At 62.0% G+C, this 107,566-nt stretch carries 109 protein-coding genes and 1 other RNA gene; 52 read left to right on the top strand and 58 right to left on the bottom strand.

Annotation, left to right across the window (positions count from 1 at the left end; translation table 11 throughout):
• Both BM317_RS14565 and BM317_RS14560 read right to left on the bottom strand, forming a co-directional pair.
• Nucleotides 1–235: transposase (locus tag BM317_RS14565; RefSeq protein WP_139236032.1), on the bottom strand; the 235-nt coding region annotated here is incomplete at its 3' end.
• A 460-nt stretch (nt 236–695) separates the two neighbouring features.
• Nucleotides 696–1,673, bottom strand: a complete 978-nt coding sequence (locus BM317_RS14560; RefSeq protein ID WP_092474748.1) for an NADPH:quinone oxidoreductase family protein — start codon at nt 1,671–1,673, stop codon at nt 696–698.
• Between the two features lie 150 nt (nt 1,674–1,823).
• On the opposite strand from BM317_RS14560, the gene BM317_RS14555 reads away from it, so the two are divergent.
• Nucleotides 1,824–2,240: a flagellar basal body-associated protein FliL gene (locus tag BM317_RS14555; RefSeq protein WP_060743112.1), complete on the top strand. Its 417-nt coding sequence runs from the start codon at nt 1,824–1,826 to the stop codon at nt 2,238–2,240.
• Nucleotides 2,241–2,300: 60 nt separating this feature from the next.
• Here BM317_RS14555 and BM317_RS14550 read toward each other — a convergent pair whose 3' ends face one another.
• From BM317_RS14550 to BM317_RS14535, 4 genes are all read right to left on the bottom strand, one after another.
• Nucleotides 2,301–3,419, bottom strand: coding sequence for an ABC transporter permease (locus BM317_RS14550; protein WP_060740129.1), 1,119 nt, complete (start codon nt 3,417–3,419; stop codon nt 2,301–2,303).
• The gene (gene rbbA, locus BM317_RS14545; RefSeq protein WP_092474744.1) at nt 3,419–6,142 is read right to left on the bottom strand and encodes a ribosome-associated ATPase/putative transporter RbbA; all 2,724 of its coding nucleotides are present in this window, start codon (nt 6,140–6,142) and stop codon (nt 3,419–3,421) included. The genes BM317_RS14550 and rbbA overlap by 1 nt, the downstream gene beginning before the upstream one ends.
• A complete protein-coding gene (locus BM317_RS14540) occupies nt 6,139–7,104 on the bottom strand; it encodes an HlyD family secretion protein (protein WP_060740131.1) in 966 nt (321 codons plus the stop codon). Before BM317_RS14540 ends, rbbA begins: the two co-directional genes overlap by 4 nt.
• Before the next feature lie 80 nt (nt 7,105–7,184).
• Nucleotides 7,185–7,634, bottom strand: a complete 450-nt coding sequence (locus BM317_RS14535) for an EVE domain-containing protein (RefSeq protein ID WP_092474740.1) — start codon at nt 7,632–7,634, stop codon at nt 7,185–7,187.
• Nucleotides 7,635–7,829: 195 nt separating this feature from the next.
• Here BM317_RS14535 and BM317_RS30710 point away from each other — a divergent pair, with 195 nt between their 5' ends.
• Complete coding sequence (locus BM317_RS30710) at nt 7,830–7,976, top strand: hypothetical protein (protein WP_092170509.1); 147 nt, start codon at nt 7,830–7,832, stop codon at nt 7,974–7,976.
• A gap of 23 nt (nt 7,977–7,999) precedes the next feature.
• On the opposite strand, the gene BM317_RS14525 is transcribed toward BM317_RS30710, so the two are convergent.
• The 4 genes from BM317_RS14525 to BM317_RS14510 all read right to left on the bottom strand — a co-directional run bounded on the left by BM317_RS14525 (nt 8,000) and on the right by BM317_RS14510 (nt 9,468).
• Nucleotides 8,000–8,617, bottom strand: coding sequence for a 5-formyltetrahydrofolate cyclo-ligase (locus BM317_RS14525; protein WP_092170514.1), 618 nt, complete (start codon nt 8,615–8,617; stop codon nt 8,000–8,002).
• Nucleotides 8,618–8,734: 117 nt separating this feature from the next.
• Nucleotides 8,735–8,914, bottom strand: a non-coding RNA gene (gene ssrS / locus BM317_RS14520) — 6S RNA.
• Nucleotides 8,915–8,944: 30 nt separating this feature from the next.
• Nucleotides 8,945–9,262, bottom strand: coding sequence for a cell division protein ZapA (locus BM317_RS14515; protein ID WP_039590276.1), 318 nt, complete (start codon nt 9,260–9,262; stop codon nt 8,945–8,947).
• The gene (locus tag BM317_RS14510) at nt 9,259–9,468 is read right to left on the bottom strand and encodes a TIGR02449 family protein (RefSeq protein ID WP_003177365.1); all 210 of its coding nucleotides are present in this window, start codon (nt 9,466–9,468) and stop codon (nt 9,259–9,261) included. Before BM317_RS14510 ends, BM317_RS14515 begins: the two co-directional genes overlap by 4 nt.
• 130 nt (nt 9,469–9,598) lie before the next feature.
• Here BM317_RS14510 and BM317_RS14505 point away from each other — a divergent pair, with 130 nt between their 5' ends.
• The 8 genes from BM317_RS14505 (at nt 9,599) to gcvH (ending at nt 18,724) form a co-directional block, all read left to right on the top strand.
• Entirely contained in the window at nt 9,599–10,153 is a 555-nt protein-coding gene (locus tag BM317_RS14505; protein ID WP_092170518.1) for a YecA/YgfB family protein, read from the top strand.
• A 24-nt stretch (nt 10,154–10,177) separates the two neighbouring features.
• Entirely contained in the window at nt 10,178–11,512 is a 1,335-nt protein-coding gene (pepP, locus tag BM317_RS14500) for a Xaa-Pro aminopeptidase (RefSeq protein ID WP_092474737.1), read from the top strand.
• Nucleotides 11,509–12,696, top strand: a complete 1,188-nt coding sequence (gene ubiH / locus BM317_RS14495) for a 2-octaprenyl-6-methoxyphenyl hydroxylase (protein ID WP_092170527.1) — start codon at nt 11,509–11,511, stop codon at nt 12,694–12,696. The genes pepP and ubiH overlap by 4 nt, the downstream gene beginning before the upstream one ends.
• Nucleotides 12,697–12,763: 67 nt before the next feature.
• A complete protein-coding gene (locus tag BM317_RS14490) occupies nt 12,764–13,981 on the top strand; it encodes a 2-octaprenyl-3-methyl-6-methoxy-1,4-benzoquinol hydroxylase (protein WP_170842334.1) in 1,218 nt (405 codons plus the stop codon).
• 218 nt (nt 13,982–14,199) lie between these two features.
• A complete protein-coding gene (locus tag BM317_RS14485; protein WP_092170535.1) occupies nt 14,200–15,204 on the top strand; it encodes an extracellular solute-binding protein in 1,005 nt (334 codons plus the stop codon).
• A 229-nt stretch (nt 15,205–15,433) separates the two neighbouring features.
• Nucleotides 15,434–17,050: an ABC transporter permease gene (locus tag BM317_RS14480; protein ID WP_092170540.1), complete on the top strand. Its 1,617-nt coding sequence runs from the start codon at nt 15,434–15,436 to the stop codon at nt 17,048–17,050.
• 155 nt (nt 17,051–17,205) lie between these two features.
• Nucleotides 17,206–18,288, top strand: coding sequence for a glycine cleavage system aminomethyltransferase GcvT (gene gcvT / locus BM317_RS14475; RefSeq protein WP_060740140.1), 1,083 nt, complete (start codon nt 17,206–17,208; stop codon nt 18,286–18,288).
• A 52-nt stretch (nt 18,289–18,340) separates the two neighbouring features.
• The gene (gene gcvH / locus BM317_RS14470; RefSeq protein ID WP_092170549.1) at nt 18,341–18,724 is read left to right on the top strand and encodes a glycine cleavage system protein GcvH; all 384 of its coding nucleotides are present in this window, start codon (nt 18,341–18,343) and stop codon (nt 18,722–18,724) included.
• Between the two features lie 297 nt (nt 18,725–19,021).
• Here the strand turns inward: gcvH and BM317_RS14465 are convergent, their stop codons facing one another.
• The 5 genes from BM317_RS14465 to BM317_RS14445 all read right to left on the bottom strand — a co-directional run bounded on the left by BM317_RS14465 (nt 19,022) and on the right by BM317_RS14445 (nt 23,181).
• A complete protein-coding gene (locus tag BM317_RS14465; protein WP_170847613.1) occupies nt 19,022–19,342 on the bottom strand; it encodes a DUF2388 domain-containing protein in 321 nt (106 codons plus the stop codon).
• Nucleotides 19,343–19,407: 65 nt separating this feature from the next.
• Nucleotides 19,408–19,857: an NfeD family protein gene (locus BM317_RS14460; RefSeq protein WP_092170557.1), complete on the bottom strand. Its 450-nt coding sequence runs from the start codon at nt 19,855–19,857 to the stop codon at nt 19,408–19,410.
• A gap of 9 nt (nt 19,858–19,866) precedes the next feature.
• Nucleotides 19,867–20,787: an SPFH domain-containing protein gene (locus BM317_RS14455; protein WP_014340768.1), complete on the bottom strand. Its 921-nt coding sequence runs from the start codon at nt 20,785–20,787 to the stop codon at nt 19,867–19,869.
• A gap of 125 nt (nt 20,788–20,912) precedes the next feature.
• Nucleotides 20,913–22,697 (bottom strand): type IV pilus assembly ATPase TfpB, encoded by a 1,785-nt coding sequence (locus BM317_RS14450; protein WP_092474734.1) that lies wholly within the window; start codon nt 22,695–22,697, stop codon nt 20,913–20,915.
• Nucleotides 22,698–22,842: 145 nt separating this feature from the next.
• The gene (locus BM317_RS14445) at nt 22,843–23,181 is read right to left on the bottom strand and encodes a hypothetical protein (protein ID WP_060740145.1); all 339 of its coding nucleotides are present in this window, start codon (nt 23,179–23,181) and stop codon (nt 22,843–22,845) included.
• A 126-nt stretch (nt 23,182–23,307) separates the two neighbouring features.
• Between BM317_RS14445 and BM317_RS14440 the strand changes: the two genes are divergently transcribed.
• Nucleotides 23,308–23,778, top strand: coding sequence for an Lrp/AsnC family transcriptional regulator (locus BM317_RS14440; protein WP_060743113.1), 471 nt, complete (start codon nt 23,308–23,310; stop codon nt 23,776–23,778).
• A 128-nt stretch (nt 23,779–23,906) separates the two neighbouring features.
• On the opposite strand, the gene BM317_RS14435 is transcribed toward BM317_RS14440, so the two are convergent.
• Complete coding sequence (locus BM317_RS14435; protein ID WP_053189063.1) at nt 23,907–25,274, bottom strand: CYTH domain-containing protein; 1,368 nt, start codon at nt 25,272–25,274, stop codon at nt 23,907–23,909.
• 158 nt (nt 25,275–25,432) lie between these two features.
• Here BM317_RS14435 and argE point away from each other — a divergent pair, with 158 nt between their 5' ends.
• The 3 genes from argE (at nt 25,433) to BM317_RS14420 (ending at nt 29,814) form a co-directional block, all read left to right on the top strand.
• Entirely contained in the window at nt 25,433–26,590 is a 1,158-nt protein-coding gene (argE, locus tag BM317_RS14430) for an acetylornithine deacetylase (RefSeq protein ID WP_072405960.1), read from the top strand.
• 137 nt (nt 26,591–26,727) lie between these two features.
• The gene (gene argA, locus BM317_RS14425; protein ID WP_053126389.1) at nt 26,728–28,026 is read left to right on the top strand and encodes an amino-acid N-acetyltransferase; all 1,299 of its coding nucleotides are present in this window, start codon (nt 26,728–26,730) and stop codon (nt 28,024–28,026) included.
• Nucleotides 28,027–28,491: 465 nt separating this feature from the next.
• Complete coding sequence (locus BM317_RS14420; protein ID WP_092170566.1) at nt 28,492–29,814, top strand: OprD family porin; 1,323 nt, start codon at nt 28,492–28,494, stop codon at nt 29,812–29,814.
• Between the two features lie 91 nt (nt 29,815–29,905).
• Here the strand turns inward: BM317_RS14420 and BM317_RS14415 are convergent, their stop codons facing one another.
• Nucleotides 29,906–30,334, bottom strand: a complete 429-nt coding sequence (locus BM317_RS14415) for a type VII toxin-antitoxin system HepT family RNase toxin (protein ID WP_092170570.1) — start codon at nt 30,332–30,334, stop codon at nt 29,906–29,908.
• On the bottom strand, nt 30,324–30,719 hold the full coding sequence (locus BM317_RS14410) for a type VII toxin-antitoxin system MntA family adenylyltransferase antitoxin (protein WP_092170576.1): 396 nt from the start codon (nt 30,717–30,719) through the stop codon (nt 30,324–30,326). The genes BM317_RS14415 and BM317_RS14410 overlap by 11 nt, the downstream gene beginning before the upstream one ends.
• A gap of 334 nt (nt 30,720–31,053) precedes the next feature.
• Here BM317_RS14410 and BM317_RS14405 point away from each other — a divergent pair, with 334 nt between their 5' ends.
• The 7 genes from BM317_RS14405 to BM317_RS14375 all read left to right on the top strand — a co-directional run bounded on the left by BM317_RS14405 (nt 31,054) and on the right by BM317_RS14375 (nt 36,679).
• On the top strand, nt 31,054–31,692 hold the full coding sequence (locus tag BM317_RS14405; RefSeq protein WP_024617266.1) for a peroxiredoxin: 639 nt from the start codon (nt 31,054–31,056) through the stop codon (nt 31,690–31,692).
• Nucleotides 31,693–32,021: 329 nt separating this feature from the next.
• Nucleotides 32,022–32,615: an NADPH-dependent FMN reductase gene (ssuE, locus tag BM317_RS14400; RefSeq protein ID WP_092170580.1), complete on the top strand. Its 594-nt coding sequence runs from the start codon at nt 32,022–32,024 to the stop codon at nt 32,613–32,615.
• Nucleotides 32,616–32,705: 90 nt separating this feature from the next.
• A complete protein-coding gene (locus tag BM317_RS14395) occupies nt 32,706–33,671 on the top strand; it encodes a sulfonate ABC transporter substrate-binding protein (protein ID WP_092170584.1) in 966 nt (321 codons plus the stop codon).
• Between the two features lie 25 nt (nt 33,672–33,696).
• Nucleotides 33,697–34,845 (top strand): FMNH2-dependent alkanesulfonate monooxygenase, encoded by a 1,149-nt coding sequence (ssuD, locus tag BM317_RS14390; protein WP_060740150.1) that lies wholly within the window; start codon nt 33,697–33,699, stop codon nt 34,843–34,845.
• Between the two features lie 7 nt (nt 34,846–34,852).
• Nucleotides 34,853–35,635, top strand: a complete 783-nt coding sequence (gene ssuC / locus BM317_RS14385) for an aliphatic sulfonate ABC transporter permease SsuC (protein ID WP_072405955.1) — start codon at nt 34,853–34,855, stop codon at nt 35,633–35,635.
• Nucleotides 35,632–36,438: an aliphatic sulfonates ABC transporter ATP-binding protein gene (gene ssuB / locus BM317_RS14380; protein WP_092474731.1), complete on the top strand. Its 807-nt coding sequence runs from the start codon at nt 35,632–35,634 to the stop codon at nt 36,436–36,438. Before ssuC ends, ssuB begins: the two co-directional genes overlap by 4 nt.
• Nucleotides 36,439–36,463: 25 nt before the next feature.
• Nucleotides 36,464–36,679 carry a TOBE domain-containing protein gene (locus tag BM317_RS14375; protein WP_003177394.1) on the top strand — a complete coding sequence of 72 codons (216 nt, stop codon included), beginning with the start codon at nt 36,464–36,466 and terminating at the stop codon, nt 36,677–36,679.
• A 186-nt stretch (nt 36,680–36,865) separates the two neighbouring features.
• On the opposite strand, the gene BM317_RS14370 is transcribed toward BM317_RS14375, so the two are convergent.
• Complete coding sequence (locus BM317_RS14370) at nt 36,866–37,498, bottom strand: TetR/AcrR family transcriptional regulator (RefSeq protein WP_092170591.1); 633 nt, start codon at nt 37,496–37,498, stop codon at nt 36,866–36,868.
• A gap of 302 nt (nt 37,499–37,800) precedes the next feature.
• Nucleotides 37,801–39,177, bottom strand: coding sequence for a glutamine synthetase family protein (locus tag BM317_RS14365; protein WP_025216023.1), 1,377 nt, complete (start codon nt 39,175–39,177; stop codon nt 37,801–37,803).
• 278 nt (nt 39,178–39,455) lie between these two features.
• Between BM317_RS14365 and BM317_RS14360 the strand changes: the two genes are divergently transcribed.
• The 8 genes from BM317_RS14360 (at nt 39,456) to BM317_RS14325 (ending at nt 48,618) form a co-directional block, all read left to right on the top strand.
• Nucleotides 39,456–40,232 carry a gamma-glutamyl-gamma-aminobutyrate hydrolase family protein gene (locus tag BM317_RS14360; protein WP_092170595.1) on the top strand — a complete coding sequence of 259 codons (777 nt, stop codon included), beginning with the start codon at nt 39,456–39,458 and terminating at the stop codon, nt 40,230–40,232.
• Nucleotides 40,233–40,272: 40 nt separating this feature from the next.
• Nucleotides 40,273–41,631 carry a glutamine synthetase family protein gene (locus BM317_RS14355; protein WP_060740155.1) on the top strand — a complete coding sequence of 453 codons (1,359 nt, stop codon included), beginning with the start codon at nt 40,273–40,275 and terminating at the stop codon, nt 41,629–41,631.
• 58 nt (nt 41,632–41,689) lie between these two features.
• Nucleotides 41,690–43,054, top strand: a complete 1,365-nt coding sequence (locus tag BM317_RS14350) for an aspartate aminotransferase family protein (RefSeq protein ID WP_092474727.1) — start codon at nt 41,690–41,692, stop codon at nt 43,052–43,054.
• A gap of 181 nt (nt 43,055–43,235) precedes the next feature.
• Nucleotides 43,236–44,333 (top strand): polyamine ABC transporter substrate-binding protein, encoded by a 1,098-nt coding sequence (locus BM317_RS14345; RefSeq protein WP_092170604.1) that lies wholly within the window; start codon nt 43,236–43,238, stop codon nt 44,331–44,333.
• A gap of 184 nt (nt 44,334–44,517) precedes the next feature.
• A complete protein-coding gene (locus tag BM317_RS14340; RefSeq protein WP_072405949.1) occupies nt 44,518–45,615 on the top strand; it encodes a polyamine ABC transporter substrate-binding protein in 1,098 nt (365 codons plus the stop codon).
• A 59-nt stretch (nt 45,616–45,674) separates the two neighbouring features.
• Nucleotides 45,675–46,817: an ABC transporter ATP-binding protein gene (locus tag BM317_RS14335; RefSeq protein ID WP_060740159.1), complete on the top strand. Its 1,143-nt coding sequence runs from the start codon at nt 45,675–45,677 to the stop codon at nt 46,815–46,817.
• A complete protein-coding gene (locus BM317_RS14330) occupies nt 46,814–47,734 on the top strand; it encodes an ABC transporter permease subunit (protein ID WP_092170607.1) in 921 nt (306 codons plus the stop codon). The genes BM317_RS14335 and BM317_RS14330 overlap by 4 nt, the downstream gene beginning before the upstream one ends.
• The gene (locus BM317_RS14325) at nt 47,731–48,618 is read left to right on the top strand and encodes an ABC transporter permease subunit (RefSeq protein WP_060740161.1); all 888 of its coding nucleotides are present in this window, start codon (nt 47,731–47,733) and stop codon (nt 48,616–48,618) included. The genes BM317_RS14330 and BM317_RS14325 overlap by 4 nt, the downstream gene beginning before the upstream one ends.
• Before the next feature lie 219 nt (nt 48,619–48,837).
• Here BM317_RS14325 and BM317_RS14315 read toward each other — a convergent pair whose 3' ends face one another.
• Nucleotides 48,838–49,179 (bottom strand): carboxymuconolactone decarboxylase family protein, encoded by a 342-nt coding sequence (locus tag BM317_RS14315; protein ID WP_014340738.1) that lies wholly within the window; start codon nt 49,177–49,179, stop codon nt 48,838–48,840.
• A gap of 104 nt (nt 49,180–49,283) precedes the next feature.
• Nucleotides 49,284–51,689 carry a penicillin acylase family protein gene (locus tag BM317_RS14310; protein ID WP_092474720.1) on the bottom strand — a complete coding sequence of 802 codons (2,406 nt, stop codon included), beginning with the start codon at nt 51,687–51,689 and terminating at the stop codon, nt 49,284–49,286.
• Nucleotides 51,690–51,941: 252 nt separating this feature from the next.
• Between BM317_RS14310 and BM317_RS14305 the strand changes: the two genes are divergently transcribed.
• From BM317_RS14305 to BM317_RS14295, 3 genes are all read left to right on the top strand, one after another.
• Nucleotides 51,942–52,661: a hypothetical protein gene (locus tag BM317_RS14305; protein WP_092170616.1), complete on the top strand. Its 720-nt coding sequence runs from the start codon at nt 51,942–51,944 to the stop codon at nt 52,659–52,661.
• On the top strand, nt 52,651–53,640 hold the full coding sequence (locus tag BM317_RS14300; RefSeq protein WP_092474717.1) for a KpsF/GutQ family sugar-phosphate isomerase: 990 nt from the start codon (nt 52,651–52,653) through the stop codon (nt 53,638–53,640). Before BM317_RS14305 ends, BM317_RS14300 begins: the two co-directional genes overlap by 11 nt.
• A gap of 78 nt (nt 53,641–53,718) precedes the next feature.
• On the top strand, nt 53,719–54,699 hold the full coding sequence (locus BM317_RS14295; protein ID WP_092474714.1) for an AEC family transporter: 981 nt from the start codon (nt 53,719–53,721) through the stop codon (nt 54,697–54,699).
• 100 nt (nt 54,700–54,799) lie between these two features.
• On the opposite strand, the gene BM317_RS14290 is transcribed toward BM317_RS14295, so the two are convergent.
• Entirely contained in the window at nt 54,800–55,375 is a 576-nt protein-coding gene (locus tag BM317_RS14290; RefSeq protein WP_092170628.1) for a DUF6436 domain-containing protein, read from the bottom strand.
• Between the two features lie 108 nt (nt 55,376–55,483).
• Here BM317_RS14290 and BM317_RS14285 point away from each other — a divergent pair, with 108 nt between their 5' ends.
• Nucleotides 55,484–56,431 carry a phospholipase BipL gene (locus tag BM317_RS14285; RefSeq protein WP_092170632.1) on the top strand — a complete coding sequence of 316 codons (948 nt, stop codon included), beginning with the start codon at nt 55,484–55,486 and terminating at the stop codon, nt 56,429–56,431.
• A gap of 128 nt (nt 56,432–56,559) precedes the next feature.
• Here the strand turns inward: BM317_RS14285 and BM317_RS14280 are convergent, their stop codons facing one another.
• On the bottom strand, nt 56,560–57,303 hold the full coding sequence (locus tag BM317_RS14280) for a DUF2059 domain-containing protein (RefSeq protein WP_092170636.1): 744 nt from the start codon (nt 57,301–57,303) through the stop codon (nt 56,560–56,562).
• Between the two features lie 140 nt (nt 57,304–57,443).
• On the opposite strand from BM317_RS14280, the gene BM317_RS14275 reads away from it, so the two are divergent.
• The gene (locus tag BM317_RS14275; protein ID WP_060740168.1) at nt 57,444–58,076 is read left to right on the top strand and encodes a 2OG-Fe(II) oxygenase; all 633 of its coding nucleotides are present in this window, start codon (nt 57,444–57,446) and stop codon (nt 58,074–58,076) included.
• 2 nt (nt 58,077–58,078) lie between these two features.
• A complete protein-coding gene (locus BM317_RS14270; RefSeq protein ID WP_092170644.1) occupies nt 58,079–58,570 on the top strand; it encodes a 2-thiouracil desulfurase family protein in 492 nt (163 codons plus the stop codon).
• Nucleotides 58,571–58,707: 137 nt separating this feature from the next.
• Here the strand turns inward: BM317_RS14270 and BM317_RS14265 are convergent, their stop codons facing one another.
• Together BM317_RS14265 and BM317_RS14260 are read right to left on the bottom strand one after the other, a co-directional pair.
• Nucleotides 58,708–60,081, bottom strand: coding sequence for a GTPase/DUF3482 domain-containing protein (locus BM317_RS14265; RefSeq protein WP_092474711.1), 1,374 nt, complete (start codon nt 60,079–60,081; stop codon nt 58,708–58,710).
• Nucleotides 60,074–61,441 carry a DUF2868 domain-containing protein gene (locus BM317_RS14260; protein WP_092474707.1) on the bottom strand — a complete coding sequence of 456 codons (1,368 nt, stop codon included), beginning with the start codon at nt 61,439–61,441 and terminating at the stop codon, nt 60,074–60,076. The genes BM317_RS14265 and BM317_RS14260 overlap by 8 nt, the downstream gene beginning before the upstream one ends.
• An 86-nt stretch (nt 61,442–61,527) precedes the next feature.
• Between BM317_RS14260 and BM317_RS14255 the strand changes: the two genes are divergently transcribed.
• Nucleotides 61,528–62,040 carry a dihydrofolate reductase gene (locus BM317_RS14255; RefSeq protein ID WP_092474751.1) on the top strand — a complete coding sequence of 171 codons (513 nt, stop codon included), beginning with the start codon at nt 61,528–61,530 and terminating at the stop codon, nt 62,038–62,040.
• A gap of 114 nt (nt 62,041–62,154) precedes the next feature.
• Here BM317_RS14255 and BM317_RS14250 read toward each other — a convergent pair whose 3' ends face one another.
• Nucleotides 62,155–63,546 (bottom strand): L-cystine transporter, encoded by a 1,392-nt coding sequence (locus tag BM317_RS14250; RefSeq protein WP_092170655.1) that lies wholly within the window; start codon nt 63,544–63,546, stop codon nt 62,155–62,157.
• A 242-nt stretch (nt 63,547–63,788) separates the two neighbouring features.
• On the opposite strand from BM317_RS14250, the gene BM317_RS14245 reads away from it, so the two are divergent.
• Nucleotides 63,789–64,844: an HAD family hydrolase gene (locus BM317_RS14245; protein ID WP_060740173.1), complete on the top strand. Its 1,056-nt coding sequence runs from the start codon at nt 63,789–63,791 to the stop codon at nt 64,842–64,844.
• Between the two features lie 156 nt (nt 64,845–65,000).
• On the opposite strand, the gene ilvD is transcribed toward BM317_RS14245, so the two are convergent.
• The 4 genes from ilvD to BM317_RS14225 form a co-directional block, all read right to left on the bottom strand.
• On the bottom strand, nt 65,001–66,842 hold the full coding sequence (ilvD, locus tag BM317_RS14240; protein ID WP_072405931.1) for a dihydroxy-acid dehydratase: 1,842 nt from the start codon (nt 66,840–66,842) through the stop codon (nt 65,001–65,003).
• A 268-nt stretch (nt 66,843–67,110) separates the two neighbouring features.
• Nucleotides 67,111–68,316: an MFS transporter gene (locus BM317_RS14235; protein WP_092474704.1), complete on the bottom strand. Its 1,206-nt coding sequence runs from the start codon at nt 68,314–68,316 to the stop codon at nt 67,111–67,113.
• A 215-nt stretch (nt 68,317–68,531) separates the two neighbouring features.
• Nucleotides 68,532–69,728: a class I SAM-dependent rRNA methyltransferase gene (locus BM317_RS14230; RefSeq protein ID WP_003206543.1), complete on the bottom strand. Its 1,197-nt coding sequence runs from the start codon at nt 69,726–69,728 to the stop codon at nt 68,532–68,534.
• Between the two features lie 193 nt (nt 69,729–69,921).
• Nucleotides 69,922–70,461, bottom strand: a complete 540-nt coding sequence (locus BM317_RS14225) for a type 1 glutamine amidotransferase domain-containing protein (protein WP_092474701.1) — start codon at nt 70,459–70,461, stop codon at nt 69,922–69,924.
• Nucleotides 70,462–70,694: 233 nt separating this feature from the next.
• Here BM317_RS14225 and BM317_RS14220 point away from each other — a divergent pair, with 233 nt between their 5' ends.
• From BM317_RS14220 to BM317_RS14210, 3 genes are read left to right on the top strand one after another with little or no spacing between them, the layout of a single operon-like run.
• The gene (locus BM317_RS14220) at nt 70,695–71,510 is read left to right on the top strand and encodes an HDOD domain-containing protein (RefSeq protein WP_170842336.1); all 816 of its coding nucleotides are present in this window, start codon (nt 70,695–70,697) and stop codon (nt 71,508–71,510) included.
• 30 nt (nt 71,511–71,540) lie between these two features.
• Nucleotides 71,541–72,353 carry a bifunctional DNA-formamidopyrimidine glycosylase/DNA-(apurinic or apyrimidinic site) lyase gene (mutM, locus tag BM317_RS14215; RefSeq protein WP_092170672.1) on the top strand — a complete coding sequence of 271 codons (813 nt, stop codon included), beginning with the start codon at nt 71,541–71,543 and terminating at the stop codon, nt 72,351–72,353.
• Between the two features lie 55 nt (nt 72,354–72,408).
• A complete protein-coding gene (locus BM317_RS14210; protein WP_092474699.1) occupies nt 72,409–72,729 on the top strand; it encodes a multidrug transporter in 321 nt (106 codons plus the stop codon).
• Nucleotides 72,730–72,891: 162 nt separating this feature from the next.
• On the opposite strand, the gene BM317_RS14205 is transcribed toward BM317_RS14210, so the two are convergent.
• The 5 genes from BM317_RS14205 to BM317_RS14180 all read right to left on the bottom strand — a co-directional run bounded on the left by BM317_RS14205 (nt 72,892) and on the right by BM317_RS14180 (nt 77,622).
• The gene (locus BM317_RS14205) at nt 72,892–73,143 is read right to left on the bottom strand and encodes a YfhL family 4Fe-4S dicluster ferredoxin (protein WP_009683359.1); all 252 of its coding nucleotides are present in this window, start codon (nt 73,141–73,143) and stop codon (nt 72,892–72,894) included.
• Nucleotides 73,144–73,276: 133 nt separating this feature from the next.
• Nucleotides 73,277–73,756, bottom strand: coding sequence for a pantetheine-phosphate adenylyltransferase (gene coaD, locus BM317_RS14200; protein ID WP_003177462.1), 480 nt, complete (start codon nt 73,754–73,756; stop codon nt 73,277–73,279).
• A gap of 115 nt (nt 73,757–73,871) precedes the next feature.
• Nucleotides 73,872–75,467, bottom strand: a complete 1,596-nt coding sequence (locus tag BM317_RS14195) for a GMC family oxidoreductase (RefSeq protein WP_092170676.1) — start codon at nt 75,465–75,467, stop codon at nt 73,872–73,874.
• Between the two features lie 151 nt (nt 75,468–75,618).
• On the bottom strand, nt 75,619–76,164 hold the full coding sequence (locus tag BM317_RS14185; protein ID WP_060740182.1) for a hypothetical protein: 546 nt from the start codon (nt 76,162–76,164) through the stop codon (nt 75,619–75,621).
• 27 nt (nt 76,165–76,191) lie between these two features.
• A complete protein-coding gene (locus BM317_RS14180; RefSeq protein ID WP_092170684.1) occupies nt 76,192–77,622 on the bottom strand; it encodes a coniferyl aldehyde dehydrogenase in 1,431 nt (476 codons plus the stop codon).
• Between the two features lie 148 nt (nt 77,623–77,770).
• Between BM317_RS14180 and BM317_RS14175 the strand changes: the two genes are divergently transcribed.
• Nucleotides 77,771–78,442, top strand: coding sequence for a TetR/AcrR family transcriptional regulator (locus tag BM317_RS14175; RefSeq protein ID WP_060740184.1), 672 nt, complete (start codon nt 77,771–77,773; stop codon nt 78,440–78,442).
• A 33-nt stretch (nt 78,443–78,475) separates the two neighbouring features.
• Nucleotides 78,476–79,330: a sulfurtransferase gene (locus BM317_RS14170; protein ID WP_092474692.1), complete on the top strand. Its 855-nt coding sequence runs from the start codon at nt 78,476–78,478 to the stop codon at nt 79,328–79,330.
• A gap of 239 nt (nt 79,331–79,569) precedes the next feature.
• Here the strand turns inward: BM317_RS14170 and BM317_RS14165 are convergent, their stop codons facing one another.
• Genes BM317_RS14165 through BM317_RS14150 form a run of 4 tightly spaced genes read right to left on the bottom strand, consistent with a single transcriptional unit; the run spans nt 79,570 to nt 84,049 of the window.
• A complete protein-coding gene (locus tag BM317_RS14165) occupies nt 79,570–80,568 on the bottom strand; it encodes a hydrolase (RefSeq protein ID WP_092170821.1) in 999 nt (332 codons plus the stop codon).
• Between the two features lie 31 nt (nt 80,569–80,599).
• Nucleotides 80,600–81,211: a 16S rRNA (guanine(966)-N(2))-methyltransferase RsmD gene (gene rsmD / locus BM317_RS14160; protein WP_092170692.1), complete on the bottom strand. Its 612-nt coding sequence runs from the start codon at nt 81,209–81,211 to the stop codon at nt 80,600–80,602.
• Nucleotides 81,211–82,701: a M16 family metallopeptidase gene (locus BM317_RS14155; protein ID WP_092474689.1), complete on the bottom strand. Its 1,491-nt coding sequence runs from the start codon at nt 82,699–82,701 to the stop codon at nt 81,211–81,213. Before BM317_RS14155 ends, rsmD begins: the two co-directional genes overlap by 1 nt.
• Nucleotides 82,694–84,049: a M16 family metallopeptidase gene (locus tag BM317_RS14150; RefSeq protein ID WP_092170700.1), complete on the bottom strand. Its 1,356-nt coding sequence runs from the start codon at nt 84,047–84,049 to the stop codon at nt 82,694–82,696. Before BM317_RS14150 ends, BM317_RS14155 begins: the two co-directional genes overlap by 8 nt.
• A 344-nt stretch (nt 84,050–84,393) precedes the next feature.
• On the opposite strand from BM317_RS14150, the gene ftsY reads away from it, so the two are divergent.
• From ftsY to rpoH, 4 genes are all read left to right on the top strand, one after another.
• The gene (gene ftsY, locus BM317_RS14145) at nt 84,394–85,827 is read left to right on the top strand and encodes a signal recognition particle-docking protein FtsY (protein WP_092170703.1); all 1,434 of its coding nucleotides are present in this window, start codon (nt 84,394–84,396) and stop codon (nt 85,825–85,827) included.
• Nucleotides 85,824–86,495, top strand: coding sequence for a cell division ATP-binding protein FtsE (ftsE, locus tag BM317_RS14140; protein ID WP_060740190.1), 672 nt, complete (start codon nt 85,824–85,826; stop codon nt 86,493–86,495). The genes ftsY and ftsE overlap by 4 nt, the downstream gene beginning before the upstream one ends.
• Complete coding sequence (gene ftsX / locus BM317_RS14135) at nt 86,492–87,514, top strand: permease-like cell division protein FtsX (RefSeq protein ID WP_060740191.1); 1,023 nt, start codon at nt 86,492–86,494, stop codon at nt 87,512–87,514. Before ftsE ends, ftsX begins: the two co-directional genes overlap by 4 nt.
• A 112-nt stretch (nt 87,515–87,626) precedes the next feature.
• Nucleotides 87,627–88,481 (top strand): RNA polymerase sigma factor RpoH, encoded by an 855-nt coding sequence (gene rpoH / locus BM317_RS14130; RefSeq protein ID WP_003177476.1) that lies wholly within the window; start codon nt 87,627–87,629, stop codon nt 88,479–88,481.
• Between the two features lie 198 nt (nt 88,482–88,679).
• Here the strand turns inward: rpoH and mtgA are convergent, their stop codons facing one another.
• Nucleotides 88,680–89,402, bottom strand: a complete 723-nt coding sequence (gene mtgA, locus BM317_RS14120) for a monofunctional biosynthetic peptidoglycan transglycosylase (RefSeq protein WP_092474686.1) — start codon at nt 89,400–89,402, stop codon at nt 88,680–88,682.
• 73 nt (nt 89,403–89,475) lie between these two features.
• Between mtgA and BM317_RS14115 the strand changes: the two genes are divergently transcribed.
• The 4 genes from BM317_RS14115 to trmB all read left to right on the top strand — a co-directional run bounded on the left by BM317_RS14115 (nt 89,476) and on the right by trmB (nt 91,722).
• The gene (locus tag BM317_RS14115; protein WP_092170712.1) at nt 89,476–89,847 is read left to right on the top strand and encodes a DUF423 domain-containing protein; all 372 of its coding nucleotides are present in this window, start codon (nt 89,476–89,478) and stop codon (nt 89,845–89,847) included.
• 90 nt (nt 89,848–89,937) lie between these two features.
• Nucleotides 89,938–90,138, top strand: coding sequence for a sulfur carrier protein ThiS (gene thiS, locus BM317_RS14110; protein ID WP_170842332.1), 201 nt, complete (start codon nt 89,938–89,940; stop codon nt 90,136–90,138).
• A 54-nt stretch (nt 90,139–90,192) separates the two neighbouring features.
• The gene (locus tag BM317_RS14105; RefSeq protein WP_060740195.1) at nt 90,193–90,987 is read left to right on the top strand and encodes a thiazole synthase; all 795 of its coding nucleotides are present in this window, start codon (nt 90,193–90,195) and stop codon (nt 90,985–90,987) included.
• Between the two features lie 9 nt (nt 90,988–90,996).
• Complete coding sequence (gene trmB, locus BM317_RS14100; RefSeq protein ID WP_014340682.1) at nt 90,997–91,722, top strand: tRNA (guanosine(46)-N7)-methyltransferase TrmB; 726 nt, start codon at nt 90,997–90,999, stop codon at nt 91,720–91,722.
• Nucleotides 91,723–91,866: 144 nt separating this feature from the next.
• Here the strand turns inward: trmB and BM317_RS14095 are convergent, their stop codons facing one another.
• The 9 genes from BM317_RS14095 to BM317_RS14055 form a co-directional block, all read right to left on the bottom strand.
• On the bottom strand, nt 91,867–92,190 hold the full coding sequence (locus BM317_RS14095; RefSeq protein WP_060740196.1) for a DUF3392 domain-containing protein: 324 nt from the start codon (nt 92,188–92,190) through the stop codon (nt 91,867–91,869).
• A gap of 18 nt (nt 92,191–92,208) precedes the next feature.
• On the bottom strand, nt 92,209–93,408 hold the full coding sequence (hemW, locus tag BM317_RS14090; RefSeq protein WP_092474683.1) for a radical SAM family heme chaperone HemW: 1,200 nt from the start codon (nt 93,406–93,408) through the stop codon (nt 92,209–92,211).
• Complete coding sequence (gene rdgB, locus BM317_RS14085) at nt 93,405–94,001, bottom strand: RdgB/HAM1 family non-canonical purine NTP pyrophosphatase (RefSeq protein WP_092474680.1); 597 nt, start codon at nt 93,999–94,001, stop codon at nt 93,405–93,407. The genes hemW and rdgB overlap by 4 nt, the downstream gene beginning before the upstream one ends.
• Nucleotides 93,998–94,432, bottom strand: coding sequence for a DUF4426 domain-containing protein (locus tag BM317_RS14080; protein WP_092474677.1), 435 nt, complete (start codon nt 94,430–94,432; stop codon nt 93,998–94,000). Before BM317_RS14080 ends, rdgB begins: the two co-directional genes overlap by 4 nt.
• A gap of 25 nt (nt 94,433–94,457) precedes the next feature.
• Nucleotides 94,458–95,078: a methionine biosynthesis protein MetW gene (gene metW / locus BM317_RS14075; protein ID WP_060740200.1), complete on the bottom strand. Its 621-nt coding sequence runs from the start codon at nt 95,076–95,078 to the stop codon at nt 94,458–94,460.
• Nucleotides 95,079–95,085: 7 nt separating this feature from the next.
• Nucleotides 95,086–96,225: a homoserine O-succinyltransferase MetX gene (locus BM317_RS14070; RefSeq protein WP_092170724.1), complete on the bottom strand. Its 1,140-nt coding sequence runs from the start codon at nt 96,223–96,225 to the stop codon at nt 95,086–95,088.
• Nucleotides 96,226–96,497: 272 nt separating this feature from the next.
• Complete coding sequence (locus tag BM317_RS14065) at nt 96,498–97,088, bottom strand: YggT family protein (RefSeq protein WP_060740201.1); 591 nt, start codon at nt 97,086–97,088, stop codon at nt 96,498–96,500.
• A gap of 10 nt (nt 97,089–97,098) precedes the next feature.
• Entirely contained in the window at nt 97,099–97,917 is an 819-nt protein-coding gene (proC, locus tag BM317_RS14060) for a pyrroline-5-carboxylate reductase (RefSeq protein ID WP_092474674.1), read from the bottom strand.
• 35 nt (nt 97,918–97,952) lie between these two features.
• The gene (locus BM317_RS14055) at nt 97,953–98,639 is read right to left on the bottom strand and encodes a YggS family pyridoxal phosphate-dependent enzyme (RefSeq protein WP_092170732.1); all 687 of its coding nucleotides are present in this window, start codon (nt 98,637–98,639) and stop codon (nt 97,953–97,955) included.
• Nucleotides 98,640–98,693: 54 nt separating this feature from the next.
• On the opposite strand from BM317_RS14055, the gene BM317_RS14050 reads away from it, so the two are divergent.
• Nucleotides 98,694–99,728, top strand: coding sequence for a type IV pilus twitching motility protein PilT (locus BM317_RS14050; RefSeq protein WP_092170735.1), 1,035 nt, complete (start codon nt 98,694–98,696; stop codon nt 99,726–99,728).
• A gap of 207 nt (nt 99,729–99,935) precedes the next feature.
• Here BM317_RS14050 and BM317_RS14045 read toward each other — a convergent pair whose 3' ends face one another.
• Complete coding sequence (locus tag BM317_RS14045) at nt 99,936–100,547, bottom strand: C40 family peptidase (protein WP_060740205.1); 612 nt, start codon at nt 100,545–100,547, stop codon at nt 99,936–99,938.
• 249 nt (nt 100,548–100,796) lie between these two features.
• On the opposite strand from BM317_RS14045, the gene BM317_RS14040 reads away from it, so the two are divergent.
• Nucleotides 100,797–101,225, top strand: a complete 429-nt coding sequence (locus tag BM317_RS14040; RefSeq protein WP_092170738.1) for an NINE protein — start codon at nt 100,797–100,799, stop codon at nt 101,223–101,225.
• 132 nt (nt 101,226–101,357) lie between these two features.
• Here BM317_RS14040 and BM317_RS14035 read toward each other — a convergent pair whose 3' ends face one another.
• From BM317_RS14035 to gshB, 7 genes are all read right to left on the bottom strand, one after another.
• Nucleotides 101,358–102,629 carry a dihydroorotase gene (locus BM317_RS14035; RefSeq protein ID WP_092474671.1) on the bottom strand — a complete coding sequence of 424 codons (1,272 nt, stop codon included), beginning with the start codon at nt 102,627–102,629 and terminating at the stop codon, nt 101,358–101,360.
• Nucleotides 102,626–103,630 (bottom strand): aspartate carbamoyltransferase catalytic subunit, encoded by a 1,005-nt coding sequence (locus tag BM317_RS14030; RefSeq protein ID WP_003177495.1) that lies wholly within the window; start codon nt 103,628–103,630, stop codon nt 102,626–102,628. The genes BM317_RS14035 and BM317_RS14030 overlap by 4 nt, the downstream gene beginning before the upstream one ends.
• 24 nt (nt 103,631–103,654) lie before the next feature.
• On the bottom strand, nt 103,655–104,161 hold the full coding sequence (pyrR, locus tag BM317_RS14025) for a bifunctional pyr operon transcriptional regulator/uracil phosphoribosyltransferase PyrR (RefSeq protein ID WP_053126217.1): 507 nt from the start codon (nt 104,159–104,161) through the stop codon (nt 103,655–103,657).
• Between the two features lie 85 nt (nt 104,162–104,246).
• On the bottom strand, nt 104,247–104,684 hold the full coding sequence (gene ruvX / locus BM317_RS14020; RefSeq protein ID WP_003177497.1) for a Holliday junction resolvase RuvX: 438 nt from the start codon (nt 104,682–104,684) through the stop codon (nt 104,247–104,249).
• Nucleotides 104,684–105,253, bottom strand: a complete 570-nt coding sequence (locus BM317_RS14015) for a YqgE/AlgH family protein (RefSeq protein WP_092170747.1) — start codon at nt 105,251–105,253, stop codon at nt 104,684–104,686. The genes ruvX and BM317_RS14015 overlap by 1 nt, the downstream gene beginning before the upstream one ends.
• Nucleotides 105,254–105,478: 225 nt before the next feature.
• A complete protein-coding gene (locus BM317_RS14010; protein ID WP_092170750.1) occupies nt 105,479–106,375 on the bottom strand; it encodes an energy transducer TonB in 897 nt (298 codons plus the stop codon).
• Nucleotides 106,376–106,452: 77 nt separating this feature from the next.
• Nucleotides 106,453–107,406 carry a glutathione synthase gene (gene gshB / locus BM317_RS14005; RefSeq protein ID WP_092170753.1) on the bottom strand — a complete coding sequence of 318 codons (954 nt, stop codon included), beginning with the start codon at nt 107,404–107,406 and terminating at the stop codon, nt 106,453–106,455.
• Nucleotides 107,407–107,566 lie beyond the last annotated feature (160 nt).

Raw genomic sequence — 107,566 nt, 5'->3', positions numbered from 1 at the left:
GCATCTGATCGAACGTTCCCTGATTTCGCCAGCCGCGAAACCGTTGATACACCGTTGACCATGGGCCGAAGCGCTCCGGCATGTCTCGCCACGCAGCACCTGAGCAAAGCACCCAGAGCACACCATCGAGCATCAGGCGGTCGCTCAGGCGCGGCCGCCCTCGGCCATGAGTTTCGATGAAGAGGTCGGAGACCACACCCCAGGCCTCATCCGAGAGTTCGTAACGCTTTGCCATCACAGAATTCCTTTCCGTCGATGGCGGAGGACTCTACAAAATCTCAGCGTTTGAGGGGCGGCAATTGGGTTTCTCGGGATTTCGTACAGAACCTAGGAGGCCCCTCGTACGGACCCCAAGCGCCTTGGAAATATACCTCGGTGGAATTTTTACCTTTGATCGATAAAGGACCTATCTCGTATGAGCCAGGCCCCAATTGTTTGTGAGGTCCTAAATAAGTATTCGCATCGCACATATGACTTATCCATGTCGGCTTGTCCGTAACTGAATGGCTCCCCGCTGCTATGGGGTGCTGTTGTGTGCGAAGAAGGTTTGCGTATTTTTTCGGCGAGGGTGCGGTATATATCTACCGCCAAATCGGTATTTATTGACGGTTGCTGAGAATTCCAGTGCAGGGTAATAAGAAAGAAAAAGCCAGAACCACCTCATCAGTGGTTCTGGCCTTTCTGTCCGCTTGGTTTCAACGCACCTGCACAACCACCTTACCCACCGCCTTGCGTTGGCCAAGATCATTGATGGCTTGTGCCGCGTTGCTCAGCGGGTACACCTGCGACACCAGCGGCTTGAGCTTGCCCTCGGCGAACCAGCCGAACAATTGCTGGAAGTTGGCGGCGTTGTCCTGGGGTTGGCGTTGGGCGAAGGAGCCCCAGAATACGCCCACCACGGCGGCGCCCTTGAGCAGGGCCAGGTTCACCGGCAGTTCGGGAATGCGCCCGCTGGCAAAGCCCACCACCAGCAGCCGGCCGTTCCAGGCGATGGCGCGGATGGCCTGGTCGAACAGGTCGCCACCCACCGGGTCGTAGATCACATCGGCGCCTTGGCCGTCGGTGAGGCGCTTGATTTCATCCTTCAGGCTGGTTTCGCTGTAGTTGATCAGTTCGTCGGCGCCGGCTGCCTTGGCCACGGCAAGTTTTTCCGCGCTGCTGGCGGCGGCGATGACCCGGGCGCCCATGGCCTTGCCGATTTCCACGGCCGCCAGGCCAACGCCACCGGAGGCACCGAGCACCAGCAAGGTTTCGCCGGGTTGCAGGTTGGCCCGTTGCTTGAGGGCGTGCATCGAGGTGCCATACGTCATGCTGAAGGCGGCGGCGGTGTTGAAGTCCATGGACGCGGGAATCGGCAACACGTTGTAGCCCGGCACCGCCACTTGTTCGGCAAAGCTGCCCCAGCCGGTCAGCGCCATCACCCGGTCGCCGACCTTCAAGTGGCTGACCTTCTCACCCACCTCGCTGACCACGCCCGCCGCTTCGCCTCCGGGGGAAAACGGGAAGGGGGGCTTGAATTGATATTTGCCCTCGATGATCAGCGTGTCAGGGAAATTCACCCCGGCGGCGTGCACGTCCAGCAGCACTTCGTTCTTCTTGGCGACGGGGCTGGCGACGTCTTCCAGCACCAGCGATTCGGCGGGGCCGAATTCTTTGCACAGCACGGCTTTCATCAGGGCTATTCCTTTGGGAGTGATGGCCGATAAGTGTAGGTGTGAGAGACAACGGGTCAACGAGCATGCCCCGCCCTGATAGCCGGCCATAAGCTTGTGCTTGAACGGTGGGGCGGTATGCTGGGCCGCAAACCGGATGAGGAGTCAATTGTGAAAGCGCGGATCATGTTGATGCTGGCCCTGTCGTTGCCTGTGGCGGCAATGGCCGAAGAGGCCAAGGAAGCGAAAGAGGGCGAGGCACCGAAAGTCAGTTACATCACCCTCAGCCCGCCATTCGTGGGCAACTATGGCTTGGATGGCACGGCGAAGCTGAAGGTCTACAAGGCCGATGTGGCCCTGCGCGTGACCGGTGACGCCGCCGCTGCGGCGGTCAAGGCCAACGAGCCGCTGATTCGTAACCAATTGGTGGCGTTGTTCGCCCAGCAGACCACCGAGACGATGAACAACCTCGAAGCCAAGGAAAAGCTGCGCCAGGAAGCCTTGAAGCAGACCCAGCAGGTCATGAACGACGAGACCGGCAAGCCGATGGTGGACGATCTGTTGTTCAACAACCTGATCATTCAATAAGCGCCGGCACCCAGCCTCGGGCAGGGCCTGGGTTTCCAGGGCCTGCCCGAGGCTTTTCTATCAAGAGGCCAGGCTTTTACGGAACCGCCCCAGGGCGATAGCGAAGAACGACAGCCCGATGGCCGCCAGTGCCAACAGGTCCGGCCAGACCACGCCAACCCCTGCGTCACGGAACAGGATCGCCGCGCTGAGGCTGACGAAATGGGTCGACGGCGAGCCTTGCATCACCCATTGCAACCATTGCGGCATGCTGTCCAGCGGAGTGCTGCCGCCAGACAACAGCAGCATCGGGATGATCACCGGGATCGACAGCAAGCCGAACTGCGGCGTCGAGCGCGCCAGGGTGGCGAGAAAGATACCCAGGGCGGTACTGGCGAACAGGTAGAGCGCCGTCACCAGCAGGAACAGCAGCATGGAGCCGGCGAGCGGCACGCCCAGGGCGAACTTGACGATGATTTCCAGCGACGCCCAGGTGCACAGCACGACCACCAGCATGTTGCTCCAGATTTTCGCCAGCATGATTTCCAGGGCCGTCAGTGGCAGCACCAACAGATGATCGAGGGTGCCGTGCTCGCGCTCGCGCAGCAGTGCGGTTCCCGTCAGGATGATGGCCAGGATTGTGATGTTGTTGACGATCTGGATCACCGCCAGAAACCATCCCCCCTCAAGGTTGGTGTTGAACAGCGCACGGGTGGTCAGCCTGATGGGCGTTTGCTCGCTCGCTTGCGCCTGGCCGCTGTAGGTCAGCAACTGCTGTTGGAAAATCCGTCCGATGTAGCCGGCCCCCATGAACGCCTGGCTCATGGCCGTGGCATCGACGTTCAGTTGTAACGCCGGTTCGCGTCCGGCAAGCAGGTCGGCCTGGAAGTTGGCGGGCACGTTGATCACGAAGGTGTAGCGGCCACTGTCCATGACCTTGTCCAGTTCGGCATAGGGCAGTGCCATCGGGGTCTGGAACTCCGGTGGTTGCAGGGCCTGGGCCAGTTGGCGCGAGAGGAGGCTCTGGTCTTCATCCACCACCGCCACGCTGGCGTTGTGAACGCCAATCACCGAGCCTGCGGCCGGCATATAGATCGCCACGGTGAAGGCGTAAGCCAAAAACAGCAGCAGGACCGAGTCGTACCGCAAGCTGGTCAGTTCCTTGAGGCCCAGGCGCCAGATGTGTGAAAGGGTGCGCATCAGGCCTCCTGCTTCTTCAGCATGACCAGGCTGAGCCCGGTGAACCCCAGGAAGAACCCGAACAACGCCAGGCATTGCGGCCATAGCTGGCGCAGATCCAGGGCCTTGGTGAAGGTGCCGACGGCGATGTCCAGGAAATGGCCGGCGGGGAACAGTTGGCCCATCACCGATGCTGCGCCTTCCAGGGACGAGCGCGGCACGATCAGCCCGGAGAACTGGATGGTCGGCAGGCTGGTGATGATCATGGTGCCGAGGATCGCTGCGATCTGGGTGCGGGTGAACGCCGAGATCAACAAGCCCATGCTGGTGGTCGCCAGCACGTAGAGCAGGCCGCCCAGTGCCAGCGTCAGGCCGCTGCCCTTGAACGGCACGCCGAACAGCCAGCGATTCATGGCCGTCAGCAGGGCCAGGTTGACCAGGCTGATGACCAGGTAGGGGGCTTGTTTGCCCAACAGGAACTCCAGGCGGGTCAGCGGTGTGGCGTAGAAGTTGGTGATCGAGCCCAGTTCCTTCTCCCGCACGATGCCCAGGGCCGTCAACATGGCGGGAATGAACGCGAGGATCAGTGCCATGACCCCCGGTCCGATGGCATTCACACTGACCACGTCCTGGTTGTAGCGAAACCGGGTTTCCAGCTTGGCCGCGGTGTGCGGGGGGCGCGCCGGGCTGCTCTGTTCGGCCCATTGTTCGAGGTTGGCCAGGTGCACGGCCTCGACGTAGTTGCGACTGGTCTCGGCGCGGAACGGCATGCCGCCGTCCAGCCAGGCGCCGACGGTGGGTTGCCGGCCGGCGTACAGGTCGCGACCGAAACCGGGCGGTATTTCCAGGGCCAGCTTGATTTCCGAGCGTTGCAGGCGCCGATGCAGTTCGTTGGCGTCGCGGATAGCCGGTTGCTCCTCGAAATAGCGCGAGCTGCGAAAAGCTTCCAGGTAGGTGCGACTTTGGGGGCTCTGATCCTGGTCGAACACGGCGAAAGCGAGCTTTTCCACGTCCAGGGAGATGCCGTAGCCGAAGATCACCATCATGAACAAGGCACCGAGCAGGGCGAATGCCATTCGCACTTTGTCCCGCAGCAGTTCCTTGCCTTCCCGGCTGGCGACGGCCAACAGGCGACCGAGGCTGAGGCCGTGCCGGTCCCGTGGGGTGTCGGCCTGGTCGAGGGCCACGGGGGTGGAGTCTTGCTGCGCCTCGCCCTGGGCCTGTTCCAGGCAGGTGACGAACGCGGCTTCCAGGGTCTGGCCGTTGAACTGCGCCTGCAGGGCCGCTGGCGTGTCGCAGGCCAGGACCTTGCCGGCGTGCATCAGCGAAATACGGTCGCAGCGCTGGGCTTCGTTCATGAAGTGCGTGGAGAGGAAAATCGTCACGCCCTGTTCGCGAGACAACTCGATCAGCAGGCGCCAGAAGTCATCCCGGGCGGCGGGATCGACGCCGGAGGTCGGTTCGTCGAGGATCAGCACTTCCGGGCGATGCAGCACTGCCACCGCCAGGGACAAACGCTGGCGCAGGCCCAGGGGCAATGCCCCGGAAGGCTGGTCGGCGAGCTCCTGCAACTTGAAACGTTGGATCAAGTCTTCGATGCGGCTGGTGCTTTCGGTCTTGGGCAGGTCGAACAGTTTCGCGTGCAAGGTCAGGTTCTGGCGCACGCTCAGCTCGCCGTACAGCGAGAAACTCTGGGACATGAAACCCACCCGTTTGCGAGTGGCGAGGTCCTTGGCGTTGACCGGATTGCCCAGCAGGCGTGCGCTGCCTTCACTGGCAGGCATCAGCCCGGTCAGCACTTTCATGGTGGTGGTCTTGCCGCAACCGTTGGAGCCCAGGAAACCGAAAATCTCACCACGACCAATCGCGAAGCTGACGTGATCGACCGCAGTGAAATCACCGAAGCGCAAGGTGAGGTCATGGGCTTCGATGGCGATGTCGGCGGTGCTTTCGCCCCTGGGTGGGATCGTCAGCGGCTCGGCGTCGTGGCCGCTGTCGCCCTGGAAATGGGTGAAAGCCGAGTCGAGCTTGCCGTCTGGCGTGACAACGGCCAGGTCCGCGCTCAATCCCTGGGCGATCAAGCGACCGTTATCGAGCATCAGGCAATGCTCGAATTGTTCGGCTTCTTCCATGTAGGCCGTGGCGACCAGCAGGGTCAGTTGCGGTCGTTGGCGGCGCACGTCTTCTATCAGTTCCCAGAAGCGTCGCCGCGACAGCGGGTCCACGCCAGTGGTGGGTTCGTCGAGAATCAGCAGGTCCGGCTCGTGGATCAGGGCGCAACACAGGCCGAGCTTCTGTTTCATGCCACCGGACAACTTGCCCGCCGGGCGGTCGGCAAAACGCTGCAGGTCGGTCGCCAGCAGCAGCGTGCCCATGCGTTGTTCGCATTCCGCCCGCGATAGTCCGAACAGCGTGCCGAAAAACCGGATGTTCTCGCGTATCGACAGATCAGGATAAAGGTTGCCCCCCAGTCCTTGAGGCATGAAGGCGATACGTCGGTAGAGCGTGTTGCGATGATGCCGGTCCTCGATCGATGCACCCAGTACGTCCAGTTCGCCGTGCTGGAGTTTTTTCACTCCGGCAATCAATCCCAGCAGGCTCGACTTGCCGGCCCCGTCCGGGCCGATCAGGCCGCAGCGAGTGCCGGCGGGCAGATGGAAAGCGATGTCGTCCAAGGCGACATGGGCGCCGTAGCGGTGCTTGAGGCCCGAGGCACGCAGCGCCGGTTCGCCACCGGTGCTCATTGCAGGTTGGCCGGCCAGTCGATGGGGGCGATGCGCAGGTAGCCGGCACCCGGCATGCCGGGTTTGGCCTGGGGCACCTCGCCGGGCCGGGTCAGGCGTACCTTGACGCGGAACACCAGCTTCTGGCGTTCGTCACGGGTTTCGACTTCCTTGGGGGTGAACTGGGATTTTGCCGCGACGAAGCTGATCGTGGCCGGCAGCGGTCGCTCGGGCAGGGCGTCGAGCAGCACTCGTGCTTCGTCGCCTACCGCCAGTTTCCCGGCCACGGAGGCCGGCAGGTAGAGGTTCATGTACTGGTCGTTCGGATCGATCATCAGCAGCACCCGTCCGCCAGCACCCAGCACTTCGCCCGGCTCGGCCAGGCGCAGTTGGATCACGCCGTCGATGGGCGCGCGCAAGCGGCTGTCGTCGATTTCGCTGGTCAGTTGCGCCACCTGGGCGAGGGTCGCGCCGATAGCGGCGTTTGCCGCCGATACCTGGGCCCGGGCCGCATTGACCGCGGCGTTGGCAGTGTCCATGCGGGCCTGCTGTTGGTCGATGACCTGGCCGCTGGCAAAACCACGCTTGAACAGTTCCCGGGTCCGCTGGAGTTCCTGGTGGGCGAGCAATTGTTCGCTCTGGCGCAGATGGACATTGGCCTCGGTGGCTGCGAGGTTTTCCCGGGCCCGCAGTACTTCGGCTTCGGCCTGGTTACGCTGGGCTTCCAGGGTTCGGGTGTCCATGCGCGCCAGTAACTGGCCTTTGACGACCTTGTCGCCCTCATTGGCAAGCACTTCGGCCAGGCGACCGGGGGTCTTGCTGGCGATCTGGACTTCGGTGGCCTCGAGGCGGCCGTTGCCCATGCTCAGGCCTTCCGGCAAACGGTCATGTCGGGACTTCCAGTAGCCGAACCCGCCGGCGGCCAACAAGACGGCCAGCAGGGCGAGGGCGAAGAAACGAGAGGTATGAGGGGGCGTCGACATGTCCGGCATCCTGCGGCTATAGCGTCCAGTTTGCTGGATCTTCTACCGCCCCAGCTTGATATCCATCAATACATGGATGTTCAGCGCAGGGCAATCACTGCCGCCCACTGCTCGGCGGTCACCGGCATCACCGACAAGCGCGAGCCTTTCTGCACCAGGGGCATCTCGGCCAGGGCGGCCTGTTGCTTGAGGTAGTCGAGCTTGAGGACGCGGGGGAAGGTCTCGACATGCGCCACGTCGATTGCGGCCCAGGGGTTTTTATCCGGGCCGGCCTTGGGGTCGAAATAATGGCTGTCCGGGTCCAGGGCCGTAGGGTCGGGATAGGCCGCCTGGATGATTTTGCCAATCCCGGCGATGCCTGGCTCGGGGCAACTGGAGTGGTAGAAAAAGAACGTGTCACCCACCGCCATGGCCCGCAGGAAATTGCGCGCCTGGTAGTTGCGAACGCCGTCCCAGCGGGCCTGGCCGAGCTTTTCCAGGCCCAGGATGGACAGTTCGTCAGGCTCGGACTTCATCAGCCAATAGGCCATGATTTTTTCTCCTGGGCGGTGGTTATCAAAATAGTTCGACGATTTTATGACAAACCGACAGTCGGTTGACGCCAGCATTTGCGTGTCGCTGCAGCTTGCCGCAAAATGCCGGCCTTCCAAGCTTGACGCTGCTGCACGGCCAATAAGAAAACCGCTGCTGTCATCGTGTGTGATATGCCTTGAGGGGGGCAATCGATGAAACGCAAACCGGATTTGTTGTGGATCTTGGTCATTCTGTTCGGACTGGGTGTCGTGACCACGGGTTACGCCCAGAGCCTGTGGACCAACAAGACCGAGGCGCCGGTGGATATCACCCAGCCCGCGCCAACGCTCAAACGCTGAACCTGCTTTCCAGGCGCCGCCGATTACTGCGGCGTCAACCCCGCGATATACCATTGCCTGTCGCTGACCGTTCCCTGCAGCGGCACGTCCCAGCTTGCCTGCGCCAATCGTTCGACCTTCTGGCATTCATGGGCTAGCCCCAACAGCGTTGGCTTGCGCCACTGCTTGCGTCGCGCCAGGTACGCCAGGCTGCGGTCGTAAAAGCCGCCGCCCATGCCCAGTCGACCTCCCGCATCGTCAAACCCCACCAATGGCAACAACACCAGGTCCAACGTCCAGACCTTGCGTTGCCGGGCGATGTTCTTGCGTGGCTCGGGGATGCGAAACCGGTTGGGCTGCATTTTTTCGCCGGGGTGGATGCGCTGGAACACCATCTTGGTCTGCGGCCACGGGCTGAGCACCGGCAGATAGGTGGCCTTGCCCCGGCGCTGGGCCGCGCGCAGCAGCAGGCGCGGGTCGATCTCGCCATCGTTGGGTAGGTACAGGGCGATGTGCTTCGCGCGGCGGAACAACGGATGCTGGGCCAGTTGTTTGTACAGTCCGCGGGCCGCTTGCCGTTGCTGGGCGGGCGTCAGGGCGCGACGGGCCTGGCGCAGCAGGCGGCGAAGTTGCGGGCGGGGCAGCGGCGCGGGTTCAGTCATGTCGAGGCTTCACGCAGTGGCGATGGCGCACAGCGTAACCGCAAAACAGGACGCTCAGAAATGCCTGCGCCCGGAAACGACAATGCCAGTCCGCATGGACTGGCATTGTCTGGAGTCAGGCTCCCCGGATGAACCGCTGTCGGCTTAGCCCTTGAACCCGAAAGTTCAAGGTGGAAGTTGCAGGAGGCGTTAAGGCTTTCCGTCAAGCGGACATGCACACCGGCCCCAACGTGCAACCCCCGTGGTTGTGCGTATCGGCTCAGGGACATCACCAACTGGCAAGCACCCCAGGGAGTGAGGCGAGTATACCCCAGGCAGCCTCGCGAATCAGCCCTTGCTGACGTCTGGATCGGTGGCGAGCACCAGATCCACCCGATCGAGCAGGTCGCGTACCTGCTCACGGGTCGAGCCACTGACCTGTACGTCCGGCGTATCCTGGCGATGCAGCAGGTCGTGGGTGATGTTCAAGGCGGCCATCACGGCGATGCGGTCGGCGCCGATGACTTTGCCGCTGCTGCGGATCTCGCGCATCTTGCCGTCCAGGTAACGGGCGGCGCTCACCAGGTTGCTGCGCTCTTCCTGGGGGCAGATGATCGAATATTCTTTGTCGAGGATCTGCACGGTAACGCTATTGCTTGAACTCATGAGTCTTGCTCCAGGGCCTTGAGGCGCGAAATCATCGATTCGACCTTACGCCGGGCGATTTCGTTTTTTTCAATGAGGTGCGCGCGTTCCTCGCGCCAGGTTTTTTCCTGAGCTAGTAGGAGTCCGTTTTGGCTCTTAAGTTGCTCGACCCGGTCAATTAGCAGTTCGAGTCTGGCCATCAGCGCTTGCAGGTCGGTGTCTTCCATTGTGTCCACTGAAGAATGTGTCTGATGGAGGGATGTGGGTCGCACAGCCTCTGATAGTCTTGGCGAGTCTGTCGATGTAGGATACAAGGCCTCCATTCTAGACATAGCGCCGTCTGGCGCCTAGCTGCCCATGCCCATTCAGAATTCCCCGTATCAAGCATTCGCCACCCTGCTGAGCACCAGCGGTCATCCTGTCTCGCCTGCCGAACTGCATGGCCTGTTGCTTGGCCGCAGTTGCGCCGGTGCCGGTTTCGATGCCGACGGCTGGTTGGCCGACGCCGCCGAGCTGCTGGAAGGCGAGCCGGCGGACAACGTCCGTAACGCGCTGATCGGCCTGCAGGAAATGGTCAAGGGCGAATTGACCAGCGATGACATGACCGTCGTCCTGCTGCTGCCCACTGACGACGCCCCCTTGGTCGAACGCGCCGCGGCGCTGGGCCAGTGGTGCCAGGGCTTCCTCGCTGGCTTCGGCCTGACCCGCCGCGAATACGCGCTGAGCGAAGAGGCCAAGGAAGTGCTGCAGGACTTGGCCGCGATCTCCCAGGTCCAGGATGCCCTGGAAGAGTCCGATGACGGCGAAAGCGACTACATGGAAGTGATGGAGTACCTGCGGGTCGCACCATTGCTACTGTTCACCGAGACCAAGAAAACCGATGCTGCGGCCCCCAAGCCGTCCTTGCATTAAATTCCAGAGGGACCCCGTCTGCCCATGATTCATATCCCGAAATCGGAATACAGCCGTCGCCGCAAGGCCCTGATGGCGCAGATGGAACCCAACAGCATCGCAATCCTGCCCGCCGCCGCCGTTGCGATCCGCAACCGCGACGTCGAGCATGTCTATCGCCAGGACAGTGACTTCCAGTACCTCAGCGGCTTTCCCGAGCCGCAAGCGGTGCTGGTGCTGATGCCCGGCCGCGCCCATGGCGAATACATCCTCTTTTGTCGTGAGCGCAACGCCGAACGTGAGTTGTGGGACGGCCTGCGCGCCGGCCAGGAAGGGGCGATCCGTGACTACGGTGCCGACGACGCGTTTCCCATTACCGACATCGACGACATTCTGCCGGGCCTGATCGAAGGCCGCGACCGGGTGTATTCGGCCATGGGCAGCAACCCTGAATTCGACCGGCACCTGATGGAGTGGATCAACGTGATTCGCTCCAAGGCTCACCTCGGCGCCCAGCCGCCGAACGAATTCGTTGCCCTGGATCACTTGCTGCACGATATGCGCCTGTATAAATCGGCGGCGGAACTGAAGGTCATGCGCGAAGCGGCGCGGATCTCCGCCCAGGCGCACATCCGGGCGATGCAGGCGGCGCGCCCGGGTTTGCATGAGTTCAGCCTGGAGGCCGAGCTCGATTATGAATTCCGCAAGGGTGGGGCGAAAATGCCGGCCTATGGCTCGATCGTCGCGGCGGGGCGCAACAGCTGCATCCTGCACTACCAGCAGAACGATGCGCTGCTAAAGGACGGCGACCTGGTGTTGATCGATGCCGGCTGTGAAATCGACTGCTACGCCAGCGACATCACCCGTACCTGGCCGGTCAGCGGCAAGTTTTCGCCCGAGCAGAAAGCGGTCTACGAAGTGGTGCTGGCCGCCCAGGAAGCTGCGTTTGCCCAGATCGCACCGGACAAACACTGGAACCAGGCCCACGAAGCGACGGTCCGGGTCATTACCGAAGGGTTGGTGCACCTGGGGCTGCTGGAGGGCGAGGTGGACGAGTTGATTGCCAGCGAGGCCTACCGGGCGTTCTACATGCACCGCGCCGGCCATTGGCTGGGCATGGACGTGCATGATGTGGGTGAATACCGGGTTGGCGGCGAGTGGCGGGTCCTGGAAATCGGCATGACGCTGACGGTGGAGCCGGGCATCTATATCAGCCCGGACAACCGCAGCGTCGCGAAAAAATGGCGCGGCATTGGCGTGCGCATCGAGGATGACGTGGTAGTGACCAAAACCGGTTGTGAAATCCTGAGCCGAGGCGTGCCGAAAACGGTCGCCGACATCGAGGCCCTGATGGCCGCCGCCCGGACGCAAGCGGCATGAGCCGGGTCAATCTGGCGATCATCGGCGGTGGCCTGGTCGGCGCGAGCCTGGCGCTGGCCCTGCAGGCCGGTGCCAAGGCCCGGGGCTGGAGGATCATCCTGATCGAGCCCTTCGCCCCCGGCGACGCCTGGCAGCCAAGCTACGATGCCCGGTCTTCGGCATTGTCCTACGGTGCCCGGCAGATTTATCAACGTTTGGGTGTCTGGCAGGAGATTTCCCGTCGCGCCGAACCAATCAAGCAGATCCATGTGTCCGATCGCGGACGGTTTTCCACGGCGCGGCTGTCGGCCATGGAAGAGGGCGTGCCGGCCCTGGGCTACGTGGTGGAAAACGCCTGGCTCGGCCAGTGCCTGTGGCAAGGCCTGGACCCGGAGGTGGTCAGTTGGCGCTGCCCGGCGCAGGTTACGCGTATGGAGCCATTGGTCGGCGGTTATCGCCTGACCCTCGACGACGAAACCACCCTGGAGTGCGACCTTGCCGTTCTGGCCGATGGCGGTCGCTCCAGCCTGCGCGAGCAGTTGGGCGTCGGGGTGCGCAGTCGTCCCTATGACCAGAGCGCCTTGATCGCCAACATCACCCCCAGCGAAGCCCACAATGGCATGGCCTTCGAGCGCTTCACCGATGACGGCCCGATGGCCTTGTTGCCGCTGCCGGAGAATCGTTGCGCGCTGGTCTGGACCCGCCAGGGCATGGACGCGCAACGGTTGGCGGCCCTCGACGAGCGCAGCTTCCTCGCCGAATTGCAGGGTGTGTTCGGTTATCGCCTGGGGACGCTGAAGCAGGTGGGTGTACGGCACCTGTACCCGTTGGCGCTGGTGGAAGCCGAAGAGCAGGTCCGTCCGCACCTGGCGATCCTGGGCAATGCCGCCCACAGCCTGCATCCGATTGCCGGGCAGGGGTTCAACCTGTCCCTGCGCGATGCCCAGGCCCTGGCCGATGCCTTGCTCGACAGCGATCGCGCGCCGGGGGATTTTGCCGTGTTGCAGGCCTACCGCGAGAGCCAGCGCATGGACCAGGCCCTGACCGTGGGCTTCTCCGACCAGGTCACGCGGCTGTTCGGCAGCAGCCTGCCGCTGGTGTCCCTGGGCCGGAACCTCGGCTTGCTGGGCCTCGACCTGCTGCCGCCGGCCAAGCGCTGGTTCGCCCGCCAGGCCATGGGGCTGGGGACGCGTCCCGATGCTTGAGGCTGGGGTGGTCATTTCTTTTCATGGGCGGCTGATGTCGCCCGCAAAACAGGCTTAGAGCATGGAATTGCGTGCAGATCTGCTGATTGTCGGCGCGGGTATGGTCGGCAGCGCCCTGGCGCTGGCGTTGCAGGACAGTGGCCTGCAAGTGTTGTTGCTCGACGGCAGTCCGATGAGCGTCAAGCCCTTCGATCCCCAGGCCGCGTTCGAGCCCCGGGTCAGTGCCTTGTCGACGGCCAGCCAGCGGATCCTTGATCGCCTGGGCGTCTGGGAGGGCATCACCACCCGGCGGGCCAGCCCTTACACCGACATGCACGTCTGGGACGGCAGTGGCACCGGGCAGATCCATTTTTCCGCGGCCAGCCTGCATGCCGAGACGCTTGGGCACATCGTTGAAAATCGCGTGGTGCAGGATGCCCTGCTGGACCGACTGCATGACTGCGACCTGGGCCTGTTGGCCAACGCCCGTCTGGAACAGATGCGTCGTTCCGGTGACGACTGGCTGCTGACCCTGGCCGATGGCCGCACGTTGCGGGCACCCCTGGTCATTGCCGCCGACGGCGCGAATTCCGCTGTGCGCCGCCTCACCGGCGTGGCGACGCGCGAATGGGATTACCTGCACCACGCCATCGTCACCAGCGTGCGCAGCACCCGGTCGCATCGGATGACGGCATGGCAGCGTTTCACCGACAACGGCCCGTTGGCGTTCCTGCCCCTTGAGCGTGACGGCCAGCACGACTGGTGCTCGATTGTCTGGTCCACCACCCCCGAAGACGCGCAGCGCTTGATGGCGCTCGATGACAGCGAATTTTGCAACGAACTGGAGCGTGCCTTCGAAGGCCAGCTTGGCCCGGTACTGAGCGCCGACCCGCGCCTGTGCGTGCCGCTGCGCCAGCGACATGCCAAGCGCTACGTGGCCGAAGGGCTGGCGTTGATCGGCGACGCGGCCCATACCATCCATCCGTTGGCCGGGCAGGGGGTGAACCTGGGTTTCCTCGACGCTGCCGTGCTGGCCGAAGTGCTGTTGCACGCGGCCGGCCGTGGCGAGCGGTTGGCGGACGTGAAGGTGCTGAGCCGCTACGAGCGCCGACGCATGCCCCACAACCTGGCGCTGATGGCGGCGATGGAGGGCTTCGAGCGGTTGTTCCAGGCCGATCCGCTGCCGGTGCGCTGGTTGCGCAACACCGGGCTGAAGCTGGTGGACCGCCTGCCTGAGGCCAAGGCCTTGTTCGTGCGCGAGGCGCTGGGGTTGAGTGGGGATTTGCCGGATTTGGCCAAGGCCTGAGATGTGGGTTGGGGCTTATGGCTTCATCGCGGGCAAGCCTCGCTCCCACAGTCGTCACCGGATCAAATGTGGGAGCGAGCTTGCTCGCGATGAGGCCGGCACAGCCACCTCAATCCATCTGTGCAACATTTGGAAATGTGTCCACCCACTGTTAGATTGAGAAGCCAAATGTGAGTCCTTATCATTTGCGCCTCTTTCACCATCCAGAGACCGCTACCATGTTGGCAACCAAGCGCCTGCTGTCCGTCCTCGCCTTGACCCTGATCGGCACCACTGCCGCCCAGGCCGCCGATGAGGTGGTGGTCTACTCCTCGCGTATCGATGAACTGATCAAGCCGGTCTTTGATGCCTACACCAAGAAAACCGGCGTCCCGGTGAAGTTCATTACCGACAAGGAAGCGCCGTTGATGCAGCGGATCAAGGCCGAAGGCGAGAACGCCACCGCCGACCTGCTGCTCACCGTCGATGCCGGTAACCTCTGGCAGGCCGAGCAGATGGGCATTCTCCAGCCGTTCACCTCCCCGGTGATCGACGCCAACATCCCGTCCCAATACCGCGCCTCGTCCCACGCCTGGACCGGCTTGAGCCTGCGGGCGCGGACCATTGCCTATTCCACCGACCGGGTTAAACCGGGTGAATTGACCACCTATGAAGCGCTGGCCGGCAAGGAGTGGGAAGGCCGTCTGTGCCTGAGGACCTCGAAAAAGGTCTATAACCAGTCCCTGACCGCCACGCTGATCGAAACCCACGGTGCGGAAAAAACCGAAGAAATCCTCAAGGGTTGGGTCAGGAACCTGTCCACCGACGTGTTCTCCGATGACACCGCATTGCTTGAGGCGATCAATGCTGGCCAGTGCGATGTCGGTATCGTCAACACCTACTACTATGGCCGCCTGCACCAGCAGAAGCCGGACCTGAAGGTGAAGCTGTTCTGGCCGAACCAGGCTGATCGTGGCGTGCACATCAACCTCTCGGGCATTGGCTTGACCAAGCATGCGCCGCATCCGGATGCCGCCAAGAAACTGGTGGAGTGGATGACCACGCCGCAAGCGCAAAGCATCTTCGCCGACGTGAACCAGGAATTCCCGGCCAACCCGAAGGTCGAGCCGTCCAAGGAAGTGGCGGCCTGGGGGGCGTTCAAGGCCGATACCTTGCCGGTTGAAGTCGCGGGTAAACGCCAGGCCGAAGCCATTCGCATGATGGATCGCGCTGGCTGGAATTAACCCCCAGTCAGACACTATTCCTTGTGGCGAGGGGATTTATCCCCGCTGGGTTGCGAAGCAGCCCCCAAGCGGAGAGCGCGGCGTGTCAGACGGATTGAACTGTCTGTAATTGGGCTTGCTCCGCAAGCCAGCGGGGATAAATCCCCTCGCCACAGGTTTTCATGCGGCGGGTTATAAAATAGGTGCCCGCGCCAATGTGCGGGCATCATCATTTAAACGAGAGCTCCCCTTGGCCCACCCCGCCCAACGCCGCTGGTACCCCCTGGTCTTCGCCATTGCTGCGCTGGTCCTGTTGCCCTTGAGTGTCTTGCTGCTGTCCTGGCAGAGCATCGACCAGCAAATCTGGTCCCACTTATGGGATACACAGATGCCGCGCTTGTTGGGCAATACCCTCACCTTGATCCTTGGCGTGGGTGTCGGAGTGACCTTGCTGGGTGTCAGTCTCGCCTGGCTCACCAGTCTGTGTGAATTCCCGGGACGTCGCTGGCTCGATTGGGCATTGATGCTGCCGTTCGCGATTCCGGCCTACGTGTTGGCGTTTGTCTTCGTTGGCCTGCTGGATTTTGCCGGCCCCGTGCAGACGCTGATGCGTGAGTGGTTCGGCAGTGGCCTGCGCCTGCCCCGGGTTCGCTCCACCGGCGGGGTGATTCTCGTGTTGGTGCTGGTCTTTTATCCTTACGTCTACCTGTTGGCGCGCAGTGCCTTCCTGGCCCAGGGCAAGGGTTTGATGGAAGCTGCCCGGGTGCTGGGGCAGTCGCCATGGCAGGCGTTCTGGCGTGTGGCGCTGCCGATGGCCAGGCCAGCCATCGGTGCGGGCGTGGCGCTGGCGCTGATGGAAACCCTGGCGGATTTCGGCGCGGTGTCGGTGTTCAACTTCGACACCTTCACCACCGCCATCTACAAGACCTGGTACGGCTTCTTCAGCCTCTCCAGCGCCGCCCAACTGGCCAGCCTGCTGTTGCTGGCGGTGATGCTGGTGCTCTACGGCGAACGCCGGGCCCGCGGCGCTCACCGGGCCGGCAACGAGCGGCCCCGGGTCAAGGCGTTGTATACGTTGCGCGGCCTCAAGGCCGTGGCGGCCAGTGGCTGGTGCTTCCTGGTATTTGCCTGCGCGTTTGTCATCCCGGTGCTGCAGTTGGTGGTGTGGTTCTGGCAACGCGGTCGTTTCGACCTGGATGAGCGTTATGCCGGGCTGATCGTCCACACCCTCTACCTGGGCGGCCTGGCGGCGCTGGTCACCGTCTGTGTGGCCTTGCTGCTGGCGTTCGCCCGGCGGTTGGCGCCGACCCGTCCGATTCGTGCCGGCGTCGGCTTGGCGAACCTGGGGTATGCCTTGCCCGGTTCGGTGCTGGCGGTATCGATCATGCTTGCGTTCAGCTACCTGGACCGTGAGCTGGTCATCCCGCTGTCGACCTGGCTCGGCGGTGCCGGCAAGCCGTTGTTGCTGGGCAGCCTGTCGGCGCTGTTGCTGGCGTATCTGGTGCGTTTCCTGGCCGTGGCCTACGGCCCGTTGGAGAGCAGCCTGGCGCGCATTCGTCCGTCCTTGCCCGAAGCGGCACGCAGCCTTGGGGTCAGTGGGCCCCGACTGTTTTTCAAAGTGTATCTGCCGTTGCTGTTGCCCGGCACCTTGAGCGCCGCGTTGCTGGTGTTCGTCGATGTGCTCAAGGAAATGCCCGCGACGCTGCTGATGCGCCCGTTCGGCTGGGACACGCTGGCGGTGCGGATCTTCGAGATGACCAGCGAAGGGGAGTGGGCCCGGGCCGCGCTACCGGCGCTGACGTTGGTATTGGTGGGGCTGTTGCCGGTCATCGGATTGATACGACGTTCGGCCCATCGAAACAGCTAGGTGCCAGTCCTACCTCATGCGGCTACAATGCGCGGCATTCGGTGCGGTCCGTCTGTCGGACCGGGCAACTGAGAACGTCAGAAAACTCCTTTTTTCAGACGTTCGCGCTACGCAGTGCCCGTCCGCACCTTCGCCAAGCCCGGAAGGAGAAACCCATGGGACAGCGTACGCCTCTGTATGACCTTCATCTCGCCCTTGGCGCGAAGATGGTCGATTTTGGCGGTTGGGATATGCCTTTGCATTACGGCTCGCAGGTCGAAGAACACCATCAGGTGCGTCGCGACTGCGGTGTGTTCGATGTATCCCACATGACCGTGATCGACGTCGCCGGCCCCCAGGCCAAGGTTTGGCTGCAGCGCTTGCTGGCCAATGACGTCGACCGCTTGCAAGACACAGGCAGTGCCTTGTACAGCGCGATGCTCAATGAGCGCGGCGGCATCGTCGACGACATGATCATCTACCGTGTCGAAGATGGTTATCGCCTGGTCTTCAACGCCTCGACCCGCGATCAGGACCTGGCCTGGATGCAGGCACAGCTCGGTGACTATGACGCGCAACTGCATGAGCGCCCCGAGCTGGCGATGCTGGCGATCCAGGGCCCTCACGCCCGGCAGAAGATTGCCGAGCTGGTCACACAATCCCGTGGGCAAATCATCCAGCAACTCAAGCCTTTCGAAGGGCGCGCCGACGGCGAATGGTTCATCGCCCGGACCGGCTACACCGGCGAAGATGGCCTGGAAATCGTCCTGCCCGCCCAGGAGGCCCCGAGTTTCTTCAATGACCTGGTCGGCGCTGGTATTTCGCCCATTGGCCTAGGCGCCCGCGATACCTTGCGCCTGGAGGCCGGCATGAACCTCTACGGCCAGGATATCCACCAGGATGTTTCCCCGCTGGCCTCGAACATGGCCTGGAGTATCGCCTGGGAACCGGCGAGCCGTCAGTTCATCGGGCGCAGCGCGCTGGAGACCGAGCTTGCCAGCGGTGTGCAGCACAAACTGGTCGGGCTGGTGCTGGAAGAACGGGGTGTTTTGCGCGCCCACCAGGTGGTTCGCATCGCCAATGTTGGCGAAGGGGAGATCACCAGTGGTAGTTTTTCTCCTACGCTTAGCAAGTCGATCGCCCTGGCACGTGTTCCGATGGCAACCGCCGACCGTGCCGAGGTAGAAATTCGTGGTAAGTGGTACCCGGTACGGGTGGTCAAACCGACCTTCGTCCGCCATGGCAAAACCCTGATCTAACCTTTTGCGGCGGGCCGCTGGCCGCTGACACTTTCTATTGAGGACACAGAATATGAGTGATATCCCTGCCGAACTGCGTTTCGCCGAAAGCCATGAGTGGGCACGTCTGGAGGCTGACGGTACCGTCACCGTGGGCATCAGCGATCATGCGCAGGAAGCCTTGGGCGACGTGGTCTTTGTCGAGCTGACTGAAGTCGGTAAGGTTTTTGCCGAAAATGACCAGGCCGGCGTGGTGGAGTCGGTCAAAGCCGCTTCCGATATCTATTCCCCGATTGCGGGTGAAGTGATCGCGATCAACGACGAGCTGAGTGGCGCGCCGGAGTTGCTCAACTCCAATCCTTACGGTGCCTGGATCTTCAAGCTCAAGCCGAGCAACACAGCTGATTTGGACAAGTTGCTTGATGCGGCAGGCTACAAGGCTGCCATCGGCGAATAAGGACGACTGCACCTGTGGGAGCGAGCTTGCTCGCGATAGCGGTGGATCGATCGTTCCCACGCTCCTGCGTGGGAATGCCGCCAGGGACGCTCCGCGTTCCGCTTCTGAAATGTGACGCAGAGCGTCACGGGATGCATCCCCACGCAGAGCGTGGGGACGATCAGCTTCAAGCCAATCCACGGGTTGTCTGGGCTGACGCCTTCGCGAGCAAGCTCGCTTCCACAGGGGGTAGCCTCGGGATGTTCGCCGGACAAAAAAATGCCGCTCAATGGAGCGGCATTTTTTATAGGCCGGGCATCAGTCCTGGGCGACGGCGTTTTTCGCCAGGATCGCGTTGGCCAGTTCCATGTCGGTGGCTTGCAGGCCTGGGTTGTCGGCACGCACTTTTTGCATCGCCGCTTCCAGGTAAGGACCACGGATACCGCCATCACTGGCGACGAAGCTGCCGGCATCGTCTTGGGCGGCGACGATCAGTTTGTGATCCTTGAAGGTCAGGTAGGTGGAACCGGTGGTCGCACCGGACGAGATGACGTTACGCCAAAACGTGTCGGCCATTGCCGAGCCGACAGGAAGAGACAGCAAGGCTACGGTAGCGACAGCAAGTTTGAGACGCATGATAGGTGACTCCACTGGGTTAACTATGACGTTGGATTACCTGCGTCTCGATTCAGTTCCATGACTTGTCAGTCAGCCCGTTCCACCTGCAGCACCGCCCCCTCCTGCGCCACCACCCTGACCCGCGTGCCAACGGACGATTCGGGCCCCTTGGCCAGCCAGACACTGTCGGCCACCTTGATCTTGCCACGGCCATCGACAATCGCTTCATGCACCAGGAAGACCTTGCCGATCAGTTCCTGCCCGCGCAGGTTCAGGTGCGGCTGATCGCTTTGGCGCACGGCGCTGCGCTGGCGTCGCCACCAGTACAGTGCCGTGGCGATGGCGAACAGGCCGAACAACAGGAACTGCAATTCCCACGGCATCTGCGGCAGGAAGAACGTGAGCACGCCGACTGCCGCGGCGGCCATGCCGATCCACAGCAGGTAACCACCGGCGCCGAACACTTCAAGGATCAGCAGGATGACGCCCAGCGCCAGCCAGTCCCAGTACGACATGTGTTGCAGGAACCCCCACATACGCGCGCCTCAGGCTTTCTTGCTGTCAAAGGTGGCCCTGACGATCTCGCCGATGCCACCGACCGCACCGATGACCTGGCTGGCTTCCAGCGGCATCAGGATCACCTTGCTGTTGTTGGCTGACGCCAGTTTGCCCAGTGCATCGATGTATTTCTGTGCGACGAAGTAGTTCACGGCCTGGACGTTACCGTCGGCAATGGCCTGGGACACCACTTGGGTGGCCAATGCTTCGGCTTGCGCCTGGCGCTCGCGGGCCTCGGATTCCAGGAACGCCGCCTGGCGGCTGCCCTCGGCCTCGAGGATCTGCGCCTGCTTCTTGCCTTCGGCGGTGAGAATCGCCGATGCGCGCAGGCCCTCGGCTTCGAGGATCTGGGCACGCTTGATACGTTCGGCTTTCATTTGCCCCGACATGGCGGCCATCAGGTCCGCCGGGGGGCTGATGTCCTTGATCTCGATCCGGGTGATCTTGATGCCCCACGGCGCCGTGGCTTCATCGACAGTGCGCAGCAGTTTTTCGTTGATGCCGTCGCGCTGGCTCAGCATCGCGTCCAGCTCCATGGACCCCAGCACGGTGCGGATATTGGTTTGCAGCAGGTTGCGGATGGCGTGTTCGAGGTTATTGACCTCGTAGGCTGCCTGGGCCGTATTGACCACCTGGAAGAAGCACACGGCGTCGATCTGTACCGTGGCGTTGTCGGCGGTAATCACTTCCTGGGGCGGGATGTCCAGTACGCTTTCCATGACATTGATCTTGCGCCCGATGCGATCCATCACCGGGATGATGATGTTCAGGCCGGGCTTGAGGGTGTTGGTGTAGCGCCCGAACCGCTCGACGGTCCATTGGTAGCCCTGGGGCACGACCTTGAAGCCCATGAAGAGAATGGCGACCACGAGGCCGATGAAAAGTAAAAGTACGCTACCGATCTGCATGACGGTTCCCTGTGCGAATTGAGATGGACCTGCGAGCCCTGAGTGTAGGGCACGCGGCCAGTATCTTCGCTATGGTCCGTTCCGCTTTGTTTGTGGGATCTTTCTGCCCCTGAGCCAGACAGTTCCTACTTCTGCTCGCTTTGCGGCGTCACCCGCAGCACTTCCTCGACCGTGGTCAAGCCCGCCGCCACCTTTTGCGCCCCCGACAGCCGCAGGCTGCGCATGCCTTCCTTGAAGGCCTGGCGGCGCACCGCCAGCAGGTCGGTGTCGGGGTGGATCAAGGCCTTGACGCTGTCGGTCAGTTGCATGATTTCGTAGACACCGGCGCGGCCGCGGTAACCGGTGTCGCGGCACTCCAGGCAGCCGACGGCCTGTTGGGCATTGCTTGGCAACGGTGCCTGCCAGGGGCGCGTCAGGGTCTGCCAGTCGTCTTCGTCCAGGGCCAGCGGGGCCTTGCATTGCGGGCACAGGGTGCGCACCAGCCGCTGGGCCATGACCCCGAGCACGGTGGCCTTGATCAGATAATGGGGCACACCCAGCTCCAGCAGGCGGCTGATGGCGCTCGGCGCGTCGTTGGTGTGCAGCGTCGACAGCACCAGGTGCCCGGTCAGCGCCGCCTGGATCGCCATTTCAGCGGTTTCCAGGTCACGGATCTCACCGATCATGATGATGTCCGGGTCTTGCCGCATCAGTGCCCGTACCCCGGCGGCGAAGGTCAGGTCGATGTTGTGCTGGACCTGCATCTGGTTGAAGGAGGCCTCGACCATTTCAATTGGGTCCTCGATGGTGCAGAGGTTCACTTCCGGCGTCGCCAGTTTCTTGAGGGTGGTGTAGAGGGTGGTGGTCTTGCCGGAACCGGTAGGCCCGGTCACCAGGATGATGCCATTGGGCTGGCGGGTCATGTCCTGCCAGCGGCGCAGGTCGTCGGCGGAGAAGCCGAGCTGGTCGAAATCCTTGAGCAGCACTTCCGGGTCGAAGATCCGCATGACCATTTTCTCGCCGAATGCCGTGGGCAAGGTCGACAGGCGCAACTCCACTTCGCCGCCGTCCGGGGTCTTGGTCTTGACCCGGCCGTCCTGGGGTTTGCGTTTTTCCGCGACGTTCATCCGCCCCAGGCTCTTGAGGCGGCTGACGATCGCCATCGTGACCTGCGGCGGGAACTGATAGACGGTGTGCAGCACCCCGTCGATGCGAAACCGTACGGTACCCTGCTCGCGGCGCGGTTCGATGTGGATATCGCTGGCCCGTTGTTGGAAGGCGTACTGGAACAGCCAGTCGACGATATTGACGATGTGAGCGTCGTTGGCGTCCGGTTCCTGGTCGCTGGCCCCCAGGTTGAGCAACTGTTCGAAATTGCTCAGGTTGCTCGGTTGCTGGTCGGTCGTGGTGGCGCCGCTGACCGATTTGGCCAGGCGATAGAACTCCACGCTCAAGCGCTGGATATCCACCGGGTTGGCGACCACCCGCTTGATCGGCAGCTTGAGCACGTGGGTCAGGTCGGCTTCCCAGCTGCTGACGTAGGGTTGTGCGCTGGCAACGGTGACGGCGTCACGATCGACGGCTACCGCGAGGATCTTGTGGCGCTGGGCAAAGGCATAGGACATCAAGGGCGTCACGGCCGCTACGTTGATTTTCAGCGGGTCGATGCGCATGTAGGGTTGGCCGGCCTGCTGGGACAGCCACAGGGTCAGGTTCTCCAGGTCCAGGCGCTTGCCGGGTCGACTGAGGTCGTCCAGGTGCTGGTTGGCAATGAACTCCAGCGGATGCAGCTGGCTATTGGCGCTGTGGCGTCGGCGGGCGTTGAGCGCGGTTTCGGCTGAATCCTGGCTGATGAAACCCTGGGTGACCAGTTGGCGCAGCAGATCATTGAGGTCCAGCCAGCGGTCCTGAGTGGCGTGTTTGGTGGACATGCGGGTTCCTATTGGACAATTGCAGCAAAGCCGCGATACAGACGCTTCGGCGTCCTCGCTCGGTCTGCAAAAGAATAGTCCCGACCCCGTGGTCCGTTGGGCCACTACCCGACCAATGCGTTACCAGGTCTTGCCCGTGGGGCGCTCAACCGGCCGCTTGGGTCGGCTCAACCCTCGTAAATTCAGCGCTTTGCAGGTCCACCGAGCACATGCCGATCAGGTTACGTAATTTTTCAGCGATCACCTGGGCCCGGTGCCAACTCAGCCCGTCCAGGCCGATGTCCAGGGAGAGCAGATCGTCGAGGCGCTCGACGCGCACGTGCCGTGGCGTCAGGCCCTGCAAGGCAAACAGGTTCAACGCCCGGCACAGCAGATCCGGTTCGGCCTCGGCCAGCATCTGGTACTGCACTCGGCAATGGGCATTGGCGGCGTGCCAGACGTCGGCGCGGGTCGTGGTTGTGGCAACGGCTTCGAGCGGGGGCATGGATGGTCTCCTGGAGTGCGGGAGAAATATTTACATGTGTCGCGGGGTATTTCTTATCTAAGATGAGTGGTTATGGCGTTTTTTCGAATCGTTTGATTCTCCAGATCATTTATCACGGGTTTATTTATGCAAAGTGAGCTGGATGGCTACGACCGCCGGATACTGGCGCTGCTGCAAGAGGATGCCTCGCTGTCCAGTGCGCAAATCGCCGAGCAGGTCGGCTTGTCTCAATCGCCGTGCTGGCGGCGGATCCAGCGGATGAAGGAGGAGGGCATCATCCGTGCTCAGGTGACTTTGCTGGATCGCAAGAAAATCGGCCTCAACACGCAGATCTTCGCCGAAGTGAAACTCAACGCCCATGGCCGTTCGAACTTCACCGAGTTCACCGAGGCGATTCGCGGCTTCCCCGAAGTGCTGGAGTGTTATGTGTTGATGGGGGCGGTGGATTTTCTGCTGCGCATCGTCACGGCGGACATCGAGGCGTATGAGCGATTCTTTTTCGAAAAGCTGTCGATGGTGCCGGGGATCCAGGAAGTGAATTCGATCGTGGCGCTGTCGGAGATCAAGTCGACGACGAGTTTGCCGGTGGTGCGCTGAGTTCTGTGGAGGATGTGCTGGCCCTATCGCGAGCAAGCTCGCTCCCACAGTTGATCTTCAGCGGCCACTACTAGATGTGGTTACAACGCTGACCCCCTGTGGGAGCGAGCTTGCTCGCGATGGCGGCATCACAGCCGCAGCAAAGTCTTCCAGGCCCGATTCTGGTACACCGCAATCGCCTGCTGCTTGCGCGCATCCAGCGTTTCGTCGGTGATGGGTTGGTTGGCCAGTTGCGCCAGCTTGTTCAGCTCGCCATAAAGGCGATCCATTTCCGGGATCTCCAGCACATGGCGGGCGTGGTGCAGCCAGGCCTGGATGCGTTCGATACGCGGCAGTTGCTCGGCGAGGTCTTCCGGCTGCTGCTGATAGCGTTGCAATTGCAGGGACGAGGATTCTTCCCCCAGCAGACGCGGCAGCCAGCTACCCAGTTGTGCCGCGCCCTGGCGATTGCCACGGGTGTTGCGCTCGGCGGCCCAGCTGCGGGCCAGCAGCCAGCGTGAAGTGTTGAGGGAGAACAGGCCCCAGCGCGGGTCTTGCAGCTCTTCAAGGAACTGTTCCGGCGCGGCCTTGCGCACGTCTTCGTCGTCCAGGCCAGCCTGGACCAGCGGACGCCAGTCTTCCAGCAACGCGTCCAGGGCCAGGCGCAGGTCATGGGTCGATTGGCGCGGCGCGGCCTGGCCGAGGCTGCTGAGCAGGGCGCGCAGTTCGGCGAGGTTTTCCACCCAGTCCTGCAGCAGGCGCCAGTGGCCGTTGAAACGGTATTGTTCGGCCAGGCGTTGGCTGCTGCCGAGCAAATGCCAGCTCAGCGCGGCAAAGGCGTCATCCAGCGGCGTCTCGGCGGTCAACTGCGGGGCCGGCAGGCTCAAGGCATAGCTGCCCGCGTCATGCAGACGATAGCCACGCTCGGCCTTGCTGATGTCGCAGGGCATCAAGGGCAGGGTCGCGGCCAGCTCGGCGGCCAGTTCCAGCAGGGCGGCGGGCTCGCCTTCGCGCAATTCCAGCTCCAGTTCGCAGATTTCTTCCTTCTGCTTGCCCACCACGACGTGGCCCAGGTCCAGGGCGGCTTCGATGACCACCTTGCTCTTGCCCCGGCCCCAGGCGATTTCGGCGCGTTCGCGGACGAAATCGGTGGTGAAGATGGCCTTGAGGGTTTTCTTGTCCAGTTCGGCCAGGGCCTCGGGCCAGCATTCGCCGTCGAGCTTCTTCAGGTCGAGCTTGGCCTTGGGCAGGTGCCAGTCGTATTCGTTGCGTTCGGACAGGCCGGCGACGCTCTGGCCGCGGGTCTTGAGGGTCTGGATCACCTCTTCACCGTCGCGACGCAGGCGCAGGGCGACCTTGGCCCGGGCCAGGTCGCGCTCTGGCGTGTCGAAATACTGGTTCATCAATTCGTGGCGTTCCCAGCCACTCTTGTTGCGTTTTTTCAGCAGCGGATGCTCGCGCAAGGCTGCCAGGGTCTCGCGGCTGACGCGGAGTTTGATTTCGGTTTCTTTCTGCATGGCCGGAAAATCCAGGGATCGGGTGCGCAGCCGGGGGAGGGTGTGGCTGCCAAGGCCGTGCAGTGTACAGGACTCGCTCATCCTACGCGCCGCGACGGTTTATTCCTTGCGCCGGATGGTTCTATGATGGACATCAATCTGTAAGCCTGGAGTCAGCGATGCCTTTGCCGTCCATGAAAGATCAATTCGCTGCCCTGATCGCCACGCCTTCGGTCAGTTGTACCCAACCTGGGCTCGACCAGTCCAACAGCGCCGTGATCGAGCTGCTGGCAGGCTGGCTAACCGAGCTGGGATTCTCCTGCGATGTCCAGCAGGTCAGCCCCGGCAAATTCAATTTGCTGGCCAGTTTCGGCAGTGGTCCCGGCGGCCTGGTGTTGGCGGGTCACAGCGACACGGTGCCGTTCGACGGTGCGTTATGGCAGACCGATCCCTTGAAGCTCACCGAGGTCGATGGCCGTTGGGTGGGCCTGGGCAGTTGCGACATGAAGGGTTTTTTCGCCCTGGCCATCGAAGCGGTCAAGCCGCTGCTGGACCAACCGTTCAAGCAACCGCTGCTGATCCTCGCGACCTGTGACGAAGAAAGCTCCATGTCCGGCGCCCGGGCCCTGGCCGATGCCGGTCGACCGTTGGGGCGCGCGGCGGTGATCGGCGAGCCGACTGGCCTGCGCCCGATTCGCCTGCACAAAGGCGTGATGATGGAACGCATCGACATTCTCGGGCGCAGCGGCCATTCGTCCGATCCGCGCCTGGGCCATAGCGCCCTGGAGGCCATGCACGATGCCATGGGCGAACTGCGTGGCCTGCGCCTGCAATGGCAGCGTGAATTCCGTAATCCGCAGTTCAGCGTGCCACAACCGACCCTGAACTTCGGTTGCATCCACGGTGGCGACAACCCCAACCGGATCTGCGGCCAGTGCTCCATGGAATTCGACCTGCGCCCGTTGCCGGGCATGGACCCGCAAGTACTGCGGGCGGCGATCCGGCAGAAGCTCGAGCCGATTGCCGAGCGACACCAGGTCAAGATCGACTATGCGCCGCTGTTCCCCGAAGTGCCGCCGTTCGAGCAGGCCGAGGACGCGGAGTTGGTCCGCGTGGCCGAACGACTGACCGGCCATCGTGCCGAAGCAGTGGCGTTCGGCACCGAAGCGCCTTATCTTCAGCGCCTTGGCTGCGAAACCCTGGTGCTCGGTCCTGGCGATATCGCCTGTGCCCACCAACCGGGCGAGTACCTTGAAATGTCACGTTTGCAACCTACCGTACAGTTGCTGCGGCAGTTGATCGGCCATTACTGCCTGACGCCGGCCACGGCCGGTTAAATTGTGCCCTTGCGGGCCCGTATTCATCACATGAGGAGAGCGCGCGTGTCGCCAAGCCTGTTCCGACGATAACCACCAGCCCGTTGTGCGTTCTGTTTCGTCTTTTTTTGGCTGTTATTTATTACAGGTCCAGGTTCATGCCCGAATACGTCAATTGGCTTCGTCACGCTTCGCCCTACATCAACGCCCACCGCGATTGCACCTTCATCGTCATGCTGCCCGGCGACGGGGTGGAACACCCCAATTTCGGCAACATCGTCCATGACCTGGTGCTGCTGCACAGCCTCGGTGTGCGCCTGGTACTGGTTCATGGCTCGCGCCCGCAGATCGAGACCCGCCTCGCGGCACGGGGCCTGACGCCCCATTACCACCACGGCATGCGCATCACCGATGCGGCGACCCTGGAGTGCGTGATCGACGCGGTCGGCCAGTTGCGCATCGCCATCGAGGCACGCCTGTCCATGGACATGGCCTCCTCGCCCATGCAGGGCTCGCGGCTGCGGGTCGCCAGCGGCAACCTGGTCACCGCGCGTCCCATCGGCGTGCTCGAAGGCGTGGATTACCACCACACCGGTGAAGTGCGCCGGGTCGATCGCAAGGGCATCAACCGCCTGCTGGACGAACGCTCCATTGTGTTGCTGTCGCCGCTGGGTTATTCGCCCACGGGAGAGATCTTCAACCTGGCCTGTGAAGACGTCGCCACCCGGGCGGCCATCGACCTGGCGGCCGACAAGCTGTTGCTGTTCGGCGCCGAGCAAGGGCTTATCGGCGAGGACGGACGGTTGGTTCGGGAATTGCGTCCGCAACAGGTTCCGGGCCACATGCAGCGCCTGGGCAGCGACTATCAGGCCGAGCTGCTGGATGCGGCGGCCCAGGCCTGTCGTGGCGGCGTCGCACGCAGCCATATCGTCAGCTATGCCGAGGATGGCGCGCTGCTGGCTGAACTGTTCACCCGCGACGGCAGCGGTACGCTGGTGGCCCAGGAGCAATTCGAGGTGGTGCGCGAAGCGGCCATCGAAGACGTCGGCGGCCTGCTGGACCTGATCAGCCCGCTGGAAGAGCAGGGGATTCTGGTGCGTCGCTCCCGTGAAGTGCTGGAACGCGAGATCGAACAGTTCAGCGTGGTCGAGCGCGAAGGCATGATCATCGCCTGCGCGGCGCTGTACCAGATCGCCGATTCGGACGCTGGGGAACTGGCCTGCCTGGCGGTGAACCCGGAATACCGCCACGGTGGCCGGGGCGATGAACTGCTGGAGCGAATCGAAACCCGGGCCCGCGCCCAAGGGCTCAAGACGCTGTTCGTACTGACGACCCGGACTGCCCACTGGTTCCGCGAACGCGGTTTCGAGCCCAGCAGCGTCGACCGTCTGCCGGCAGCGCGGGCCTCGCTCTACAACTATCAACGTAATTCGAAGATCTTCGAAAAAGCCCTGTAGAGCCGTCCTGAACCCTGCGCGACCGCGATCTTGATTTCAGACAATGAGCAGCTAGTCTGGAACGCTCAAGATCGCACCGCGCGCGCCGTCGTCGTGATCATGATCGAAGCCATTGGAGGCGCCGGAGCCTATTTCGCCGCAGGATGAGCGGCCCTCGCAAAAGCCCGACAAAACACCATTCAGTAATCCTCGATATCGCCGATAAGCCTTGTCGCGACTTGATGACGCTTTAATGGCACCTTTATGTCGAAACGAGCTGAAAACTAATGAAACAATTCTTTTTGGATTTATAGAGAATCCATTATCCTGCCGGCCGGTGTCGCAGGGTTAGACCATGGTCTTAGTCACAAATGGTTACGATTGACTTGTCAGTCACGGTCTGGCGCTAATCGCGCATCCGCGGATTCCGGGCGTTCGATTCGGAACCAAAGACACACAAGAATTAGAAAACGAGAGGAGCGAAGCATGAACAAGTCCACCTTGGCCCTGGCTGTGGCCGTTGGGGTTTTGGCGCAGCAGGCAGGCGCCGCCGGTTTTATCGAAGACAGCAAGGCGTCTGTCAGTTCTCGTACGTTGTATTTCAACAACGACAACCATGAAACGGGCAGCGAGGATCTGCGCGAAACGGGCACCGGCCTCAAGTTCGACTACAAGTCTGGCTTCACGCAAGGTGTTGTGGGTTTCGGTATCGACGCTCAGGCGCTGGTAGGTATTCGTCTCGATGGGGGTAGGGGCCGTAACAACGGTTCCTATATGCCAGCCGATACCGATGGTTCGGCGGTACATGATTGGAGCCGTTTGTCCGGCAACGTGAAGGCGCTTTTCTCCAAGACCGAGGCCCACCTGGGTGGTGCCCTGGCGCCTAACCTGCCGATCCTGGTTGCCAACGACAGCCGTCTGCTACCACAGACCTTTGAAGGTGGCACCATCACCTCCAAGGAAATCGACAATGTGACCTTCAACGCCGGCCAGCTGGAACATGCCACTGGCCGTGCGTCCAGCAACAGCACTGGTCTGGCCGTGGCGGGCGGTACCGAGGAAAGCAACCAGTTCCGTTTCGCTGGCGCTGATTGGAAAGTCACCAAAGACCTGACCCTGCAGTACTACTACGCCAACCTGCAAGACTATTACAAACAGCACTTCCTGGGCGCTGTGCACGTCTTCCCGATCAGCGAAGGCCAGTCGTTCAAGACTGACCTGCGTTACTTCGACAGCAGCTCGGATGGCCGTAACGGCGATGCTGGCTATCGCTTCAATAACAACGGTGGTTATGCCAAGACCCCGGGCGAGGTCGATAACAAGACCTGGAGCGCCATGTTCACTTACACCCTGGGCGGCAGTGCCTTCCTGCTGGGTCACCAACAGGTCGGCGATGACGGTGGCTTTGTCTACCTGAACCAGGGCAACGTGGTTGACGGCAACAACCGTCCTGAAGGTGCTGGTGGTGCGAGTTTCTACCTGTTCACCGACAGCATGATCAACGGATTTGTCCGTGCCGGTGAAAATACCACCTTCGGTCAGTATTCCTACGACTTCGCTTCCTTAGGCGTTCCAGGCCTGAAAGCTTCGGTTGCCTACCTGCGTGGTGACGACGTCAAATCCGCCACCGCTGGTGGAAGCGATTACTCCGAGTGGGAACGCGACATGCGTGTGGATTACGTCATCCAGCAAGGTGCATTGAAAGGCTTCGGCACCACCCTGCGTCAGGGTACTTACCGTAGCAGCGGTGCAGGCGACAGCCAGGATCAGACCCGCCTGATCTTCAACTACACTTACAACTTCATGTAAGACGTAGAAAAGTAGAAAAGCCCCGCCCGGCGCAGTGCGCCCGGCGGGGCTTTTACGTGTTGACCTGCGCATTTTCTCCGCCAGCTGTCCGCTAAGGTGCGGACTGCGTCGCGTCTTTACGCAGGATGAATGCACTGAACGCCAGGAAATCGTCCAGGTGTTGGGTAATGATCGCGACCATGATCGGCAGTTGCAGGGCTTGATAGTCATGCACGGCGATGTTTCTGAAGCCAACCATGTTCTTCAGGTTTTTAACCAGGCCTTCCTCCGCCCAGCCCCCTTGAAAAAGCAACTCGAACACGTCCCGGGCACTTTGTGGGACGCCCAGTCGCTCACGGCGAATCAAATGCTGGCCCATATCCAATGCCGCTTCACATGCACGCTGAATGTTCAGAACTGCCGAATCCTGGCGAGTGAAGTCGGTGGCAAACGTAGCGGGATTCTTCTCATATTCCTCCCGTACCCTGGCGACGCAACGCTCGATACTCGCTGCTTTATTGATCAGTACATCATCGGCCATACACGCTGCCTTCTTCCTGAATATCCTTGAGCAAGCCTGCTCGAGCTTCGTCGAAGGCTGTTTTCTCGCTGAGAACAAAACTTTCGAATAACCCCGCCTGTACGTCTCTGGCCCAGAGTCTCTGGCCTCGGGTCACGATCTGATATTGCATGACGGTGGTTGCCGCACGTAGGTCAATCAGATCCACCGGACTGCCAGCGATATCCGCCAAATCCCCTGAAAGCTGCCATAACGCCACAGGGTCAACCTCGCCGGACAAGAGCACAGCCAAATCGACATCACTGTCAGGCCCGGCGGTGCCCTGTGCATGGCTACCAAACAGGTAAACCGCCAGCAGACCAGGGAGTTGGTTTTGCAGATGAGTCAACAAGGCTTGAGTGTTCATGTTGCCTATCCTAGCCGCTCGTCCTGAAATCGCGTCAATAATTTCCGTAGTGTGGGTACAAAACAAAAAAAGCCCCGCCCGGCATCACGCCGGGCGGGGCTTTACGTTTTTCGAGTCAGGCCCACCCCTGTAGCCGTCCTCGAAACTTCTCCTCTTTCAGCAACTCGAGGCCTTCTCGAACCTCGATGGCGATCTTGGGCCGATAGGCGGAATGGCGCCAGTGAACAGTTTTTTATATTCGCTAATGATCTAGATAAATGGATATTTATTCTTTTTAAAACAATCGAAACCGGTGCAAAGTTGGGCTCACGACAACCTCATCAGGAGCCGCACCATGAGCCTCAGACTCGGCGACATCGCCCCCGACTTCGAGCAGGATTCCAGCGCCGGCAAGATTCGCTTCCATGAATGGCTCGGCGACAGCTGGGGTGTGCTGTTTTCCCACCCGGCGGACTTCACACCGGTATGCACCACCGAGTTGGGCCTCACCGCCAAGCTCAAGGACGAGTTCGCCCAGCGCGGGGTCAAGGCCATTGCCCTCTCGGTGGACCCGGTGGACTCGCACCACAAGTGGATCGAGGACATCAACGAGACCCAGAACGCCGTGGTCAATTTTCCGATCCTGGCCGATGCCGATCGCAAGGTCTCGGACCTGTACGACCTGATCCACCCCAACGCCAGCGACACCTTGACCGTGCGCTCACTGTTCGTGATCGACCCGAACAAGAAGATTCGCCTGACCATCACCTACCCGGCCAGCACCGGGCGCAATTTCAACGAGATCCTGCGGGTGATCGATTCCCTGCAGCTGACCGACAACTACAAAGTCGCCACCCCGGCCAACTGGCAGGACGGTGATGAAGTGGTGATCGTGCCGTCGCTCAAGGATGAAGAGGAGCTCAAGCAGCGCTTTCCCAAGGGTTACCGCGCCGTGAAGCCTTACCTGCGCCTCACCCCGCAGCCCAATCGCTGAGGCAACACCTGAACCTGATCTGATGATCGTTCCCACGCTCTGCGTGGGAACGCCTCAACGGACGCTCCGCGTTCGGCTTTTGGGACGCAGAGCGTCCCTGGCTGCATTCCCACGCAGAGCGTGGGAACGATCAGTACCTGTGCACCAAGGGTTTTGGCCGTTTCGACGGCCTTTTTTATTGCGCCAAGGAAAGGATATTAAATATGTCTAAATTGCATAACCAAATGAATAAATATGATTTAAAGATATATTAATCCCCTGTTATGGTTTGACCCATGCAGCGAGATCGCCCGCCGCGAATCGCACGTGACAGTTAAGGAAGGGTAGGCATGTTGGTCGTCTCACTCGGTGGCAGTCCCAGCCAACGCTCCCGCTCAGGGGTGCTGCTGGAACGTTCGCAACGCTGGTTGCAGCAGCAAGGTGTGGAAGTGGTGAGTTATCAGATACGCGACTTCCCGGCCGAAGATCTGCTCCATGCCCGTTTCGACAGCCCGAAGGTGGTCGACCTGCTCCAGCAGATCGAAAACGCCGATGGCCTGTTGATCGCCACGCCGGTGTACAAGGCGTCTTTTTCCGGCGCGCTGAAGACTGTGCTGGACCTGCTGCCTGAGCGCGCCCTGGCCCATAAAGTGGTGTTGCCGATGGCAACCGGCGGCAGCATCGCCCACATGCTGGCGGTGGACTACGCCCTCAAGCCGGTGTTGTCGGCGCTCAAGGCCCAGGAAATGCTCCACGGGATTTTTGCCGAAGACAGCCAGATCGCTTACGGCGAAGGCAGCGTCCAGGCGCAATTGACGCCGGCCCTGCAACAGCGCCTGGACGAGGCGCTGGAACAGTTTTTCAGTGCCATGGCCCGTCGGCCCAGGCCGCTGGACCCCAATGTACTGAACGAACGTTTGCTGAGTGCTCGCTGGAGCATTTAAACCCCGAACACCCTGATTCAACTCACCTTACTCAGCCGCCAACGGCCCAGCAGGTGCAGCCAAAACCCCACAGCAAAAAGGAGAGGCGCCATGCGCACTGTCATTTTGCGTCGCGGGCTGGTCGCTCTGTTTGCTGCGGCTGTGTCCCTCGGCGTCATCGCTCAAGCTCAAGCCGAGACCTTGCGGATCGGTTATCAGAAATACGGCACCCTGGTGCTGCTCAAGGCCAAGGGCTCGTTGGAGAAACGCCTGGCTGCCCAAGGCGTGGACGTGCAATGGACCGAATTCCCCGGCGGCCCGCAACTGCTGGAAGGCTTGAACGTCGGCTCCATCGACTTTGGCGTGACCGGTGAAACCCCGCCGGTGTTTGCCCAGGCCGCGGGTGCCGATCTGCTCTACGTCGCTTATGAGCCACCGGCGCCCACCAGCGAAGCCATCCTCGTGCCCAAGGGGTCGCCCATCCAGTCGGTGCAAGACCTCAAAGGCAAGAAAGTCGTGCTGAACAAAGGCTCCAACGTCCACTACCTGCTGGTGCGGGCGCTGGAAGACGCCGGCCTCAAGTATTCCGATATCCAGACCGTGTTCCTGCCGCCGGCCGACGCCCGTGCCGCGTTCGAACGGGGCAGCGTGGACGCCTGGGTGATCTGGGACCCGTACCAGGCTGCCGCCGAACAGCAATTGCAGGCACGCACCCTGCGTGACGGCAAAGGTATCGTCGATAACCACCAGTTCTACCTCGCCACCAAACCCTATGCGCAAAAGAATCCCCAGGTCATTACTGCCCTGGTGGAAGAGGTACGCGCAGTGGGGGAGTGGTCCAAGGCCAATCCTGAAGACGTGACCAAGCAGGTTTCTCCGCTGCTCGGCCTGCCGGCGGACATCACCCTGACGTCGGTGAAACGCCAAGGCTACGGGGCGCTGTTCCTCACGCCGGAAGTGGTGGCGGCACAACAGAAAATCGCCGACAGCTTCTACCAGCTCAAATTGATTCCCAAGCCCTTGAGCATCAAGGACGTGATCTGGACGCCGCCGGCGGCCGTTGCGACCGCGCAGTAATTCGATTCCTTTAGGAGACCACTCCATGAGCCTCAATATTTTCTGGTTCCTGCCTACCCACGGCGACGGCCATTACCTTGGCACTGCCGAAGGCGCCCGCGCCGTCGATCACGGTTACCTGCAGCAGGTCGCCCAAGCCGCGGATCGACTGGGTTTCGGCGGCGTGCTGATCCCCACCGGGCGTTCTTGCGAGGACTCCTGGCTGGTGGCCGCTTCGTTGATTCCCGTGACCCAGCGCCTGAAATTCCTGGTGGCCCTGCGTCCCGGGATCATTTCCCCGACGGTGGCGGCGCGTCAGGCCGCGACCCTCGACCGGTTGTCCGGCGGGCGGGCGTTGTTCAACCTGGTGACCGGCGGTGACCCGGACGAACTGGCCGGCGATGGCCTGTTCCTCGACCACGAGCAACGCTACCAGGCCTCGGTGGAATTCACCCGCATCTGGCGCCGGGTGCTGGAAGGCGAGACCGTGGATTACGACGGCGAGCACATCAGTGTGAAGGGCGCCAAGCTGCTCTATCCGCCGATCCAGCAACCGCGTCCGCCGCTGTATTTCGGCGGCTCGTCGGAAGCCGCCCAGGACCTGGCGGCCGAGCAAGTGGAAATGGTGCTGACCTGGGGTGAGCCGCCTGCGGCCGTGGCGGAAAAAATCGCCCAGGTACGGGCCAAGGCGGCGAAGCTGGGCCGTACCGTGCGCTTCGGTATTCGCCTGCATGTGATCGTGCGGGAAACCAACGCCGAAGCCTGGCAGGCGGCCGACCGGCTGATCTCCCACCTGGACGACGACACCATCGCCCGTGCCCAGGCCTCCCTGGCGCGCTTCGATTCGGTGGGCCAGCAACGCATGGCCGCCCTGCACGGTGGCCGTCGCGACAAGCTGGAAGTCAGCCCCAACCTCTGGGCCGGTGTCGGCCTGGTACGCGGCGGTGCCGGTACGGCGCTGGTGGGCGATGGCCCGACCGTGGCGGCACGGGTCAAGGAATACGCCGACCTGGGCATCGACACCTTTATCTTCTCCGGTTATCCACACCTGGAAGAGTCCTATCGCGTGGCGGAACTGTTGTTCCCGCACCTGGACGTGGAGCGCCCTGAGCTGCCGAAAAGCCAGGGTTATGTGAGCCCGTTCGGTGAAATGGTCGCCAACGACATCCTGCCCAAAGCCGCGTCCCAGAGCTGAGGCGGCCATGAAGAAAATTATCCACAACCTCGCGCCCTGGGCGGTGCCGCTGTTGTTGCTGGCGGTCTGGCAACTGTCGGTGTCGGCTGGCTGGTTGTCCACGCGGATCCTGCCGGCACCAGTGGCGGTGATCGAAGCCGGGGTCAGCCTGGTGCGCAGCGGCGAGATCTGGACGCACCTGGCGATCAGCGGTTGGCGCGCAGCGGTCGGTTTCCTGATCGGCGGCGGCATCGGCCTGGCCCTGGGCTTCATCACCGGTTTGTCGAAATGGGGCGAACGCCTGCTGGACAGCTCCGTGCAAATGGTCAGGAACGTCCCGCACCTGGCGCTGATTCCGCTGGTGATCCTGTGGTTCGGCATCGACGAGTCGGCGAAGATTTTCCTGGTGGCCTTGGGCACGCTGTTTCCCATCTACCTCAACACCTACCACGGGATTCGCAACGTCGACCCGGCGCTGGTGGAGATGTCCCGCAGCTACGGCCTGTCCGGCTTCAGCCTGTTTCGCCAGGTGATCCTGCCGGGGGCCTTGCCTTCGATCCTGGTGGGCGTGCGCTTTGCCCTGGGTTTCATGTGGCTGACGCTGATCGTGGCGGAAACCATCTCGGCCAGCTCCGGCATCGGTTACCTGGCGATGAATGCCCGGGAGTTCCTGCAGACCGATGTGGTGGTGCTGGCAATTCTCCTGTACGCCGTGCTGGGCAAATTGGCCGACCTGGCCGCTCGCGGGCTTGAGCGGGTCTGGCTGCGCTGGCACCCGGCGTACCAGGTGAACAAGGGCGGTGTGGCATGACCGCTCAACAACCTCCGCGTCTGCTGCGTGGCATCCCGCTGGCGGTGCGCAAGCTGCAAAAAGCTTTCGGCACGCGCCAGGTATTGCGCGACATCGACCTGCATATCCCGGCCGGGCAGTTCGTGGCCGTGGTCGGTCGCAGCGGCTGCGGCAAAAGTACCTTGCTGCGTTTGTTGGCTGGCCTCGATCAGCCCACCGGCGGCCAACTGTTGGCCGGTTCGGCGTCGTTGAACGATGCACGGGAAGACACGCGGCTGATGTTCCAGGAGGCACGTTTGCTGCCCTGGAAAAAAATCATCGATAACGTCGGCCTCGGCCTCAAGGGCAATTGGCGCCCGCAAGCGTTGCAGGCACTGGAGGCGGTGGGCCTGGCCGACCGCGCCCATGAGTGGCCGGCGGCGCTGTCCGGCGGCCAGAAACAACGGGTGGCCCTGGCCCGCGCATTGATTCATCAGCCGCGGCTGTTGCTGCTCGACGAACCCTTGGGAGCGCTGGACGCCCTGACCCGTATCGAGATGCAGCAACTGATCGGAAACCTCTGGCGGCAGCACGGCTTCACGGTGTTGCTGGTGACCCACGACGTCAGCGAAGCGGTGGCGATTGCCGATCGGGTGATCCTGATCGAGGACGGCCAGATCGGCCTCGACCTGGCCATCGACCTGCCGCGTCCACGGGCTCGCGGCTCTCATCGCCTGGCGAGCCTGGAAACCGAAGTCCTCAACCGTGTGTTGTCCTTGCCCGGCCAACCGCCGGACCCCGAACCCGTTTCACCCTTGCCCACGCAGTTGCGGTGGGCTCAGTAATTTCATCCAGACAGGAATCAACACCATGACTATCAAAGCCATCAACGTACGCAACCAGTTCAAAGGCACCATCAAGGAAATCGTCGAAGGCGACGTGCTGTCGGAAATCGACGTGCAAACCGCCTCCGGCATCGTCACCTCGGTCATCACCACCCGCTCGGTCAAGGAGCTGGAGCTGGCCATTGGCAGCGAAGTGATCGCCTTCGTGAAATCCACCGAAGTGTCTATCGCCAAGTTGTGAGCGATGGTTCACCCACAGCCCCGGACGGCGTAAGCCTTTCGGGGCTTTTCGGTTTTCTGGTGGCCTGTGAATACGCTTTGATCGTTCCCACGCTCTGCGTGGTAACGGCTCTACGGACGCTCCGCGTTCGGCTCTTGGGGACGCGGAGCGTCCCTGGCTGCATTCCCACGCGGAGCGTGGGAACGATCAATCAGAACGCTTGGGCAAATACGGCGGCAGGTACAGCCCCAGGTACGCATCGAACACCCGCATGCCTTCTTCGGCCATGCGCGGGGTGATCTGGCCGTGCTGCTGTATCGAGCGGGCGTAGACGCGGTCGCCCAGTTCCATGGCCAGGGCGAACACATCGACGTCGCCGGGCAGGGGCGGCAGGGCGAAATGGTGGTCGAACACCTTGTGCATCAAGTCACTCAGCTCAAGGTCGTGTTGGCGGTCGGCCTGGGTAACTTCGGTCAGGCCGTGCTGGGCCAGGATCAACTGGCGCGCGGCGGCGTCCTGGTTGTAGATGGCGAGCATGCGCTGTTCCACCAGCCGTGACAGGTCGTGCCAATGGTTCAGCGCCGCATGATCGATCGGTGCTTGCAGGCCCGCGCGAAAAGCGGCGTGGACATCGGCAGTCAGGGCTTCGAGCAGGGCCGGGACGCTGGCGAAGAAGTGGTACACGGAAGAGGGCGGGATCCCGGCGCGCTCGGCGACGCTGTAGATCGACAGGCTGGCCACGCCTTCGGCGGCAAGCAGCGTACGGGCGGCATCCAGGATGGTGTCGATCCGGGCCTGGCTGCGTGCGCGGGGTTTGCGGGGTGTGGCGATGCGTGTCATGAAGCTCTCCTGCGGGGCTGCCGGGCATTGTACGAGTCGGGTCCGGTGTTGTCTTCCCGGCTGCCTTGCTCTCACAGGGGGGGGGCGGTGGGACAGGCACTGATGAGTGTTGACTGAAAGGGCCCCATCGCGAGCAAGCTCGCTCCCACAGGGGATGGCGGTGGCCGGGATGTTGAAGGCATCACCGAGCACAGTGTGGGAGCGAGCTTGCTCGCGATCCGCCGAAGGCGGCCATCCCCCCAAATACAAAAAAACGCCGCAGCCCCGAAGGCCTGCGGCGTTTCTTTTTTTACCGCAACCGCTTACACGGTATGCAGGTACCAGTTGTACTCAAGGTCGGAGATGGAGTGTTCGAACTCCTCCAGCTCACTCTCCTTGCAGGCCACGAAGATATCGATGTATTTCGGATCGATGTACTTGGCCATGACTTCGCTGTCGTCCAGTTCGCGCAGGGCATCGCGCAAGTTGTTCGGCAGGCTTTGCTCGTTTTGCTCGTAGCTGTTGCCTTCCACTGGCGCACCGGGCTCGATCTTGTTGACCAGGCCATGGTGCACGCCCGCCAACACGGCCGCCATCAGCAGGTAGGGGTTGGCATCGGCGCCGGCGACGCGGTGTTCCAGGCGCACGGCATCGGCCGAGCCGGTCGGCACGCGCAAGGCCACGGTGCGGTTGTCCAGGCCCCAGGTCGGCGAGTTCGGCACGTAGAACTGTGCGCCGAAACGACGGTAGGAGTTGACGTTCGGGCAGAGGAAAGCCATCTGCGCGGGCAGGGTCTCGAGCACACCGCCGATCGCGTGACGCAGTGCGGCGTTCTGCTCGGGATCCTCGCTGGCAAAGATATTCTTGCCGTCTTTATCCAGAATCGAAATGTGGACGTGCAACCCGTTGCCCGCCTGGCCCGGATACGGCTTGGCCATGAAGGTGGTGTCCATTTCATGGTCGTAGGCGATGTTCTTGATCAGGCGCTTGAGCAGTACCGCGTAGTCGCAAGCCTTGATCGGATCGGCCACGTGGTGCAGGTTCACTTCGAACTGCGCCGGGGCACTTTCCTTGACGATGGCGTCGGCGGGAATGCCTTGCTCCTTGGCCCCTTCCAGAATGTCCTGGAGGCAATCGACGTATTCGTCGAGGTCATCGATCAGGTAGACCTGTGTCGAATGCGGGCGTTTGCCGGAAATCGGCGAGCGGGGCGGTTGTGGGCGTCCATTCACGTTCTCCTGGTCGATCAGGTAGAACTCCAGCTCGAATGCGGCGCAGATGGTCAGGCCCAGTTCATCGAACTTGGTCACGACTTGGCGCAGGACTTCACGGGGATCGGCGAAGAAAGGTTCGCCTTCGAGTTCGTGCATGGTCATCAACAGTTGCGCAGTCGGGCGCTTCTGCCAAGGCTCGTTGCACAGGGTGTCAGGGATTGGATAACAGATCCGGTCAGCATCACCGATATCCAGGCCCAGGCCGGTGCTTTCCACCGTAGAGCCATTGATATCCAGAGCAAATAAAGAGGCCGGCAGGTTGATGCCTTTCTCGTAAACCTTGTGGAGGCTGGTGCGTTCTATGCGCTTGCCGCGCACCACACCATTCATATCCGCAATCAGAAGGTCAACGTACAGAACCTCAGGATGTTCCTTAAGGAACGCGTTCGCTTCGTTAAGCTGAACGGCACGCGGGGGTACCGACATGATGCAACACCTTTGTTGTTAAAAATATCAATCATTGATCTCTTCGAAAGCCAGTCAACCCGAACGGCATGCCGAAGTCAAGCAGGGCCTTTTTTGCCCTAAAAAAGCACCTGCAGGGCTTTTTTGAGGCAATTTAGGGCGTTTTTTTCCCTTTAGGGGCCTTGGCGCCCGCAGGCTTGAGCGGGCCGTGTTGTATTTTTTACGGGGGTGTTGTGTAAAAAAATGAACAAGGCTAAGCTCGATTCAAACCCATAACAGCAATAATACCGGGGTGCTTCATGTCTCGCCTGCCGTTAATCGGCGTCACCACCTGCTCCAGGCAGATGGGTCTGCATGCTTATCACACCAGCGGCGATAAATATGCCCGGGCTGTCGCGACAGCTGCCAAGGGCTTGCCAGTGCTGCTTCCGTCCCTGGCGGATCTGTTCCCGCCGTCCGATATTCTGGACGCCCTGGACGGCATTCTTCTGACCGGCTCTCCTTCCAATGTAGAACCTTTTCACTATCAGGGCCCAGCCAGCGCGCCGGGCACTGCCCATGATCCTGCACGGGACGCCACCACCCTGCCGCTGATCCGCGCCGCTGTCGAGGCGGGCGTCCCGGTGCTGGGCATTTGTCGCGGTTTCCAGGAGATGAACGTAGCCTTTGGCGGCAGCCTGCATCAGAAAGTTCATGAAGTCGGAACGTTCATCGATCATCGTGAAGACGAGACGCAAGCGGTGGAGGTCCAATACGGTCCTGCCCACGCCGTGCACATCCAGCCTGGCGGCATACTGGCAGGCCTGGGGCTGCCCCGGTTGATTGAGGTCAACTCGATCCACAGCCAGGGCATCGAGCGCCTGGCGCCTGGGCTGCGGGCCGAAGCGGTGGCGCCGGATGGCCTGATCGAGGCTGTTTCGGTGCCAGAAGGCAAGGCTTTTGCTTTAGGTGTGCAATGGCACCCTGAATGGGAGGTAAGCTCTAACCCGCACTACCTTGCGATTTTCCAGGCATTTGGCGATGCCTGCCGAGCAAGGGCAACACAACGCGACGCAGATGCGTCAAACAACGCCTGACAACTAATAGCAGTCAGGAAACTCACGCCTAGAGGCATTTATGAGTAACAACCTCGACCAGCTCACCGATTGGTTGAAAGACCACAAGATCACAGAAGTCGAATGCATGATTGGCGACCTGACCGGTATCACCCGGGGCAAGATCTCGCCGACCAACAAGTTCATCGCCGAGAAAGGCATGCGCCTGCCCGAGAGCGTTCTGCTCCAGACCGTTACGGGCGACTATGTCGAAGACGACATCTATTACGAACTGCTCGACCCGGCTGACATCGACATGATCTGCCGCCCGGACGAGAACGCCGTGTTCCTTGTGCCGTGGGCCATCGAGCCCACCGCCCAGGTCATCCACGACGCCTACGACAAGCAGGGCAACCCCATCGAGCTGTCGCCGCGCAACGTGCTCAAGAAAGTGCTCAAGCTTTATGCCGACAAAGGTTGGCAGCCCATCGTCGCGCCGGAAATGGAGTTCTACCTGACCAAGCGCAGCGACGACCCGGACTTTCCGCTGCAACCGCCCATTGGCCGCTCTGGCCGCCCGGAAACCGGTCGCCAGTCTTTCTCGATCGAAGCGGCCAACGAATTCGATCCGCTGTTCGAAGACGTCTACGACTGGTGCGAACTGCAGGAGCTGGACCTCGATACCCTGATCCACGAGGACGGCACGGCGCAGATGGAAATCAATTTCCGTCACGGCGATGCCCTGTCCCTGGCCGACCAGATCCTGGTGTTCAAGCGCACCATGCGCGAGGCGGCACTCAAGCACGACGTGGCCGCCACCTTCATGGCCAAGCCCATGACCGGCGAGCCGGGCAGTGCGATGCACCTGCACCAGAGCATCATCGACAAGGAAACCGGCAAGAACGTCTTCTCCAATGAAGACGGGACCATGAGCGATCTGTTCCTGCACCACATCGGTGGCTTGCAGAAGTTCATCCCCGAGCTGTTGCCGCTGTTCGCCCCCAACGTCAACTCGTTCCGCCGCTTCCTGCCGGACACCTCGGCACCGGTGAACGTGGAGTGGGGCGAAGAGAACCGCACCGTCGGCCTGCGCGTGCCGGACGCCGGGCCGCAGAACCGTCGGGTGGAAAACCGCTTGCCGGGCGCCGACGCCAACCCGTACCTGGCGATTGCCGCCAGCCTGCTGTGTGGCTTCATCGGCATGGTCGAAGGCATCGACCCGAGCGCGCCGGTGGTGGGCCGTGGCTACGAGCGCCGCAACCTGCGTTTGCCGCTGACCATCGAAGACGCCCTGGAACGCATGGAAAACAGCACCACCATCGAGAAATACCTGGGCAAGAAATTCATCACAGGCTACGTCGCGGTCAAGCGGGCCGAGCATGAAAACTTCAAGCGCGTCATCAGTTCGTGGGAGCGGGAATTCCTGCTCTTTGCCGTCTGAAGCGCCGGGCGAGGCTGCTTCAGGCAGCTTCGCCTTCACCGATAACAGGAGAATTCGCATGACCCGCAATAACCCGCAAACCCGTGAATGGCAGGCCCTGAGCAACGATCATCACTTGGCGCCGTTCAGCGATTTCAAGCAGCTCAAAGAGAAAGGCCCGCGCATCATCACCCACGCCAAGGGTGTCTACCTCTGGGACAGTGAAGGCAACAAGATCCTCGACGGCATGGCCGGCCTCTGGTGCGTGGCCGTCGGTTATGGCCGCGAGGAACTGGCCGACGCCGCCAGCCAGCAGATGCGCGAACTGCCGTACTACAACCTGTTCTTCCAGACGGCCCACCCGCCGGTGCTGGAATTGTCCAAAGCCATCGCCGACATCGCCCCTGAAGGCATGAATCACGTGTTCTTCACCGGTTCCGGCTCCGAGGGCAACGACACCATGCTGCGCATGGTCCGCCACTATTGGGCGATCAAGGGCCAGCCGAACAAGAAAGTCATCATCAGCCGCAAGAACGGTTATCACGGTTCGACCGTCGCGGGCGCGAGCCTGGGCGGCATGACCTATATGCACGAGCAGGGCGACCTGCCGATCCCGGGCATTGTCCACATCGCCCAGCCTTACTGGTTCGGCGAAGGCGGCGACATGAGCCCCGAAGAGTTCGGCGTGTGGGCGGCCAACCAGTTGGAAGAAAAGATCCTGGAGATCGGCGTGGACAACGTCGGTGCCTTCATCGCCGAGCCGATCCAGGGCGCCGGTGGCGTGATCGTGCCGCCGGACAGCTACTGGCCGCGCATGAAGGAAATCCTCGCCAAGTACGACATTCTGTTCGTGGCCGACGAAGTGATCTGTGGCTTCGGCCGCACCGGTGAGTGGTTCGGTACCGACCATTACGGGTTGAAACCGCACATGATGACCATCGCCAAGGGCCTGACCTCCGGCTATATCCCCATGGGTGGGCTGATCGTGCGCGACGACGTGGTCGCGGTGCTCAACGAAGGCGGTGACTTCAACCACGGCTTTACCTACTCCGGTCACCCGGTGGCCGCGGCGGTGGCCCTGGAAAACATCCGCATCCTGCGCGACGAGAAGATCATCGAGCGTGTCCATGGCGAAACGGCACCCTATTTGCAGAAGCGTTTACGGGAACTGAACGATCATCCGCTGGTGGGTGAAGTACGCGGGGTCGGTTTGCTGGGGGCGATCGAACTGGTCCAGGACAAGGCCACGCGCAAACGCTACGAAGGCAAGAGCGTGGGCATGATCTGCCGGCAGTTCTGCTTCGATAACGGGCTGATCATGCGCGCGGTGGGCGACACCATGATCATTGCGCCGCCGCTGGTGATCAGCAAGGCCGAGATCGATGAATTGGTGACCAAGGCGCGGCAGTGCCTGGACCTGACGCTCAGTGCGTTGCAGGGCTAAGTGCTAGGCTCTGGACGAGGTGCCTGCAAGGGCCTCGCCCAGCGTGAACAAAAGGCTGGGCCTGTGTTGAAAGCCTGCCCTGTAACTTGCCAGACTACCGCCTGTTCAAGTTGCCCGCGAGCCGGCTACTGAACGTGGCTAAAAAGAATAACTGGAGCATCAATCCATGAAGGCATTAGGTATGAAGATAGCTGGCAAGACCCTCCTGGCCATGTCCCTGATGGGCGTGATGGCGGGCGCCGTTCAGGCGGACGACAAAGTGCTGCATGTCTACAACTGGTCCGACTACATTGCGCCGGACACCGTCGCCAAGTTCGAGAAAGAAACGGGGATCAAAGTCGTCTACGACGTGTTCGACAGCAACGAAACCCTGGAAGCCAAGTTGCTGGCCGGCAAGTCCGGTTATGACATCGTGGTGCCGTCGAACAACTTCCTGGCCAAGCAGATCAAGGCCGGGGTCTACCAGGAGCTGGACAAGTCCAAGCTGCCGAACTGGAAGAACCTGGACACCGACCTGCTCAAGGCTGTCGGCGATGCCAGCGACCAAGGCAACAAACACGCCTTCCCTTACATGTGGGGCACCATCGGCATCGGTTACAACCCCGAGAAGGTCAAGGCCGCATTGGGCGTCGACAAGATCGATTCCTGGGACACCCTGCTCAAGCCCGAGAACATCGCCAAGCTCAAGAGCTGCGGCGTGAGCTTCCTCGATTCGCCAACCGAAATGATTCCGGTGGCCCTGCATTACCTTGGCTACCCGACCGACAGCCAGGACAAGAAACAACTGGCCGAGGCCGAAGCGCTGTTCCTCAAGTTGCGTCCATCGATCGGTTACTTCCACTCTTCCAAATACATTTCCGACCTGGCCAACGGCAACATCTGCGTCGCCGTGGGCTACTCGGGTGATATCGAGCAATCCAAGAGCCGTGCTGCCGAGGCTGGCGGCAAAGTGAAAGTGGCCTACACCATTCCGAAGGAAGGTGCCGGTTCGTTCTATGACATGGTCGCCATTCCCAAGGATGCCGAAAATGTCGAGGCCGCTTATAAATGGATGAACTTCATCATGCAGCCGGAAATCATGGCGGAGATCACCGACAACGTGCGTTTCCCTAACGGCAACAAGGCCGCCACCGCTCTGGTGGACAAGGAAATCTCCGGTGACCCGAGCATTTACCCATCGGACGAAGTGAAGGCCAAGCTGTACGCCATCAGCGATCTGCCGCCGGCGACCCAGCGGATCCTGACCCGCAGCTGGACCAAGATCAAGTCCGGTAAATAAGCCGGTCTGAAGCATCCTCCTGTTGTCGCTGGCATTGCTGCGGCGGCAACAGGAGCAACTCAATAACTAAAAGTTTTGCTGGATCGGTTTATCGAGGGTAAGTTGCGCGCCGGTTTTGTTGCAGGGTCCATCGTGGCCAAGTAACGGGGGCAACTTGGGCCCAACTATTTAAGAGGACCTCCACGTGCCAGTCTTTTCTTTGTTACGCAACGCCTTGCTGGTCGGCGCCGGCCTGACGCTCGCCGTCAGTGTCCAGGCCGCTTCCACCGTGCATATTTATAATTGGTCGGACTACATTGGCGAGACCACCTTGGCGGATTTCGAAAAAGCCACTGGCATCAAGCCGGTGTATGACGTGTTCGACTCCAACGAAACCCTGGAAGGCAAGTTGCTGGCCGGACGTACCGGTTACGACGTGGTCGTGCCGTCCAACCACTTCCTGGGCAAGCAGATCAAGGCCGGAGCGTTCCAGAAGCTCGACAAGGCGCAGTTGCCCAACTACGCCAACCTCGACCCTGCGCTGCTCAAGCGCCTGGAAAAGAACGACCCGGGCAACCAGTACGCCGTGCCTTACCTATGGGGCACCAACGGCATCGGCTATAACGTCGAGAAGATCAAGGCGGTCCTGGGCGTCGAGAAGATCGATTCGTGGGCCATGCTGTTCGAACCGGAAAACATCAAGAAGCTGTCCAGCTGCGGTGTTTCGTTCCTCGACTCGGGCGACGAAATGATCCCGGCGATGCTCAATTACCTGGGCCTGAACCCCAACAGCGAAGACCCCGAAGACTACAAGAAGGCCGAGGCGCAGCTGCTCAAGATCCGGCCTTACGTGACCTACTTCAATTCCTCCAAGTACATCTCCGACCTGGCCAATGGCGAGATCTGCGTGGCGGCCGGTTTTTCCGGCGACATCTTCCAGGCCCGCGCTCGTGCCAGCGAGGCCGGCAAGGGCGTCAACATCGCCTACGTGATTCCCAAGGAAGGCGGCAATCTCTGGTTCGACATGTTGGCGATCCCGCGTGACGCCACCAACGTCAAGCAAGCGCATGCCTTCATCAACTATGTGCTCAAGCCTGAGGTCATCGCCCAGGTCAGCGACGTTGTCGGTTATGCCAACCCGAACCCGAAGGCCGGCGAACTGATGGACCAGAAAGTACGCACCGATGAAGCGGTTTACCCACCGCAAGCGGTCGTCGACAAGCTCTACGTCAACTCCGAGTTGCCGCCCAAGATCCAACGCCTCATGACCCGCAGCTGGACCAAGGTCAAGTCGGGTAAATAACCTCAACACTCTTGTTCGTCCGAGTAGGGCGAACTGCAAATTCTGTGGGAGTTTCGTAAATGGCAGTTGCCTCCGGCGCCTATAAGAAAGCCCTCGAGGGCGACCAGACACCCAAACAGGTGCTGGTCAAAATCGACCGGGTCACGAAGAAGTTCGACGAGACGATTGCCGTGGACGATGTGTCCCTGGAAATCAAGAAAGGCGAGATCTTCGCCTTGCTCGGCGGTTCGGGATCGGGCAAATCCACCTTGCTGCGCATGCTGGCCGGTTTCGAGCGGCCCACCGAGGGACGGATTTTCCTCGACGGTGTGGACATCACCGACATGCCGCCCTATGAGCGGCCGATCAATATGATGTTCCAGTCCTACGCCCTGTTCCCGCATATGACCGTGGCGCAGAACATCGCCTTCGGCCTGCAACAGGACAAGATTCCGAAGGCCGAGATCGATGCTCGCGTGGCGGAGATGCTCAAGCTGGTGCAGATGAGCCAGTACGCCAAGCGCAAGCCGCATCAGCTCTCCGGCGGCCAGCGCCAGCGTGTGGCCTTGGCCCGTTCCCTGGCCAAACGGCCGAAGCTGTTGCTGCTCGATGAGCCGATGGGCGCGCTGGATAAAAAACTGCGCTCGCAGATGCAACTGGAGCTGGTGGAGATCATCGAGCGGGTTGGCGTGACTTGCGTCATGGTGACCCACGACCAGGAAGAGGCCATGACCATGGCCGAACGTATCGCGATCATGCACCTGGGCTGGATCGCCCAGATCGGCAGCCCGATCGACATCTACGAGACCCCGACCAGCCGGCTGGTCTGCGAGTTCATCGGCAACGTCAACATCTTCGAGACCGAAGTGGTGGACGACGCCGAAGGCCACGCGGTGCTGACCTGCAAGGACCTGGACCGCAACATCTACGTCGGCCACGGCATCAGCACCTCGGTGCAGGACAAGTCCGTGACCTACGCCATTCGCCCGGAAAAACTGCTGGTCACTTCCGAGCCGCCGACCTGCGAGCACAACTGGTCCAGCGGCAAGGTCCATGACATCGCCTACCTGGGCGGCCACTCGGTGTTCTACGTCGAGCTGCCAAGTGGCAAACTGGTACAGTCCTTCGTGGCCAACGCCGAACGCCGTGGCCAGCGCCCGACCTGGGGCGACCAGGTGTTCGTCTGGTGGGAAGACGACAGCGGCGTGGTGCTTCGCTCATGAACATGCGCAAACTCAAACGCCGACTCGATCGAATAACGCCCGGTGGCCGCCAACTGGTCATCGGGGTGCCCTTCATCTGGCTGTTCCTGTTCTTCATGCTGCCGTTCTTCATCGTCCTGAAGATCAGCTTTGCCGAAGCCGACGTGGCCATCCCGCCATACACCGAGATCTACAGCTACGTCGACCAGAAGCTGCAGGTGCTGCTCAACCTTGCCAACTACGCGATGCTGAGCGAGGACGAGCTGTACATCGCCGCCTACCTCGGTTCGCTGAAAATGGCCCTGATCAGCACGCTCTTGTGCCTGGTGATCGGCTACCCGATGGCCTATGGCATCGCCAACGCTCGCAAAGAGATGCAGACGGTGCTGGTGCTGCTGATCATGATGCCGACCTGGACCGCGATCCTGATCCGCGTCTACGCGTGGATGGGCATCCTCAGCAACAACGGCTTGCTCAACGGCTTTTTGCTGAGCATGGGTTGGATCAGCGAACCGCTGCAGATCCTCAACACCAACCTGGCGGTGTATATCGGGGTCGTCTACTCCTATCTGCCGTTCATGATCCTGCCGCTGTACGCCAACTTGGTGAAACATGACGCCAGCCTGTTGGAAGCCGCGTCGGACCTGGGGTCGAGTACCTTCAACAGTTTCTGGAAAATCACTGTGCCGCTGTCCAAGAACGGCATCGTCGCCGGCTGCATGCTGGTGTTCATCCCGGTGGTGGGCGAGTTCGTGATCCCGGAACTGCTGGGCGGCCCGGAAACCCTGATGATCGGCAAAGTGCTGTGGCAGGAATTCTTCAATAACCGAGACTGGCCGGTGGCATCCGCCCTGGCGGTGGTGATGCTGGCGATCCTGATCGTGCCCATCATCCTGTTCAACCGCAGTCAGGCCAAAGAAATGGAGGGCAAGGAATGAAGCGCTTCAGTTTTTCAAGCCTGATGCTGGTGCTGGGTTTGCTGTTCATCTACGCACCGATGCTGATCCTGGTGATCTATTCGTTCAACGCCTCGAAACTGGTGACGGTGTGGGGCGGCTGGTCGATCAAGTGGTACGTCGGCCTGCTGGACAACAGTCAGTTGATGGGCTCGGTGGTGCGCTCGCTGGAAATCGCCTGCTACACGGCGATTGCCGCGGTGGCCCTGGGGACGCTGGCGGCCTTCGTGTTGACCCGCATCACCCACTTCAAGGGCCGCACGCTGTTCGGCGGCCTGGTCACCGCGCCGCTGGTGATGCCGGAAGTCATCACAGGTCTGTCGCTGTTGCTGCTGTTCGTCGCCATGGCGCAGATGATTGGCTGGCCCCAGGAGCGTGGCATCGTCACGATCTGGATCGCCCACACCACGTTCTGCGCGGCCTATGTGGCGGTGGTGGTCTCGGCACGTTTGCGTGAGCTGGACCTGTCCATCGAAGAGGCCGCCATGGACCTCGGTGCCCGGCCGTGGAAGGTGTTCTTTTTGATCACCATCCCGATGATCGCGCCGTCGCTGGCGGCGGGGGGCATGATGTCGTTCGCGTTGTCCCTGGATGACCTGGTGCTGGCGAGCTTCGTCTCCGGCCCTGGCTCGACGACCTTGCCGATGGAAGTCTTCTCGGCCGTGCGCCTGGGAGTAAAGCCGGAAATCAATGCCGTGGCGAGCCTGATCCTGCTGGCGGTGTCGCTGGTTACCTTCCTGGTCTGGTACTTCAGCCGCCGGGCCGAGGAGAATCGCAAGCGCGCGATCCAGCAAGCCATCGAAGAAAGCGCCGCCGACTCCTGGAAACAACCGGAAGTCCGCCGGGCCGAGACAGCACCGGTCTGAATGCGGGAGCGGGCTTGCTCGCGATAGCGGTGTGACAGTCAATGCAGATGTCGATCGTTCCCACGCTCTGCGTGGGAATGCATCCCGTGACGCTCTGCGTCCCCTTCCAGAAGCGGAACGCGGAGCGTCCCTGGCGGCATTCCCACGCGGCGCGTGGGAACGATCGATACCTGTGGGAGCGAGCTTGCTCGCGATAGCGGCCGGCAGGTTATTGGCCGTTCACTTCTTCAACGCGTCATGGGCCTCCAGGGCTCGCAGGGAATAGATGTACGCCGCGCCGGCATTCAATGACACGGCGGTGGCCAGGGTCGCGGCGATTTCTTCACGGGTGGCGCCGGCCTTGATGGCGGCGTCGGTGTGAACGCCAATGCAGCCGTCGCAGCGTGTGGTGATGGCCACGGCGATGGAGATCAGCTCGCGGGTCTTGGCATCGAGCACGTTGTTTTCAGCCGCGGCTTCGTCCAGGGCCATGTAGGCCTTGACCATCTTCGGATTGCTCTTGCCCAGGGCGCCAAAGGCGCTCTTGATGGTGGGCAGCAGTTCGGACCAGTTATTGAACATAGCGTTGACTCCTGTGAAAGAGGCGGGGAAGTGAGCCCCTGTAGTCTTGACCATCCGTGACGATCAAGCCCGGTTCAGCGGTGAAAAAGATCGGCACGCCGGGTTCAGGGCGCCCGGGCCGGCAGCAGCTTCAGGGTCGTGCGGGTATTGGCGACCACTTCTTCCTCGGCCAGGTGCGCCTGGTAATAGACCCCTTCCATATACGCCTCGGCCTGGTCCTCGTAATGCTTGTCGAACGGCACGCCGCTCTGGCCGACGGGGTTGATGGTGACGCTATGGCTCGGGTCGGCGAAGTCGATGATGCGCCGGGTCGAAGGCCCGTAGGTCACCGGCCACGGCGCCGGGCCGATTCTGGCGGAGAGGTTGTTGGGCACTTCATGGGTACCAGGGGCCGCAAACGGCCCCACGTTGAAGACACGGTCAAGCGGCTTTTGCTGGCCCAGCGGATGACCATGGGTCAGGGTGTGAGCCTTGCCCCATTGCCATTGCGTGGCATCGTCGCCCAGGGTGGCCCGCAGGTGCGCCAGGCTTTTCTTCCAGGCGACGCTCACCGTGTCGGCACGGGTTTCGGTGCCCAGCGTCGTGCGGTCATCCCACCACAGTGAATCCTTCGATGCCGCCAGGCGTGGCAGGGCCGCGTCGATCACCCGGGTCGACAGCGCGGTGTCGAAGAACCCATCGGCCAGTTCATCGTGCAGGGCGGCGTCGGCCAGGTTGAACAGGAACTGGTTGAACAGCGTGGCGTTGATGGAGTCCAGCGGGTAATCACCTTTCCATTGGGCCAGTTGTTCCACCCATTTGCGTTCCTGCGGGTCGCTGACCACTTCACGCAGCACCGGCAACAACGGCGCGAGCACGCGAGGGCCGTAGGCGGTGGTGGTGCCCAGTTGCAGCTTCTGGGTGGTTGGGATGTCCCATTTCGCCTGCTTGTCGCTGAGCTGCTGGTTGAGTTGCTGGCCGCGGTCGGCGGGATTGTAGTAACCGGGGATCTCGATACCGCTGGCCGGCACCGGTTGGAAGTTGGCCGAGACGATGTAGCCCCGCGCCGGGTTCTCTTCCTGGGGGTTGCTGCTGAACGGGTAGAAACCTTCCTTTTCCGACTCCGGGCTGCTGCCATCGAGGATGAACGCGGGTTTCACGCCGGCGGGGCGCTTGGGCAGTTGCGCGGCGGCCCACCAGCCGATATCGCCCTTGGCGTTGGCCCACACCACGTTCAGCCCAGGGGCATGGATCTCGGCCGAGGCGCCACGGGCCTTGGCCAGGGTATCGGCGCGGTTGAGCTGGTAAAAGGCGTCGAGGATCGGGTTGCGACTTTCCAGGAACCCCCACCACATGGCGACCGGGGTCTTGCCGGCGTTCGCACCGAGGACATCGTTGATGATCGGGCCGTGGGGCGACTGGCGCAGCACCAGCGTCACCGGCGCCTGGCCCTTGACCGCGATCTGCTGTTCGCTGCGGGTCATGTCCACCCATTGGCCGCGATACCAGACCTGCTCGGGATTGTCCGGGTTGACCTTCTCGGCGATCAGGTCCAGGTCGTCGTTCTGGAACATGGTGATGCTCCAGCCGAAATCCTTGTTCATGCCCAGCGTGGCGAAGGGCATCAAGGCCTGGTAGTGCCCGTAGAGCTCGAAACCCGGCGCGGACAGGTGCGCCTCGTACCACACCGACGGCGTGGAAAAGCGGATATGCGGGTCGCCCGCCAGCAATGGCTTGCCGCTGTGGGTACGGCTGCCGGCAAGCGCCCAGGCGTTGCTGCCCTCGAACTGCGGCAGGCCGTTTTCCGCCAGGGCCTGCTCGCTCAGGCGGGCCAGGGCATTGAGGTCTTTCCAGTCGGCGGCGGCCAGGGGCAGGCCGCGCTTGGGACCGTCGACCAGCACACCCTGGGGTTGCCAGTCGAGGTCGAAGATGTTCAGGTACTCGGCGCCCAGTTGATCGCGCACGTAGGTCAGCAGCGGTTCGGTACGGAACGCCGCCGCGAAGCTGTAGGCCATGTAGCCGGTAATGCTTACGGTGTCTTCCGCCGTAAAGGGGCGCTTGGGAATGCCCAGCACATCGAACTCCACGGGCCGGGTGTGGCTGTCCTGGTAGGCGTTGATCCCGTCCAGATAGGCCTGCATGGCGATCCAGGCCGGGGATTGCGGGTCTTGTTCGGTCACATAGGCCGCGGCGCGCTCGCGAATGCGCAGGCTGCGCATCAGTTTGTCGGTGTCCAGCAGCTTTGGCCCCAGCACCTCGGCCAGTTCGCCCCGGGCGAGACGACGCATGATCTCCATCTGGAACAGCCGGTCCTGGGCATGGACATAGCCGAGGGCGCGGTACAGGTCGGTTTCGTTCTCGGCGCGGATATGCGGCACACCACGCTCGTCGTAGCGCACCGTCACCGAGCCCTGCAGCCCTTGCACCTGCATCGTGCCCTGGCGGGTGGGCTGCTTGCTGTAGAGGTAGCCGCCCGCAACGATGATCGCGGTGACGACCAGTGACAGGAAGGCGATGAGGGTGCGTTTCATAAAAATCCTTTTCTAAGTGCCTATGGCTATCGATAAACAGCGTAGAGCATTGATCTTGAAAAAATAATAACCCGGCACCGAGTGTGATTCCTACTAAAACAAATTGTATGTAAGAAGCTTCCTTCGATTTTTTGGGAAATACACTACAAGAATTCCATTGCTAGAGGGCGTGGGCGAGACCTATAAAGATAGGAGGGATATAGGGTTGATTTATGTAGAGGCGGATCTTGAGAAGGCCGTAAGGAGGTGGGCATGTCCGGACTCATGGAATATATTTCAAAAAAAATAGCAGATGCTGATCTGGTGAGTAAACCGTTCAAGTTTTTTGAAGTGAGGGACTTTATTCCGGAGGGGTATTACAGCGCATTCGTTTCCAGCTTGCCAACGTTGGACCTGTATAAACCTTTAATGCATAGAAGCACTTTGAAAAATGGGCGTCCAACACGTTTTGAATTGCCTCTGTCTCTTGAAGGCTGTTCGGCTGATTTGGGTAATGTTTTTTTGGGGTCGAAGGTTTCTATCGATGTTGTTGAGTTTCTTCGTGGTGAAGAATTCAAGGGTCTTTTGCTAAGCAAGCTTGGTTCAAGTGTTGATGTCACTCCTTATCCGCATCTGTACAAGGATTTTGCCGGATTTGATTTGCCTCCGCATACGGATATTGTTGAAAAGGCAATAACCTTTGGATGGTATTTACCAATGAGTGATGAATATAAGGAGTCTGGGCTTGGGCTGTTCGTAAAAAACGAAGATGGGTTTGAGGAGTTCAGAAAAATTCCCTATGCACCTAATGTGGCATTTGCTTTTTTGAGGTCAAATAATAGCTGGCATGGTGCTACACACCATCCCAATGCTCCCTATGAGAGAAATAGTTTTTTTGTAACGTTCTATCGAAAAAATTATTATAGGGATGGGGCTCTGCTAGTAAATGATCCCAATGTCAGCCGTAAGGAGATAAGGATTTATGAAGGATGAATTGTCGTTGGATATAGGGTCTGATAAACATGTTCTAACTTTGGGGCGAGAGGTTTTGATCCGTGAGGGGCAGGCATTGATAAAACTTTCCAATGAGTTGGAGGGTAGCGGTTTTGTCGATGTCGTTAGACTTATATTGGCCTGCAAGGGACACGTGGTGATTTTAGGTGTTGGGAAAAGTGGCCATGTCGGTAAGAAAATTGCGGCAAGCCTAGCCTCCACTGGTACGCCTAGTTTTTTTATCCATCCGTCTGAGGCTAAACATGGGGACTTAGGTATGATTACGGCACGTGATCTCGCAGTGTTAATATCGTATAGCGGTAGAAGTGAAGAGATTTTGTCTCTGCTTCCATATCTTCATGATATAGGTGTAAGTACGGTAGCGTTGACAAATTTTTCAAACTCGGAATTGGCAAGTAAAACATGTGCGCACGTCGCGTTGAAAGTTGATAGGGAAGCATGCCCGTATAATCTCGCGCCAACGGTAAGCTCCAGCGCTACATTAGGTGTCGGAGACGCTATTGCTATGGCTCTTATGAGGATTAAGCGTTTCACGAAGGAAGAATTCTCAAAAAACCATCCCGCCGGTAATCTTGGAAAAGTGCTAACTGTGAAGATTCGTGACGTAATGGTGACCGGGGATAAAGTCCCTGCGGTACCTCCTGGTACGTTGTTTTTAGATGCGATCAGTTATATGGCGAATAAACGCCTTGGATTTGTCGTCGTGGTAGATACATTCTCACGACCCTTGGGTGTATTTACGGATGACGATATGGTTCGAGTACTCAAGGGGAGTGATAATATTTTTGACCTTAAAATCTCGGATGTTATGGCGGTGAATTTAAGGTGTGTGCATGAATATGAACTTATTGCAGACTGTGTAAGTATTGATGTGTCTGCAGTTTTGGTTGTTGACCATAAAGGAAAACTTGTAGGTGTGTCGCGCAAACATGATCTTGTAGCTTCCATTTTCTTATGAGTTGTCAGGAGGGGAACTCTCTGTTGTTGGTAAAGTACGGTCGGTTGACTGCTGGCTGATCGGCAAGGCGGACTGATTATGTTGATGCTGTCGTTGAATTCAACGTTGTCTATATTTGGTTTGATATTTTTGGGCTTTTTGCTTTCGTTGGCCGGCCTTATGCGTCGCGGTGCCGATGAGGTACTGAGTGACTATGTTTTTTATCTTGCTCTTCCGGTAGAGATTTTTTTAACAACGTTGAAATCCAATTATACATCAGGCGTTAATGTCAGCGCTTATGTGCAAGCGTATGGCGTTGGTGTTTCTATACTGTGGGTTGTGATATTTTTCGTGTATAGGATATTTCTGAGAAAGAGTCTGGTTGAGGTTGGTTTAAATTTTATTGCTATCGGGCAAACTAATACCGCATTCTTGGCGGTGCCTATCTTCATACTGCTGTTGGGTGATTCAGCTTTGGTTGTGCCAATAATTGTTTTCCAGTCCGTTGTTCTTACGGCTGTTGCAATACTTGTCATGGAGGTTTCTTCCATTTCGAAAGCTGGATCTTTAGGCGTTTTCTTAAAGAAAACTCTATGGGTGGTGTTCAAGAATCCACTGATCACTTCCGCGCTCACAGGGTCCCTCATTTCGCAGATTAAGCTCCCGCACATGATCGATACAGATTTTTTTATCATCGAAAGCATGGAGGTGATTGCTAGAACTGCGGCACCTATTGCTCTAATAGCACTGGGCGCTTCGTTTTATGCTGGTCGCGTAGCCTCCACTTTGAAAAACAACTGTAATGAAGTGGCGATGGGTGTGCTTATAAAGAATTTTTTACATCCGGCGATTTCTTTTGGGGTAGGGCATTATTTTTTTGGGCTGTCTGGCTTGTTGCTGTTCGCACTTATATTGATATCTGCAATGCCCTCTCCGAAAAACACCTTCATTTTTGCGCAGGTATATGGTGTGTCAGTGCAGAAATTCAATTTGATAGTTTTAGCTACCACTGGGGTTTCTTTTTTTGTAGTTAATGCGGCTTGTTATTTTTTTTCTTCCTCATGTGGCATGAGATTTTGAATTTGTTTTTGTCAATTAGATCGGTACAACAATCGAGGTCGTGATGAAGACGACCGATGTAATTGCTCTTGGCGTTTTATTCGGCTTCTTCAGCCAAGCTTTATTTCGTCATTGGCCACGGACAATAACAACCCACCGCCATCGTATGGGTCGCATTGACCGCCCGGCCAGCGCTCAACGCCTCGAGAATCGGCTCGATGAAGCTGTTGCTCGAATTGCAGGTCAGGCCTTCACTGTAAGGGCCGAAGTACGCCAGCTGGCCGCTGCGATCCCAGATCGCCACCGCTGGGCTGGCAGGAATCTGGTTTGAGCCCGGGAGCGTCGGGAGGGTTTTCAGGCTGCTCAAGGTGGCAGGCAGTTGACCTTGGCTGGCCGTTTTTTGGACCGCATAGAACTCGACGCCTTGTGGTCCATATTTATCGACCAGCTCGGCCAGATGTTGCTGATTGCCGACGTTGCACGGGCACGCCGGGTCCCAGAAATGCACCAGGCGGATCGCGCCAGGGCCGGCCAGGTCGGCGGGCAGGCGCAAAGGGTCGCCGGAAAACACCGCGGTGTGTTGACTGAAGGCCCGCAGGAAACGGCCCTGGAACCAGTCATAGGCCACCCACAAGACGACGGCGCATCCGAGGGCGAGCAGGCTGGCAAGCAAGGTCGTGCGGTGGGACGGGCGCATGGAGTCGATCCTCTGAAGCCGCGTAGCTTGCCATGCTTGCCGCGACAGATGAATATCGCAGGCCTGTAAAGTCTGTTTCGCGCGATGCGCCCATGCCTGGAAACCTTGATGCCTGCCACTTTCGACCCCGATCTCCTGCGTGCCAGCCTGCAACCGCTGGCCCAGTGGCAAGCCCTGTCCGAGCAAGCCCAGGCTTACCAGCGGTTCTACGGGCTGGATTTTCCCCAGCGCAGTGTGCGCAAAGGGTTGGGGCGTTTCGAGGTGGGCGGGTATGAGGTCGTCAGTCAGGTCTGGTGGCCGGAAAAGGCCGTGGCGACGTTGTTTGTGTTCCACGGTTACTACGATCACATGGGGTTGTACCGGCACTTGATCGAGTGGGCCCTGGAGCAGAAGTTCGCGGTGATCGCCTGCGACCTGCCGGGCCATGGCCTGTCCAGCGGCGAACGCGCCAGCATCGAGGATTTCGCCGAGTACCAGGCCACCTTGCAGGGGCTGTTGGCCGAGGCTGGGACACTGGACCTGCCGCAACCCTGGCACCTGTGCGGGCAAAGCACCGGCGGGGCGATCGTGGTCGATCACGTACTCAACCACGGGGCGCAGAGTCCTGCCCAGGGCCAGGTCATCCTGCTGTCACCCCTGGTGCGGCCACGGGCCTGGGGTTGGTCGCGCCTGAGTTATTACCTGCTCAAGCCGTTCGTGAGCGGTATCGCCCGGCGTTTCAGCGAGAACTCCACCGACCCGCAGTTCCTGCCATTCCTGCAAGCCGACCCGCTGCAGCCGCTGCGCCTGCCTACTGCCTGGGTGGGGGCATTGGCGCGATGGATCAAGCGTATCGAAGCGGCCCCGAGCAGCCCGCGCCAGCCCTTGATCGTGCAGGGGCAGGCGGACATGACGGTGGATTGGGTGCACAACCTGCAAGTGCTGCGCGGCAAGTTCGACCGGCCGCAGGTGTTGATGTTGCCGGAGGGGCGGCATCACCTGGCCAATGAGGCCTTGGCGTTGCGGCAGGAGATGTTTGGGTTTCTGACCAAGCGGATGAGTCGGGTTCGGCGGTGACCGGGCTATTGCTATCGCGAGCAAGCTCGCTCCCACATTGGACCTTTGGTGCTCGCGAAACCTGAGTGCACTCAAGCCCCTGTGGGAGCGAGCTTGCTCGCGATAGCGGTGCCTTGGACGCTGAAGATCTATTGCCCGAGCGTCTGCCCCACCGCCAACCCCGCCCGGATCGCCGCCAAAGCCGCCTGGTAATAAGCCTGGCCTTCAGCCGATTCGGCGAAGGTTGCGAACTCTTCCAGCTCGGTATCCGACAAGTCACGGTAGACGTACAACAATGTGTTGTTCAGGTCCGCGCCGATCTGTTCCATCAGTCGCTGACGCTGGCCGTTGAGCATGCCTTGGGCCTGGCCAGCTCCCAGCAGGCCGGGGATCATCGAGCTCAGGCTGTCGGCCGCCACGCCGGCGATCGCCAGGCTGACTTCGGCGCCGGCTTCGCGGGCGGGCAGGGCCTGGGCCAGGTGGCCGATGATCAACAGGCGGTTGTCGCTGGCTTGCATCTTCGGCAGGCCCTTGGCGTTTTTCGCCAATTGATCGCGCCGGGTCGCCAGCAACTCGGCCGCCACGACCTTGCGGCCCAAGGGCGACTGGAAAAAGCCCAGGGCCGGGTTCGGGTCTCGAAGCTTGCTGCGTAATTGTGCCTCGGCCCGCTGGTCCATGGCCTGGGGGGCGAAACGTTGATTGCTGTTGTTGACCAGCGCCTGGAACACCGCCGGCGGCAGGCTGCTCTGATAGCGCTGCTGGGCGGCGCTCAAGGCATCATTGAAGTGCGCCCGCTGTTCCGGCCAGCCGGCGACCTTGTACAACTGGTCGTAGCTGTCTGCCCAGGCGGGCAACACGCAGAACATCAACAGTGAGAAAAGCAAACGGCGCATAGGGACTCCTGTCAGCAGCCGACTATTCTCCGTGGGGTGTGGGGTCTTGTCGAGAATTCGTATCAAGTTCGTACGGTGGTGCTATCCGACGCAGCGAAGCCGCTGCGTGGCGCTGTCGGTTTTGCAGGCACAGGCATACTATGCGCGCCATGCAAATACCTTCTGATCACCCGCTGCTGTTACGTATCGTCGACGACCTGGCCGAGCGCGGCTGGTCGCAGCAGAACCTCTTCCTGCCGGACGCGCTGACCCGTGCCCTGGCGGCCGAATGCCGCCAGCGTGCCGCCGAGGGTGAGCTGGCTCCGGCAGCGGTCGGACGCGGGCCGTTCTCGGAGATTCGCGAAGGCATTCGAGGTGATCGCATCCAGTGGATCGAACCCGGCCAGGCGCCAGCCTGCGACCGTTACCTGGGGTTGATGGACAGCCTGCGCGAGGCGATGAATCGCGGGTTGTTCCTGGGGTTGGAGGATTTCGAAAGCCATTTCGCCCTGTACCCGCCCGGTGCGTTCTACCTCAAGCACGTCGACCGCTTCCGCGATGACGACCGACGCGCGGTGTCTGCGGTGCTCTACCTCAATGACGATTGGCTGCCGGAACATGGCGGCCAGTTGCGCATGTACCTGGAGGATGGCGTGGAGCGTGACGTGGTGCCCATCGGCGGTTGCCTGGTGGTGTTCCTGTCGGGGGACATCCCCCATGAAGTACTGCCGGCCACCCGGGATCGCCTGTCCTTGACGGGGTGGTTTCGACGCCGCGGCAACGAGTTGTTCTGACGATGGAAAAGATCCTGGTCAGTCGCTGCCTGCTCGGTCATCGCGTGCGCTACGACGGCGGTGCCAGCGGGCCGTTCGATCAGCTTCAGCACTGGCTCGACGAAGGCCGGATCGTGGCGCTGTGCCCGGAAGTCGCCGGCGGCCTGCCCACGCCCCGGGCGGCGGCGGAGATTCCCGGCGGGCAGGGTGGGCAAGTGCTCGACGGCCACGCAGCCGTGATCACTACCGACGGTGAGGATGTCAGTGCGCAGTTTTTGTCAGGCGCGTATCAAGCATTGGAACAGGTGCGTGAACACGGCGTCCGTATCGCTGTGCTCAAGGCCAACAGCCCGTCATGCGGCAATCTGCTGACCTATGACGGGACGTTCAGTGGTGTGAAGGTCAGTGGCGAAGGCGTGACGGCGGCATTGCTCAAGCGCCATGGGGTGCAAGTGTTCAGTGAGCTGGCGTTGGCTGAAGCGGCTTTGGCGCTCAAGGTATTGATCGACGACTGACTACGGGGCAGCGTTGCTTTTTTTATTGACCTGAGAAACCGAGGTGTCAGGTTTTGGGGCTGCTGCGCAGCCCAGCGGGGATAAATCCCCTCGCCACAAACAGTGTCTACCTTGTCCCCGGTTCAGGCAGGGAATGTCTAGAGCTGCTCGGCCAACTGCTCGATCCGCTCCTGCCGTTCCGCCTGGCTCAACCGCGCATGAGGATTCAGCGACGACCACTGTGGATGCGCCCGGGCCTTGTTCAAGGCATCGGGCAGCTTGCCCTCGCGCCAGGTCTTGTCTTGGGGCGTGGCGATGCGGATGCTGTCCATCGCCGCATGGCCGCGCAGGTTGAGGGCTTGCAGCAATTGTCGTTGGCGCAGGGCCAGCAGGCGCAGCACGCCATCGTCCACCGTCAGTTCCCGTTGCCCCTTGAGCTTGCCCATCAGTCGGTTGCCATAGCTGCGAGCGGTTTGCAGGGTGCCGCCGACAATGGCACCGGCCAGGGCCGCGGCACCGAGGGTCAGGCCACCCACCAGCAAGTCCACGCCGGCGCCGGCCGCCGCCCCTGCCGCGATTCCGCCACCGACGCGTACACCCAGTTGCTTGAGGGTTTCAGGGTTGAACAAATCATCGCCCCAGCGTCCGTCGAGCAGCGGCAGGTCGCTGGCCGCAGCGTCCTGGGGGCGGAACGCGTAGAGCTTGAGCAGGGCTTCGACGCAGCGCTGTTCGCGCTGACGCACCGCGTTGCGCAGTTCACTGATGGCCTCGCGTTCCAGCTCGGCATCACTGGCCACGCTGCGTCGGCAGGCGGCGCAGTCGATCAGCAATTCGGCGATCAAGCGCGCCGCGCTCTGCTGGCGGGCCAGGCGTTGGGCCTGTTGGTCGGCGACCAGTCGCTCCAGTTGCCCACGGGCGCTTTCCAGCAACAACGCGAGGCTTTCATACAGGCGCCGCTCGCCGTCCTCGGGCGGGGCGACGCTGTCGAAGCGCACCAGGGCGTGCAATCCCAATCGCGCCAGGGCTTCGCGCCAGTCGGGCTCGCGATGGTGGGCGCTGCTGACGAAATTCAACACCGGCAGCAGAGGTTTGCCACAACTGGCGAGGACTTCCAATTCATCGCGGTACTTGGCCAGCACCGGCTCACGGGCATCGATCACATACAGCCCGGCGTCGCTGGCGAGCAGTTGCCGCAGCACCTTGGCTTCCTGTTCGAAGCGTTGCCGTGCCTCGCTGCCTTCGAGGAAGCGAGCCAGGCGCGCCGGGCCGTCCAGGCGTTCGCCAGGGCGCTCCAGGCGCTCGAGATAATCGAGCAGGGCGATGGCGTCTTCCAGGCCCGGCGTGTCGTACAGCTCCAGCAGCGCTTCGCCGTCCACCGACAAACGTGCGCCCTCGACGTGCCGGGTGGTGCTCGGACGATGGGACACCTCTCCGAAGCCGACGTCGCGGGTCAAGGTACGCAGCAGTGAAGTCTTGCCCACGTTGGTGTGGCCGACCACGGCCAGCTTCAGCGGCTTCATGGGTTCAGTCATGGCCGGTCTCCAGCCAGTTCAAGGGCATGCAGTCGGCGAAGGGCAGTTGCAACTGGTGCAGCGCGTTGTGCCAGTCGCCCAGGCGTTCGGCGTCCAGGGCTTCGCCGAGCGGGGCCTGCAACAGCCAGACGCGGGTGGCGCTGGCGCTGCGGGCCAGCTCGGCGATCAGCGCCAGGCTGCCCCGGTCTGGTGAACGGCGTGGGTCACAGGCAATGGCCAGGCGTGCGGGCGGAAAGCGCGACAGTTGCTCCAGGAGTTTGTGGCGCGACTCGCGGCTGTCGAGGATGCCGGCGCTTTTCACGGTGTCGGGCAGTTTGGGCGGCCAGGGCCGATCATCCAGTTCGATCGCCACCAGCAGCGCGCCGTCGCTGTCCATCGCGCCGACGGCACTTTCAATGGGGGGCAACTGCGCGGGCGCGGCGTCGTTGACGCCCAGGCGTTCGCTGCTGGGCATCAGCCGTTCACGCAATTGGGCGTAGCCCGGCAGGTTCAAATCCAGGTGCAATGTGGCGCGACCGCGTCGCCAGCGCCACAGGCACAGCAAAGCCAGGCCCAGGCGTGGCAGCACGCCATAGACCAGCAGCACGCCGACCAGCCAGGCGGCCCAGGCCTGGCGGGCGCTCTCGATGTCCAGGGCGCCGTCGCCGCTGGCGCGGATCATCTCCACGGTCGGCACACTGAAGCCCAACAGGGCAGGCAGTGCGCCGAGGCCTCGGGTCATGGCGACGAAGGTCTCGCTGCCGAGGAGGGTGGTTTCCCAGACAAAGCCATAGCGCCGGGTCGCCATCAGCATCAGTAGGATGACCAACGCGCTGAGCATCGCCAGCAACCACACGCCATTGACCAGCGCACCGAGGGCCCAGCGATTGAGTTTGTGCCGTTGCAGCAACAGCAGCAGGGCCGGTGCCAGTTGGGCGGCCTTGGCATCGCGGGCGAGTTTTTCGCTGAGCCACAGCCACAGGCGCCCCAGCGCGGCACCTTGCTCGCCCGCGAAGATCAGGCCCAGGACCCAACCGACGAGCAGGATCAGGTTCAGCCCCAGAAGACTGCCCAGGGCCCAGAACACATTGACCGGTGTTTGCCCATCGCCGAGGGCGGCGAACCCGAGGCCGGCGCCGCTGATGATGGCGAGCACCGCCAGCACGAACAGCGCCAGGCGTGCCCCTTGCAGCCAATGGCGCAGGGCTTGGGTGAGGCCATCGCGCTCGGCCAGCCAGCGGGCGCGGTGGCGGATGCGGGTGGAAAGATCGCCGCCTGCCGCGCGGGCCAGGCGATTGGCTTCCTGGTCCTCGAGCGGGCCGGCGTGCTCTTCACGCAGGCGGATCGTCTCGGTCAACCAGAGGTTCTGCAGTGCTGTCACGGGGGCTTCCGTTGCTCGAATGAGGGTTGAGCATAACCGCTGTGATGCCTGTCGGGGTACGCCGGGCCTCTGGTATCCTCGCGGCCATGAACAAAACTCTCCCCTTAAGCCTGATCGCAGCCCTCGGTGAAAACCGCGTGATCGGCGTCGACAACAGCATGCCCTGGCACCTGCCGGGGGATTTCAAATACTTCAAGGCCACCACCTTGGGCAAGCCGATCATCATGGGTCGCAAGACCTGGGATTCCCTCGGCCGACCGCTGCCGGGGCGCCTGAACATCGTCGTCAGTCGCCAGCCGGGGCTGGTGCTGGAGGGGGCGGAGGTGTTTTCCACCCTGGAAGCAGCGGTGGCACGGGCCGAGGCCTGGGCCTTGGAACAGGGCGTCGATGAGCTGATGTTGATCGGCGGCGCCCAGTTGTACGCCCAGGCCCTGGCACAGGCGGATCGACTGTACCTGACCCGCGTGGCGCTGAGCCCGGAGGGGGATGCCTGGTTTCCGGAATTTGATTCGAGCCAGTGGGCGTTGGTCTCGAACCAGCCGAACCCGGCGGAAGGTGACAAGCCGGCCTACAGCTTCGAAGTGTGGGAAAAGCTGTAAGCCCTGTGGGAGCATGCCTGTGGGAGCAAGGCTTGCCCGCGATGAAAGCGACGCGGTCTTCCATGGACCGGGCCCGGATCGCGAGCAAGCTTTGCTCCCACAAGTGTCAGGCCATCAAGCCTGCACCAACTCCCCATGCTCCTCGGCATCGAGCAAGGCCTTGTCAGTCTGCTGCATCACCTGGCTGGTAATCGCCCCGGCGGTGATCGAGCCACTGACGTTCAACGCCGTACGGCCCATGTCGATCAGTGGCTCGACGGAAATCAGCAAGGCGACCAGCGCGACCGGCAAGCCCATGGCCGGCAGCACGATCAGCGCGGCGAACGTCGCGCCGCCACCGACCCCGGCCACCCCGGCTGAACTCAACGTCACGATCGCCACCAGCGTCGCGATCCAGACCGGATCCAGCGGGTTGATGCCCACGGTCGGCGCGACCATCACCGCGAGCATGGCCGGATAAAGGCCGGCGCAACCGTTCTGGCCGATGGTGGCGCCGAACGAGGCGCTGAAGCTGGCAATCGCCCGTGGAATGCCGAGGCGGCTGGTCTGGGCTTCGATGCTCAACGGGATGGTGGCCGCGCTGGAGCGGCTGGTGAAGGCGAAGGTCAGCACCGGCCAGATCTTGCGGAAGAAGCGCAGCGGGTTGATCCCGGCAGCGGACACCAACAGGCCATGGACCACGAACATCAGGCCCAGCCCGAGGTACGACACCACGACAAAACTGCCGAGCTTGATGATGTCCTGCAGGTTGGAGCCGGCCACCACCTTGGTCATCAGCGCCAGCACACCGTACGGCGTCAGCTTCATCACCAGGCGCACCAGGCGCGTCACCCAGCTTTGCAGGGTGTCGATGGCGTTGATCACTTTCTGGCCTTTCTCCACGTCATCCTTGAGCAACTGCAACGCCGCGACACCGAGGAACGCGGCGAAGATCACCACACTGATGATCGACGTCGGCTTGGCCCGCGCCAGGTCGGCAAAGGGGTTCTGCGGAATGAACGAAAGCAGCAGTTGCGGGATGTTCAGGTCGGCGACCTTGCCGGCGTAGTCGCTCTGGATCACTTGCAGGCGCGCCAGTTCCTGGGTACCGGCCACCAGGCCTTCGGCGGTGAGGCCGAACAGGTTGGTCAGGCCGATGCCGATCAGCGCGGCGATGGCGGTGGTGAACAGCAGCGTGCCAATGGTCAGGAAGCTGATCTTGCCCAGGGACGAGGCGTTGTGCAGGCGGGCCACGGCGCTGAGGATCGACGCGAAGACCAGCGGGATCACGATCATTTGCAGCAATTGCACATAGCCGTTGCCCACCAGGTCGAACCAGCCGATCGAGGCCTTGAGGACCGGGCTGCCGGCGCCATAAATCGTGTGCAGGGCGATGCCGAACACCACGCCCAGCACCAGTGCCAGCAGCACTTTCCTGGCCAGGCTCCAGGTACTGTGGCGGGTTTGCGCCAGGCCGAACAGCAAGGCGAGGAATACCAGCAGATTGAGGATCAGCGGCAGATTCATCAAAAGAGCTCCATCAGACTTGTGCCAGTCGCCTGAAGCCGCGACTGCGAACCGGGGAGCCTAACAGCCTGATAACTAATGAATTAATACTAAAAAAGCATGTAGATTGTCGTTTATGGAATAAGGCAGTGACGTTTACGGATACGCGGCTGGCGTGATCACGATGTAAGCGGTCGCCCACAGGCGAGGACTGTCACAAGCATTTGTTAGCGTCGGATTCTTTGAACCCGGGAGAAATGCCGATGAAGCTCGCACCTCGTTTTCTCGCTGTCGCCTTGAGTCTTGGCCTCGCCGGCCAGGTGCTCGCCACCGAACTCAAGCACTGGCCGGCGGAACAGGCCAAGGCCCTGGACGCGATGATCGCGGCCAACGCCAACAAGGGTAACTACGCGGTGTTCGACATGGACAACACCAGTTACCGCTACGACCTTGAGGAGTCGTTGCTGCCGTTCATGGAGAACAAGGGCCTCATCACCCGGGAAAGCCTGGACCCGTCCTTGAAGCTGATGCCGTTCAAGGACACGGCCGACCACAAGGAAAGCCTGTTCAGTTACTACTACCGCCTGTGCGAAGTGGATGACATGGTCTGCTATCCGTGGGTGGCCCAGGTGTTCTCGGGCTTCACGCTCAAGGAACTCAAGGGCTATGTCGATGAGCTGATGGCGTCCGGCAAGCCGGTGCCGACCACCTATTACGATGGCGACAAGGTGGTCCAGTACAACGTCAACCCGCCGAAAGTCTTCACCGGCCAGGCCGAGCTGTACAACAAGCTGATGGAAAACGGCATCGAGGTCTATGTCATGACCGCCGCTTCCGAAGAGCTGGTACGCATGGTCGCCGCGGACCCGAAATACGGCTACAACCTCAAGCCGCAGAACGTGATCGGCGTGACTACGTTGCTCAAGGACCGCAAGACCGGCGAACTGACCACCGCCCGCAAACAGATCACCGCGGGTAAATATGACGAGAAGGCCAACCTCGGCCTGGAATACACGCCTTACCTGTGGACCCCGGCGACCTGGATGGCCGGCAAGCACGCGGCGATCCTGACGTACATCGACGAATGGAAAAAACCGGTGCTGGTGGCTGGCGACACGCCGAGCAGTGATGGCTACATGTTGTTCCACGATGTGGACGTGGCCAAGGGCGGGATTCACCTGTGGGTCAACCGCAAGGACAAATACATGACCCAGATTAACGGGATGATGGCCAAGCACGCCGCCGCCCAGGCCAAGGAAGGACTGCCGGTGACGGCGGACAAGAACTGGGTGATCGTCAAGCCGGAAGATATCCAGTAAGCCTGCAATGATCGTTCCCACGCTCTGCGTGGGAATGCATACCGTGACGCTCCGCGTCACTGGACGCAGGGCGTCCCTTGAGGCATTACCACGCAGAGCGTGGGAACGAACAGCCCCGCGCACTTGGCGGGGCATTTTTATTGCGACGAACGACGCTTACAGGCCGTCAAGCATCGCCTTGTTACGCACCGCACCCTTGTCGGCGCTGGTGGCGAGCAGGGCGTAGGCCTTGAGGGCCGTGGTGACTTTGCGCGGACGCACTTCCACCGGCTTCCAGCCCTTGTTGTCCTGTTCGATGCGGCGCCCGGCCAGTTCTTCGTCGCTGATCAACAGGTTGATCGAGCGGTTCGGAATGTCGATCAGGACCTTGTCACCATCGCGCACCAGGCCGATGGCTCCGCCAGCCGCCGCTTCCGGCGAAGCGTGGCCGATGGACAGGCCCGAGGTGCCGCCGGAGAACCGACCGTCGGTCAGCAAGGCGCAGGCTTTGCCCAGGCCTTTGGACTTCAGGTAGGACGTGGGGTAGAGCATTTCCTGCATGCCCGGGCCGCCTTTCGGACCTTCGTAGCGAATGATCACGATGTCGCCGGCCTTCACTTCGTCAGCGAGGATGCCGCGTACGGCGCTGTCCTGGCTTTCGAAAATCTTGGCGTTGCCTTCGAAGACATGGATCGACTCGTCGACGCCGGCGGTTTTCACCACGCAGCCGTCCAGGGCGATGTTGCCGTAGAGCACGGCCAGGCCGCCCTCCTTGGAGTACGCGTGCTCGACGCTACGGATGCAGCCGTTTTCACGGTCGTCGTCCAGCGTCTCCCAGCGGGTCGACTGGCTGAACGCGGTTTGCGTCGGGATGCCCGCCGGGCCGGCTTTGAAGAAGTGATGCACGGCCTCGTCGGTGGTCTGGGTGATGTCCCACTTGGCGATGGCCTCGGCCATGCTCTTGCTGTGCACGGTCGGCAGGTCGGTGTGCAACAGGCCGCCACGGGCCAGGGAGCCGAGGATGCTGAAGATCCCGCCGGCGCGGTGCACATCTTCCATGTGGTACTTCTGGATGTTCGGCGCGACTTTGCACAGTTGCGGCACATGACGGGACAGGCGGTCGATGTCGCGCAGGTCGAAATCGATCTCGGCTTCCTGGGCGGCGGCCAGCAAGTGCAGGATGGTGTTGGTGGAACCGCCCATGGCGATGTCCAGGGTCATGGCGTTCTCGAACGCCTTGAAGTTGGCGATGTTGCGCGGCAACACCGACTCGTCGTTTTCGCCGTAGTAGCGCTTGCACAGCTCGACGATGGTCCGGCCGGCCTGCAGGAACAACTGCTCGCGATCGCTGTGGGTGGCCAGGGTCGAACCGTTGCCCGGCAGGGCCAGGCCCAGGGCTTCGGTCAGGCAGTTCATCGAGTTGGCGGTGAACATGCCGGAGCACGAACCGCAGGTCGGGCAGGCGCTGCGCTCGTATTCGGCCACCTTCTCGTCAGAGGCGCTGGAGTCGGCGGCGATCACCATGGCATCGACCAGGTCGAGGCCGTGGCTGGCGAGCTTGGTCTTGCCCGCTTCCATCGGGCCACCGGAGACGAAGATCACCGGGATGTTCAGGCGCAGGGCGGCCATGAGCATGCCTGGGGTGATCTTGTCGCAGTTGGAAATGCACACGATGGCGTCGGCGCAGTGGGCGTTGACCATGTATTCGACGGAGTCGGCGATGATCTCGCGGCTCGGCAGCGAATACAGCATGCCGTCGTGGCCCATGGCGATGCCGTCGTCCACGGCGATGGTGTTGAATTCCTTGGCAACGCCGCCGACGCGTTCGATTTCCCGGGCAACCAGTTGGCCGAGGTCCTTGAGGTGGACGTGGCCGGGTACGAACTGGGTGAAGGAGTTGGCAATGGCGATGATCGGCTTCTTGAAGTCGTCATCCTTCATCCCCGTGGCGCGCCACAAGGCACGGGCGCCGGCCATGTTGCGGCCATGGGTGGATGTTTTCGAGCGGTAATCAGGCATGGAGCACTCCGGGCGGCTAATCAGGTACTTATCAGGTATCAATGGGGAAGTGAGCTTCTGTCGACGTCTGGAGCACCCGGGTTTGGCCGTGTGTCCGGAAGTGGCCGATGACTTTGCAGGATCGCTGCGCGCCTCGGCATGAGCTCATAAACCCGCCGGGGATGAATGGCGATGAATGCCACGATTCTACACCGCTGACGCCAGGATGAAATGACGCAAAGCGCTGATCGGGCGCTAATGTCGTGCACGGGATGACGACTGGCAGGGTTCAGCCGGTCAACAGCCCCCTGTCACGCTGTCGGACCAGGGCATTGAGCGCCAGTCCCAGCAGGCTGAGCAGGACCAGGCACAGGGCCAGGGTGAGCTGCAAGTCCAGCGGGGTGAGGCTGATCGCGGCACTGGTCAGCCCGCCGACGATGAAGATCAGCACGCTGCCGGCGGAGGCGGATGTGCCGGCCCGCCCGGGAAATCTGTTCATGGCTTGGGTGTGGGCGGCTGCGCGGGCAATGGTCGTTCCGGTGGTGCACACGATCATGGGCAGTAACAGGGTACTGACTGACAAACCCAGGTGATTGGCAAGCCCCAGCATCAGGAGGCCTGCGGCGAGGATCAGGGCCTGCCCGGTGATGATTTGCGTCTGTGGATCGATTCGATTGCTCAGCACGGACGCTACCGCGCCCCCGCCGATGTAGGCCAGCCCATAGCCGAGCAGCGCCAGGGAAAAAGCCTCGGGGGAGAGGCGCAACTGGTCGATCAGGACCAGCGGCGAGATGACGATGAACGAAAAATGGCAGGAAAAAGCCAGCGCCGAGGTTAACCAATAGGCCATGAAGCTGAAGTCGCCGCAGACCTTTCGATAGGATGCGATGAAATCCAGGCGCCTGGGTTGGCTGTCTGCCACAGGGCGTTGAAGTAAACGACAGGCGCTGATGAATGCACCGATTGCCAGGGCAATGAACACCAGGAAGCTGCCTCGCCAGCCCATCCAGCTTTGCAGCCCGGTGCCGGCCAGGGGCGAAACGGAAATGAAAATCCCCCCGCAGGTGACCAGAAAGATCCGCAGGCGCTGCTGTTCCCGGCCGGTGAACAGGTCTTGGATCAGCGCTTGGGACAGCACGAAGCAACCGCACCCCAAGGCCTGGACGACACGTAAGAACAGAAAGGCCCCGTAACCGTCGGCGAGCACGCAACCGGCGGCCCCCACGGCGGAAACGGCGATCCCGATCAACAGCAGGTTTTTTCGTCCCATGACGTCGGAGAGCGGGCCGACCAGCAGTTGGGAAAGGGCAATTCCCAACGCGAACAGGCTGACAGACAAGGCAATGTCCGCCGATGAGCGTTCAAAATGCTCGGACAGGGCGGGGAACGAGGGCAGCACGACATCGATGGGAAAGACGCCGAGCAGTGTCAGCGTCAGCAACAAGCCTACGGTGGCCGGTTTGCGGGCAGCCAGGCGATTTTGCGGATCAGTCATTGACGAGGTCCAAGGCGTACCTGAGGGGGCGCTTTCAATCCTAATGCGTCATGCCCGCCGGGCGCGGGGAGATTGAGTAGGAAGGCTCTGGAAATTGTGTGGGAGTTCTCCTATGGACTTGTTCGGGCGTGCAAAAAAAATCGCAGCCGAGGCCGCGATCAGAATGCGATTCGAGTGCGCGGGGCACAGCGCTACGGCACTGGCCCCGCCCGGTGTCAGCTGTTGGGCAACAATCGGCAGGTGATGCTCTTGATGTAGCGGGTCTCGGCGATGGCCGGGTGTACCGGGTGGTCTGGCCCCTGGCCGCCGCGTTCGAGCAGTTGGATGTTGCGGTCCAGATGACGGGCACTGGTCAGCAGGATGTTTTGCAGGTCGTCTTCGGGCAGGTGCATCGAGCACGACGCGCTGACGAGGATGCCGTCCTTGCTGAGCAGGCGCATGGCTTGCTCGTTGAGGCGGCGATAGGCGCCTTCGCCGTTCTTCAGGTCCTTCTTGCGCTTGATGAAGGCCGGTGGGTCGGCCACGATCACGTCGAAACGTTCTTCGCTGGCCTTGAGCTCCTTCAGGGCTTCGAACACGTCGCCTTCGATGCAGGTCAGCTTCTCGGCGAAGCCGTTCAACGCGGCGTTGCGCTCGACACCGTCGAGGGCGAAGGCCGAGGCATCGACGCAGAATACTTCACTGGCGCCGAACGCCGCGGCTTGCACGCCCCAGCCGCCGATGTAGCTGAACAGGTCCAGCACGCGCTTGCCCTTGGCGTACGGGGCCAGGCGTGCGCGGTTCATGCGGTGGTCGTAGAACCAGCCGGTTTTCTGGCCTTCCATGACCGGCGCTTCGAACTTCACGCCGTTTTCTTCCAGGGCCACCCATTCCGGCACCAGGCCGAACACGGTCTCGACGTAGCGGTTCAGGCCCTCGGCGTCACGGGCCGCGGAGTCGTTCTTGAACAGGATGCCGCTGGGCTTGAGCACCTGGGTCAGGGCGGCGATCACGTCGTCCTTGTGGGCTTCCATGGTGGCCGAGGCGATCTGCACCACCAGGATGTCGCCGAAACGGTCGACCACCAGGCCTGGCAACAGGTCGGAATCACCGTAGACCAGGCGATAGAACGGCTTGTCGAACAGCCGCTCGCGCAGGGACAACGCCACGTTGAGGCGATGCACCAGCAGGGACTTGTCCAGCGGCAGCTTCACGTCACGGGACAGCAGCCGGGCGCAGATCAGGTTGTTGGGGCTCATCGCAACGATGCCCAACGGCTTGCCGCCGGCGGCTTCGAGGATGGCCTGGTCGCCAGCCTTGAAGCCATGCAGGGGCGTGGCGGCCACATCGATTTCGTTGCTGTAGACCCACAGGTGGCCGGCGCGCAGGCGACGGTCGGCGTTGGCTTTGAGGCGCAGGCTAGGCAGGGACATGACGTCGCTCCGGAAAAAAGAGCGGGAGTATACCGTGTTGCAACCTTGGCGGGGCTTGCGCTGGACATGTGGCGATGTAGGAGCTGTCGAGTGCAACGAGGCTGCGATCTTTCCCCGGACAATTTGATTCCCAAGCGAAAGATCAAAAGATCGCAGGCTTCGCCAGCTCCTACAGAGTAGAGCGTCCCAGGCTTCAAGCGGACAACGCGCTGAGCAACTCGCGGTTGAACGCCGGGATGTCATCGGGCTGGCGACTGCTGATCAACGTGCCGTCCTTGACCACTTCCTGGTCGACCCAGTTCGCGCCGGCGTTGACCAGGTCATCCTTGAGGGTCTTGTAGCTGGGCATGGTCTTGCCCTTGACCAGCCCGCTCGACGCCAGTAACCAGCCGCCATGGCAAATCACCGCAATGGGCTTGCCCGCCGCCTCGAAGCCCTTGACCAGTTGCTGGGCGTCGGGATCGATGCGGATGGTGTCGGAGTTCTGCACGCCACCGGGCAGTACTACGGCGTCGTACTGCTCGACATTGGCGGCCTTGAAGGTCAGGTCGATCGGGAAGTCGTCGGCCGGCTGGTCATGGTTCCAGCCTTTGACCTGGCCTTCGCGGGCCGAAACGATGTCCACCTTGACACCGGCCTGTTCCAGCGCCTGCTGGGGGCCGGTCAGTTCGGCCTGTTCAAAACCGTCGGTCACCAGGATGGCGACACGTTTGTTGTTCAGGAAACCAGGCATGGAAAAATCTCCTCAAGCTGAGTGGTCGGGCTGCCGACTCAAGCCTGTATGCAGGCTTGGCTGTCGGCCCTGTAAAGTCCGAAGCCGATGCCTGAAGGAAAGTTCCGCCGATCTACCCGGCGGTGTATCGGATCCATCTTTAAGGGTTAGAATCCCCGCCTGACCCAGAGTGTGTACTCATGTCCAAAGAACTTTCCGCCGAACAGATCCAACAGTCCCTGCAAGGGATCAGTGTGCCGCCCCAGCCGCAGATCATGGTGGATCTGCAGATGGAGCAGTACATGCCCGACCCGGACCTGGAGACCATCGCCAAGTTGATCTCCCAGGATCCGGGGCTCTCGGGAGCCTTGCTCAAGATCGTCAACTCGCCGTATTACGGGCTGCGCAACAAGATCACCTCGATCCAGCGCGCGGTGAACCTGCTGGGCAGCCGGTCGATCATCAACCTGATCAATGCGCAGTCGATCAAGGGCGAGCTGCACGACGACGCCATCGTGACCCTGAACCGTTTCTGGGATACGGCCCAGGACGTGGCGATGACCTGCCTGACCCTGGCCAAGCGCGTCGGCCTGGAGAACGGTGACGAAGCCTATGCCCTGGGGTTGTTCCACGACTGCGGCGTGCCGTTGATGCTCAAGCAGTTCCCCAACTACATGGGCGTGCTGGAGGAGGCCTACGCCAATGCCAGCGCCGAGTGCCGGGTGGTGGACACCGAGAACCGCCTGTTCAACACCAACCACGCGGTGGTCGGTTACTACACTTCCAAATCCTGGCGCCTGCCGGATCACGTCAGCCAGGCGATCGCCAACCACCACAACGCCCTGGCGGTCTTCAGCGACGACTCTTCACGCAACAACAGCCAGTTGAAAAACCTGCTGGCGATCCTGAAGATGTCCGAGAACATCTGTGCCTCCCACCGGGTGCTCGGCAACCAGGCCGAAGACCACGAGTGGGACAGCGTCGGGAGCCTGGTGCTCGACTACATCGGTTTGTCGGAATACGACTTCCAGACCCAGAAACAGGAAATTCGCGACCTCGCCTCTCGTTGAGTGCGCGGCGTCGCCTGACGCGAGAACCTCATGCCAGAACTGCCGGAAGTCGAAACCACCCGTCGCGGCATCGCGCCCCATCTTGAAGGCCAGCGGGTCAGTCGCGTGGTGGTCCGCGACCGCCGCCTGCGCTGGCCGATCCCGGAAGATCTCGACGTGCGGCTTTCGGGCCAGCGCATCGTTCAGGTGGAGCGGCGGGCCAAGTACCTGTTGATCAATGCCGAGGTCGGCACATTGATCAGCCATCTGGGCATGTCCGGCAACCTGCGCCTGGTGGAGGTCGGCATGCCCGCCCTCAAGCACGAGCACGTGGACATCGAGCTGGAGTCCGGCCTGGCCTTGCGCTACACCGACCCTCGACGCTTCGGCGCGATGCTCTGGAGCCTTGACCCGTTCAATCACGAACTGTTGATCCGCCTCGGCCCCGAGCCATTGACCGACCTGTTCGATGGCGAACGGTTGTTCCAGCTGTCGCGGGGGCGTTCCATGGCGGTCAAGCCGTTCATCATGGACAACGCGGTGGTGGTGGGCGTGGGCAATATCTACGCGACCGAGGCGCTGTTCGCCGCCGGGATCGACCCGCGCCGGGCCGCCGGAGGCATCTCCCGGGCGCGTTACCTGAAGCTGGCGATCGAGATCAAGCGCATCCTTGCCCATGCCATCGAGCGCGGCGGCACCACGTTACGGGATTTCATCGGTGGGGACGGTCAGCCCGGCTATTTCCAGCAGGAGCTGTTCGTCTACGGCCGGGGCGGGGAGTTGTGCAAGGTCTGTGGCACGGGGCTGCGGGAAATCCGCCTGGGCCAGCGCGCCAGCGTCTGGTGCCCACGCTGCCAGAGTTGATTCGTCCGACGGTCTATAGTCAGTAGTCATATTGATTTAGCCGAAGGATCGCCCGATGAAACCGCTTCGACCTGTCGTTCTAGCGCTGCTGCTGAGTGTCGGTTTGCCTGCCCTGGCAAACAGCGGCAGCGGCGACCCGCGCTACACCATCCAGAATCCGCCGGCCTTCGCCATGCTCGGTGACCTGCTGATCGCCCGCCCGCTGCTGCTCGCCGCTACGGTGATCGGGGCTGGGGCATTCGTGGTGTCGTTGCCCTTTACCGCGCTGGGCGGCGGTGTCGGCGATGCGGGGAAGGCGTTGGTGGTGGACCCGGCCAGGGCCACGTTCGTGCGGTGCCTGGGGTGTGTGGGGGAGGGGGTTGAGCGGCAGGAGTGAGGCAGGCAGCTGGAGCTTGGGTGTCGCTGCTGGCCCTTTCGCGAGCAAGCCCGCTCCCACAAGGGATTTGCTTAGGACACACATGCTGTGGACATAGCCGATCTCTGTGGGAGCGGGCTTGCTCGCGAAGAGGCCCGCACAAACGCTACAGTGGCTTCTGGCTCAGGCCTTGCCAGTAATCCTGCGATATTTCGCCATCAACTGCTCTTCAGTCTCCGGATGAGCCTCGTCCAGCGGGATGCAATCCACCGGGCAAACCTGCTGGCACTGGGGTTCGTCGTAATGGCCGACGCACTGGGTGCACAGGTTCGGGTCGATGACGTAGATCTCCTCGCCTTGGGAAATGGCCTCGTTCGGGCATTCGGGTTCGCAGACGTCGCAATTGATGCAGTCGTCGGTGATGATCAGGGACATGCAGGCTCCTGCCGGGGCGTTGGGCCCGGGCATCTGAAAACGTATGGGCGCAATTGTGCCGCATTGGCGAGCGCAGTGCACGCGGGCGCGATGGACTGCGTTGCGCTGCGAGGTGCCTCGCAGCGCCTGCCGGTCATTTCTTGAAGCGCAGGGTCAGCGCATCGGCCACGGCCGGGTGGACAAACTTGGTGATATCACCGCCCAACGCCGCAATTTCCCGTACCAGGGTCGAGGAAATGAAGGAGTAGCGCTCCGACGGCGTCAGGAACAGGCTCTCGACGTCCGGTGCCAATTGGCGGTTCATGTTGGCCAGTTGGAACTCGTACTCGAAGTCCGAGACCGCACGCAGGCCGCGCAGGAACACATTGGCGTTCTTTTCCTTGGCGAAGTGGGCCAAAAGCGTCGAGAAACCGACCACTTCCACGTTGGGCAGGTGCTTGGTGACCTCGCGGGCCAGCTCCACTCGTTGCTCCAGCGGAAACAGCGGGTTCTTCTTCGGGCTGGCGGCGACGGCAATGATCACGTGGTCGAACAGGCGCGCGGCGCGTTCGACCAGATCGCCATGGCCCTTGGTAATAGGGTCGAAGGTACCTGGGTACAACACTCGGTTCATCGCGTCGTCCTGGCGGGAGTCCGTTGGGGAGTCGGATGGTATCGCAGCCTTCTCGGTCGGCCAAGTCGGCTGTTGGATAAGAAAGCACTATAGACGCTGCGAATAATCCGGATATTCATGGGTTTTTCAGGCGTTCGGCCAGGGCTGTCGCCAATTGTGCGGTCAGCCCGTACACCGATAATTGCGGGTTGGCGCCGATGCTGGTGGGGAACAGCGAGCCGTCATGGATCGACAGGTTGCCCAGTTGATGATGGCGGCCCAGGCTGTCGGTGACGGCGGTTTTCGGGTCTTCCCCCATGGCGCAGCCACCCATTACGTGGGCGCTGCCCAGGCGCGTGCGGTACAAGGCCAGGTCGAGCCCGTCGATCAGCGTGCGGGCCTCGGCCAGGGTTTTCACGTAGCGGGCGTCGCTGTGCAGGGGCATCACCGCCTTGGCGCCACCGGCGAATTGTATTTCGGCCATGCTGTGGAAGGCCCGGCGCAAGCCGTCCCAGGTATACGGCGAAACGGGGTAGTCGAGCACGGGCGCGCCATCGCTGCGCAACTCGACTCGGCCGCCGGGGCTGTCCGGGTGAAAACCGTCGCGCAGCAGCGCCAGCATGGCATGGGTGTGAGGCAGCCGGGACATGTGCAAGGCGTTCTCGGGGCCGAACCCGCCCAATAGCGTGGCGGCGAGCGCCGGGTGCAAGGGCGGGACTTCGAGCTTGTAGGACATCTTGCCGGTGGTCCCATCCTGCCATTGGAAATGATCCGAATAGATCGATTGCGGCGCACCGTAGAACGGATTGATGACCTCGTCGAATTGCCCGGCGGACATGTTCACCAGGTGCAGGAAGGTGCGCTTGCCCAGACGTTCGTGCGGGTCTGGCGCAGCGGAGCGCAACAGCAGGCCGGGGCTGTTGATGCCGCCGCCCGCCAGCACGTAGTGCCGTGCCTTGACGGTGATGCGTCGCCCGGTGGGCGCCACGCAACGCTCGTCCATGGCCTGGCACTCGAGGCCGGCAACGGCATCGTTCTTGATCGTCAGGCGTTCGGCCCGCGCCAGGTAAAGCAGCGCGCCACCCTTGTCCAGGGTGGCCGGGATGGTGGTGACCAGCATCGACTGCTTGGCGTTGGTCGGGCAGCCCATGCCGCAATAGCCCAGGTTCCAGCAGCCGCGCACGTTACGCGGGATGACGTGCCAGGCGTAGCCCAATTGTTCACAGCCTTTGCGGATCACGTCGTTGTTGGCGTTGGGCGGAACCAGCCACGGCGCCACGCCCAGGCGTTGTTCCATCTGCGCAAACCAGGGCGCCATTTCAGCGCGGCCGTGGCCCTTGACGTTGTGCTCGGTAGCCCAGTGATCGAGGGTCTGGTCGGGCGTGCGGAAGCTGGAGGTCCAATTGATCAGCGTCGTGCCACCGACGGCCCGGCCCTGGAGGATGGTGATGGCGCCGTCCTTGCTCATGCGCCCTAGGCCTTCCTGGTACAGGCTGCTGTAGGCCTGGTCTTCGAGCAGCTTGAAGTCATGACTGGTCTTGAGCGGCCCTTCCTCGATCAGCAACACCCGGTAGCCGGCAGCGCTGAGGATTTCCGCCGTGGTGCCGCCACCGGCACCGCTGCCGATGATTGCCACGTCGGCTTCCAGGGTCAGGTCCTCGGTCAACTGCGCGCCGTTGTAGGTGGTCCAGCCACGGGCCAGGCCTTCGCGGAAGGGATCGGGTACGGGCATGTTCTGGGCTCTCTTATTGTTATGAGTATGTGATGTAGACCCCTGTGGGAGCGGGCTTGCTCGCGAATGCGGCGGGTCAGCTTGCACAAGTGTTGAATGTGTAACCGCATTCGCGAGCAAGCTCGCTCCCACAGGGGTTGGTTCTGGTTGGTCAAACCGTTGGCGGCCCCGGATACCCGCAATGCGCCCAGGCTTCGGATTGGGTGTACCAGGCCATCATCACCAATTGCAGCAACGAGCAGTGACCTTGCTGTAGCAGATCCAGCGAACTGTTTTCCCACCGCGCGAGGAACTGGCGGATGTCATCGGCGCTGGCGTTTTCCCACGCCCCCCAGACCCCGGTCAGTGGCCCGCGGGTAACGCCCAGCGTGAGCACATCGAACAGCTGGTGCAGGAGCTTGAGCATGGCGGGGGACAAGTGGGCCAGGCTTCTGTCGAGGCTGCCCAGGGTCGCGTCAATGGCGGCAGGGATCTGCCCGACGGCCACTGCGCCGTCCAGCATCACAGGGATGACGGCGCGTAAAAACGCCAGGTCGCTGTCGCGCAGGGCCGTCAGGCCGGCGGCCGGCTGGCTTGGCGAGCAGCCGCTCAGGCTGGCGCCCAGTCCGACGGTGGCCAGGAAGGCGCTGGCGCCGAGGCTGAATTTCAGCAGGCCGCGCCGTGACAGCGCGGGGGTATCGGTGAGGCTGGCGTTCATTATTGTGATTACCCGGGCAGACACGCGTCAGCGGACAAACAGCTTCTGAATCAGTTTCTGCAAGGGTTTGCCGTAGGGCGGATAAATCAGCTTCGCCGCGTTGAATCGCTGTTTGGTCAGCACGCCCTTGGCCTTGCTGAAAGTCAGGAAGCCCTCATGCCCGTGGTAATGCCCCATTCCCGAGGGCCCGATGCCGCCGAACGGCATGTCATCCTGGGCGACATGCAACAGCGTGTCGTTCAGGCAGACGCCGCCGGAATGGGTTTCGTGGAGCACGCGATGTTGTTCGGCCTTGTCGTAGCCGAAGTAGTAGAGCGCCAGCGGGCGGGGTCGCTGATTGATGTAGGCAAACGCCTGGTCCAGATGGTCATAGGGCACGATGGGCAGCAGCGGGCCGAAGATCTCGTCTTGCATGACGGTCATCTCATCGTTGACGTTGAGCAGCAGGCTGTGGGCCATGCGGCGGCCCTGGCCTTGCTCGAACAGTTCGATCAGCAACGCGCCCTTGCCGGTGGCGTCGCTGATGTAGCCATTGAGCCGCGCCACTTGTCGTTCATTGATGATGGCGGTGTAGTCCGGGTTGTCCGCCAGAGTCGGATAAAACCTGCGCACCGCCTCGCGATACGCCTCGACGAACTCACCGACGCGGTTCTGCGGCACCAGTACATAGTCCGGGGCGACACAGGTTTGCCCGGCATTCAGGGTTTTGCCGAAGGCAATGCGTTCGGCGGCATCCTTGATGGGGACATCGACCGACACGATGGCTGGCGATTTTCCACCCAGCTCCAGGGTGATCGGGGTCAGGTTTTCGGCGGCGGCCCGCATGACATGCTTGCCGATGCTGGTGGCGCCGGTGAACAACAGGTGATCGAAGGGCAACTTGGAAAACGCCATGCCGACCTCCGCCTCGCCGAGCACCACGCACACCAGGTCCTGGGGGAAGACCCGGGCGAGCAATTGCTTGAGCAGCAAGCCGGTCGCCGGTGTCGATTCGCTGAGCTTGAGCATCACCCGGTTGCCCGCCGCCAATGCCCCGACCAGCGGCCCGATGGCCAGGAACAGCGGGTAGTTCCACGGCACGATGACCCCGACCACGCCCAACGGCTGATAGATCACTTTGGCTGAGGCCGGTTGAAAGGCCATGCCCACCTTGCGCCGGGAGGGTTTCATCCAGCCTTGGAGGTGCCGGCTGGCGTAATGGATACCGTGCAGGCTCGGCATCAGCTCGGCCAACAATGTTTCGTCGGCGCTGCGGTGGCTGAAATCCTGGCTGATGGCGTCGATCAAGGCTTGTCGTTCGTTGCTCAATACCTCGCGCAGTGCCTTGAGCCATTGTCGGCGCTGTTCGGCCGGTGGCATCGGATGGGCGGCGTAGGCCTGGCGCTGGGCATCGAAGAGCGACCGCAGCTCGTCCAGTTGTTGTTGAGACTCGTGCAGGTAGGCCACGTCGGCAGGCATCGTCAGGCACCGGATATTATTAGAGTGGGTGTTTTCTAGAGCTTATACTCTAGAAAGTCAATGGCATCCGCAACGGCTGTGGGTTTTTCCTGTGACCGATAGGTCGTAAGATGCCGATCAATGCCTTCGTCGAATTAAAGCCCAAACCATGGCCCCACGAATGAAAACCAGCGAGCGCATCGTGCAAAACAGCCTCGAGCTGTTCAACCAACAGGGTGAGCGCAGCGTCAGCACCAATCACATCGCCGCCCACATGGACATGTCCCCGGGCAATCTCTATTACCACTTCCCCAACAAGCAGGCGATCATCGCCGTGCTGTTCAGTGAATACGAGAACCTGGTGGACAGCTTCCTGCGCCCGCCCCAGGGCCGGGCGGCCACGGTGGATGACAAGCGCTTCTACCTGCAGGAGCTGCTGGCGGCCATGTGGCGCTATCGCTTCCTGCACCGGGACCTGGAGCATCTGCTCGACAGCGATCCGGACCTTGCGGCCCGTTATCGTCGGTTTTCCCAGCGCTGCCTGATCCACGGCACTGCGATCTACGAAGGTTTCGTTGCCGCCGGCATTCTGAAGATGGACCGGGTGCAGATCGAGTCCCTGACCCTCAACGCCTGGATCATCCTCACGTCCTGGGTGCGGTTCCTGTGCACCACGCGGGAAAATTTCAGCCACCTGAGTGAGCAGGCCATCAAGCGCGGCGTCTATCAGGTGCTGGTGCTGGAAGCCGGTTTCGTGACCGATCAGGCCCGCGAAGCGGTGGATGCACTGTTCAAGGAATATTACGTCCCCCTGGCCCAGACCCTGGAGGAAGGGCAGTAGGACCGGTCCCCGACTTAGCCACAGGAGCTCACCATGCCCATCGCGCAACTCATCAGCCCCGAAGCCCTCGAACAGCGGCGATCACGGCCCGGGCTGGTCATCCTCGACTGTCGCTTTGCCCTGGAAGACCCGGATTACGGCCAGCGCAGTTATGCCGAGGGCCACATTGCCGGGGCGTCGTTCGCGGACCTTGAGCGCGACCTGAGCGGGCCGGTGAGCAAAGGCGTGACCGGGCGCCATCCGCTGCCCGAGCCCGAGGCCTTGATCGAGCGCCTCAGGGCTTGGGGGCTCGATAACGACAGCGACGTCGTGCTGTACGACGACGGCCCCGGCGCTTATGCCGCGCGGGCCTGGTGGTTGTTGGCCTGGCTGGGCAAGCGCGATGGCGTGTCCATCCTCGACGGTGGGCTCAAGGCCTGGCATGCCGCTGGCTTGCCGTTGAGCCTGGATCCGCCGCAGCACAGTCGTGGGACTTTCATGGGGGCGCCGGATGCGAGCTTGTTGATCAATGCGCAAGCGCTGCAACAACGCCTCGGTGAGTCGGCCATGACCCTGCTGGATGCCCGGGCGTTGCCGCGCTTCAAGGGCGAAGTCGAGCCGATCGACCCGGTGGCCGGGCATATCCCGGGCGCCCAGTGCGCGGCGTTCACCGACAACCTGGGCGCCGATGGACGCTTCTTGCCGGCCGCCCAGCTCAAGCAACGCTTCGCCGAAAAACTGGGCGAGCGCTCGCCCACCGAACTGGTGGCGTACTGCGGCTCCGGCGTGACGGCGTGCCATAACCTGTTCGCCTTGTGCCTGGCAGGGTATCCCTTGGGAAGGCTGTATGCCGGCTCTTGGAGTGAATGGATCAATGATCCCCAGCGGGGCGTGGCAAAGGGCGAATAGCCCAGCCCCTAACCATGTGGGAGCGAGCTTGCTCGCGATGACGGTGTGCCAGGCAACTTCAATGTCGACGTCCCGCCGCTATCGCGAGCAAGCTCGCTCCCACAGGGATTCCTGGCGAACGCTGAACCGGTGAACACCCCAAAAAAATTGTGGGAGCGAGCTTGCTCCCACAGGGGATTGCTGGCGAACGCTGAACCGGTGAACACCTCCCAGAGGGGATTTGTGTTGTCTGCGAATCGTCAGCCGCGCCTCAGGCTGGCCAACCAATCGGGAATCCGTCGCTCCAGGTAATACCCCGGGCGCCGCAGGGTTCCGTCGACAAACCCTACATGTCCGCCCCGGGCGTGCAGTTCAAGTCGGGTGGAGGTGGATAGCTCGCCGGGTTCGGGCAGGCTGTGGGGAAACACGAAAGGATCGTCGGCGGCCTGGATGACCAGGGTCGGCGTGCTGATGCCCGCCATGAAATAGCGGCTGGAGGCGCGGCGGTAGTAGTCCGCGGCATCGGAGAACCCGTGCAGCGGCGCCGTCACCCGGCCGTCAAAGTCCCAGAAGGTGCGCATGTTTTCCAGCGGGCCAAGCGCCGCCAAGGTCGCCAGGCCTTCGTGGTGTCCGTCGTGCTGGAACTGGCGTTGCTTGTTGCGCACATAGGCCACCATCTGTCGCATGAAGTGCGCCTGGTAGAACTTGGAAAATCCCTGGCCGATGCGATCGGCGCACTGGTCGAGGCGAAACGGTACCGAGACCGCCACGGCCCCTTGCAACTGGCTGTCGCGGCCGGCTTCTCCCAAGTGCTTGAGCAACACATTGCCGCCCAGTGAATAACCCACCGCAAACAGCGGCGCCAAGGGCCGCTTGGCGCGCAAGTGAGTGATGGTGGCGGCCAGGTCTTCGCTGACGCCCGAATGATAGCTGCGGGGCAACAGGTTCGGCTCGCCCGAGCAGCCGCGCCAGTTCAAGGCCGCGCTGGCCCAGCCCTGGCGACCGAGCGCCTGCTGCAACCCGGCCACGTAAGGCGAGTTGGAAGAGCCGGTCAACCCGTGCAGCACCAGCACCAGTGGCGCCTCGGCGCTGTGGGGGCCGTGCCAGTCGAGGTCGAGGAAATCACCGTCTTCCAGCCACAGGCGCTCGCGTTGACGCTCGATGTGGGTGGTCTGGCGCCACAAGGGGCCCCACAAGGTTTGCAGGTGCGGGTTGCCAAGGCCCGGGGCAGGGACGAAACGTTCAGATGCGGCGGACATCATTATTATTCTCGATGCACTGGTCAGCCGTTCAGCCAATGTCCTTTGGCAAACGCTGCCACAACGCGTAATACACCCGTCCGGATTTCTGCTCGCGGTGCAAGCGCCAATTGCCCGGCAAGCCCAGGGTGGACGGGGCAGTCTCGCTTTCAGTGTAGACCCAGGCATCCTCGGCCAGCCACTGACGCTCCTCGAGCAAGGCGCAGACCGTCGGCAACAGGTTCTGGTTGAAAGGAGGGTCCAGGAACACCAGGTCGAAAGGCGTTGCCGGTTGGCTGTCCAGGTAGCGCAGCGCGTCGGCGGTCTGCACCTGACCGACGGTGCAACGCAGGGTGCCCAGGTGTTCCTTGAGGCTGGAGACCGCCAGGTTGCTGGCATCCAGCGCCTGGCCCATGGCGGCGCCACGGGACAGGGCCTCGAGAAACAGCGCGCCGCTGCCGGCGAATGGATCGAGCACCCGGGCGCCTGCCACGTAGGGCGCGAGCCAGTTGAACAGGGTTTCCCGCACGCGGTCCGGGGTGGGGCGCAGCCCCGGGGCATCCGGGAAACTCAGGCGCCGGCTGCGCCATTCGCCGCCGATGATGCGCAACTGGTTCACACCGTTGTGCACGGGTTTCTTGCTGGAATTCGATGGGCGGGCCATTAGTGCTCCGGAACCCCGAGCGGCTGCTCGGCAGGTTTGTCAGTAGGGGGCGGCAACGGCTTTTGCGGCACGCTCGGGCCGGCGGTGACGATGACCATTTTGTCGGTGCTCAGGTGTTTGTTCAGCGCGGCCTTGACCTGCTCGACCGTCAGTTCCTGGGACTGGCGCATGAAATCTTCCAGGTAGCTGAGCGGCAAGTCATAGAACCCCATGGCGCCGAGCTGGCCGACGATGTCGGCATTGCTGGCGGTGGACAGAGGGAAGCTGCCCGCCAACTCACGCTTGGCGTCATCGAGTTCTTTCTGGGTCGGACCGTTCTTGAGGTAGTCGGCGAACACATCCTGCACCAGTTTCAAGGTGCCTTCGCTCATCTCGGCACGGGTCTGCAGGTTGATCATGAACGGGCCGCGGGCCTGCATCGCCGTGAAGCCGGAATACACGCCGTAGGTCAGGCCGCGTTTTTCGCGGACTTCAGTCATCAGCCGCGTGCCGAAGCCACCGCCGCCGAGGATCTGGTTGCCCAGGGACACCGCGGCATAGTCTGGATCGTCGCGGTCGATGCCCAACTGCGCGAGCATCAGGTTGGTCTGCTTGGACGGGAACTCGATGTGGCCGATGCTCGCCTTCGGCTCCACCGGTGGCGGGGTTTTCGCCAGGGCCGGGCCTTTGGGCAGCGCGGCGGCGACCTGGTTGGCAATCGTTTCGGCTTCGGCGCGGGACAAGTCCCCCACCAGTGCAATCACTGCGTTGCCGGCGGCATAGGCCTTGGCGTGGAACGCCCGGGCCTGGGCCAGGGTGATCGGTGGAATGCTCTCGGCGGTGCCGTCGCTGGAATGGGCATAAGGATGCTCGCCGTACAGGCGCTTCATCAGTTCCAGGCCCGCCAGTTTGCCGGGGTTCTGCTTCTGGTATTCGAAGCCGGCGAGCATCTGGTTCTTGATCCGGGCGAAGGAGTCGGCGGGGAAGGTCGGTTTGCCGACGACTTCGGCGAACAGCTCCAATGCCGGCTCACGCTTGTCGGCTGCGCTGAGACTGCGCAGGGACGCCACGGCCATGTCCCGATAGGCACCGTTGCCGAAGTCCGCGCCGAGGCTTTCGAAGCCTTGGGCAATGGCGCTGACGTCCTTGCCGGCCACGCCTTCGTTGAGCATGGCGTTGGTCAGCAGGGCGAGGCCGGGGGCGTCGCCGTCCTGGCTGCTGCCGGCGGCGAAGGTCAGGCGCAGGTCGAACATCGGCAATTCCCGGGCTTCGACGAACAGCACCTTGGCGCCGTCAGCGGTTGTCCAGGTTTGCACGTCGAGCTGGCGCCGACTGGGGGCCTTGTCGTTCAGTTCGGCCAGGGATTGCAGCTTGTTGCCGGACTTGGCCTTGTCCAATGCCTGGCTGGCGTTGGAGTCGCTGGACGGCGACAAGTAAAAGGCCAGGGCGCCGGCCAGGGCGATCAGTACCAGGCCGATCGGCACCAGGCGCGATGATTTGCGCTCACTCATGAGCTTTCTCCTCGGGCAGGACGTGCGCAACGCTCAGGCGCGAGCGGGTGAAATACAGCTGGGCTGCCTTCTGGATGTCTTGCGGGGTCACGCTTTGCAGTTCGGCGAGTTCGGTGTCCATCAGCTTCCAGGACAAGCCGACGGTTTCCAGCTGGCCGATGGCGGTGGCCTGGCTGGTGATCGAGTCGCGCTCATACACCAGGCCGGCGATGACCTGGGCGCGCACGCGTTCCAGTTCCTCGGCGGTCGGGGCGGTGGTTTTCAACTGCTCAAGCAAGCGCCACAAGCCTGCTTCTGCCTGGGCGAGGGTTTTGTTTTTCTGCGTGTTGGGCGTCGCCGACAAGGTGAACAACGAGTCGCCGCGGGTGAAGGCGTCGTAGCTCGACGAGCCGCCGGACACCAATTCTTCGCCGCGCTCCAGTTGGGTCGGGATCCGGCCGCTGTAGCCGCCGTCCAGCAGGGCCGAGATCAGCCGCAACGCGTTGACCGAGGCCTTGTCCGTCGCGGTGGCGATGCTCGGCACGTTGAAGGCCAGCATCACGCTGGGCAGTTGGGTCTGCACGTGCAGGGTGATCTGGCGTTCGCCGGGTTCGGCCAGTTCAAGAGGGATTTTCGCGACCGGCACCGCGCGCCGGGCAATCGGGCCGAAATAACGCTGGGCCAGGGATTTGACCTCCTCCGGCGTCACGTCGCCAACCACCACCAGGGTCGCGTTGTTCGGGGTGTACCAGGACTCGTACCAGTGACGCAGTTCCTCGACGGTCATCCGGTCCAGGTCGGCCATCCAGCCGATGGTCGGCGTGTGGTAGCCGCTGGCCGGGTAAGCCATGGCCTTGAAACGCTCGTAGGCCTTGGACATGGGCTTGTCGTCGGTGCGCATGCGGCGCTCTTCCTTGATCACCTCGATCTCGCGGCTGAATTCCTCCGGCGGCAGGCGCAGGCTGGCCATGCGATCAGCTTCCAGTTCGAAGGCCACGCCCAGGCGGTCGCGGGCCAGCACCTGGTAGTAGGCGGTGAAGTCGTCGCTGGTGAAGGCGTTCTCTTCGGCACCGAGGTCGCGCAGGATCAGCGACGCTTCGCCGGGGCCGACTTTTTCACTGCCCTTGAACATCATGTGCTCAAGGGCGTGGGACAAACCAGTCTGGCCTGGCGTTTCGTAGCTGGAACCGACCTTGTACCAGACCTGGGACACCACCACCGGCGCACGATGGTCTTCGCGCACGACGACCTTCAGGCCGTTGTCGAGGGTGAATTCATGGGTGGGTTGTGGGTCGGCAGCCAAGGCTGAAAGAGGCAGACAAACTGTGCTGAGCAGCAGGCCTGCGGCGCGGCGGGCAAGAGCATTCATTCGTGTTTAAACCTGTTGGGTTGCCTGCTAGGTCTTAGCCTCGGCAGGCGAGGAGGTGCTAGGATACTGATCCGTTTTACTGGCGGCCACGCCTATCGGGCCTTTTATCGGCCCGGGGTTGCCTGGGTTCTGCGGAGAAACCCTGGGTTTGCTCGTTGATCCCGGCGTTTTCGCCGATGATGCCGTACCAGTCCTTCGAAAAAATCGACTTTGAGGCGTCCTGGGGACGCTTCGACAAAATGTTGCGCGTGAACAAGCTGGATGAAACGCAGTCTGTTCAGCATTGAATATTTATCACCGAGGCGCCCTCGTGGCGCGTCGCTACCGTGAGATAGCCGTCCTCCATGTTTGGTTCCAACGACGACAAGAAGACCCCAGCCGCGGCTGGCGAGAAAAAAGGCCTGTTCGGATGGCTGCGCAAGAAGCCGCAGGATACCGTCGTCGAACAGCCACAAGCGCTGCCTGAGCCCGCCGCCGAGACAGTGGCCGAAGCAGCCGCGCCCATTGTCCTGCCGATCGCCGAGCCGGTGCTGCAACCGGTCGAGCCTGAGCCCGTTGCCGAGCCGATGGCCGAGCAGCCGCTGACCCCGCCCGCCGGGCAAACGCCCTGGCTGACCTTGCCGGTGGCGGAAGAGCCCGTCGCGCTGGTCGAGGAAACGGCGCCTCATATCACCCCGCCGATTCCAGCGCCGACACAGGTTGTCGAGGCGCCGGTCGTCGAAGCTTTCATCGAACCGCCAGCCGCCGTCGTTGCACCCGTGGTTGCGCCTGCCGCCCCCGAGCCGGCACCTGCCGTGCTGGAAACCATGGCCGCCGTCGAGCCCGTCCGTAGCGCTGAGGAAAACAAGGTCGGCTTCTTCGCCCGCCTCAAGCAGGGCTTGTCCAAGACCAGCGCCAGCATCGGCGAAGGCATGGCCAGCCTGTTCCTGGGCAAGAAAGTCATCGACGACGAATTGCTGGAGGACATCGAAACCCGCCTGCTGACCGCCGATGTCGGCGTCGAGGCCACCTCGGTGATTATCCAGAGCCTGACCCAGAAGGTCGCGCGCAAGCAGCTGACCGATGCCGACGCCCTGTACAAATCCCTGCAGGGCGAGCTGACCAGCCTGCTCAAGCCGGTGGAAAAGCCGCTGGTGATCGCCTCGCAGAACAAGCCATTCGTGATTCTGGTCGTTGGCGTCAATGGCGCCGGCAAGACCACCACCATCGGCAAGCTGGCCAAGAAGCTGCAGCTCGAAGGCAAGAAAGTCATGCTCGCCGCCGGCGACACCTTCCGCGCCGCCGCGGTCGAACAACTGCAAGTGTGGGGCGAGCGCAACAAGATCCCGGTGATCGCCCAACACACCGGCGCCGACTCCGCTTCGGTGATCTTCGACGCCGTGCAGGCGGCCAAGGCCCGTGGCATCGATGTGCTGATCGCCGACACCGCCGGTCGCCTGCACACCAAAGACAACCTGATGGAAGAATTGAAGAAGGTGCGCCGGGTGATCGGCAAGCTCGACGCCGACGCGCCCCACGAAGTGCTGCTGGTCCTGGACGCCGGTACTGGCCAGAACGCCATTAACCAGGCCAAGCAATTCAACCAGACCGTCGAACTGACCGGGCTGGCCCTGACCAAGCTCGACGGCACCGCCAAGGGCGGGGTGATTTTCGCCCTGGCCAAGCAATTCGGCCTGCCCATTCGCTACATCGGCGTGGGCGAAGGCATCGACGACTTGCGCACCTTTGAAGCCGAGCCCTTTGTCCAGGCACTGTTTGCCGAACGGGAGCATTCATGATTCGTTTCGAACAGGTCGGTAAACGCTATCCGAACGGTCACGTCGGCTTGCATGAGCTGAGCTTTCGGGTCCGTCGGGGCGAGTTTCTGTTTGTCACCGGCCATTCCGGTGCCGGTAAAAGCACCTTGCTGCGCCTGTTGCTGGCGATGGAGCGGCCTTCCACCGGCAAACTGCTGCTGGCCGGCCAGGACCTGAGCACCATCAGCAATGCCCAGATCCCCTACCTGCGGCGGCAGATCGGCGTGGTGTTCCAGAATCACCAGTTGCTGTTCGATCGCACGGTGTTCAACAACGTGGCGTTGCCGTTGCAGATCCTTGGCCTGTCCAAGGCCGAAATCATCAAGCGGGTGGATTCGGCCCTGGAGCGCGTGGCCCTGTCGGACAAGACCGACCTGTACCCGGGCGACCTGTCCACCGGCCAGCAACAGCGCGTCGGCATCGCCCGTGCCATCGTCCATCGCCCGGCCTTGCTGCTGGCGGACGAGCCCACCGGTAACCTCGACCCGCGCCTGGCGGCGGAAATCATGGGCGTGTTCGAAGACATCAACCGCCTGGGTACCAGTGTGCTGATCGCCAGTCACGACCTGGCCCTGATCGCCCGCATGCGTCACCGCATGCTCACCTTGCAACGCGGTCGATTGATCGGTGACGGGGAGGCTGGCGCATGAGTGCTACTCGCAGCCCGAAAGTGGCCGAACGCGTGGCCCCGAAGGCCTCCGATCCGCAGCCGCAAAAGAAAAAGCGCGACGATGACGACGGCCCGGATTTCGCCACGCTGCTGCGCGCCTGGATCGAAAGCCATCGCGCCAGCCTGCTGGACAGCCTGCGGCGCCTGGGCAAGCAGCCCATCGGCAGCTTCTTTACCTGCATGGTGATGGCGGTCGCCTTGAGCCTGCCTATGGGCCTGTCATTATTGCTGAATAATGTGGAGCGCCTGGGCGGCTCCTGGCAGCGCGCGGCGCAGATTTCCCTGTACCTGCAGATGGACGCCAGTCCCGCCGAAGGCCAGGCATTGGGTGAGCAGATCAAGGCGATGCCGGGTGTGGCTGAAGCCGAGTACATCGGCCGCGAGCAGGCGCTGGAGGAGTTCCAGCAACAGTCCGGCCTGGGCGATGCGCTCAAGGAGCTGCCGGAGAACCCGCTGCCGGGCGTGGTGCTGGTGACGCCGAACGAGGTCGACAAGCCCGCCCTTGAAGCATTAAGACAAAGACTTTCCGAGTTGCCGAAGGTACAACAGGCGCAACTTGATCTAGTCTGGGTCGAGCGTCTTGCGGCGATCCTCAAGCTCGGCGACCGGTTTGTCTTCGGTCTGACGGTGCTGCTGGTTTCTGCATTACTTTTGGTGATAGGCAATACCATTCGTCTTCATATTGAAAACCGCCGCACCGAGATAGAAGTGATTAAACTCGTCGGCGGTACGGACAGTTATGTACGCAGGCCCTTCCTTTATATGGGGGCGCTGTATGGCTTCGGTGCGGGGATTCTGTCCTGGGGCGTATTGGCGTTTGGCCTGGACTGGCTGAACGATGCGGTAGTGGGGCTGGCCGGTTTGTACGGCAGTGATTTCGCGCTGGCCGGAGTGCCAGTCGCCGACGGTCTGTCGCTCTTGCTTGGCGCGGTGCTGTTGGGTTATATCGGTGCATGGATTGCGGTCGCACGCCACTTGCGTGAGCTTGCGCCAAAATAGTGTTTTTTGCGCGTATTGACCTTTCGGTTTTTGTGGGAACTTGTCTTAGGGTTCCCGGTCAATTTTCGCAGTGCTGAACTGCACGAGTTATGTGAGTCGGAGGTTTTTTCGTATGACCACTTCTTTGCAACCTGCTTATGCTCTGGTCCCGGGTGCGAACCTGGAGGCCTATGTGCACACGGTGAACAGCATCCCCTTGCTGACGCCCGAGCAGGAGCGTGAACTGGCCGAGAGTCTCTATTATGAGCAGGATCTTGAGGCGGCTCGGCAGATGGTGCTCGCCCACCTGCGTTTTGTCGTACATATCGCCCGCAGCTATTCCGGCTACGGGCTGGCCCAGGCCGACCTGATCCAGGAAGGCAACGTCGGCCTGATGAAGGCGGTCAAGCGCTTCAACCCGGAAATGGGTGTGCGCCTGGTGTCGTTCGCCGTGCACTGGATCAAGGCGGAAATCCACGAGTTCATCCTGCGCAACTGGCGCATCGTGAAAGTCGCGACCACCAAGGCCCAGCGCAAGCTGTTCTTCAACCTGCGCAGCCAGAAGAAGCGTCTGGCCTGGCTGAACAACGAAGAAGTCCACCGCGTGGCTGAAAGCCTGGGCGTAGAGCCTCGGGAAGTGCGCGAGATGGAAAGCCGCCTGACCGGCCATGACATGGCCTTCGACCCGGCCGCCGAAGCGGACGACGACAGCGCTTTCCAATCGCCGGCCAACTACCTGGAAGACCACCGGTATGACCCGGCGCGTCAACTGGAAGACGCCGACTGGAGCGACAACTCCAACACCAACCTGCACGAAGCTCTGGAAGTGCTGGACGAACGCAGCCGCGACATCCTCTACCAGCGCTGGCTGGCCGAGGAAAAAGCCACGCTGCACGACCTGGCGCAGAAGTACAACGTGTCGGCCGAGCGGATTCGCCAGCTCGAGAAGAGCGCGATGAACAAGCTCAAGGTGTCGATTGCGGCTTGACGACGGTAACGCCTAAGAAAACGCCCCGATCAGCGATGATCGGGGCGTTTTTGTTTGTGTGGGCAAAACCTCTGATGTGATCGTTCCCACGCTCTGCGTGGGAACGCATCCTGTGACGCTCCGCGTCACGCTTTGGGACGCGGAGCGTCCCGTGCTGCATTCCCACGCGGAGCGTGGGGACGATCATAAAGCGGGTGGCTATTGCGCCCAAGGCACCCGCCGCGAACGATCGAGCTCCAACAGGTAGCTGTCACCCCCCAGCTGGCTCATCTGCTGGCGAATCCAGCCCGCCCGCCGTAGCACATAGGGGCTCGGTCGGCTGGCGCTCCATTTCCGCGGGTTGGGCAATACCGCCGCCAGCAGGCTGGCCTGTTGCCGGGACAAGGCGTCGGCGCTGGTGCGGAAGTGATGGCGTGCTGCTGCTTCCGCCCCGAACACACCGTCATCCCACTCGACGCTGTTGAGATACACCTCAAGGATCCGCTGCTTGGGCCAGAGCACTTCGATCAGCGCGGTGAACCAGGCCTCCAGGCCTTTGCGCAGCCAGCTGCGGCCCGACCACAGGAACAGGTTCTTGGACACTTGCTGGCTGAGGGTGCTGGCGCCGCGAATCGAACCGCCACGCCCATTGTGAGCGAAGGCGGCCTGGATCGCGCCAATGTCGAAGCCCCAGTGCTCGGGGAATTTCTGATCTTCACCAGCGATCACCGCCACCTTGAGGCTGTCGGAAATCCGGTCCCAAGGCTGCCAGGTGCGTTGCAGGTCGATCGGCTCACCGCCGAACCAGGATTCAACCTTGCGCTCGATCATCAGCGCCGTGAACGGCGGCGGCACCACGCGAAACAGCAGCACCAGCAAGACGCTGCCGACGGCGAACCAGAGCAGGGCTTTAAGGAATCGTCGAAACAATAAACGCAGCATAGAGATGGCTTGGCCGAACCCGTCGAGCGGGCCATTATACAGACCCTGTCCACCGAGTCTGACTGGAGTTCCCATGTTGCGTAGCTTTCTGATGCTGGCGGCTTTTTTCGGTTTCACGGGCGTGGCGCTGGGGGCATTTGCCGCCCATGGCCTGAAAAATCGCCTGAGCGCCGATTACCTGGCGATTTTCCACACCGGTGTCACCTACCAACTGGTGCATACCCTGGCGTTGCTGGGCGTTGCGTTGCTGGCCACGCACATTCCCGGACGCGTCGTCACTTGGGCCGGGATTTCGTTTGTCGTCGGCATCCTGTTGTTCTCCGGCAGTCTGTATCTGTTGACCCTTACCGGCATCAGCAAGCTGGGCATCATCACCCCGTTGGGTGGCGTGGCGTTCCTGATCGGCTGGTTGTGCCTGGGGCTTGCCGCCTGGCGGCTGGGCTGACCTGCCGGTCCATTTCATGACGAATGGCTTGGGTCGCCCAGACTGATCGGGCTAGAATGCCAGCCCCTAAAAATGATGGCGGCATCCGGCATGCGCATTCAGTTGAACGGCGAACCCCTTGAACTGCCCGACGGTGAAACCGTTGCGGCCCTGCTGACCCGTCTGGAACTCGCTGGACGTCGCGTCGCGGTGGAGCTCAATCTGGATATCGTCCCGCGCAGCCTGCACGCCGAAACCACGTTGAACGACGGCGATTCGGTCGAAGTGGTCCACGCCATCGGTGGTGGCTAGTCGCCTCGGTTTCGCAGCATTTCGCAAGAACCTCACCCCAACAGAGGATTTCCCATGAGCATTGTTCGTAGCGACAAGCCCTTCGTCCTGGCCGGTCGTACCTACCAGTCGCGCTTGCTGGTAGGCACCGGCAAATACCGCGACATGGAAGAAACCCGCCTGGCCATCGAGGCCTCGGGCGCCGAGATCGTGACCGTCGCCGTGCGCCGGACCAACATCGGCCAGAACCCGGGCGAACCGAACCTGCTGGATATCCTGCCGCCGGATCGCTACACCATCCTGCCGAACACCGCCGGTTGCTTCGACGCCATCGAGGCCGTGCGCACCTGCCGCCTGGCCCGTGAACTGCTCGATGGCCACAACCTGGTGAAGCTGGAAGTGCTGGCGGACCAGAAAACCCTGTTTCCCAACGTGATCGAGACCCTCAAGGCCGCCGAAACCCTGGTCAAGGAAGGTTTCGACGTGATGGTCTACACCAGCGATGACCCGATCATCGCCCGTCAACTGGCGGAAATCGGCTGCATCGCGGTCATGCCGCTGGCCGGCCTGATCGGCACTGGCCTGGGGATCTGCAACCCGTACAACCTGCAGATCATCCTGGAAGAAGCCAAGATCCCGGTGTTGGTGGATGCCGGTGTCGGCACCGCCTCCGACGCCACGATCGCCATGGAGCTGGGTTGCGAAGCGGTGCTGATGAACTCGGCCATCGCCCACGCCCAGCAGCCGGTCCTGATGGCCGAAGCCATGAAGCACGCCATCGTCGCCGGTCGCCTGGCGTACCTCGCCGGCCGCATGCCGAAAAAACTTTACGCCAGCGCCTCCTCGCCGCTGGATGGTCTGATCAAGTAAGAGCCATTGATGACTGAATCGAACGACACGCCGGTCCTGCCGGAAGAAGGCGAAGAGCGCCAGCACCGCCGCATCAAGAGTTTCGTGATGCGCGCCGGGCGCATGACCGAAGGCCAGCAGCGCGGCCTGGAGCAGGGCGCGCCGCTGTTTGTCCTGCCCCTGGCCGATGCGCCGGTGGATTTTGACCAGGTGTTCGGCCGCTCGGCCCCGCGCTCGCTGGAAATCGGCTTCGGCATGGGGCACTCGTTGCTGGAAATGGCCGCCGCTTCGCCGGAGCAGGATTTCATCGGGGTGGAAGTCCACCGTCCCGGTGTCGGTGCGCTGCTCAACGGCGTGCTGACCCAAGGGCTGACCAACCTGCGGGTCTACGATTGCGACGCCATCGAAGTGCTCAACCGCTGCGTGGCCGACAACAGTCTCGACCGGCTGATGCTGTTCTTCCCGGATCCTTGGCACAAAAGCCGGCACCACAAGCGCCGTATCGTCCAGGCGTCGTTCGCTGAACTGGTGCGCAGCAAGTTGAAGGTCGGCGGTGTGCTGCACATGGCCACCGACTGGGAACCCTACGCCGAGTACATGCTGGAAGTGATGAACGTCGCCCCGGGCTATCGCAACCTGGCCGAAGACGGCAAGTGCGTGCCACGCCCGGCCGAACGGCCGATCACCAAGTTCGAGCGCCGTGGCGAACGGCTGGGGCATGGGGTTTGGGATTTGAAGTTCGAGAAGGTGGCGTAAAACCCGAAGATCCTGTTGAAATGGGATCTCCTGTGGGAGCGAGCTTGCTCGCGATGGCGGCATAGCAGTCAACATTGATGTTGGATGTTATGGCCCCATCGCGAGCAAGCTCGCTCCCACATTTGTTTTGTGGTGTCTGAGGGATCAGCGCCGATCCGCCACCACGCCAATCAACACCAGCACCACCAACAACACCGGCGCCAGGCTGTAGTTGTTGAACTGGCTCAAGCCCCTGACGATCCATGGCGTGGCATAGATCAGCGCCGCACCGCTGCCGATCATGCACAGCAGGGCGATCAAGGGGACGCGCAAGGCGCCGGCGATGCTGCCCAGGCGTTGGTCGACCCAGCCCTTGATGTCGGCACCAAACAGCACCAGCAGGCAGCCTACCAATGCCAGGGAGATTTCCGACAGGTTGCTGCGGCTCCAGCGGGACACGGTGGCCAGCAGGTCGAGTACCAGATCCATTCGATTTCCTTGTGTTGATCAGCTCAGAAATGTCTGCAGCAAGTCATTGAGAAACAGCTGTCCGCGCTCGGTGGCCGCCAGACGTGTCGGTTCGACCTGCAACAACCCGCTTTGTTCGGCCTCGCGCCGGCCTTCGGCCAGGCTTTGCAGGGGCAACCCGGTGCGTTCCGGGTACAGCCGCGCGTCCACGCCTGCGGTCAGGCGCAGGGCGTTCATCAGGAACTCGAACGGCAGTTCTTCATTGGCCAGGGTTTTCTCGCCAGCCTGGAAGCTTTTGGCCGGATTGAGATAGTCCTTGGGCAGTCGGGTCTTCCAGGTGCGCACGATGCGCCCGTCCGGATGGCTGAGCTTGCCGTGGGCGCCGGCGCCGATGCCGATGAAGTCGCCGAAGCTCCAGTAGTTGAGGTTATGCCGCGCCGCCCGGCCGGGCTGGGCGTAGGCCGAGACTTCGTATTGGGCGTAGCCGTGTTCGGCCAGCAAGGCCTGCCCGGCTTCCTGGATATCCCACAGCGTGTCGTCTTCGGGCAAGGTCGGCGGTTGGTTCCAGAACACCGTGTTCGGTTCCAGCGTCAACTGGTACCAGGACAGGTGGGTCGGCTTCAAGGCAATGGCCTGGCGCAGGTCGCTCAAGGCGTCGTCGAGGGACTGGTCGGGCAGCCCATGCATCAGGTCCAGGTTGAAGTTGTCGAACCCGGCCTGGCGGGCCATGCCGGCGGCGCGTACCGCTTCGTCACCGTTATGGATGCGCCCCAGGGCTTCGAGCTTGGCCTGCTGGAAGCTCTGGATGCCGATGGACAGGCGATTGATGCCCAGGGCCCGGTAAGCGACGAACTTTTCTTGCTCGAACGTGCCGGGGTTGGCTTCCAGGGTGATTTCGATGTCCTGGGCGAAGGGGATCCGCGCCTCGACACCCTTGAGCAACCGGCCCAGGGCCTGGGCACTGAACAGGCTTGGCGTACCGCCGCCGAAGAAGATCGAGCTCAGTTCGCGGCCATGAACCCCGTGCAGGTCCTGATCGAGATCGGCCAGCAAAGCGTCGACGTATTCCTCCTCCGGCAGCTGTGGACTGGCGGTGTGGGAGTTGAAGTCGCAATAGGGGCATTTGCGCACGCACCACGGGATGTGGATGTACAACGCCAGGGGCGGCAGCACCGGCAGCGGCGCCCGAGGCGTTTGTGCACCGCCATGGATCAGGGGTGCGGGGGCGTCGTCGGTCATTGCAGGCCCAGGCGTTGACGCAGCAGGGCCATGGCGCGGGCGCGGTGGCTCAGTTGGTTCTTTTCCACCGGCCCCAGCTCGGCGCTGGAGCAATTGCGCTCAGGGACCCAGAACAGCGGGTCATAGCCAAAACCGTGCTCGCCGCTGGCTTCGGTGAGAATGCGTCCGTGCCACAGGCCTTCGCAGAGGATCGGCAGCGGATCATCGGCATGCCGGACCAGGGCCAGCACACACACGAACTGCGCGCCGCGCTCGGCTTCGGGCACGTCCTTGAGGGCATCGAGCAGCTTGGCGTTGTTCGCAGCGTCTCCTTTGCCGTCAGCGTAACGGGCCGAGTAAATGCCCGGTGCGCCGCCGAGGAAGTCCACGGCCAGCCCGGAATCGTCGGCGAGCGCCGGCAGGCCCGAGATGCGTGCGGCATTGCGGGCCTTGAGGATGGCGTTCTCGACGAACGACAGGCCGGTCTCTTCCGGTTCCACCTGGCTGAATTCGCCAATCGAGCGCAACTGCACCGACCCGCCGAGCATGGCCTGCAGTTCCTTGAGTTTGCCGGCGTTGTGGCTGGCCAGTACGAGTTGGGTGAGGTTCATCATTCGCCGGGGAACAGTTCCTGGTTGAAGTTGAGGGTGTTGATCTTGTCGCCGGTTTGCACCTTGATCTCGAAGGTACGAGTTTCCTGCTGGGGTACCGGATACTGGGCGATGTAGTAGATCGCGCCTTGCTCGGTCACCTGCTTGAATTTCAGCGGGATGCTCTGGCTGGTGAGGTCTTTCACCGTGCCGCTGACCTGGGCCATCAAGGGCTTGCCATCCTTGAGCACCGAGACGTTGATCACACCCTGTTGCTTGCTGCGGATCAGCTCGGCGCCCTTGGCGATATCTGGCGTCAGGAAGGTGGAGTTGAACGTGTTGTAGTGCACGGTGATATCACCGAACACTTCCTTGCGTTCGCCCTTGATGACGTCGGCGGCCATGGCGCCCACGCTCAGGCAAGCGGTGATGAGAAACAACGCTAGACGTTTCATGTCGTGCTCCTGGTGAGGCCGGGGCTTACACCGCGACCTGGTAATCGGCAAGGCCTGGGCTGCTGACCCGATAGATGCCTATTTCACCTAACAGATTAGGCCATAGCTTGCTGGCCCACCCGTGGCGGTGCTGCTGGTCCACGGCCAGGCGATCGATGACCTTGGCTTCACGTTCGCGGCACAGCGCTTCGAAATCCTTGAAGGTGCAGAAGTGGATGTTCGGCGTGTTGTACCAGGTGTAGGGCAGGAAATCCGACACCGGCATGCGTCCCTTGCTCGCCAGGTACCAGCGGCAACGCCAATGCCCGAAGTTGGGGAAGGTGATGATGCACTGGCGCCCGACCCGCAGCATTTCGTCGAGGATCTTGTCCGGGTAGTGCACCGCTTGCAGGGCTTGGGTCATGACCACGATGTCGAAGCTGTTGCTGGCGAAGTTGCCCAGGCCCTTGTCCAGGTCCTGCTCGATGACGTTGATGCCCTTGGCGACGCACTCGGCAATGTTGTCCGGGTCGTTTTCCAGGCCGTAGCCGGTCACTTGCTTGTTGTCCCGCAGCCAGGTCAGCAGTTCGCCGTTGCCGCAGCCCAGATCGAGCACGCGGCTGCCGGCGGGGATCCATTCCTGGATGATGTCCAGATCGGCTCTCATGGCGTCCTCACAGCGTTATACGGTTCATGTAGTTGCCGAACGCCTGCAGGTAGCGCGGGATCGGGATCAAAAAGGCGTCGTGGCCCTGGGGCGCGTCGATTTCCAGGTAGCAGACATCCTTGCGCGCGGCCATCAGTGCGTCCACCAGCTCCCGCGAGCGCGCCGGGGAGAAGCGCCAGTCGGTGGTGAACGACATCACGCAGAACTTGGCGGTGGCCTTGGCGAAAGTTTTCGCCAGGTCATCGTCGAAGTTCGCCGCCGGATCGAAGTAGTCCAGGGCCTTGGTCATCAACAGGTAGGTGTTGGCGTCGAAACGCCCGGAGAATTCTTCACCCTGATAGCGCAGGTAGCTCTCGACTTGGAATTCGACGCTGTGGAAGTCGTAGTTGAGCTTTTCGCTCTTGAGGCCGCGGCCGAATTTCTCGCCCATGGAGTCGTCGGACAGGTAGGTGATGTGCCCGACCATCCGCGCCAGCATCAGCCCGCGCTTGGGGATCACGCCGTGTTCCTGGAACGAACCGCCGTGGAATTCGGGGTCGGTGAGGATCGCCTGGCGCGCCACTTCGTTGAAGGCGATGTTTTGCGCCGACAGCTTGGGGGCCGAGGCGATTGCCAGGCAGTGGCGCACGCGGTCCGGGTAAGTGATGGTCCATTGCAGGGCCTGCATGCCTCCCAGGCTGCCGCCGATCACGGCGGCCCACTGGCCGATACCGAGGCGATCGGCCAGGCGGGCCTGGCTGTGGACCCAGTCTTCCACGGTCAGCACCGGGAAATCGGCGCCGAAGGGCTTGCCGGTGTCCGGGTTGAGGCTGCTGGGGCCGGTGGAGCCGTTGCAGCCGCCCAGGTTGTTCAGGCTGACCACGAAGAACTTGCTGGTGTCGATGGGCTTGCCCGGGCCGATGCAACTGTCCCACCAACCGGGCTTGCGGTCGTCGATGCTGTGGTAGCCGGCGGCGTGGTGATGCCCCGACAAGGCGTGGCAAATCAGCACGGCATTGCTCGCCGTGGCATTGAGGGTGCCGTAGGTTTCGTAGATCAGGTCATAGGCTGGCAACGAACGACCGCAGGCCAGGGCCAGGGGCTCGCTGAAATGCGCCGTTTGCGGCGTCACCAGACCAACGGAATCGGGGGGAAAGGCAGCTGGCATCGACCCTGCTCGCGTTGAAATGAGGCGTAAGTCTAAAGACCGCTGTGGCGGGCGGCAAGCAAAGGCGCAACCAGGGGATACAACGGTTGCGAGGGGATTTATTTGTGGCGAGGGGATTTATCCCCGCTGGGCTGCGAAGCAGCCCTGAAACCTGAGTATGTGGAGTATCAGACTGACCGAGCTGTCTGCTTTGGGGCCGCTTCGCGGCCCAGCGGGGATAAATCCCCTCGCCACAGACAGTTCTTTTGCCACAGAGAGCAGAGCTGGGGGCGTCAGATCAGCAGCCGCAGGATTTCCGGCATCATGGTCATCGCCGCCAGGTTGTTGATCACCAGCATGTCGATGAGCTTGAGCACCATGAACGCCAGGATCGGCGAGATATCCAGGCCGCCCAGGTTCGGCACGATGCGACGGAACGGCGCCAGGGCCGGCTCGCAGATCTGGTTCACCAGCTCGGCGCCCGGGTTATGGCTGCCTGGTGCGACCCAGGACAGGATCACGCTGATGATCAGGGCGAAGAAGAAAATCTTCAGGAACAGCGCGGTGACGCCAATGAGCGACCAGATCAGCAATTGCAGCGGGTTGCCGGTGGTGCCGTAGGTCAGCAGCAGGGTCAGGGCCATCAGCGCCATTTGCACGAGGATCGCCAGGACCAGCGACGACATGTCCAGGCCGAACAGGCTCGGGATGATCCGCCGCAGTGGCTTGAGCAGCGGCTGGGTGGCCTTGACGATGAACTGGCACAGCGGGTTGTAGAAGTTGGCGCGCACCAGTTGCAGCACGAAACGCAGCAGTACGATCAGTAAGTACAGGCTGCCGAGGGTTTGCAGCACGTAGACCGCTGCAGTGTTCAATCCAATCATGAATGGCTCCTTATTGGCCCAGTTGTTCGGCCATTTCGGCCGAGCGGTGCGCGGCGGCGCCGAGTGCTTTTTCCACCAGGGCTTCGAAGCCCCCGGCCTGGAACGATTTGATGGCCGCTTCGGTGGTGCCGGCCGGCGAGGTCACGCGACGACGCAGCTCGGCCGCATCGACATCGCTCGACACCGCCATGTGCGCGGCACCGAGGGCGGTCTGCAAGGTCAACTGGGCGGCGGTTTCCCGGGTCAGGCCAAGTTTTTCGCCAGCGGCGGTCATGGCTTCGATCAGCAGGAAAAAGTACGCCGGGCCGGAGCCGGAGACGGCGGTGACCGCGTCCAGTTGCTGTTCGGTGTCCAGCCACAGGGCCAGGCCGACGGCCGACAGCAGCGTTTCGGCCTGCTGGCGTTGCTCGGCGGTCACGCCTGGCGTGGCGAACAGGCCGCTGACGCCCTGGCGCAGCAGTGCCGGCGTGTTGGGCATGCAGCGTACGATCGGCTGCTCGCCGAGCCAGTTGTTCATGCTGGCGCAGGTGATGCCGGCGGCAATCGACACCACCAGTTGATGGGGGTTGAGGCTGGGGCGAAGGGCTTCGCAGACAGTTTTCATCGCTTGCGGCTTGACCGCCAGCACGATGACGTCGGCACCGTCGATGGCCTGGGCATTGTCGGCGAAGGTTTCGATGCCGTGCTCGGCACTCACTCGGGTGCGGGTCTCTTCACCCGGATCGCTGGCGCGGATCAGCGAAGCGTCCAGGCCCTTGGCCCGCAGGCCGCCGATCAGACTGGCGGCCATGTTGCCGGCGCCTATGAAGGCAATACGCGTGTTGCTCATGACAGGTCCTTATAAAGAGATGAGTCGGTCATGGTTCAGGATTGACCGTAGTCGCGGGCACCAAACAGGGCAGTACCGATGCGCACCCAGGTGGCGCCTTGGGCAATGGCCGACTCGAGGTCGTGGCTCATGCCCATGGAAAGCGTGTCCAGCGGCAGTGCCAGGCTGGCTTGCAGGCGTTGAACGGCGGCGAAGGCTGCATCCTGGGCGGTACGTTCTTCGGTGGGTTCGGGAATCGCCATCAGCCCGCGCAGCTTCAGGCGCGGCAAAGCGCTGATGGCGCTGGCCAGGGCGGGCAGGTCCGCCGGGGTGCAGCCGGATTTGCTGGCTTCACCGCTGACGTTGACCTGGATACAGATGTTCAGCGGCGGCAACTCGGTCGGGCGCTGCTCGGACAGGCGCTGTGCAATTTTCAAGCGATCCACGGAATGCACCCAGTCGAAGTGTTCGGCGATAGCACGCGTCTTGTTCGATTGAATGGGGCCGATGAAGTGCCAGATCAAGGGCAGGTCGGTCAATTCGGCCTGTTTGCCCAGGGCCTCTTGCAGGTAGTTCTCGCCGAAGTCCCGCAGGCCGGCGGCATAGGCTTCACGCAGGGCCTGGGCAGGCTTGGTCTTGCTCACGGCCAGCAGTTGGACACTGCCTTCGGTACGTTGGGCGGTCTGCTCCGCCGTGCGGATGCGCGAACTAACCTGAGCAATGTTGTCTGCTATCGTGGACATAAAGGAAGCGCCAGCGGTGAGGTTCGCGGCATTCTACTGGAATTGAGGAGCGCTATGGATATCACTGAACTGCTGGCGTTCAGCGCCAAACAGGGGGCGTCGGACCTGCACCTGTCCGCCGGGCTGCCGCCGATGATCCGCGTGGATGGCGATGTACGGCGGATCAACCTGCCGGCGCTGGACCACAAGCAGGTCCATGAACTGATCTACGACATCATGAACGACCGGCAACGGGTGGATTACGAAAAGTTTCTGGAGACCGACTTTTCCTTCGACGTGCCGGGTGTCGCGCGATTCCGGGTCAACGCCTTCAATCAGAATCGCGGCGCGGGGGCGGTGTTCCGGACCATTCCGTCGAAAGTCCTGACCATGGAAGACCTGGGGATGGGCGAGGTGTTTCGCAAGGTGACCGAATCGCCGCGCGGGCTGGTGCTGGTGACCGGGCCGACCGGTTCGGGCAAGTCCACCACCCTGGCGGCCATGATCGACTACCTCAACAGCCATAAGCACCATCACATCCTCACCATCGAAGACCCTATCGAATTCGTTCACGAGCCGCGCAAGTGCCTGATCAACCAGCGCGAGGTGCACCGCGATACCCAAAGTTTCTCCACGGCCCTGCGTTCAGCCCTGCGGGAGGATCCGGACGTGATCCTGGTGGGCGAGATGCGCGATCTGGAAACCATCCGCCTGGCGCTGACCGCCGCCGAAACCGGGCACCTGGTGTTCGGCACCTTGCACACCACCTCGGCGGCCAAGACCATCGACCGGGTGGTGGACGTGTTTCCCGGTGACGAGAAATCCATGGTTCGCTCGATGTTGTCGGAGTCGTTGCAGGCGGTGATTTCCCAGACGTTGATCAAGAAAATCGGTGGGGGCCGGATTGCCGCGCACGAGATCATGCTGGGCACCTCGGCCATTCGGAACCTGATCCGCGAAGACAAAATCGCGCAGATGTACTCATCGATCCAGACCGGCGGTTCGCTGGGGATGCAGACGCTGGATATGTGTTTGAAGGACTTGGTGAGCAAAGGCTTGATCAGTCGTGAGCATGCGCGGGAGAAGGCGCGGACGCCGGATAACTTCTAGAGGGGCAAGCGGTGTGACCTGTGGCGAGGGGATTTACCTGTGGCGAGGGGATTTATCTGTGGCGAGGGGATTTATCCCCGCTGGGGCGCGAAGCGCCCCCCAACAATATAAGGCTTTCACCTTTATTTCAGGCTGGCCATTTGGGGCTGCTTCGCAGCCCAGCGGGGATAAATCCCCTCGCCACAGGGGGCCAGTGAGTTCTTCAGCTCAGCGCTGAACCACGCGCAGCGCACCTGGCTCTTTGGGCAGCACTCGCTTGGCGACCACGTAGTGGGTGTCCCAGTACGGCTTGTTCAAGGTGTCGATGGTCACCGACTTGCCACGGCGTGGGGCGTGGATGAAACGGTCGTTGCCCAGGTAGATGGCCACGTGGTTGACCCGGCGGCTCTTGAGCTTGAAGAAGATCAGGTCGCCGGGCTTGAGATCCTTGCGCTCGACCTTCTCACCGTGACCGGCGGCCATGGCGTTGGACGTGCGCGGCAGGTCGAACGTGGCGTCGTTGAAGGCGTATTTCACCAACCCGCTGCAATCGAAGCCTTTACTTGGGCTGCTGCCGCCCCAACGATAGGGTGTGCCGAGTACATTCACGGCGCGGCTCAGCACGTTGCTGCTCGCTTTGGTCGCCATGGGCGGCACCAGCTTGCTGTTGGCCGTGCCCACGCGCTGGACGCTTGGCTTGTTCTTGCTCGAAGGAGCAGAAACATGGGATTTCGGGGTGTAGCCGTTGACGTTGGGAAGACGTTGCTCACGATTGGTGGCGTGGGCGGCCAGTGGCAATAATAGGCAAATGGTTAGCCATGTCTTGAAAAATGGACGCATTAGGCAAGGCTCTTAAAGGTTAGCGCGCAACTTTATAACAGCTTTTTTTGCCATTCCGAGGCCGTTTGTCGATTCGAAACCCAGCGTAAACCCTGCACAATGGCGACAATTGGGCTTGATTGTCCGACAGAACCCCCGTGACACGGGGGTTTCCCCGGTTCGCGTCGTCCAGGACCGCTTGTCGGCGAGACACAAAAAAGTCACAAAAAGTCCGAACAAATTTTTCTATCGAGGCAAAAGAGGCCATTCATGAACAGCTATCAGCAGGACGCAATCCGCGATACCCACAGCAAAGTCATTGGGTATCTGCTGTGGATTTTCGGTTTTACCGGCGCCCACCGTTTCTATTACGGAAAACCGGTCACAGGCACGATCTGGTTCTTCACCTTCGGCCTGCTGGGCATCGGTTGGCTGATCGACCTGTTCCTGATCCCGTCCATGGACCGCGAGGCGGACCTGCGTTTCACCCCAGGGCCGATCGAGTACAGCGTGGCGTGGATTCTGCTGACGTTTCTCGGGGTGCTGGGCGTACACCGGATGTATCAGGGCAAGTGGATCAGCGGGATTATTTACCTGCTGACCGGCGGGGTGTTTTTTCTCGGGGTGCTGTATGACTTCTGGACATTGAACGATCAGGTGTCGATTCGTAATGCGCAGAAGCGGGGGGCTTTTCACTAAGTCGGCTAGACCGAGTCGCCTGCATTCGCGAGCAAGCCCGCTCCCACACGGGATCCGTTGTGAACACATGATGTGTGAACACCTCAGATCCAATGTGGGAGCGGGCTTGCTCGCGAAGCAGGCGACGCGGTATCAGGCCTGGTGAGTGATCCGCCCATCCATCAGGGTATAGCGCACCACCCCCGGCAGGCTGTGACCGAGGAACGGGCAGTTGTCGCCCTTGGAGCGCCAGGCTTCGCCGGCCACGGTGGATGCGGCTGGGTCGAACAGCACCAGGTCCGCCGCGGCGCCCACCGCCAGTTTCCCCGCTGGCAATTGCAGCGCCTGGGCCGGGCCGGCGCTCAGGCGGGCCAGCAAGGTCGGCAGGTCCAGCAAGCCGTCTTCCACCAGCGTCAGGCCCAGCGGCAGCAGCAATTCGACGCTGCTGATGCCCGGCTCGGTGGCGCCGAACGGGGCCAGCTTGGCATCACGCTCGTGGGGTTGGTGATGGCTGGAGATGGCTGAGATCACCCCGCACTTCACCGCCTCGCGCAGGCCATCGCGGTCGGCGCGGGTGCGCAGCGGCGGCTGGACGTGGTAGACGCTGTTGAAGTCGATCAGCGCCTCGTCGGTCAGGATCAACTGGTACAGCGCCACATCGGCGGTGACCGGCAAGCCGCGGGCCTGGGCCTGGGCGATCAACGCCGCGCCGCGGGCGCTGGTCAGCTGGCTGAAGTGGGCGCGCACGCCGCTTTGTTCCACCAACAGCAGGTCCCGGGCCAGGGCCACGGTCTCGGCGGTTTCCGGGATGCCCGGCAGGCCGAGGAAGCTGGCGGTCGGGCCTTCGTGGGCCAGGCCACCTTCGGCCAGGTCGTGATCCTGGGAGTTGAAGATCACCGTCAGGCCGAAGGTCGCCGCGTATTCCAGGGCGCGGCACAGGGTGCGGGTGTTGCGGAAACTGTTCAGGCCGTTGCCGAACGCCACGCACCCGGCGTCCCGCAGGGCGATGAGTTCGGCCAGTTGCTCGCCGTCGAGGCCTTTGCTCAGTGCGCCGATCGGGAAGACCTTGGTGTTGCCGGCTTCGCGGGCGCGGTCGAGGATCAGTTCGGCCACGGCCGAGGTGTCCAACACCGGTTTGGTCTGCGGAGGGCAGCACAGGCTGGTCACGCCACCGGCGGCAGCAGCCCGGGTTTCGCTGACGATGCTGCCTTTGCGGCTGTAGCCCGGTTCGCGCAGGGCGACGTTCAGGTCCACCAGGCCAGGCGCGGCCACCAGGCCCTGGGCGTCGAGGATTTCAGCCGCCACGAAACCGGTGGGCGCGGCGCCCAGGGCGACGATCTTGCAGGCATCGATATGAATGTCAGTCACTTGATCCAGGCCACTGGCTGGATCGATCACGCGTGCGCCGAGAATGCTGAGCTTCACTGGGCGTTCTCCTGGTCGAATTGGCGCTGGGCCGTTTGCCCGCTCATGGCCATGGACAGCACGGCCATGCGGATGGCGATGCCGTAGGTCACCTGGTTGAGAATCACCGAGTGCGGGCCGTCGGCCACCGCCGACTCGATCTCCACGCCGCGGTTGATCGGCCCCGGGTGCATGACGATGGCATCCGGCTTGGCCCCGGCCAGCCGGGCGGTGGTCAGGCCGAACAGGCGGTAGAACTCGCCTTCGCTGGGCAGCAGGCCGCCGGTCATGCGCTCGCGTTGCAGGCGCAGCATGATCACCACGTCCACATCCTTGAGGCCTTCGGTCATGTCGGTGTAGACCTTCACGCCGTATTGCTCGACGCCGATGGGCAGCAGGGTTTTCGGCGCGATCACGCGGATGTCCGGGCAACCGAGGGTCTTGAGGGCCAGCATGTTCGAGCGGGCGACCCGCGAGTGCAGGATGTCGCCGACGATGGCCACCGACAGGTTTTCGAAGCTGCCTTTGTGTCGACGGATGGTCAGCATGTCGAGCATGCCCTGGGTCGGGTGGGCGTGACGGCCGTCGCCGCCGTTGATGATCGCCACTTGCGGGCACACGTGTTCGGCAATGAAGTGCGCTGCGCCGGAGTCGCCGTGGCGCACGACGAACATGTCGGCGGCCATGGCTTCGAGGTTGCGCAAGGTGTCGAGCAGGGTTTCGCCCTTGCTCGCCGAGGACGTGGACACGTTCAAGGTGATCACGTCCGCCGACAGGCGCTGGGCCGCCAGTTCGAAGGTGGTGCGGGTGCGGGTGGAGTTTTCGAAGAACACGTTGCACACGGTCTTGCCGCGCAGCAACGGGACTTTCTTCACCGCCCGGGCACCGACTTCGAGGAACGAGTCGGCAGTGTCGAGGATTTCCGTCAACAGCTCGCGGCGCAGGCCGTCGAGGGACAGGAAGTGCCGCAGCTGGCCCTGATCGTTGAGCTGCAGCGGGCGCTTGGTTTCGAGAGGCGTCATCGCGATGGACTCTTACAAGGGCAGTTAAAGGGCAAGGTCTTGCAGTTCGAGTTGCAGCGGCGACGGCCCGGAGAGCTTGACCCGCTCATGGGCGGCCAGCGTCAGCGTCGCGCCGACCACGTTCGGCCGGATCGGCAGCTCGGCGGCGTCCAGGTCCAGCAGGCACACCAGCGTCACGCTGGCCGGGCGACCGTAGTCGAACAGTTCGTTCATGGCGGCGCGGATGGTCCGGCCGCTCATCAGCACGTCGTCGATCAGCACCAGGTGCTGGCCTTCGATCTCGAACGGCAGCGCCGAGGGGCGCACTTGCGGGTGCAGGCCGTTCTGGCTGAAGTCGTCGCGGTAGAAGGACACATCCAGGGTGCCCAGCGGCGATTGGCTGCCCAGTGCTTCGAGCAAGGCCTGGGCGACCCAGACGCCACCGGTGCGAATGCCGATGTAGCGCGGTTCGCTGATGCCGCGTTGTTCCAGGTGTGCCGTGAGACGAATCGCCATCTGGCTGATCAGTTCGGCAGGATTGGGCAGGCTCATGCTGGCTCCTTCAGGTTCCCGGGCCGGTGGTGAGTGGCGCGGCTTATCGCTAAAAGAAAGCGCCTTGGCGGCGCTTTGTAAAAAATCAGGTTTCGAACAGGGCGGCGTTGGCGTCGAGCCAGCCTTGCAGCAGCAGGGCGGCGGCGATGGCGTCCACCGGATTGTCGCGGTAGCTGCCTTTCTGCCCGCCGCGCACCAGGCGCTCGCCCTTGGCCTCGAAGGTGGTCAGGCGTTCGTCATGGGTATAGAAAGGCAGGTTGTAGCGGCCATTGAGCCGGCGGGCGAACTTTTCGGCGCGCAGGCACATGTCGCTGGGCGTGCCGTCCATGTTCAGCGGCAGGCCGACCACCACGGCATCAGGTTTCCACTCCTTGATCAGCGCTTCGACCTGGTTCCAGTCCGGAACACCGTTCTGCGCCTTCAAGGTGCACAACTCGCGGGCCTGGCCGGTAATGACCTGGCCGACCGCTACGCCGATCTGTTTGGTGCCGTAATCGAAGCCCAGCAGCAAGCGCAGGGCCATCAGGCGTGTCCTGCCTGGCTGGTGAGCAGGCTGAGGTTGACCCCCAGCCGGCTGGCCGCCGCTTCCAGGCGCAATTCGCTGCTGGTGTTGAACAGGATGTCGGCGTCGAACGGGCAGGTCAGCCAGGCGTTGTCGGCCAGCTCGGCTTCCAGTTGCCCGGGTTCCCAACCGGCATAGCCGAGGGCGATCAGGCTTTTCTCCGGGCCGACACCGTCGGCGATGGCGAACAGCACGTCCTGGGAGGTGGACAGCGACAAGCCGTCCAGGTCCACCGTGGCCTGGTATTTGGGGCCCGACGGATGGAGCACGAAGCCGCGGTCGGTCTGCACCGGGCCGCCGATGAAAATCGGCACGTGCTGGCACAAGAGTGGTGGTTCGACCTCGGGCCGCAGTTGCTCAAGAATGTCCGCCAGGCTCAGCTCCTGCGGGCGATTGATCACCAGCCCCATGGCCCCATTGGCCGTGTGCTCGACGATGTAGGTCAAGGTATGGGCAAAGTTCGGATCGGCCATGTGCGGCATGGCAATCAGGAAGTGATGCTTGAGGTAGGTGGGGCTGACGTTTTTCATAGGCGCTAGTGTGGCGGGGCAGGGGCGAACTGACAAGCTGGGGATGTGCAAGAAGTCCCCCGATCTGGCCGGCGACACCGATCAAATGTGGGAGCGGGCTTGCTCGCGAAGGGGCCCGTGTAACCGATAGATCTCTTGCGGCAGGACCGCCGTCTTCGCGGGCAAGCCCGCTCCCACAAGGGATCTGCGGCGGGGGCAGAGGTTATGTCCGGCACAAAACCGTGATCAATTGCTGGACAGCCGGTCGCCGCGGGCGAATTTCCAGGTGCGGATGATTTCCAGCCGGTCGATGTCCGACAGGTCCCCGGTAAACGGCGCGAACGGTGCCGCCAGACGGACGATCCGCTGGGCGGCCTGGTCCAGCAGCGGCTGGCCGGAGGATTCGAGCACCAGCACTTCATACAACGAACCGTCCCGATTGATCGAGACCATTAGCCGCAGGTTGCCGTAGATCTGCTTGCGCCGCGCTTCGTCAGGGTAGTTGAGGTTGCCGATGCGCTCGACCTTCTTGCGCCACTCGTCCTTGTACCAGGCGCCCTTGTCGCGCATGGTCGAGGCGGCGCTCAGGCGGTGGATGCGCGGGCGCTTGGCGTAGAGCTGTTGCTCCTGGGCCAGTTCGGCCTCCAGGCTGGCGATGTCGCTGGACAGTTGGGAGCTGTCGAAGGTCGGCAAGGGGGCCTGGGGCTTGGGATCAGGCTTGACCTCTTCCTTGACCGGGGCTTTCTTCGGCTTCGGCGCCACGGTGGTCACGGCCGCCTTGGGCGCCGCTTCCTGTACTTCGGGCTTGGCCGCTGGCGGCGGGGTGACTTTCTGCACCGTGTTGTCCTGGAAGGGCGCGATCTCGGTGGTCTTGGGGATCGCCTTTTTTTCCAGGGTGCCGCTGCCTTGCTGGTTTTCCTGGGCGAGGAAGTCGGCCTTCTTGGGCTTGGTTTCGCTCTTGAAGGTGGCCAGGGTGATTTCCAGGGTCTGGCTGATCTGTTTCGGCTCGACCGTGGCAAACCCGACACCCAGCAGCAAGGCCAAGTGGATCAGCGCCGCCAGGAACAGGGTAAAACCGAGGCGATCAGCCGGGCGCACGCTGCGGTGGGCGAGCTCTTGGGGCAGATCGGACGGGAGTGTCATGACAAGGAAACCAACATCGCGTTTTTTTCAGGCCGGGCATGATAACGCAATGTGGGTTTCCTTCAGCAGGATCTGGATCAACGAGCCTTGAGCTTCTGATCGATGGCATCCATCAACATGCCGCCGATGTCGGTGCCAAAGGCGTTATCGATCTCGCGGATGCAGGTCGGGCTGGTGACGTTGATTTCCGTCAGGTGCTCGCCGATCACGTCCAGGCCCACGAACAACAGGCCTTTTTCCCGCAGCGTCGGGCCGACCTGGGCAGCGATCCAGCGGTCCTTCTCGGTCAACGGCCGCGCCTCGCCACGTCCGCCGGCCGCCAGGTTGCCTCGGGTTTCACCGGCCGCCGGGATACGCGCCAGGCAATAATCCACCGGTTCGCCGTCGATCATCAGGATGCGTTTGTCGCCATCGACGATGGCCGGCAGGTAGCCCTGGATCATGATCTGCTGTTGGCCGTGCAAGGTCAGGGTTTCCAGGATCACCGACAGGTTCGGGTGGCCGGCAGTGTGCCGGAAGATCGAGGAACCGCCCATGCCGTCCAGGGGCTTGAGGATCACGTCGCCGTGATGGTCGGCAAATTCGCGCAACACGTCCGGGCGACGGCTGACGATGGTCGGCGGCGTGCACTGCGGGAACAGCGTGGCGAACAGCTTTTCGTTGCAGTCGCGCAGGCTCTGGGGCTTGTTGACCACCAGCACGCCGGCGTTTTCCGCTTGTTCCAGCAGGTAGGTGGAGTACACGAACTCCATGTCGAACGGCGGATCCTTGCGCATCAGGATCACGTCCAGGTCGCTGAGCAGCGCGTCGCTTTCGTCGCCCAGCTCGAACCACTTCTCAGGGTTGGCGAAGACGCTCAGCGGTTTCATCCGCGCCCGCGCCTGGCCTTCGGCCTGGTAGAGGTCGCGCTGCTCCATGTAGAACAGCTCCCAGCCGCGCTTCTGAGCGGCCAGCAGCATGGCCAGCGAGCTATCCTTTTTATAGGAAATGCTGGCGATAGGGTCCATGACAATGCCGACGCGTACGCTCATGGCTTGGTTCCTCGAAATATGATGGGCACATAATGGCGTGAAAAAGTGGCGTCAGAGTGGCGCTCGGAGGATTGGCGGTCAAGGAAAAACCACCGCGCCGAGCGGCCGATAGATCGGCGATGGAGACTGTGCTAAAAAGGCTGCCATGTGACGTGCGGGC

The organism is Pseudomonas sp. NFACC24-1 (genome assembly GCF_900115235.1).
In the GTDB taxonomy this organism is placed as follows: domain Bacteria; phylum Pseudomonadota; class Gammaproteobacteria; order Pseudomonadales; family Pseudomonadaceae; genus Aquipseudomonas; species Aquipseudomonas fluorescens_AA.
This window is presented reverse-complemented; position numbering and strand designations above follow the sequence as displayed.

Coding starts and splice junctions, on each gene's coding strand:
- BM317_RS14305 (WP_092170616.1), top strand. CDS start 51,942: ATGTCCGGACTCATGGAATATATTTCAAAAAAAATAGCAGATGCTGAT.
- BM317_RS14310 (WP_092474720.1), bottom strand. CDS start 51,689: ATGAAACGCACCCTCATCGCCTTCCTGTCACTGGTCGTCACCGCGATC.
- BM317_RS14115 (WP_092170712.1), top strand. CDS start 89,476: ATGTTGCGTAGCTTTCTGATGCTGGCGGCTTTTTTCGGTTTCACGGGC.
- BM317_RS14065 (WP_060740201.1), bottom strand. CDS start 97,088: ATGATTGGATTGAACACTGCAGCGGTCTACGTGCTGCAAACCCTCGGC.
- BM317_RS14265 (WP_092474711.1), bottom strand. CDS start 60,081: ATGACTGAACCCATGAAGCCGCTGAAGCTGGCCGTGGTCGGCCACACC.
- rbbA (WP_092474744.1), bottom strand. CDS start 6,142: ATGAGCACCGGTGGCGAACCGGCGCTGCGTGCCTCGGGCCTCAAGCAC.
- BM317_RS14095 (WP_060740196.1), bottom strand. CDS start 92,190: ATGGATCTGGTACTCGACCTGCTGGCCACCGTGTCCCGCTGGAGCCGC.
- BM317_RS14365 (WP_025216023.1), bottom strand. CDS start 39,177: ATGTCGGTACCCCCGCGTGCCGTTCAGCTTAACGAAGCGAACGCGTTC.
- BM317_RS14180 (WP_092170684.1), bottom strand. CDS start 77,622: ATGCCTGCCGACGTGGCCTACCTGCACGAGTCTCAACAACAACTGGAC.
- BM317_RS14230 (WP_003206543.1), bottom strand. CDS start 69,728: ATGTCCCTGCCTAGCCTGCGCCTCAAAGCCAACGCCGACCGTCGCCTG.
- BM317_RS14300 (WP_092474717.1), top strand. CDS start 52,651: ATGAAGGATGAATTGTCGTTGGATATAGGGTCTGATAAACATGTTCTA.
- BM317_RS14155 (WP_092474689.1), bottom strand. CDS start 82,701: ATGAGTGAGCGCAAATCATCGCGCCTGGTGCCGATCGGCCTGGTACTG.
- BM317_RS14405 (WP_024617266.1), top strand. CDS start 31,054: ATGAGCCTCAGACTCGGCGACATCGCCCCCGACTTCGAGCAGGATTCC.
- BM317_RS14315 (WP_014340738.1), bottom strand. CDS start 49,179: ATGTTCAATAACTGGTCCGAACTGCTGCCCACCATCAAGAGCGCCTTT.
- BM317_RS14290 (WP_092170628.1), bottom strand. CDS start 55,375: ATGCGCCCGTCCCACCGCACGACCTTGCTTGCCAGCCTGCTCGCCCTC.
- argE (WP_072405960.1), top strand. CDS start 25,433: ATGCCTTTGCCGTCCATGAAAGATCAATTCGCTGCCCTGATCGCCACG.
- BM317_RS14485 (WP_092170535.1), top strand. CDS start 14,200: ATGTTGGCAACCAAGCGCCTGCTGTCCGTCCTCGCCTTGACCCTGATC.
- trmB (WP_014340682.1), top strand. CDS start 90,997: ATGACTGAATCGAACGACACGCCGGTCCTGCCGGAAGAAGGCGAAGAG.
- BM317_RS14285 (WP_092170632.1), top strand. CDS start 55,484: ATGCCTGCCACTTTCGACCCCGATCTCCTGCGTGCCAGCCTGCAACCG.
- rsmD (WP_092170692.1), bottom strand. CDS start 81,211: ATGGCCCGCCCATCGAATTCCAGCAAGAAACCCGTGCACAACGGTGTG.
- BM317_RS14245 (WP_060740173.1), top strand. CDS start 63,789: ATGAAGCTCGCACCTCGTTTTCTCGCTGTCGCCTTGAGTCTTGGCCTC.
- ftsX (WP_060740191.1), top strand. CDS start 86,492: ATGAGTGCTACTCGCAGCCCGAAAGTGGCCGAACGCGTGGCCCCGAAG.
- BM317_RS14410 (WP_092170576.1), bottom strand. CDS start 30,719: ATGAACACTCAAGCCTTGTTGACTCATCTGCAAAACCAACTCCCTGGT.
- rdgB (WP_092474680.1), bottom strand. CDS start 94,001: ATGATGAACCTCACCCAACTCGTACTGGCCAGCCACAACGCCGGCAAA.
- metW (WP_060740200.1), bottom strand. CDS start 95,078: ATGAGAGCCGATCTGGACATCATCCAGGAATGGATCCCCGCCGGCAGC.
- gcvT (WP_060740140.1), top strand. CDS start 17,206: ATGGGACAGCGTACGCCTCTGTATGACCTTCATCTCGCCCTTGGCGCG.
- BM317_RS14015 (WP_092170747.1), bottom strand. CDS start 105,253: ATGAAAAACGTCAGCCCCACCTACCTCAAGCATCACTTCCTGATTGCC.
- BM317_RS14560 (WP_092474748.1), bottom strand. CDS start 1,673: ATGAAAGCCGTGCTGTGCAAAGAATTCGGCCCCGCCGAATCGCTGGTG.
- BM317_RS14505 (WP_092170518.1), top strand. CDS start 9,599: ATGCCCATTCAGAATTCCCCGTATCAAGCATTCGCCACCCTGCTGAGC.
- BM317_RS14460 (WP_092170557.1), bottom strand. CDS start 19,857: ATGTGGGGGTTCCTGCAACACATGTCGTACTGGGACTGGCTGGCGCTG.
- argA (WP_053126389.1), top strand. CDS start 26,728: ATGCCCGAATACGTCAATTGGCTTCGTCACGCTTCGCCCTACATCAAC.
- ssuE (WP_092170580.1), top strand. CDS start 32,022: ATGTTGGTCGTCTCACTCGGTGGCAGTCCCAGCCAACGCTCCCGCTCA.
- BM317_RS14195 (WP_092170676.1), bottom strand. CDS start 75,467: ATGCCCGTACCCGATCCCTTCCGCGAAGGCCTGGCCCGTGGCTGGACC.
- BM317_RS14235 (WP_092474704.1), bottom strand. CDS start 68,316: ATGACTGATCCGCAAAATCGCCTGGCTGCCCGCAAACCGGCCACCGTA.
- BM317_RS14185 (WP_060740182.1), bottom strand. CDS start 76,164: ATGAACGCCAGCCTCACCGATACCCCCGCGCTGTCACGGCGCGGCCTG.
- hemW (WP_092474683.1), bottom strand. CDS start 93,408: ATGACCGACGACGCCCCCGCACCCCTGATCCATGGCGGTGCACAAACG.
- ruvX (WP_003177497.1), bottom strand. CDS start 104,684: ATGGCCCTGCGCTTGCTGCTGGGCTTCGATTACGGCACCAAACAGATC.
- BM317_RS14170 (WP_092474692.1), top strand. CDS start 78,476: ATGCCCATCGCGCAACTCATCAGCCCCGAAGCCCTCGAACAGCGGCGA.
- BM317_RS14010 (WP_092170750.1), bottom strand. CDS start 106,375: ATGACACTCCCGTCCGATCTGCCCCAAGAGCTCGCCCACCGCAGCGTG.
- BM317_RS14335 (WP_060740159.1), top strand. CDS start 45,675: ATGGCAGTTGCCTCCGGCGCCTATAAGAAAGCCCTCGAGGGCGACCAG.
- BM317_RS14550 (WP_060740129.1), bottom strand. CDS start 3,419: ATGCGCACCCTTTCACACATCTGGCGCCTGGGCCTCAAGGAACTGACC.
- proC (WP_092474674.1), bottom strand. CDS start 97,917: ATGAGCAACACGCGTATTGCCTTCATAGGCGCCGGCAACATGGCCGCC.
- ssuD (WP_060740150.1), top strand. CDS start 33,697: ATGAGCCTCAATATTTTCTGGTTCCTGCCTACCCACGGCGACGGCCAT.
- mtgA (WP_092474686.1), bottom strand. CDS start 89,402: ATGCTGCGTTTATTGTTTCGACGATTCCTTAAAGCCCTGCTCTGGTTC.
- thiS (WP_170842332.1), top strand. CDS start 89,938: ATGCGCATTCAGTTGAACGGCGAACCCCTTGAACTGCCCGACGGTGAA.
- BM317_RS14525 (WP_092170514.1), bottom strand. CDS start 8,617: ATGACTGAACCCGCGCCGCTGCCCCGCCCGCAACTTCGCCGCCTGCTG.
- BM317_RS14280 (WP_092170636.1), bottom strand. CDS start 57,303: ATGCGCCGTTTGCTTTTCTCACTGTTGATGTTCTGCGTGTTGCCCGCC.
- BM317_RS14270 (WP_092170644.1), top strand. CDS start 58,079: ATGGAAAAGATCCTGGTCAGTCGCTGCCTGCTCGGTCATCGCGTGCGC.
- gcvH (WP_092170549.1), top strand. CDS start 18,341: ATGAGTGATATCCCTGCCGAACTGCGTTTCGCCGAAAGCCATGAGTGG.
- BM317_RS14225 (WP_092474701.1), bottom strand. CDS start 70,461: ATGCCTGGTTTCCTGAACAACAAACGTGTCGCCATCCTGGTGACCGAC.
- BM317_RS14540 (WP_060740131.1), bottom strand. CDS start 7,104: ATGTCGACGCCCCCTCATACCTCTCGTTTCTTCGCCCTCGCCCTGCTG.
- BM317_RS14515 (WP_039590276.1), bottom strand. CDS start 9,262: ATGAGTTCAAGCAATAGCGTTACCGTGCAGATCCTCGACAAAGAATAT.
- BM317_RS14080 (WP_092474677.1), bottom strand. CDS start 94,432: ATGAAACGTCTAGCGTTGTTTCTCATCACCGCTTGCCTGAGCGTGGGC.
- BM317_RS14355 (WP_060740155.1), top strand. CDS start 40,273: ATGAGTAACAACCTCGACCAGCTCACCGATTGGTTGAAAGACCACAAG.
- gshB (WP_092170753.1), bottom strand. CDS start 107,406: ATGAGCGTACGCGTCGGCATTGTCATGGACCCTATCGCCAGCATTTCC.
- BM317_RS14030 (WP_003177495.1), bottom strand. CDS start 103,630: ATGACGCCTCTCGAAACCAAGCGCCCGCTGCAGCTCAACGATCAGGGC.
- BM317_RS14250 (WP_092170655.1), bottom strand. CDS start 63,546: ATGAATCTGCCGCTGATCCTCAATCTGCTGGTATTCCTCGCCTTGCTG.
- ftsE (WP_060740190.1), top strand. CDS start 85,824: ATGATTCGTTTCGAACAGGTCGGTAAACGCTATCCGAACGGTCACGTC.
- ilvD (WP_072405931.1), bottom strand. CDS start 66,842: ATGCCTGATTACCGCTCGAAAACATCCACCCATGGCCGCAACATGGCC.
- BM317_RS14445 (WP_060740145.1), bottom strand. CDS start 23,181: ATGCCCCCGCTCGAAGCCGTTGCCACAACCACGACCCGCGCCGACGTC.
- BM317_RS14435 (WP_053189063.1), bottom strand. CDS start 25,274: ATGCAGAAAGAAACCGAAATCAAACTCCGCGTCAGCCGCGAGACCCTG.
- pyrR (WP_053126217.1), bottom strand. CDS start 104,161: ATGAGCCTGCCCAATCCTGCCGAACTGATCAGCCAGATGGCGATTCGT.
- BM317_RS14395 (WP_092170584.1), top strand. CDS start 32,706: ATGCGCACTGTCATTTTGCGTCGCGGGCTGGTCGCTCTGTTTGCTGCG.
- BM317_RS14450 (WP_092474734.1), bottom strand. CDS start 22,697: ATGTCCACCAAACACGCCACTCAGGACCGCTGGCTGGACCTCAATGAT.
- BM317_RS30710 (WP_092170509.1), top strand. CDS start 7,830: ATGAAACGCAAACCGGATTTGTTGTGGATCTTGGTCATTCTGTTCGGA.
- BM317_RS14210 (WP_092474699.1), top strand. CDS start 72,409: ATGAAACCGCTTCGACCTGTCGTTCTAGCGCTGCTGCTGAGTGTCGGT.
- BM317_RS14510 (WP_003177365.1), bottom strand. CDS start 9,468: ATGGAAGACACCGACCTGCAAGCGCTGATGGCCAGACTCGAACTGCTA.
- ssuC (WP_072405955.1), top strand. CDS start 34,853: ATGAAGAAAATTATCCACAACCTCGCGCCCTGGGCGGTGCCGCTGTTG.
- BM317_RS14455 (WP_014340768.1), bottom strand. CDS start 20,787: ATGCAGATCGGTAGCGTACTTTTACTTTTCATCGGCCTCGTGGTCGCC.
- BM317_RS14175 (WP_060740184.1), top strand. CDS start 77,771: ATGGCCCCACGAATGAAAACCAGCGAGCGCATCGTGCAAAACAGCCTC.
- BM317_RS14275 (WP_060740168.1), top strand. CDS start 57,444: ATGCGCGCCATGCAAATACCTTCTGATCACCCGCTGCTGTTACGTATC.
- BM317_RS14420 (WP_092170566.1), top strand. CDS start 28,492: ATGAACAAGTCCACCTTGGCCCTGGCTGTGGCCGTTGGGGTTTTGGCG.
- BM317_RS14370 (WP_092170591.1), bottom strand. CDS start 37,498: ATGACACGCATCGCCACACCCCGCAAACCCCGCGCACGCAGCCAGGCC.
- coaD (WP_003177462.1), bottom strand. CDS start 73,756: ATGAACCGAGTGTTGTACCCAGGTACCTTCGACCCTATTACCAAGGGC.
- ubiH (WP_092170527.1), top strand. CDS start 11,509: ATGAGCCGGGTCAATCTGGCGATCATCGGCGGTGGCCTGGTCGGCGCG.
- ssuB (WP_092474731.1), top strand. CDS start 35,632: ATGACCGCTCAACAACCTCCGCGTCTGCTGCGTGGCATCCCGCTGGCG.
- mutM (WP_092170672.1), top strand. CDS start 71,541: ATGCCAGAACTGCCGGAAGTCGAAACCACCCGTCGCGGCATCGCGCCC.
- BM317_RS14535 (WP_092474740.1), bottom strand. CDS start 7,634: ATGGCCTATTGGCTGATGAAGTCCGAGCCTGACGAACTGTCCATCCTG.
- BM317_RS14150 (WP_092170700.1), bottom strand. CDS start 84,049: ATGAATGCTCTTGCCCGCCGCGCCGCAGGCCTGCTGCTCAGCACAGTT.
- BM317_RS14350 (WP_092474727.1), top strand. CDS start 41,690: ATGACCCGCAATAACCCGCAAACCCGTGAATGGCAGGCCCTGAGCAAC.
- BM317_RS14105 (WP_060740195.1), top strand. CDS start 90,193: ATGAGCATTGTTCGTAGCGACAAGCCCTTCGTCCTGGCCGGTCGTACC.
- BM317_RS14040 (WP_092170738.1), top strand. CDS start 100,797: ATGAACAGCTATCAGCAGGACGCAATCCGCGATACCCACAGCAAAGTC.
- BM317_RS14165 (WP_092170821.1), bottom strand. CDS start 80,568: ATGTCCGCCGCATCTGAACGTTTCGTCCCTGCCCCGGGCCTTGGCAAC.
- BM317_RS14255 (WP_092474751.1), top strand. CDS start 61,528: ATGAACAAAACTCTCCCCTTAAGCCTGATCGCAGCCCTCGGTGAAAAC.
- ftsY (WP_092170703.1), top strand. CDS start 84,394: ATGTTTGGTTCCAACGACGACAAGAAGACCCCAGCCGCGGCTGGCGAG.
- rpoH (WP_003177476.1), top strand. CDS start 87,627: ATGACCACTTCTTTGCAACCTGCTTATGCTCTGGTCCCGGGTGCGAAC.
- BM317_RS14325 (WP_060740161.1), top strand. CDS start 47,731: ATGAAGCGCTTCAGTTTTTCAAGCCTGATGCTGGTGCTGGGTTTGCTG.
- BM317_RS14360 (WP_092170595.1), top strand. CDS start 39,456: ATGTCTCGCCTGCCGTTAATCGGCGTCACCACCTGCTCCAGGCAGATG.
- pepP (WP_092474737.1), top strand. CDS start 10,178: ATGATTCATATCCCGAAATCGGAATACAGCCGTCGCCGCAAGGCCCTG.
- BM317_RS14330 (WP_092170607.1), top strand. CDS start 46,814: ATGAACATGCGCAAACTCAAACGCCGACTCGATCGAATAACGCCCGGT.
- BM317_RS14055 (WP_092170732.1), bottom strand. CDS start 98,639: ATGTCCACGATAGCAGACAACATTGCTCAGGTTAGTTCGCGCATCCGC.
- BM317_RS14415 (WP_092170570.1), bottom strand. CDS start 30,334: ATGGCCGATGATGTACTGATCAATAAAGCAGCGAGTATCGAGCGTTGC.
- BM317_RS14375 (WP_003177394.1), top strand. CDS start 36,464: ATGACTATCAAAGCCATCAACGTACGCAACCAGTTCAAAGGCACCATC.
- BM317_RS14295 (WP_092474714.1), top strand. CDS start 53,719: ATGTTGATGCTGTCGTTGAATTCAACGTTGTCTATATTTGGTTTGATA.
- BM317_RS14070 (WP_092170724.1), bottom strand. CDS start 96,225: ATGCCAGCTGCCTTTCCCCCCGATTCCGTTGGTCTGGTGACGCCGCAA.
- BM317_RS14440 (WP_060743113.1), top strand. CDS start 23,308: ATGCAAAGTGAGCTGGATGGCTACGACCGCCGGATACTGGCGCTGCTG.
- BM317_RS14050 (WP_092170735.1), top strand. CDS start 98,694: ATGGATATCACTGAACTGCTGGCGTTCAGCGCCAAACAGGGGGCGTCG.
- BM317_RS14345 (WP_092170604.1), top strand. CDS start 43,236: ATGAAGATAGCTGGCAAGACCCTCCTGGCCATGTCCCTGATGGGCGTG.
- BM317_RS14045 (WP_060740205.1), bottom strand. CDS start 100,547: ATGCGTCCATTTTTCAAGACATGGCTAACCATTTGCCTATTATTGCCA.
- BM317_RS14205 (WP_009683359.1), bottom strand. CDS start 73,143: ATGTCCCTGATCATCACCGACGACTGCATCAATTGCGACGTCTGCGAA.